The organism is Kitasatospora sp. NPDC092039 (assembly GCF_044756065.1).
Classification (GTDB): Bacteria; Actinomycetota; Actinomycetes; order Streptomycetales; family Streptomycetaceae; genus Kitasatospora.
In genome coordinates this window covers 1-111,345 of record NZ_JBIVSD010000017.1, presented here as the reverse complement: position 1 = coordinate 111,345, position 111,345 = coordinate 1, and the positions used below count along the sequence as shown (strand labels likewise).

Sequence of the window (111,345 nt, the reverse complement as noted above, 5' to 3'; positions counted from 1 at the left end):
GCCCGGGAAGACCCGCAGGTCGAAGGCGCCGGTGGTGTGCCGCTCCCACTGGCCGACCTGGTCGACGGTGGCGTGCGCGTCGGACTCCCCCGCCAGGGCGGTGATCGGCAGCGACACGGTCGCGTCCGGGGCGCTGCGGTAGGTCTCGACGGCCGTGTAGTCGGCCCGCAGGCTCGGCAGGATCAGTTCGCGCAGCGCGGGCAGGGCGAGGACCCGGTCGTCCGTGCCGCCGAGCGCGGAGATCTCGGCGAGCAGTTCGTCGTCGGGCAGCTGGTGGACGGTGGTCGTCCGGGGCAGCGAGGGCGCGCGGCCGGCCGAGACGAACAGCCGGTCGGGCCCCTTCACGCCGTCGCGCTCGAAGCACCGGACCGTCTCGAAGGCGACGGCCGCGCCCATGCTGTGGCCGAAGAACGTGAGCGGACGGTCCGTCCACTCCCGCAGCTCCCGGGCGAGCTGCTCGGCGAGCCCGGTCACCGAGCCGATCGTCGGCTCGGTGATGCGGTTCTGCCGGCCCGGGTACTGGACGGCGAGCACGTCGGCGTGCGGCGCCAGCGCGTTGGCGTACTCCAGGTAGTAGCTGGCCGAGCCGCCGGCGTGCGGGAAGATCACGATCCGGGCGGGCGCGGAGTCGGACGGATTGAACCTGCGGAACCACGGATTCTCGACGACGGCGCTGCTGGACATGCGGGGTGCGACCTCTCTCCGTGACGGACTCTGCCGGCCCCAGTCTGGCAGTGCCGGGCGGGCCGTGGGGGGCGTTGTGACGATCATGGTCCGGGGTGGGCCGGTTCCCCTCTCACCGCCGCCCGACGGCCTGCACCCGGTCCGCCGCGCACGGGCCCGGCCGCGCCCCGACGTTGACCCCGCGCCCCCGAAGCGCACCGCCCCGACGTTCACCCCGCGCCCCCGAAGCGCACCGCCCCGGCGCGGGAGCGGGAGACGGCGTCCAGCAGCAGGACGGACGAGGCCTCCGGCGTCGGCACCGGCCCGCCGGAGCGCACGTGCCGGGTGAAAGCGGCCAACAGCCGCTCCAGGCCGCGGTGGTGGCGGGCGAAGACCCCGGTGGAGGCGTACCGGCCGCGCGCCCGCTGGCCGTCCAGGGCGGTGGCGGCGCCGACGTCCAGCAGCACCAGGTGCAGTTCGCGGCCCCGACGGCCCGCCTCCCGGGCGAGCCAGCGCCGCATCCAGGCCCGGCTGCCGCAGTCGTGCACCAGCAGCGGCCCGCCGCCGCGCACCGAGGAGCGCAGCAGCCGGAAGTGCTCCAGCCGGGCCCACGGCCGGTACACCGCGTACGGCAGGGCGGCGGGCATCACCGCCTCGCAGGCCTCGTGCACCGTCCGCGGGTCCACGGCCCGGACGTCCGCCCCGGACCAGCGGCGCAGCAGCGTGCTCTTCCCGGCCCCCGGCAGCCCGGACACCACCACGACGGCGTCGGCCGGGTAGGCGGTGACGAACCCCGCCCCGGCCTCGCCCCGCAGATCGACCACGCCGCGCGGCGCCACGACCGCATCCACCATGCCGCCCACCAGCCCGAACCCCCGTTCACGTCCGACCGGGAACCCTAACAACAACGCCCGGCCACCGCTCACCCGCGCCCACCGGTGCCCGTGCGGCCAGGGCGGCCGCGGTGCGTCCGCGGGCCCGCCGTCCACTAGGCTGACGGACCGTCAGACAGGAGGGCGGACCATGGCGGAGGCCGCTGCGACGTACACCGCGCAGGTGCTGGACGGCCTGGCGCGCGATCCGGGCCGGGTGGCGATCCGGGCCGGGGACGAGGCGTGGAGCGGGCAGCGGTGCCTGGACCTGGTGCACCGCACCGCCCGCGCGCTGGAGCGGGCCGGGCTCGGGCGCGGGGACGGCGTGACGGTGCTGGCCGGTAACCGGCCGCAGGCCCTGCTGGTGCGACTGGCCGCGAACCTGCTCGGCTGCCGGGTGGCGATGCCGTTCCCGGACGGGCCGGTGGTCGAGCAGGTGGCGCTGGCGGAGTTCGCCGGGACGTCCGCGCTGGTCTTCGACCCGGGCCGGTACGCGGCGGCGGCCGACGGGATCGCGCGGGCGGTGCCCTCGGCCGCCCTGCTCTCCCTGGGCCCGCCGCCGCCCGGGCTCGGCACCGACCTGCTGGACCTCGCCATGGACCGCTCCCCGGCGCCGTTCGAAGCCCGCTACCGGCCCGAGGACGTGATGGCGGTGCGCTTCACCGGCGGCACCACCGGGCGCCCGAAGGGGGTGCTGCGCCGCTTCGCCCGTCCGCCGCGCCCGCCGCTGCTGTCCGGGTCGGTCTTCCTGCTGTGCACCCCGCTCTGCCACGGCGGCGGCACCTCGGCGGACCTGGCCCTGGCCGCCGGCGGCACGGTGGTGATGCAGGACGAGTTCGACGCCGGGGCCGTGCTGGCCGCGGTCGAGCGGTACCGGGTGACCCGGGTCTACCTGCCGCCGCACCTGCTGTACCGGCTGCTGGACCACCCGCTGCTGCCCGCCGCCGACACCGGCAGCTTGCGCCGGGTCGGCTACACCGGCTGCGCGCCCTCGCCGCGGCGCCTGGCCGAGGCGACCCGGCGGCTGGGCCGGGTGCTGCACCAGACCTACAGCCTGACGGAGTGCGGGCCGGTCACCCGGCTGGGCCCGGACGAGCACCTGGCGCCGCGGCTGCTGACCACCGCCGGCCGCCCGTACCCGGACACCGGACTGCGGATCCTGGACAAGGACGGCGCGCAGCTGCCGCCGGACCGCACCGGGGAGATCTGCGTCCGGACGCCGACCGCGATGGCCGGCTACTGGCGCGACCCGGAGCTGACCGAGCGGGTGCTCCGGGACGGCTGGCTGCACACCGGGGACCTGGGCAGCCTGGACGCGGCCGGCTATCTGACGGTGGCCGGGCGGCGGGACCCGATGGCGATCGTCGAGGGGCTCAATGTGTTCCCCCGCGAGATCGAGGAACCGCTGCTCTCCCACCCGGAGGTCCGCGAGGCGGTGATGTTCACCACCACCGACCCGGACCGCCTGGAGCGGGTGCACGCCGCCGTCGCCCTCGCCCCCGGCTCGCGGCTGACGGCCGGGCAGCTGCACGAGTGGGCCCGGGCGCGCGGCCTGGGCTCGTGCGCCCCCGACACGCTCCTGCTGCTGCCCGCGATCCCGCTGAACGGCCTCGGGAAGCCGGACCTCGGCGCCCTGAGAGCCCAGGTGGAGGACGGGGCCGGACGGGCGGCCGCCGCCGCAGGGGCGTGCGACATGGCGTGACGCGCCCCGCGAGTGCTTCGAGCGCCAACGCGGGCGGCCTCTTGTGCACCACCCGGCGGGAAGAACCGTCCGTGGACACTCGACCGTGCGGCCCGACCTGCCGATACCTCCCGGGCGGCGTCGCGCGCGTCGGTGTGGGCCGCACCGTTCCCCAGGAGGCACTACCTTGACCTGGCTACGCGTCCTGACCGCACTGGGCATCCTCGCCGTGGCGGCCAGTGCGCTGATCGTCTTCGCTCTCTGCACCGCCACCTCCCGCGGCGAGCGCGCCGCGCAGGAGGCGCCGCCCGACCTCCGTACGGACGCCGAGGGCAGCGGCCTCTTCCAGCGGACGGGCGGCGACGGCTGACCGTCCGGGGAGGCGGCGGCCGCCGCCTCCCCGTCCCGACCTGCCGGGCCTGAACGGCCCGGTCCCGGAGCGGCCCCGGGTCAGTGGCCCGCGATGTCGTCCGGCCGGACCTCGATGTGGTCGGCCGCGAGGTCCACCGCGACCCGGTGCTCCATGCCGAGCGACTCCAGGAACTTGACCGGCAGCTGCACCCGGCCGCCGCGGTCCAGCATCACGTACTCGCGCTCGTTCACCGACTCCTCGCCGTGCTCGTCCGTCACCGTGCGGCGCAGCACCTCGCTGGCGGTGCGCCCGTCCCGGATCGCGACCGTGCGGCGGACCTCGCCCGCGACCATCGGGTCGTGGGTGACGATCACGACGGTGGCGCCCAGTTCGCGGTTGACGGTCCGGAAGGACTCGAAGATGATCCCGGCGGTCTCCGAGTCCAGCTCGCCGGTGGGCTCGTCGGCGAGCAGCACCGGCGGGTTGTTGGCCATCCCGACCGCGATCGCCACCCGCTGCTGCTGGCCGCCGGAGAGCTCGTGGGGCTTGCGGTGGGCCAGCTCGCCGATGTCCAGCGCCTCCAGCAGTTCGGCCACCCGGGCGGCCTGCCGCTTGGCCCCGCCGGCGCCCGAGCGGCCGCGCAGCTGCATCGGCAGCGCGATGTTCTCGGCCGCGGTGAGGAAGGGCAGCAGGTTGCGGGCGGTCTGCTGCCAGATGAAGCCGACCACCTCGCGCCGGTAGCGCAGCCGCTCCTTGACCGACATCTCCAGCAGGTCGCAGCCCGCCACGGTGGCGGTGCCGGCGGTCGGCACGTCCAGCCCGGCCAGGATGGTGAGCAGGGTGGACTTGCCGCTGCCCGAGGCGCCGACCAGGGCGACCAGGTCGCCCTGCCGGATGGTCAGTTCCAGGCCCTGGAGCGCCTGGACCTCGACCCCCTCCGCGCTGAAGATCCGGACCAGCCGGTCGCAGACGATGGCCGCGCCCTCGCCGTACGCCTTCGGCGAGGCGGCGGCCAGGGCCCGCTGCTGGAGCTCCTGGAGGCTGGGGGCCTCGACGACCGTCCGCTCCTGGGGAGTGCTCATCACCGCTCGTCTCCTGTCTCGACTGTCCGCTTCATCGCACCGTTCTCCACTGTCCTGGCGGCCGCGGGGCCCGGCACGGCCCGTGCACCGCTCCCGGCCGCCGGTCGCGGCCCTCCGTCCGCGTCACCGGCCGCCGTCGTTCCCGGCCTCATTGCCGCTCCCCCGCTCGCAGTTCGGTGGCTATCTGGCGCCGTCCGGCGACCAGCGTCTCCAGCACCACGCCGAGGCAGACCACCAGGGTCAGACCGGCGGTGGGCAGCAGCACCGGCAGCACCGCCGGGGCCAGGGTCTCGCCGACCGTGGCGCCGACCAGCGCCGAGAGGTCGAAGGCGCCACCGAGCAGCGCGACCGCGGCCAGGGCGACCAGGCCGCCGCCGACGGCCGCCGCCAGGGTCTGCGGCAGCGACTCGGCGATGATCAGGGCCAGGCCCTGCCGGGGCCGCAGGCCCATGGTGCGCAGCCGGGCGAGCACCGCCGTACGGTCCGGCGCGGCCCGCAGCAGCGTCAGGAGCACGGCGAGCAGGGCGAATCCGGCGGCGGCGAAGCCCGCGTACCAGAACATCCGTCCGGCGGCGTGCTGCACCGGGTCGGCCGCCAGCTCGGCGATCTTCTCGCGGCTGCTGTGCACCGCGTAGCCGGGGGGCAGGCCGCCGGAGGTCTTTCCGGCCGCCCTGGCCTCCTCGTCGACCAGTTTGGCGTGCTTGCCCAGGGTCACGCCGGTGGCGATGCCGCGCTCGATGAGCAGGGCGCGGACCCGGTCCGGGTCGACCTCGCCGACCGCGAACCACTTGTTCACCTTGCTCGCCCGCCTGAGCTCCGGCAGGCGCTCCGTGGCGGGGCCGGCCGGCACCACGACGAACGGCTTGCCGGGGTCCGCCAGGGCGGGCGTGGCGGTGACGACCCCGGCGGCGGTGACGGCCATCTGGCTCCCGGTGGGCGTGCGCACCTGCGGCGCACCCGTGGCCAGCCGGTCGGCCAGGTCCCGGCTGAACAGCGCGGGCACCGGGCCGTCCTGGCCGGCCGGCGCGGCGGCCAGCGCGGCCGGGTCGAACTCGCCGACCCCGGCGGTGCGGGAGATCTCCGCGTAGGCCTGGGGATCGACCGTCACCAGGATGGCGTCGGTGCTGACCCGGTCGCCGCCGATGAAGGTGGCCCGCTCCTCGACCCAGGCGCCGGTCGCGGCCCGGACGCCGGGCAGCTCGCCGGCCGCCTTGGTGAAGGCCTCCGGCAGGCCGGCGTAGGTCGGCACGCTGACGGACACGTCGCCGCCGGTGGCGATGCGCGCGGCACGCGTCCGGGAGTGGTCCACCGTGTCGAGCACGGTGGCCCCGAAGCCGGTGGCGGTGACGGCGATCAGCAGGGCGAGCAGCGGCAGCGCGGAGGGCCGGCGCCGGCCAGAGCTGTCGCGGGCGGCCCGGACGAGGCCGAGGAAGCCGACCAGTCCGCGGCCGCGGCCGGCGAGTGCCGCCAGCCAGCCGACCACGACCGGCTCGATCCGGGCCAGCAGCAGGCCGCCGGAGACGGCGAGCAGCAGCGGGGCGGCCACCAGCAGCGGGTCCACGTCGCTGCCCGGGTGGCCGACGCCGCGACGGCGGACCTCGGCCACGGCGGCGGCGGTGACGCCCAGCACGGCGAGTTCGCCGATCACCCGGCGCCAGCCGCCGGCCGCCCGGGGACGCGCCCAGAGCATCGCGGCCCGGGCCGGGAACGCCAGGATCGCGAACAGGGTCACGGCGAGGGCGAGCAGCACCGAGTTGCCCCAGCGCGGGGTGGGCAGCAGCACCAGCGCGAGGGCCGTGCCGAGGACCGCGGCGGGCAGCACCGTCACCGCGCCCTCGCCGAGCAGCCGCAGCAGCACTCCGCCGCGCGAGCCGCCGCGGGCCTGGAGCAACCGGATCTCGGCGGTGCGCCGGTCGGTGCTGAGCGCCGCGGCCAGGCAGAGCACGACGATCGCGACGCCGGCGACCCCGGCGGGCCCGACGGCGCCCAGCGGGCCCGCGGCCCGGTAGCGGTCGGCGGCCCGGGCGAGGACGTCCGGCATCAGCGAGGTGGCGTGCAGGTCGGCCCGGAGGGTCGAGTCGACCAGGGCGGTCATGCCGGGGCCGGCCATGTACGAGCCGAGGGTCGCGCGGGTCCGGTCGAGCTGGTCGGCGCGCAGCGAAGCGGGGTCCAGGGGCAGCCGCCAGAAGTTCTGGCCGCTCCCGCCCCAGCCGGACAGCGCGGACAGGCTGCCGCCGTCGACGAAGCCGGTGGTCCAGTACCAGGCGGCGTCGCCCTTGAGGCCCAGGCAGGCCCTGGCCGGACAGCCGAGTCCCTCCCAGAACGGGTCCTGGGGGTCGTTGACGCGGTAGAGGCCGACCACGGTGGTGCGCAGCGTGAAGGGTCCGTCGGTCCCGCTCTCGATGACGTCGCCGACCTTGATGTTGATGGTCTCGGCGGCCTGCTGGCTCAGCGCGATCGGCAGCGGGCCGTCGGCCGGGGCGGGGCCCGGCCAGCTGCCCGCGGTCAGGGTCACCCGGTCGGCGAGGCCGTGGAGGTAGTACAGGTTGAGCGCCGGGACGGCGTTGTCGGAGATCCGGGTGAACCCCCGGTTGAACATCTTGCGCTCGGTCTTGACCCGGGTGCCGTAGGTCTGGGCCGACGGCAGCAGCGGGAGGTCCCGTCCGATCCGCTGGCTCAGCTTCCGCTGGATCGCCTCCAGGTCCGCCCCGGTGTCGCTCCGGGCCGTCTCGGCGGTGTACTCCAGGTTGGTCACGTTGGCGCCCAGGCTGCGGGTGAACTCCTGGAGCGCGGTGTCCGCGCCCCGGTCCGCGACGCGGGGGTAGGCCGACGCCAGGAACACGGTGACGAGGACGAGGGCCGCCGTGAGCAGCGCGGCCAGCGGCATCGCGCGCAGCCTGGTACGGACCCAGGGCGCGGGCCGGTGGGCGGCGTCCACGGGCCCGGACGCGGGCGCGGGCACGGTGGTGCCGGACTCGGTGGTCACATCTCCTCCACGTGGCGCAGCCGGGAGGCCACGTCCCGGCGCCGGCGTCCGAGCAGGAAGGCCGACAGCAGCGGGACGACGGCGATCGCGGCCGCGAACAGCAGCGCCTGACCGAACGGCAGCTCGACCAGGGCCTCGGGCAGCGGGCGGCGGGCGGCCGGGGTCAGCACCACGAAGGGCACGATCAGCCGCACCAGCAGGGCGCCCAGGGCCAGACCGACGATCCCGCCGAGGCCGACCAGCACCGCGTTCTCGGCGGCGACGGTGCGGGTGACCTGCTTGCGCGGGGCACCCAGGGCGAGCAGCAGCGCGGAGTCCCGGGAGCGTTCGTGGGCGGAGCCGGCCACGGCGGCGGCGAAGCCGATCGCCGCGAGGATGCCGGTGACGATGGCGATCGCCATCAGCGCGCTCTGCGGGGCCGCCCCGACCGGGTCGCCGAGGAGGCCGTCGGCGACCTCCTCGTAGAGCGCGAGGTCCTGGCTCCCCGGGGCGCCGCGCAGGGCGGCGGCGGTCTCGGCCGGGGCACGGTCGCCCGGCCCGGCGGCGGGCAGCCACCACTCGGTGCGGGTGGGCAGGTTGCGGTCCTGGAGGGACAGCACCCGGGCGACGGTGCCGAGGTCCATCACCAGGGCCCGGCGGCCGGCCACCGGCACGGCCTCGGCCGCGGCGGTCACCTTGACCGGGACGACGACCCCGCTGAACGGCACCTGGAGGGTGTCGCCGACCGACGCTCCGACGGCCTTCAGGTAGTCGCGGGTGGCGACGGCGTTGACGGTGGCCGGAGCGGGCGTCCCGATCGACCCGGCCGGGCTCAGCACGGCGCGCACCGCGTCGCCGATGCCCCTGCCGGAGCGGTAGCGGACGGTGAACAGGCTGTCGGCGGCGGCCTTCTCCGAGTCGAGCGCGGCCAGCGGCGAGCCGTCCGTGGTGGCGCGGGACGCCGGGGGCTTCAGGCTCCAGGCGGCACCGGCCGGTACCGGCACGGCGGTCGACGGCCCGTCGGCGGACTCCGAGACGGCCAGGTTCCGTACGGTGACCTCGCCGGCGCCGCGGTCGCTGAAGGCGACGGTCGCGCCGACCACGGTCAGCGGAGCGGCGACCGAGCCCACCGGGGCGTCGACCAGCGGGCCGAGCCGGACCGAGGTGCTGACCTGGCCGTTCAGCGGGAGGTCACCGAACGGGACCTTGTAGACCAGGCCGAAGCGGTCGCGCAGCAGCAGCCGGACCTCGGGGTGGACCGGACTGCTCCAGGCGGCGGCCGGCTCCGGCTGGCTCACCGCGATGTCGGCGTCGATCCGCAGCGGTCGGCCCGGCAGCGGGATGCCGGCCACGGCCGGTGCGGCGAGGCTTCCGAAGACCTCCGCGCCGGAGCGGCCGTCGATCAGGTCGGAGCGGACCGGGACGCGCTCCGCGAAGGCGGCGGCGTCCACGGCCAGCAGCTGGCCGGCGCCGCCCTGCAGCGGCTGCTCGTCGCGCACCACCGGGAGCACCCGGTCACCGCCGGGCAGGCTGCCGAAGCGGCCGCCCTGGCCCATCACGGAGTTGTGCGAGCCGGAGATCCGCAGGCCCCCGGCCGTGGTGAAGGCGGCCTGGTCGCGCTGGGAGGAGGTCCAGGTGGCGTGCTGGCCCAGTGCCAGGACACCGGTGGCCACGGCCATGACGAGCAGCAGGACCGGGCCGGTGGCCCGGCCGGGCCGGCGGGCCAGCTGCCAGCCGACCATGGCGGGGCCGAGGCCCCGGCCCCGGGCCGCCGCGCGGGCGCCGAGCCGGGCGACGAGCGGGAGCAGCCGCAGCACCACCAGGGTGCCGGCGCACAGCGCGAGGGTCGGGGTGGCGACCAGCAGCAGGTCCACGTCGAGCCGGCCGCGGGAGTCGGGGGACAGCCCGCCGCCGTACTGGTCGAGTTGCTGGTAGGCGAGCGCGGCCAGGGCGAGCACGGCGAGGTCGCCGCCGTTGCGGGCGACGCCGGAGACCACGGCCTGGCGGCGGCCGGCCCGGCGGCGCAGGGCGGCGCCGAAGCCGCGCACCACGCTGGGCACGGTGGCCAGCAGGATGCAGGCGAGCGCGCAGACCACGGCCACCGGCCAGAGCGACCAGCTGACGCCGGTGTCCAGGGCGATCTGCCGGGAGCTGCCGAGGCCGGCCAGCGCGCGGACCAGGACCGGGGTCAGCAGCGGCGCGAACACCGCCGCGGGCAGGGCCAGCAGCAGCGACTCCAGGGCGGTGAAGGAGCCGAGCCGGACGGCCGAGGCACCTCGCGCGGCGAGCATCTCGTTCTCGGACTCCTGCCGCGCGGCGATCAGGTGGACGACCAGCAGCAGGGCCGCGGCGGCGAGCACCGCCAGCTGGAGGGCGCCGATCAGCAGGGTGGACCGGGCGACGACCATGCTGGCGGACAACTCGTTCATGATGTCCGGCAGTTCGGTCGACGCTCCGAGCGAGGCGGTGCGCCGCAGTTCCTCGGAGAGGGCCCGAGCGCGGTCGCCGACGGCCTGCGCGGTGGCCCGGTCGGTGCCGGAGAAGTCGGCGTCCAGCGACCAGCCGGCGCCGCTCTGGACCAGGCCGGCCGTGGTGAAGGCGCTCCGGTCGACCATCATCGGGCCGAAGGTGGTGAAGCCGCCGACCTCGATCTCGTGGCCGCCGACCGGGTCGATCCGCCAGTACGGGGCGGTCGAGTCGGTGGCCCGGTAGACGCCGGTGATCCGGACGGTGAGCGGCTTGTTGTCGGTCCGGTCGACGATCCGGACCTCGGCGGGCAGGGCCTGCTCGGCCAGGCCGAGCCGACGCAGCAGGCTCTGCGGGACGGCGACCTCCGGAGCGGCGGACTGCACCGGCGCGGTGGCGGCGGTCGGCCAGGCGCCGGCCAGCAGTTGGACCCGGCCGCGGTCGAGGTCGGCGAGGACCGTGAGGTCGAGCGGGGCACCGGCGGCCTGGCCCGCGGGGGCGCCACCCGTGGCGGTGCCGTTGGGGGCGCTGCCGTTGGCGGGTGTGCCGTTGGCGGGTGTGCCGTCCGCAGCGGTGCCGGAGACCGGCAGGCCGTAGGAACGGCTGCGGGTCAGGCTGTCGGTGCGGACGGGCAGGTCGCCGAAGAGCTTCTGCCGGTAGGCGGCGACGGCCGCCTCGTCCTTGGTCCGCTGGTCGAGTCCGTGCTCGCCGGTCACCGCCACCGTGGTCCGGGCGTGACCGGTTCCTTGGAGCGCCTGTCGCAGGCCGGCCTCGCCGACACTGCTGTTGAAGGCCACCAAGGCGGTCAGCACGGACGTGGTGATCAGCACCGCCGCCAGGACGGCGGCAGCCAGCGGCACTCGCCCGCGCAGTCGGCGCACGACGAAGCCGAGCATCAAGTTCCTCCCCCGGATTCACGGTCCCCGGTTGCATCCCGGGCCCCGCTCGTCGATCCGATCCGAGGACAACTCGGCCGCGGACGGACACATCGGGAGCACACCGGCGCATTGATCACCGGCAATCGGTCGCCGGATAGCGGACGATGCTGTCAGATCCGATCCAGGAACGGAAGGGACTTGCGCGAATCAAGTAAGCAGTGAGCAAATTCCTTTCCTTGGTAGCATCCGGGCCGGGGAAGCCCCCGCTTGAATGCCATGCACACTTCACAACTCCGGCTTCGGCGCACCCTTTTGACCCGGGAACCGCCTTCTCGGTTTCCCACCCGGGAACGTGAACCGCCGGAGCAGTCATATCCGTAGAACCGGACGGGATCCGGATGGAACCGGGCCGCCACGCCGCCCACAGGGGGACGCCGCATGACGCAGCATCAGGCCGCCACTGTCGACACCACCACCCGGCCGATGGTGGCCGTGACCGACCTCCGCCGGAGCTTCGGCACCGGCGAGCGGGCCGTGCACGCCCTTCGCGGCGTCTCCTTCACCGTCGGTCGCGGCGAACTCGCCGCGCTCAAGGGCCGCTCCGGCTCCGGCAAGACCACCCTGCTCAACCTGGTCGGCGGCCTGGACACACCGACCGGCGGCACCATCGCGCTGGACGGCACCGACCTCGCCGGACTGGACGAGGACGGCCGGCTCGCCCTTCGGCGGGAGCGGATCGGGTTCGTCTTCCAGTCCTTCGGGCTGATCCCGATGCTCACCGCCGCCGAGAACGTCGGCGTGCCCATGCGGCTGCGCAAGGCCCCGGCCGCCGAGCGCGAGGAGCGCGCCCACGCCCTGCTCGCCCTGGTCGGCCTGGCCGACCACGCCAACCAGCGCCCCGGCGAGCTCTCCGGCGGCCAGCAGCAGCGCGTCGCCATCGCCCGTGCGCTGGCCAACGAGCCCAGCCTGATCATCGCCGACGAGCCGACCGGCCAGCTGGACTCCGAGACCGGCCGCTCGATCATGGAACTGCTGCGCGCGGTGGTGCGCAGCGAGGGCGTCACGGTGCTGGTCGCCACCCACGACCCGACGCTGATGGGGCTCGCCGACCGGGTGATCGAGGTCCGGGACGGACGGATCATCGAGGAGGCGGCGGAACGGGCCGCCTAGCGGAGCGGGCCCCGGGGTCGGTCACGGGCGTGGGGAGGCGGGGTGCCTCCCCACGCCCGCGGGGTTCCCTCCGCACGCCTGCCGTTCATCCCACGCCCGCGGCTCCTCCTCACGCCCGCGGGGCGCCGGCGGCGAGGGCGGGCCCCGGGGCTCGGGCCTTCGCCGGGAGAATTCCCGCCCCCTGAGCCGTCCCCCACCTTCCCGAGTCCGGGAAAGCCGACGGCTCCGACGCCGACGCGGATTTCCGGCCGCGGGAATCGTTTTGTCAACAGTGCGGCAGTACGTCGCTCTCGGTGGGCCGCCCCGCGGTGGCCTCCGGCTTCGCACCGGAATCCCGTGGTCAGTGGCATTGGCCACGGTCGCCGGCAACCCGCCGGATTCCACTCCAGCGGAGGTTCGACGGCGATCCACTGCCGCGTTCTCTGCAGCCTTTCCGACCCTCCGGGAACTCGCCCGCAGAAAACGGTCGTGGTGGCCGGCTGCGAAGCCGACCACCACGACCGTCACGCCCTCCCCCGGGTCACCGGGGGCCGTTCCGTCAGACCGCCGGGAAGATCTCCGCGTCCGGCTTCAGCAGCTGGCCGGGCGCCGGCGCGGTGCCGTCCACCAAGTAGCGGGTGACCAGCTGGTTCAGCGCCTGGCTGCGGCCCACGGCGCAGTGCTCGATCGAGTCGACGCTGACCAGCACCGCGTTGCCGAGCTGCTGCTGCATCCGCTCGGCGAACTTGTACTGGGTGGCCGGGTCGTAGAGGTTCCCGATCACCATCACGGTGTTGGAGGTCTTCTTGTTCCACGGGCCGGAGAAGCGCTCGGCGTCCCGGGCCGGGGCCGGCCAGCTCGCGCACGCGGGCGCGTCGAAGGCCTGGTAGCGGCCGAAGGTCGGCATGTCCTTCTCCCACGCCTTGGCCGCGTTCGCGAACACCCGGTCGTTGGAGGGGTACGGCTTGTCCTGGCAGTTGACGGCCAGGTAGGAGTCGTCCGCGGTGTACTCGGAGTCCACCGGGGCCTCCCGCAGCGCCGCCCGCGGGACGTCCACCGAGAGCAGGTTGGCGTCCTCGTCCGAGACGTTCGCCTGCGGGGCCAGCAGGGCGGTCGCGGCCGGCTTCTGGAACACCTGGTAGGTGGCCTGCAGCGACTTGGCCAGCGGGGCCAGCTTGGCCTGCGAGTACAGGGCGCTGGCGACCTCGCCGGTGAAGCTGCTCAGGGTCACCTTGGAGCCGTTCGGCAGCGTGATCGGGCTGGTCCGCAGGTGGTCCCGGAGCTGGTCGAACTTGGCCCGGGTGTCGCCCTCGCCGAAGGCGCAGCGCGGGGCGCCGGCGGCCTGGCAGCGCTTGAGGAACTCGTCCAGGGCCAGCTCGAAGCCGTTCGCCCGCTGGCGGTCGTACTCCAGGCCGTTGTGCAGGCGCAGGTTCGGGTCGACGTTGCCGTCGACGATGATCGCGCGGACCTTGTTCGGGTACATGTTGGCGTACGTCGAACCGATCAGCGTGCCGTAGGAGAACCCGGCGAAGGTGAGCTGGGAGTCACCGACGGCGCGGCGCATCCGGTCGAGGTCGCGCACCACGTTGATGGTCGACATGTGCTCGATCAGCGGGCCGGCGTTCTTGCTGCACGCGTCGGTGTAGTCCTGGTCGGCGTCCAGCGTCTCGTTGATCTCGGCCTTGGTGACCGGCACGCCGACCATGCGGTTGTTGACCGCGTCGGCGTCCTCCTGGGTCTTGAAGCACTTGAGCGGGTTGCTCCGGGCCACGCCGCGCGGGTCGAAGCCGACCAGGTCGAACTTGGACTGCACTTCGGCGCCGAAGCGGCTGGTCGTCGCCCACAGGTAACCGCTGCCGCCCGGGCCGCCGGGGTTGAGGAACAGCGAGCCGATCCGCTTCGACGGGTCGCTCGCCCGCCGCCGCATCATGGCGATGCCGATCTTCTCGCCCGACGGGTTGTCGTAGTCCAGCGGCACGGGGTACACGGCGCAGTCGTAGATACCGGGGTCCGGCTTGGTCGGATCCGGGTTGCACGGCGTCCAGGCGACGGGGTCGACCTTCGCCTCGAGCAGGCCCGGGGCCTGGTCGACGGGCGCCGCCGACGCGGCGACGGCGGTACCGGTGACAAGTGCGAGAGCGCAGGTGACCGCTCCGGCCAGCTTGGATATGCGGGACAAGGAACCTCCTCCGTACTGAAAAGGGCGGCCCCAGCCTGTCAGCCGGAGATCTCCGTGTGAAGACCCGGGAGGGGCGCAAATCGTCCGCCCGACACGGAAACCGTCGAGAAACATTCTGTGAATGAACCAACTTGACGGTTGATTTATTTGATGGCGTGTCATCCGCGTCGCCGATCGGCCGTCGACCGCCCGGATCGGCCGGGGGTGCGGAATCCCCGCGCCCGCACCCCGGGGGCGACCGCTACCGCGCGATCGGCCGCGACAGGTCGTCCTCGGCGACGACCTGGTAGACGGCGTTCAGGCTCGGCGGGCCGACCAGGTCCTTGATCCGCTCGAAGCGGCGCGCCTCGACCGGGGCCACCCGCTCCGTCCACGCCTCGACGGACTCCGGGTCGTGGTCGCCCTCGATCAGCGCGATGGTGACGATCTCCCGCGAGTCCTCCAGCGCGGTGGCGCTGATCACCCGGGTGCGCGGGTCGTCCGGGAACACCTCGTCCGGGATCCACGCCTTGCGGAACTCCCCGTACTCCACACCCTCGTTGAGCTTGCGCACCATCACGGCGACGAGCTGCACGACATCCTCCCCAGAGTTTTTCTTGCAGTGCAAGAAGCTGACGCCGAGTATTGTTTTCTTGCACTGCAAGACTTGTCAAGGCCCAAGCCGCACAGCCCCGGCCGGAGCACCCCGGGGCGGAGGAGGAACCGATGCCGACCCGGCGCACCCGTCCGCGGACGGGGCTGACCCGCGAGAAGGTCATCGACGCCGCGCTCGCCTACGTCGACGAGCACGGGCTCGCCGCGCTCTCCAACCGCAAGCTCGGTGCGGCGCTCGGCGTCGAGGGCATGACGCTCTACTACTACGTCCCCAGCAAGGCCGCCCTGTTGGACGGCATGGTGGAGCGCCTGCTGGAGCTGTCGGCCGGGAGCCTGTTCACCGAACCCGGGGGCCCGTGGACGGCGGTCGTCGGGGAGTTCGCCGTCGAGCTGCGCCGGCTGCTGCTCGACCACCCCGCCATGCTCACCGTGCTGGCCACCCGCCCGGCCGCCACCCCGGCCTCCCTCGCCCTGCTGGAGCGCGGCATCGCGGTGCTCCATGAGGACGGCGTCCCGCTCGGCGACGCGCTCGACGTGCTCAACTCCGTCGTCCGGTGGACCATCGGGCACACCCTGGGCGAGGTCGGCGAGACGCCCCACCACGAGGGCACCGAGCCCCGCCCGGAGGAGTTCGCCGCGCTGGACCAGGAGGTCCACCCCCACCTGGCGCGGGCCTTCGCGACCGGCGAGGGCCTCGACTCCGAGCAGTGCTTCCGGCGCACGCTGCGCATCCTGCTGGCCGGGTACGCCGCCGAGCTGGCGCACGCCCGGGGGGCCGGGGCCTGATCGGACGGCTCACAGCCGGCCCGTCCCGCCCGGACCGGGCGGGACGGGCCGGACACGCCCCGCGAGGCGGGTCGGCCGACCCCGTCTCAGCCCGCGACCGCCCCCCGCAGGGCGGCCGCCACCAGCCCGTGGACCGCGTCGGCCCCGGGCTCGCCGCCGCCCACCAGGTGCTCGAAGACCAGGCCGTCGATGCAGGCCAGCAGCGTGGTGGTCCGTCCGTCCGGGTCGGCCACGCCCCGGTCGGCGAGGAACCCGCGGACGGCGGTGCGCCCGGCGTTCTCCCGGGGGACGAGGATCTCGCGCAGCTCGGGGTCGCGTACGCTCTCCACCGCGCAGGCGTACCGGGCGAGCGAGCGCCGCCGCCCGTCGCCGGACAGCCGTCGCCGCATCAACTCCCGGATTCCGTCCGCCAGTTCCGCGGCCGAACGGACCGGCACCCGCTGCCCCATGGCGTGCAGCTCGCCCTGGTCCAGCTCCACCAGCCGCCGCACCAGCGCGGTGAGCAGCGCCTGCCTGGTCCGCAGGTAGGCCGAGGTTGTCCCGACCGGCAGCCCGGCCGCCGCGTCGACCGCCCGGTGGGTCAGTCCGCGCACGCCGAGGTCCGCCAGCACCCCGATCGCGGCGTCCGCCAACACCGTCCGCCGGTCCGGCCGTCCCGCATCGTCGCGCTTCTGGTCCTCGTGTCGCCGCATCCCCCCTTTCTACCGGGGCCGCGCCGTCCGCCGCGCATCCCCTCGGACCGGACCGGCCGCCGCCCGCCGCCGTCGGCCACCGTCGCCGACCACCGCCACCGACCGCCGACCGCCGCCGGCCGCCGCATCGCTCGGGCGGCCCCGCACCCACCCCCGTCCGCCCGCCGGCAGCCCCGTAGTACGCTCCTTCTACAGCTGTAGAAAGCAGCGCGGCGACACGGGAAGGACCGGGCATGAGCGGCAACAGCGCGGTGGTGGTCGGGGGCGGTATCGGCGGGCTGGCCGCCGCGATCGGGCTCCGGCTGGCGGGGTGGGACGTGACCGTGGTCGAGCGGGCGGCCGTCCTGGACGACGCGGGCGCCGGCATCTCCCTGGCCGCCAACGGGATGCGCGCGCTCGCCGCCCTGGGGGTCGGCGAGGCCGTCGAGGCGGCCGCCCGCCGCCAGTACACCGGCGGCACCCGGACCCCGGACGGCCGCCGGCTCGCCGCGATGGACGGCGCGGCGCTGGAACGCGAGCTGGGCGCACCGATCGTCGGCATCCCCCGCGCGGCCCTGCACCGCATCCTGCGCGAGGCGCTGCCCGCCGAGTCGCTCGTCATCGGCACCGAGGTGGCCGAGGTGGACACCACCCGGCCGTTCCGGGTCCGGGTCGGCGTCGGCGGCACCGCCCTGGAGGCCGGCCTCCTGGTGGCGGCCGACGGCATCAACAGCCGGCTCCGGCGCCGCCTCTTCCCCGACCACCCCGGGCCGGTGTACAGCGGCTCGACGGTGCTGCGGGCGATCACCGAGCGCCCGATCGACGGGCTGAAGGCCGACTTCGAGCTGACCTGGGGCCACGGCGCGGAGTTCGGCCACATCGCCTTCCCGGACGGCGCCGCCGAGTGGCACGCGGTCCTGAACGCCCCGGCCGGGGTCCGCTACCGGGACCCGCTGGCCGAGGTCCGCCGACGCTTCGGGCGCTGGCACGAGCCGATCCCCTCGCTGCTGGCCGCGACCCGGCCGGAGGCGGTGCTGCACCACGACGTCAACGCGCTGGCCACCCCGCTGCCGTCCTACGTCTCGGGCCGGATCGCCCTGCTCGGCGACGCGGCGCACGCCATGACGCCCCACCTCGGCCAGGGCGCCTGCCAGGCCCTGGAGGACGCGGTGACCCTGGCGGCGGCCCTCGCCGGGTCCCGGACGGTCGAGGGCGCGCTCGCCCACTACGACGCGGCCCGCCGTCCGCGCAGCCAGACCGTGGCCCGCGACGCCCGCCGGGCCGGCCGGATGGGCCAGCAGCTCGCCCACCCGCTGGCGGTCGGCCTGCGCAACGCGGCGATCCGGCTCACCCCGCCCGGCGCGATGGTCCGGTCCGTGCTGCGGCACGCCGACTGGACGCCGCCCCGGATCACCCCGCGCGCCACCCCGGCGTAGGCCCGAAGCCCCGGCCCACTTGACCGGGAATCAGATTAGGCGCCATATTACTTCTCGTGACCCAGCAGCCCGAGAGCGGCCCCACCGCCCCCAGCCTCGACCAGGCCCGCCGCCAGATCGCCCGCTACGGCCTCACCGCCGATCCGCAGGCGGTCCTGGTCGCGGCCCGGCTGATGGCGGCGGGCGCCCGGATCGGCCAGGCCGGCGAGGTGCACTTCGGCCGGTTCGGCCTCTCCACCGGCCGCTACCGGCTGCTGGCGGACCTGGAGGACCACGGCGGCGAGAAGTCGCCCTCCCAGCTCGCGGCGAGCCTCGGCGTCTCCCGGGCGACGGTGACCGGCCTGGTCGACGGCCTGGAACGGGAGGGCCTGGTGGCCCGCCGGCCGTCCACCGAGGACGGCCGCGGCAACGTGGTGATCCTCACCGCGCGGGGTGCCGACAGGCTGCGGGAACTGGCGCCCGAGCACTTCGCCCGGATGCAGGCCCTGGTCGGCGGCCTCTCCGTCGAGGAGCGCGCCACCTTCCTGGAGCTGCTGGCCCGCGTGGTCGCGGGCATGGACGCGCTCACCGAGGACTGATCCGCACCCAGGCGGGCCGCCGTCCGGCGGCCCGCCTCCTTCCGGCCCAGATAGTTAGGCACCTAAGCACAAATACTTAGGCGCCTTACCACCTACCAGAGGAAGTTCCACCCATGAGCAAGAAGGCTCCCGGCGCTCCCCCGCCCTTCGTCCTGTGGCGCGAGGTCCTGGCCGCCTACGCCATGCCCGCCGCCACCGCCGGGGCCGGCGGAGCCCTCACCGGCCAGCCGCAGCTGGTGACCGCCGCGCTCACCACCATCGGCGGCACCTCCGCCCTGGTGGCCGCCGCACTCGGCGCCGTGCTGCGCCGCCGCCCCTCCCGAAGCCGGCCCGCCCGGACCCCGCGCGCGCTCGCGGCCGCCGCCCTCGGCCTGTTCGCCGCGGCGCTCGGCCTGGCCGTCGGCCTCGCCGCCAGCCGCTGGCTGCCGCAGCTCCCGGCCCTCGCCGACAGCCCGTGGCCGCGCCGACTCCCGCTCGACCTGGCGGTCTCCTCGGCGATCGCCGCCACCATCACCACCTGGCGCTGGCGCGGCAGCCGCTCCGCCCGAGCGGCTCAGCACGGGCTCCCCGCCGCACCCCGACCCGAAAGGCAGACGTCATGATCGTCATCATGGGCGCCGGTGGCGCCACCGGCGGCGCCACCCTGCGCAGCCTCGCCGCGCTCGGTGCGCCGACCCGCGCGCTCAGCCGCGACCCCGCCCGACTCGCCGCCGCACTGGACGGGCACACGCTCGCCCGGACCACCACCGCCCCGGCCGACGCCGCCGACCCGGCCTCCCTGCGCGCGGCGTTCCGTGGCGCGCACCAGCTCCTCCTCACCATGGCCAACGGCCCGCAGCAGGTCCGGTACGAGCTGAACGCGATCGAGGCGGCGGTCGACTGCGGCGTGGAGCACATCGTCAAGGTCTCCGCACCCGCCGCCGAGCCGGACTCCCCCGTCGCCGTCTCCCGCGGCCACCACCTGATCGAGGAGCGGCTTCGGCGCTCCGGCGTCACGGCGACCGTCCTGCGGCCGTACGCGTTCATGCAGAAGCTGCTGCTCCTGGCCCCCGGCATCGCCGCCGGGGTGGTGCACGGCGCCCTGGGGCAGGCGCGGTGCAACTACGTGGACGTCCGGGACGTCGGGGACGCCGCGGCCGAGGTGCTCACCCGCCCCGAACTGGCCGGCGGCTGCTATCCGCTCACCGGCGGACGGGCCTACAGCCACTCCGAGCTCACCGCGCTGCTGGGCGAGTTGCTCGGCCGGCCGGTCCGCTACCTCGACCTGAGCCCGACCGAGTTGCACGCCCACCTGGTCGGCCGGGCCGGGATGCCGGGCTGGCTGGCCACCCACGTGGTGGAGATCCAACGGCTCGCGGTGGTCCGCGAGGAGACGCCGGACGACACCTTCCGCCGCCTCACCGGACGCGCCCCGCGCTCCCTGGAGGCCTTCCTCGGCGAGAACCTGCACCGGTTCCGCTGACCGCCCGCAGCACGGCGGGCCGGGCCCGGACCGGACGGTTCGGCCCGGGGGAGACCCGGCCCGCCACCCGAAGGGAGCAGCATTCCGTGTGGCGTGGGTCACGGTCGAGAAATCGACCTGACGATTCGTCAATTCCACTGACGTCTCGTCACATCGATGACACTAGGCCTCAGTTGTCGACTGACGTGACGTCAGATCCGGTCGTTCCAGCGCCAGTTGGGCCGAGAGTCCGCTCCTGCCGGATCGTCGACCCCGGGCTACCATCGGTCGGGTTGTCCGCTCCGGCCCCGGAGTGGGGTCACCCGATCAGGCGGTGCTCCCACCGCCCCACGGGCCGGGCATCGGTCGGAACGGGGCGAGGACGAGGAGCGCACGGCTGCCATGACAGCTGAACCGAGCCACCCGGAGCTTTACGCCGCGCCACCGCAGGAGTCGACCCCGCAGCAGCCGGCGCCGCAGGCCGCGCCGAAGCAGCCGGTGCAGCCGGTGCAACCGGTGCAGCGGCAGCAGCCGCAGCGGGAACTCGCCCTGTTCCCCGGCCGCCCGGCCACCGCCCCGCGCACCCTGGTCGACGTGCTGGACGCCACCGTCCGCGCCCACCCCGACGAACCCGCCCTGGACGACGGCCGCACCGTGCTCAGCTACCGCGCGCTGGCCGCCGAGGTCGAGCAGCTGCGCCGCCGGCTGGCCGCCGCCGGGATCGGCCCCGGCGACCGGGTCGGCGTGCGCGTCCCCTCCGGCACCAACGACCTCTACGTCTCGATCCTCGCGGTGCTCGCCGCCGGGGCCGCCTACGTCCCGGTGGACGCCGAGGACCCGGACGAGCGCGCCGAGCTGGTCTTCGGCGAGGCCGCCGTCGCCGCCGTGCTCGGCACCGGGCTCGGCCTGGCGACGACGGCCGAGCGAGCGCCCGCCCCGGAGCGCCGCCCCACCCCGGCCGACGACGCCTGGATCATCTTCACCTCCGGGTCGACCGGCAGGCCCAAGGGCGTGGCCGTCACCCACCGCAACGCCGCCGCCTTCGTGGACGCCGAGGCAGCGCTCTTCCTCCAGGAGGAGCCGATCGGCCCCGGCGACCGGGTGATGGCCGGCCTCTCGGTGGCCTTCGACGCCTCCTGCGAGGAGATGTGGCTGGCCTGGCGGCACGGCGCCTGCCTGGTACCGGTCCCCCGCTCCCAGGTGCGCAGCGGCGCCGACCTCGGCCCCTGGCTGTCCGAGCAGGAGATCACCGTCGTCTCCACCGTCCCGACGCTGGCCGCGCTGTGGCCGGCCGAGGCGCTCAACGAGGTGCGGCTGCTGATCTTCGGCGGCGAGGCCTGCCCGCCCGAGCTGGTGCAGCGCCTGGTCACCGAGGGCCGCGAGGTGTGGAACACCTACGGCCCCACCGAGGCCACCGTGGTCGCCTGCGCCGCCCTGCTGACCGGCGACGGCCCGGTGCGGATCGGCCTGCCGCTGGACGGCTGGGACCTCGCCGTGGTGGACGAGGCCGGCCGGCCGGTCGCGCCCGGCGGCACCGGGCAGCTGGTGATCGGCGGGGTCGGCCTGGCCCGCTACCTCGACCCGGAGAAGGACGCCGAGAAGTACGCGCCGCTGCCCTCGCTGGGCTGGGAGCGCGCCTACCGCAGCGGCGACCTCGTCCAGGCCGACCCGGCCGGCCTGCTGTTCCTCGGCCGCACCGACGAGCAGATCAAGCTGGGCGGCCGCCGGATCGAGCTGGGCGAGGTCGACGCGGCCCTGCAGGCCCTGCCCGGGGTGGCGGGCGCGGCCGCCGCCGTACGGACCGCGCGCGGCGGCAACCAGCTGCTGGTCGGCTACCTGGTGGTCCAGGAGGGCTTCGACCGCGAGCAGGCCGTCGAGCGGCTGCGCGCCGAGCTGCCCGCCGCCCTGGTACCGCTGCTGGCGACCGTCGAGTCCCTGCCCACCCGGACCTCCGGCAAGGTCGACCGCAACGCCCTGCCCTGGCCGCTGCCCGCGTCGGAGACCACCGGTCCGGGCGAGCAGCTCTACGGCACCGAGGCCTGGCTGGCCGAGCAGTGGTCGGAGATCCTCGGCGTCCGGGTCGGCGGCCCGCGCGACGACTTCTTCGCCATCGGCGGCGGCAGCCTGGCCGCCGCCCGGCTGACCACCCTGCTGCGCACCCGCTACCCGGGCGCGGCCGTGCTGGACGTCTACCAGCACCCGACGCTGCGCAAGCTCGCCCGGCACCTGGAGCGCAGCGCCGGCGAGAGCACCGAGGCCCGCACCGTCACCCTGGTGCCGACCCGGGCCAAGCTCCTCCAACTGCTCCTGCTGATCCCGCTGTTCACCGTCGTCGGACTGCGCTGGACGGTGGCCCTGCTGGCCGCCGGGAACCTGCTCACCCACCTCGGCGACTACCCGTGGGCGCCCACCGCCTCCTGGTGGTGGGTCGGCGCGGGCGCGCTCGCGCTGTTCACCCCGCCGGGCCGGCTGGCCGTCGCGGCGGGCGGCGCCCGGCTGCTGCTGCGCGGCGTGCGCCCGGGCAGCCACCCGCGCGGCGGCTCCGTCCACCTGCGGCTGTGGACCGCCGAGCGGCTCGCCGAGCTGACCGGCGCGGACTCGCTGTCCGGCGCCTGGCTGGTGCGCTACGCCCGGGCGCTGGGCGCCAAGGTCGCGCCCGAGGTGGACCTGCACTCGCTGCCGCCGGTCACCGGGATGCTGAAGCTGGGCCGCGGCTGCGCGGTCGAGGCCGAGGTGGACCTGTGCGGCTACTGGCTGGACGGCGACCGGCTGCTGATCGGCCAGGTCAAGATCGGCTCCGGCGCCGTGGTCGGCACCCGCTCGACACTGCTGCCCGGCGCCCGGGTCGGCAAGCGCGCCCAGGTGGCGGCCGGCTCCAGCGTCACCGGCCAGGTCCCGACCGGCCAGCGCTGGGGCGGCGCGCCCGCCGTCAAGCTGGGCCGCGCCGAGCGCGACTGGCCCGAGGAGCGTCCGGCCCGCCGGGCCCGCTGGGCCTCGCTGTACGGCGCCAGCGGTGCCGTGCTCGGCCTGCTCCCGGTGCCGCCCGCGATCGCCGCGCTGGCCGTGCTGTCCCGGTTCGTCGACCAGCGCGCGGCCCTCGGCCCGGCGCTCGGCGGCGCGCTGCTCGGCCTGCTGCCCGCCACGCTGGCGTTCGGCGCGGTGTACGCGGCGCAGCTGGTGGTGCTGGTCCGGCTGCTGAGCGTCGGCCTGGTGCCCGGGACGCACCCGCTGCACGGCCGGGTGGGCTGGCAGGCGTGGACCGTCACCCAGCTGATGGACCGGGCCCGCAAGGTGCTGTTCCCGCTCTACGCCGGCCTGGTCACGCCGCTGTGGCTGCGCGCCCTCGGGATGCGGGTCGGCCGGGGCGCGGAGGTGTCCACCGTGCTGGCGCTGCCCAGCCTGACCACGGTCGGTGACGGCGCGTTCCTGGCCGACGACACCCTGATGGCCCCGTACGAGCTGGGCGGCGGCTGGGTGCGGCTCGGCGAGGCGAAGGTCGGCGAGCGGGCGTTCCTCGGGAACTCGGGGATGACCGCGCCGGGCCGCTCGGTGCCCAAGCGCGGCCTGGTGGGCGTGCTGTCGGCGACCCCGGCGAAGGCGAAGAAGGGCGGCTCGTACCTGGGCATGCCGCCGATGCGGCTGCCGCGCTCCGCGGACCGGGCCGACCAGAGCCTGACCTACGAGCCGCCGGCCCGGCTGCTGTGGGCGCGCGGGTTGGTCGAACTGGGCCGGCTGGTGCCGGTGCTGGCCTCGGGGGCGCTGGGCCTGCTGACCGTGGCGGCGCTGTCCTGGTCGGCGGCCGGCTCATCGCTGACCGCCGCGCTGCTGTCGGGCCTGGTGCTGCTGGCCGCCGGTGCGGTGGCCTGCCTGGTCGCGGTGGCGGCGAAGTGGCTGCTGGTCGGACGGTTCCGGGCGGTGGAGCACCCGCTGTGGAGCGGCTTCGTGTGGCGCAACGAGCTGGCGGACACCTTCGTGGAGATGCTGGCGGTGCCGTGGCTGGTCGGCGCGGTGCCGGGCACCCCGGTGCTCAACCTGTGGCTGCGCTCGCTCGGCGCGCACGTCGGGCACGGGGTCTGGTGCGAGAGCTACTGGCTGCCGGAGGCGGACCTCGTCACCCTCGGCGACGGGGTCACGGTCAACCGGGGCTGCGTGGTGCAGACGCACCTCTTCCACGACCGGATCATGCGGATGGATACTGTGGTCCTCCGCGAGGGCGCCACCCTGGGCCCGGGCGGCATCGTGCTGCCCGGCAGCACGGTGGGCGCGCGCAGCACGCTGGGCCCGGCCTCGCTGGTGATGCGCGCCGAGTCCGTCCCCGCCGACACGCGGTGGCTGGGCAACCCGATCGAGGCGTGGCAGACCACGTCGTGACCACCTCCCCGTCCACCCGTCCCGGCCCGCAGGAAGCGCACGTCCCCGTGAAGCCCAAGCACGTCCCGGCGGCCGCCGGCGCCCCGGACCCGTACTTCCCGAACAGCGGCGACCACCGCTACCGGGTGCACCGCTACGAGCTGGCGCTGGACTACCGGCCCGGACCCAACCGGCTGGCCGGCTCGGCCCGGCTGAGCGCGGTGGCGGACGCGGCGCTGGCGGAGTTCGCGCTCGACCTGGCCGACTTCCGGATCGGGCGGGTGCTGGTCGACGGCCGGGCCGCCCGCTACACCCACCGCGCGGGCAAGCTGCGGATCCGCCCCGCCAGGGCGCTCGCGCCGGGCGCGGCGTTCACCGTCGAGGTGCACTACACCGGCAACCCGCGCCCGGTGCGCAGCCCGTGGGGCGGCCTGGGCTGGGAGGAGCTGACCGAGGGCGCGCTGGTGGCGAGCCAGCCGGTCGGCGCGCCGTCCTGGTTCCCGTGCAACGACCGGCCCGCCGACAAGGCCGCCTACCAGCTGGCGGTCACCACGCCGTCCCCGTTCACGGTGGTGGCCGGCGGCCGGCTGCTGACCCGCACCACCAGGGCGTCCAGCACCACCTGGGTGTACGAGCAGAGCGCGCCCACCCCGACGTACCTGGTGACGGTGTCGATCGGGAACTACCGGCCGGTGCCGCTGGCGGTGCGCCCGGCGGTGCCGCAGACCGGCTACGTGCCGGAGCGCCTGGCCGCCGCGTTCGCCCGGGACTTCGCCCGGCAGCCGGAGATGGCGGCGTACTTCGGCGAGGTCTTCGGCCCGTACCCGTTCGGCGAGTACGCGGTGGTGGTCGCGGACGAGGAGCTGGACGTCCCGGTGGAGGCGCAGGGCGTCGCCACCTTCGGCACCAACCACCTCGGCGGCGGCTGGGAGCGCGAGCGGCTGATCGCCCACGAGCTGGCCCACCAGTGGTTCGGCAACAGCGTCACGATCGCCGACTGGCGGCACATCTGGCTCAACGAGGGCTTCGCCAAGTACGCGGAGTGGCTCTGGTCCGAGCACGCCGGCGGCCCGGGCGCGGCCGTGCACGCCGCCGCCGCGCACCGGCTGCTGGCCGGGCTGCCGCAGGACCTGCGGCTCGGCGACCCGGGCCGGAAGCTGATGTTCGACGACCGGCTGTACCAGCGCGGCGGACTGGTGGTGCAGGCGCTGAGGCGGGCCCTCGGCGAGGACGCCTTCTTCGCGATGCTGCGGGACTGGACCGGCGCCAACCGGCACGGCGTGGTCACCACCGCCGACCTGCGCGCGCACGCCGCCCGGTACACCGCCGCCCCGCTCGGCCCGCTGTTCGAGGCCTGGCTGGAGCGGCCGGAGCTGCCGGAGCTGCCGGACTGAGCGCTCCGCCCTTATTCGGTCGGCCCCGGGGCCGGGCTGGGCTACTGTCCGTGCACATGTCGATGAGTCCAGAAGCCCACCTGACCGATCCGCCCCACGAGCTGCTGCCCGCCACCCGCCGCGCACTGCTGCACCGGCTCGCCGTCGCCCAGTCCGAGGGACGCACGCCCTCGATGGTCGCCGGGGTGCTGCGTGACGGGCAGCCGGTGTGGAGCGGCGCCCGCAGCATGGTCGACGGGCACGCGCCGACCCCGGACGTCCAGTACCGGATCGGCTCGCTCACCAAGACCTTCGTCGCCGTCCTGGTGCTGCGGCTGCGCGACGAGGGTCTGCTCGACCTCGCCGACCCGCTCTCCCGCCACCTGCCCGGCACCCCCGCCGACGGGGCGACCGTCGCCCAGCTGCTCTCGCACTCCTCCGGCCTGACCGCCGAGACCCCCGCCCCCTGGTGGGAGCGGACCGAGGGCACGCTGCGCCCCGGACTCGGCGACCTCCTGGAGGCCGAGCGGCCGTCGAAGCACCCGACAGGGCGGGTGTTCCACTACTCCAACACCGGCTACGCGCTGCTCGGCGCGCTGGTGGAGAGGTTGCGCGGTGAGACCTGGGACGAGGTGCTGCGCCGCGAGGTGCTCGCCCCGCTCGGCATGGACCGCACCACACTGCTCCCCGAGCACCCGCACGCCGGGGGCTTCGCCGTCCACCCCTGGGCCGACGTCATGCTGCCCGAGCCGCTCACCGACACCGGCCTGATGGGCCCAGCCGGCCAACTCTGGTCCACCGTCGCCGACCTGGCCCGCTGGGCGGCCTTCCTGACGGCGGGCGACGACAAGGTGCTGTCCGCCGACACCCTCGCCGAGATGCGCCGCCCCGCCGTCGCCCCGGACGACTCCGAGTGGGCCGGCGGCTACGGCCTCGGCCTGCAACTGCGCCGCCACGAGGGCCGGTTGCTGTACGGGCACACCGGATCGATGCCCGGCTTCACCGCGGGCCTGTGGATCAGCGAGGCCGACGGCCTGGCCGCGTACGCCCTCTCCAACGCCACCAGCGGGGCCAGCGCCGCTTCGCTGGCCGCCCAGTTGATCGCGCTCACCGCCGAGCTCGAACCCCGGCTGCCCGAACCGTGGCGCCCGCTGAGCGAGGTGGACGACGAGTTGCTGGCGCTCACCGGCCCCTGGTACTGGGGCGCCGCCCCGGCCGCCCTGCGGCTGCGGCCCGGGCGGGTGCTGGAGCTCACCCCGCTCACCGGCACCGGTCGGGGCTCGCGCTTCCGGCCCGAGCCGGACGGCACCTGGACCGGTGTGGAGAACTACTACGCGGGCGAGACCCTGCGGGTGGTCCGCCACCCCGACGGCACGGTCAGCCACCTCGACGTCGGCTCCTTCGTCTACACCCGCGAGCCGTACGGGCCGGCGGGCGCCGTCCCCGGCGGGGTCGACCCGGAGGGCTGGCGGGCCTTCTGAGCCGCGCGTGGAGATCGGGAAGCACAGCGGCGTGAAAGCGGCGGCGTGACGAGCGCGATCTGAGAGCCGCGAGGTGACGACGGGGGTGTGCGGCACGGCCGTACGCCCCCGTGGCGTGTGCTGTCCACCCCCGGCGAACGACCGCCCGGTGCCGGGCGGATGACCGCCGGGCCACGGGTGGTCCCATTCAACAGGTGCACATCTGCGATCCCCCGGGCCGCAACATGAACGCCAACCGGCTCGGAGAGACATACGGGGACCGGTTCGCGCCCATGCCCAACCGCCTGCGGACCGGGACGGTGCCCTGGCGATCCACGGCACCGCCGATCGTGCTGCCCTGGAGGGTCCGCCATGACCACCGTCCCCACGTACGCTCCGTCCGCAGTCGCCACCACCCACGACGCCCCGGCGGTCCCCGCGCCCCGCCCCCGGCCCGCCGCCCCGGCCGCGTACACCGTCTCCCTCGCCCGCGACGAGGACGACGTGCGCGCCGCCCAGCGGCTGCGCCACCAGGTCTTCGGCGCCGAACTGGGCGCCGTGCTGCACAGCCCGGTCGCCGGTCTGGACGTCGACCCGTTCGACGAGTACTGCGACCACCTGCTGGTCCGCGAGGGCGAGCAGGGCGCCGTCGTCGGCACCTACCGGCTGCTGCGCCCCGAGGCCGCCCGCCGGGCCGGCCGGCTGTACTCCGACGGCGAGTTCGACCTCTCCGCGCTCGCGCCGCTCCGCCCCGGCCTGGTCGAGCTCGGGCGCTCCTGCATCCGCCCGGACCACCGGGGCAACGGCGCCGTCATCAACCTGATGTGGGGCGGCATAGCGCGCTACCTCGCCGACACCGGCAACACCTGGGTCGGCGGCTGCTGCTCGATCGAGCTGGCGGACGGCGGCGCCACCGCGGCCCGGGTCTGGGACACCGTCAGCGCCAAGCACCTGGCCCCCGAGGAGTACCGGGTCACCCCGCACCGCCGCTGGGACGCCACCGGGGTGGCCCGCGCCGATCGGGGCGCGCTGCCGGCCCTGCTCCGCGGCTACCTGCGGCTCGGCGCCTGGGTCTGCGGCGAGCCCGCGTACGACCCCGACTTCGACTGCGCCGACCTGTACGTGCTGCTGTCGCTGGAGCGCACCGACCCCCGCTACCTGCGGCACTTCCTGTCCGGCGTACCCGCCTCGGGCGCGTCGTCATGAGCGTCTGGCTGCCCACGGCGACCTGCCGGCCCGAGACCTGCCTGGCCGAAGCCTCGCCGGAGGTCTCCCACCCCCGGCGGGCGCTGCGGTTGACGGCCTGTCTGGCCGCCGTGCTGGCGGGGGTCGTGCTCAGCCTGCCGGTCCGGCTGTTCCCGGCGCGGGCCCGGGACCGGCTGGTCCGGCTCTGGGCGCGGGTGGTGCTGCGCACCCTCGGGGTGACCGTCCACCTCACCGGGCCCGACGGACCGGGCCCCGGCACTGGCCGGGACGGCGGCGCGGGCGCGGGCCCGCGCGCGGGCGGCGGCACGGGCGGCGGCACGGGCGGCGGCACGGGCGGCGGGGTGCTCGTGGTGGCCAACCACGTGTCCTGGCTGGACATACCGCTGCTCGCCGCCGGGCGGCCGGGCCGGTCGCTGGCCAAGACCGAGGTCCGGCAGTGGCCGGTGCTCGGCCCGCTGATCGCCTGGGGCGGCACCGTGTTCCTGGACCGCGACCGGCTGCGGACCCTGCCGGACACCGTGGCGGCGGTGGCCGAGGTGCTGCGCTCCGGGCACCCGGTGATCGTCTTCCCGGAGGGGTCGACCTGGTGCGGGCGGGAGAGCGGCCGGTTCCGGCCCGCGCTGTTCCAGGCCGCGGTGGAGGCGGGTGCCGAAGTCCAGCCGGTGACGATCCGCTACCGGCTGGCGGACGGGCGGCCGACCAGCGTGCCCGCCTTCATCGGGGACGACGGGCTGCTCACCTCGCTCGCCCGGGTGGTCGCCGCCCGCGGACTGGTCGCCGACGTGACCTTCCTGCCGCCGATACCGCCGCCCGGCCCGCGGCCCGGCCGGGCCGGAGCCCGGCGCGAGCTGGCCCGCACGGCGCAGGCGGCGATCGAGGGCATCCGCTGACCGGCCGCCGGTGCGGCGGGCTCTGGTGGGGCGGACTGCCGCTGCGGCGGACTGCGGACCGGCTTCTCACACGGTCGGGCAGGCTGAGCGCCCCCGCCGACTCCGCCCGTCGCGGACGGGCCGCCTCGGGATCCGACGCCGGGGTAGGCTCCCCGGGTCCACTCGTACGATCACGGAGGAGTCACCGATGCCCGAGCCGTATCCCCTCTACGAGCCGTACGCTCAAGGCCTGTTGGACGTCGGCGACGGGCAGCGGATGCACTGGAACGCCTCCGGGAACCCGGCCGGAACGCCCGCCGTGGTGGTGCACGGCGGGCCCGGCTCCGGTCACAGCCCGGGCTCCCGGCGGTACTTCGACCCGGAGCGCTACCACCTCGTCCAGTTCGACCAGCGCGGCTGCGGGCTCAGCCTGCCGTCCGCCGCCGACCCGTCGACCAGCCTTGAGCACAACACCACCGCGCACCTGATCGCCGACATGGAGCGGCTGCGCGAGCACCTCGGCATCGACAAGTGGCTGCTGTACGGCGGCTCCTGGGGCTCCACGCTGATCCTCGCGTACGCCCAGGCCCACCCCGAGCGGGTCTCCGCGATCGTGATCTGCGGGGTCACCATGACCCGCCCGGAGGAGACCGACTGGCTCTACCGGGGCGTGGGCCGCTTCCTGCCCGGCGCCTGGGAGGAGTTCCGGGACTTCCTTCCGGCCGCCGACCGGGACGGGGACACCTCCGCCCTGCTCGCCGCGTACAGCCGACTGCTCAACAGCACCGACGAGTCCGTCCGGCGGGCAGCCGCCAACGCCTGGGCCACCTGGGAGGACGCGGTCATCTCGCACGAGTCCCTGGGCAAGCCGAACGCGTACACCGACCGCCCCTCCGACGCCCTGATGGCCTTCACCCGGATCACCGCGCACTACTTCTCGCACCACGCCTTCCTGCCGGACGGCCAACTGCTGCGCGACGCCGGGCGGCTGGCGGGAATCCCCGGCGAACTGATCCACGGTCGGCTGGACCTCGGCGGACCGGTCGACACCGCCTGGCAGTTGGCGAAGGTCTGGCCGGACGCCCGACTGACGGTCATCGACGAGGCCGGGCACACCGGGAGCCCGCGGATGAGGGACGCCGTCCTGGCCGCGATCGAACGCTTCGCCTGATCGGCCAGGAGCCCCGGGGCGGTTGGGCCTTCCGTACGAATGGTCCAGACCGAGGAAGGCCTACCATACGACGCATGATCGCCTATGCCCCAGCCGCCCTGTTCTTCCTGTTGTTCGGAATCGGGGTACTACGCGACCGCCGCCAGTTCAGCAACGCCGTCCTGCTCGGCATCGCCGTCTCCCTCCTCTCCCTCGCCCTGCTCGCAGAACTCCGCAAGGCGCCCGGCGTGGTGGTCACGCTCGTCGCGGCCCTCATCGTCATCCTCCCGGCCTTCGGCACGGCGGCCCTGGTCTGGTTCCTGCTCGCCAACGGCCTGACCATGATCCGCAAGGAGGGCAGGCGGCCGGCCAACCTGCTGTCGCTGCTCGCCGGCCTGGGCATCCTCGGGGTCATCGGGCTGCTGGTCGCGGCCCTCGTCGTCCACTCCCGGCAACTGGCCGCCCTGGCGGGCACCGCGGTGCTGGTGGTCGGCTACGTCTCCTTCCTGTTCACCTGCTTCGTCGGCTACGCCTTCCTGTACGGCCGCCACCGGCCGCGCCGGGACGTGGACTTCGTGGTGGTGCTCGGCTCCGGGCTGATCGGTGGCGAGCGCGTCCCGCCGCTGCTCGCCAGTCGGCTGAACCGGGGCCACGAGGTGTACGAGAAGCAGGCCGCCCGCGGCAACCCGCCGGTGCTGATCACCTCGGGCGGCCAGGGGCCGGACGAGAAGCTGCCGGAGTCCCACGCGATGGCCGACTACCTGGTCGAGCGCGGCTTCCCCGAGGAGCACCTGGAGCGGGAGGACCGCTCCCGCACCACCGAGGAGAACCTGCTCTTCAGCAAGGCCATCATGGAGCAGGCCAAGCCCGGCTACCGGTGCGTCGTGGTCACCAACAACTTCCACGCCTTCCGGGCCGCCCTGCTCGCCCGGCAGACCGGCGTCAACGGCCACGTCTTCGGCTCGCCCACCGCCCGGTACTACTGGCCGAGCGCCACCATCCGCGAGTTCGCCGCGATCTTCCTCTCGCACAAGCTGGTCAACTTCGGGATCTGCGGCCTCATCGCCCTCTGCGGCGTGCTCGTGGCCCTCTGATCCACCCCGGGCCCGCCCGCCCGGTGCGGTGCAGGTGCCGGCGCGGTGCGGCACGGTGCGGGTGCGGCCTCCGATGGTCGCCCCGGGCGCGCTCCGGGGCGGCGGAACCATGGCGGCCCGTGCCATGCCCGGGCGGCGGACCTCGGATGACCGCCACATGGCACCGGGACGCGGGGCGCGCCACGCTGCACGGGACAGGCCCCCACTCCTCCCCCACCCAGGAGTCCCCATGCCCTTGCGCCCTGCCGCGGCGGCACTGCTCACCGCCGCCGCTCTCGCACTCGGCACCACCGCGCCCGGTGCGGCCGCCGCCGCCCCCGCCCCGGCCTCCGCCGCACCCTCCCGCACCACGGCGACGGCCACAGCCACGGCCACGAGCGGCAGCTTCCAGCAGGTCACCGGGTTCGGCACCAACCCGGGCAACCTCGCGATGTACACCTACACCCCCGCCGGACTGCCCGGCGGCGCCCCCCTGGTGGTGGCGCTGCACGGGTGCGTCCAGAGCGCCACCGACTACTACCGCAACTCCGGCTGGACCAAGTTCGCCGACCAGTACGGCTTCGCGGTGGTGTTCCCGCAGACCAGCAGCGCCAACAACAGCCTCTCCTGCTTCAGCTGGTTCGACGCGAAAGAGGCCGCCCGGGGCGTCGGCGAGGCCGAGTCGGTGGTCGAGATGGTCACCAAGGCCGAGTCCCTGTACGGCTCGGACGCCCACCGGGTGTTCGTCACCGGGCTCTCGGCGGGCGGCGGGATGGCCGCCGACCTGCTGGCCGACTACCCGGACGTGTTCGCCGGCGGGGCGATCGACTCCGGCCTGCCCGCCCACTGCGCCGCCACCCAGGCCGCCGCCTCCGGCTGCCAGAACTCCGACCAGCGGCTCACCCCGGCCCAGTGGGGCGACAAGGTCCGGGCCGCGTACCCGGGGTACACCGGGCCGTGGCCCAGGGTCGCGATCTGGCAGGGCACCGCCGACACCGTGGTCAGGCCGGTGAACTCGACCGAGCTGCGGGACCAGTGGACCGACGTCCAGGGCATCGGCCGTCAGCCGACCAGCACCCGGAGCCTCCCCGGCGGCACCACCGAGGAGCTCTACGCCGACGCGAGCGGCAGGCCCGCCGTGGCCCTGTTCACGATCAGCGGGATGGGGCACGGCCTGGCCGTGGACCCGGGCTCCGGGGCCGACCAGTGCGGATCGACCGGCGCCTACTTCCTCGACGCGATCTGCTCCGGCTACCACACCGCGCGGTTCTGGGGGCTGGACGGCGGCTCCGGCCCCGCCGACCCCGGGCTGCCGGCCCCGACCGGGCTGACCGCGACCGCGGCCTCCGGTTCGATCGCCCTCACCTGGCAGGCCGTCAGCGGCGCCGCCTCGTACCAGGTCTTCCGCGACGGCGGCCAGGTCGGCGGTGCGACCGGCACGGCGTTCACCGACACCGGGCTCGCGGCCGGCACCACGTACAGCTACACCGTGGCGGCGGTCGACGGGTCGGGCGCGGTCGGCACCCGGTCGGCGGCGGTGACGGCGACCACCCCGGGCGGGGGCACGTCCCAGTGCTACACCGCCAGCAACTTCGCGCACGTGCAGGCCGGCCGGGCCACCCAGAGCGGCGGCCTCGCCTACGCCCTCGGCTCGGGCCAGAGCATGGGGCTCTGGAACACCTTCGTCACCCACACCCTGAAGCAGACCGGCCCGGGCTACTACGTGCTCGCCGACGGCCAGTGCTGAACGGATGACAGCCGGCACGCGGCCGAGCACCGCCGCGACCGCCCGCACCGCCGCGACGGCCCGCGCCACCGCGCCCACCCCGGAGCTCACCCCGCCCCCACCCCCGCCCGGAGCCCGGCGAACAGGTCGGTCTCGACCTCGCCCGCTCCGGCCGCGGCCCCTGGCGCCGCGCCGGGCCCCGGCACCAGGCTCCGGGCCAGGTGGTAGTCCTCGGTCGGCCAGACCTCGCGCTCGATGTCCCGCGGGTGGGCCATGAAAGCCACACCCGGCTGGACCTGGGTGGCGTGCGCCAGCAACGCCGCGTCCCGTACGGCGAACTGCTCGGCGCACGCTATCCGGGTGGTGGTGGCCAGGGCGGGCGGGGTGTCGGGCCAGCCGGCGAGCAGCTCGCCCATCTCCGAGCGGAGGCCCCGTTCCGTCATGGCCTCGTGCAGGGCCTGGAACCAGGCCCGGGAGAGCGCCAGGTGGTAGTAGAGCTTGGCCACCTGCCACGGCCCGCCCAGCCCGGGGTGGCGTTCCGGGTCGGCGGCGGCTTCGAGGGCCGCCACGGTGACCCGGTGGGTCATCACGTGGTCCGGGTGCGGGTAGCCGCCGGTCTCGTCGTAGGTGATCACCACCTGCGGGCGGAACTCCCGGATCAGCGCGACCAGCGGCTCCGCCGCCGGTTCCACCGGCTGGGCGGCGAAGCAGCCCTCCGGGAGCGGCTCGCCCGCCCCGGGCATCCCGGAGTCGACGAAGCCGAGGAACTGCTGGCGCACGCCGAGGATCTCCCGGGCGGCGGCCATCTCCTCGCGCCGGACGCGGGCGATGTCGGCCCGGACCTCGGGCCGGTCCATGGCCGGGTTGAGCACCGAGCCACGCTCGCCACCGGTACAGGTGGCGACCAGGACGTCCACGCCCTCGGCGGCGTACCGGGCGAGGGTGGCCGCTCCCTTGCTGGACTCGTCGTCGGGGTGCGCGTGCACGCTGAGCAGCCGAAGGCCGTCGGGGTGACGGGTGAACACGGGTACCTCCATGCCTGGGTGGTCGGGGACCGACCGGTGGTCAGCCGGACTTGCGGGTGTTCGGGTAGAGCAGTGCCGGAGCGATGGCGAGCGCGGACAGCGCCAGCACCCACCAGAAGGTCTCGCCGAAGGCCGCGCCCGGGTGGCCCAGGTGCGCGTCCTGCGCCTGCAGGAGCGCCAGCGTCAGCACCGCCGTACCGAGCGCTCCGCCCACCCGGTTCAGCACGTTGACCGCGCCCGCCGCCGTCGGCACCTGGTCCTTCTCGACGCTCCCGTACACCGCCGCCAGCCCGGGTATCGCGATCATCCCCATGCCCGCGCCGCGCAGTGCCAGCGAGGCGGCGATCAGCCAGCCGGCCGGTTCGGAGCCGCTGCCCAGCCGGGTGAACGCGACGGTGCCGACCAGGGAGCAGGCGATGCCGATCAGGATCAGCGGGCGCGGCGCGATGCGGTCGGTCATCCGGGCGGCCAGCATGGCGGTGACCGCCGTACCGAGGGCCTGCGGAGCCAGCAGCAGACCGGCCTCCACCGCGCTGGCGTGCCGCACCTGCTGGTAGTACAGCGGCACCAGGAACATCGAGCTGTACAGCGCGGCGCCCTGCAGGAAGCTGTTCGCCGTCGCCACGCTGAAGCCGCGCCGGGCGAACAGCCGCAGGTCGATCAGCGGCGTCCGGACTCCCCCGCGGCCCACCCGCAGCGCGTGCCGGCCGTAGAGCGCCACCAGCACCACGCCCACCAGCAGAGCGACCCAGCCGGCCGTCGCGCCGCCGTCACCGACCGTCGAGAGCCCGTAGACCAGCCCGGTCAGGCCGGGCGAGAGCAGCACCAGACCGATGACGTCCAACCGGGGCTTCGGTGCGTCCGACGGTTCGTCAGCCGGCAGCCAACGGGCGGCGAGCAGCAGGATCACCAGCCCGACCGGGACGTTCAGCAGGAACATCCAGCGCCAGTCGAAGTGCTCCAGCACCAGCCCGCCGAGGATGGGCCCGAGGACCGGCGCCAGGCTGATCGGAAGCATCAGCGTGCCCATCACCCGCCCGACCCTGGAGGGGCCGGCCGCTTGTATGATGATCGCTTGGCCCAGCGGTTGGATCATCCCGCCGCCGATCCCCTGCAGCACCCGGAAGGCGATCAGACTGCCCGTCGACCAGGCCAGCCCGCACAGCGCCGATCCGAGCACGAACAGGACGACCGAGGCGAGCCACGCCCGCCGCCCACCGAACCGCGCCGCGGCCCAGCCCGAGAGCGGCATCGTCAGCGAGATCGCCAGCAGGTACCCCGTGGCCACCCACTGCACCGCCCCGATCGAGCTGTGCAGGTCGCGCCCCACCGAATCGATGCCGACGTTGACGATCGTGCTGTCCAACAGCGCGAGCACCGGCCCGAGCGCGAGCACCGCGCCCATCTTCCACAGGCCCGGCGGAATCGGCTCCGGCTCCCCCTCCCGGACTCCTCCCGGCCGGTCCTTCGCCGTGACGGATGTGGTCATGCGCCCTCCCCTGGTCGCCATCGGGCGAGCCGCTCCCCGAAGCCGCGTGCCGTCACACTGACGCCCACCCGGCACCCTCGCGGACGCCCACCCGGGCGGCCGGTCCGGCCGCCGAGAAGAACTTAGGACGGACCAAGCTTCTGGGTCAAACCTAATTACTGTGCTCGACCCAGCGAACTGCGCTACGCTCCCGCCATGACCGAGACCGGGACCACGCCGAACCTGCGCGAGCTCAACAAGCGCCGCACCCGCGAGGCGATCTCGCACGCCGCGACGAGGCTCTTCATCGCGCAGGGCTTCGACCGCACGACCATCGCCGAGGTCGCGGCCGCCGCGGGAGTCGCCAAGATGACCGTCACCAACCACTTCCCCCGCAAGGAGGACCTCTTCTTCGACCTGCACGAGGAGCTCGCCGGCCGGCTCGCCGCGGCCGTCGCCGAGCGCGCGCCGGGCGAGTCCGCGCTCGCCGCGCTGCGCCGCGACTGCCTGGCCGGGCTCGACCGGCACGACGCCCGGCTCGGCTTCTCCGGCCCGGCCTTCGCCCGCACCGTCTCCGACAGTCCCGCACTGGGCGCCCGACTGCGCGAGCTGCACGAGCAGAGCGAGACGGCACTCGCCGAGGCACTGGCCGAGGCGGTGCACGAGAGACCCGTCGGCTTCGAGTGCAGGGTCGCCGCCGCGCTGCTCGCCGCCGTCGACCGGGCGGTGTTCGCCGAGGTGTTCCGACGCACCCTGGCGGGTGGGGAGCACGCGGCGATCGCCACCGCGGTCCGCCCCTCGGCGGTCCGGGCCTACGACCGCCTGGAGGGCGCCCTGGGGAGCTTCGCCGTACGGGAGGACTAGCGCACAGGCCCACCGCCCCGGGCCCGGGGCCCCGGCCGTACGACCAGGTCAGGGCACCCTTGACGAAAGGTTGACCTGCTCACGGCAGAACGTTGACGATCACCGCCCCTATGGTCGGCGCATGCCCCCACAGCCCATCAGGCCTACCGCCCTGCCGGTCCTGCCGTACCGCAAACCCACCCGCGGCCGGGACTACTGGGTCCTGGACGACGTGCTGCCCGACCCGGACGCCGTCCGGGAGCGCTGCCTGGCCCGTGGGGACTGGACGGAGGGCTACCCGCACCGCCCCGAGACGTGGCCCGGACTGCGCACCATGCCGGGCCTGGAACCCGACGAGCTGGCCCGGGTCGAGTCGCTGGTCCGCAAGGCCACCGGCGCCTCCCGGCTCTGGGTGCAGAGCACCCCGGGCGGCGGCACGCTCAACCACAACTGCGTCCAGGTCGTCGGCGCCGGGGAGTCCGAGTCCCGCCCGCACACCGACTCCCGCGCGCTCTGCCGTTACGCCGCCGTCCTCTACCTCAGCCCCGGCGCCCCCAAGGACGCCGGCACCAGCTTCTACCGCCAGCAGTTCCCCGGCGGCCGCCTCGGCGGCAACCTGGTCAACGCCCCGCACAACAACCTGGTCGAGGCGCTCGGCACCCGCCACGTACCGGCCGACCACTTCACGGAGGACGTCCGCGTCCCCAACCGCTACAACCAGCTGCTCCTCTACCACGCCAACCTGATCCACAGCGCCACCGGCTACTACGGCACCGAACTCGCCGAGCGGCGGATGACGGCGGTCTTCTTCTGGATGGCCTGACCCCCCCCCGCCCCGGAACGGCCCACACCTCACCCGGCCCCCACGTGCGCCAGGCTCGCCCTGGTCAGCGCCGCCGCCAACCGGGCCAGGTCCCCCGGCCCGACCAGCGCCGCCAGCCCGTCCGGCTCGTCCGGCAGCCCGAGCGTCCGGGCCTCCTCCAGCACCCGCTCGTCGAAGTACGGCCGCAGCGAGGGCCAGACCGCCTGCGCCTCGCGCCGGAAGATCCCCGCACCGACCGGCCCGATCCGGGGGAACTCCCGGAGCAGCTCGCCGATCCGCTCGGAATCGCCCCCGGCCTCCTCCCGCAAGCGCCGCAGGTCACCGTGCCAGCGGTCGAGCAGCAGCTCCGCCCCCTGTTCGAGCGCGGTGGCGGTGCTCTCGTCGTAGCGCACGTAGTGGGCCCGGCCCAGGGCTTCGATGAGCGTCCGGCGCCGGGCGCCGGCCATCGCACGCGGGGTCCGCAGCCCGGCGGCCGACAGTTCGCGGGCCGCCGCGGTGGCGGTGCCGGCGCTGATCCGCACCGAGCAGAGCACGGTCAGGACGAGCAGCCGGTACAGCGGCGATGGCTTGTCCCGCAGGGTGATCCCGGCCTCCTCCGCGTAGGTGCGGCCGAACCGGTCCAGCAGTTCGGCAACGGTCGGTTCCACGGCCACCACCTCCCTCCTTCCACGCTTGCCCGGATTCGGGCGCCTCGCACCCGGGGAGGCTCGCCGCATGAGCGAGCGCAGCATGGGGGTCCCCCCGGCCGGAGGCTGGGGGAGAATCATCGAGAGGTGTGCGTGGGCGAAGGCCCCTGCCGAGCGAAGCGAGGCGGGAACATGAGCCGTCCTGCCCTTCCCGCGACCGAGACCGTCCGCCCCGAGTGGGCCGCGATCGACCAGTTGCCCACGGTCGAGCTGCTCCGCCTGATGAACGCCGAGGACCGCACGGTGCCCGCGGCGGTCGCCGGGGAACTGGACCGGATCGCCGCCGTGGTCGACGCCGTGGTTGCGCGGATGGCGCGTGGCGGCCGGCTGGTCTACGCCGGCGCGGGGACGGCCGGGCGGCTCGGTGTGCTGGACGCCGTCGAGTGCCCGCCGACCTTCGGCACCGATCCGGCGCTGGTCGTCGGCCTGATCGCGGGCGGACCCTCGGCCGTGACCGCGGCCGCCGAGGGCGCCGAGGACCGCACCGACCTCGCCGAGGCCGACGTGGCCGCGCTCGCCCTCACCCCCGCCGACACCCTGGTCGGCGTCTCCGCCTCCGGCCGTACGCCCTATCCGCTGGCCGCCGTCCGCGCCGCCCGGGCCGCCGGGGCGCTGACCGTCGGACTGGCGTGCAACCGGGGCTCGGCGCTCGCGGCCGCGGCCGAGCTGGGCGTCGAGGTGGAGGTCGGTCCGGAGGTGCTGGCCGGATCGACCCGGCTCAAGGCGGGCACCGCGCAAAAGCTGGTGCTCAACCTGCTGTCCACGGCCGTGATGGTCCGGCTCGGACGGACGTACGGAAATCTGATGGTCGACCTGCGCGCCACCAACGACAAGCTGCGCGACCGCGCCCGACGGATCGTCGCCGAGGCGACCGGCGCCGACGGGGCCGCGGTCGACCGCGCCCTGGCCGCGACCGGCGGCCGGGCCAAGGACGCGGTCCTGTCCCTGCTCGCGGACGTGGACGCCCCCACCGCCGCCCGCCTGCTCAAGGCCTCGGACGGCCGGCTGCGCGAAGCCCTCCGGCTCGCCCGGCCCTGACGCCAAGCGCCCCGGGGCCGCCGACATCCAGGAGCCGGGCCCTAACGGCCCTCCCCCGCTTCCCGCGCGATCTCCGCGCGGAACCCCTCGATCAGCACCCGCAGCCCGTACTCGAAGTCGGCGTCGTGGTCGGTCATCCGCAGCACGTCGACCGCCTCGCGCAGCAGCGGCAGTCCGCTCAGCGCCTCGTCCGGGAACGGCGGCCGGTCGCGGTCCGCGGCGTCCTGCCGCCAGGCCTGCTCCTCGGTGACCCAGCCCATGATGTAGCGGTCGACGGTCAGCAGCAGCCGCAGCGCCGTGCGCGGGCGCAGCCCGGCTCCGCAGAGCGCTCGCAACTGGGCCTCGACCGCCGGGAGCTCGTCCTCGGTGGGCAGGGTTCCGGCGTGCACCCGGGCGCCGTCGCGGTAGGCGAGCAGGGCGTTCCGCTTGGCGCGGGCGTCGGCGGCGATCCACTCGGGCCAGTGCTCCGGGTCCGGCTCGCGGTCGGGCGGGAGGGCCTCGGCGAGCATCGCCTCGGCCATCAGGTCGAGCAGTTCCCGCTTGCTCTTGAAGTGCCAGTACAACGCCGGTGACTGGACGCCCAGTTCACGGGCGAGCCGACGGGTGGTCAGCCCGTCGATGCCCTCCTCGTCGAGCAGGCGCAGCGCCGTGCGCACCACCTCGTCGCGCCGCAGCGCCATCCGATCGACCTCCCCGTCAACCACTTGCCAGGCCACCTTATCGCCGATAAGTTCCCGAGCTGGAACTTATCGGCGATAAGGAGAGCCGTCGCGACGCCGACGGCCGCGAAGGGACCACCCCCATGACCTCCGGACCGGACCCGACCTCCGGAAGGGACCGCTTCCGGTCCCGAGTGCTGCCCGACACCGCGCCCTGGCGGTCCTCCCGGGACTTCCGGCTGACCTGGACCTCCGGCACGGTCACCCTGCTCGGCTCGATCTTCACCATGACGGCGATCCCGCTCCAGATCGCCGACCTCACCGGCTCGCCGCTGGCCGTGGGCGCGGTCGGCGCGGTGGAACTCGTGCCCACCGTCCTGTTCGGCCTCTACGGCGGCGTCCTCGCCGACCGAGCCGACCGCCGCACCGTCGCCCTGGTCACCGAGGTCGCACTGGCCGCGCTCAGCGCCCTGCTGCTGGTGAACGCGCTGCTCGGCACGCCCTCCGTCTGGCCGCTCTACGCCGCCGCCGGGGTGGCCGCGGCACTCCAGGGGATCCAGCAGCCCTCGGTCGAGGCGATGGTCCCCCGGCTGGTGCCCCGGGACCAGCTGGTGGCGGCGGGCGCCCTGCTCTCACTGCGCTGGAGCATCGGCGGCGTGGCCGCCCCGGCGGCGGCCGGCCTGCTGATCGCCACCGCCGGCGTCCCGGCGGCCTACCTGGTCGACCTCGGCACCTTCCTGCTCTCGATCGCCCTGCTCGCCCGGGTCCGGCCGGTCCCCTCCGAGCGGGACGCCGAGGCGCCGCGGCTCACCGAGTTCCTCGACGGCGCCCGGTACGCGGCCAGGCGGCCCGACCTGATCGGCACCTACCTGGCCGACCTCGCCGCCACCGTCTTCGCCCTGCCCACCGCGCTCTTCCCGTTCCTGGCCGCGGACCTGGACGCCACCTGGGCGCTCGGCCTGCTCTACTCCGCCGGCGCGCTCGGCAGCCTGCTCGCCGCCGCGACCGGCGGGTGGGCGGCGCGGGTGCACCGGCACGGCCGACTGGTCCTGCTCTCCGCCGCCCTGGTCGGCGCGGCGACGACCGCGGCCGCGGTCGCCCCGGGACTGTGGACCGTGCTGCTCTGCCTCACCGTCGCGGGCGGCGCGCACTGGATCGGCGACACCTTCCGCAGCGCCATCTGGAACCAGTCCATTCCGGACGAACTCCGGGGCCGAGCCGCCGGGTTGGAGATGCTGACCGGATCCGCCGGCCCGGCCCTGGGCGACCTCCGGGCCGGCGGGCTCGCCGCCCGACAGGGCATCCGGGCGGCCCTGCGCACCGGCGGCCTGCTCTGCCTCGGCAGCTCGGCCGCGCTGTCCGCCGCGATCCCCGCGCTCTGGCGCTACGACCAGCGGGCCCACCGCACCGGACCGGCCACCGCGGAGCCCACCGCGTGACCAAGCCACCCACCGGCCCCCGCCCCAACCCACCACCCCCCGTACGCAGATCTCCCGACCCCCCTGTCACCGGATCGCCGCAACAGCCGTACGCACCCGACTCGATCGCGTCTGCGGGCTCCCGGCACGGATGCGCCGCTCCCGGCGCGCAACCGTTGACCGACCGCCCCGCCCGGCGGTTGGCTCACCCCGAGCCGGCCGCCGGGGAGTTCGGCGTCCACCGCCGACGCGGCACGGCCGGTCCCAGGGGAGGGAACCAGATGATCCGCATCCGCCGCCCGCTGCGCACGGCCTGCGCCCTCGCGGCCGCCGCGCTGGCCGCCGCCGTCGCCGCACCGGCCCAGGCCGCTCCGGCCGACACGGGCCCGGCCGTCCGGCCGGGCGCCCGCACGGAACGCGTCTCCGTCGGCCCCGGGCACGCTCAGGCCACCGGAGCCTCCCAGGCCGACGGTCTGAGCGCCGACGGCCGCTTCGCCGTCTTCACGTCGGAGGCCGCCGACCTGGTGCCCGGCGACACCAACGGCACGTCCGACGTCTTCGTCCGCGACCTGTGGACCGGCCGCACCGAACGGGTCGACACCGGCCCGGACGGCGCCCAGGCCGACGGCGCCTCCTACCAGGCCGCCATCAGCGGCGACGGCCGCTACGTGGCGTTCAGTTCCACCGCCACCAACCTCGCCCCCGACGCCAACCGCGGCTCCGAGGACGTCTACGTCCACGACCGCCGGACCGGCGAGACCCGGCTGGTCAGCGTCGGCAGGACGGGAGTGCCGCAGACCGGCAAGCTCTCCGGCGTCCCCTCGATCAGCTGGGACGGCCGCTACGTCGCCTACCAGTCCAACCGCGGTGACCTCGCCCCGGGCACGGTCACCTGGTTCGGCGGCAACATCTACGTCACCGACCGCTGGACGGGGGACACCCGCCTGGTCAGCATCGGCGCGGACGGCAGGGAGGCGGACGCCTCCTCCTCCGCGCCGGAGATCAGCGCCGACGGTAACACGGTCGTCTTCATCTCCAAGGCGACCAACCTCCTGGACCCGGGCCAGGCGGGCGGCCTCTCCCCGGAGGCGGTCGCCGAGCTCAGGGCCGGCTCCGACCAGGAGTTCACCGCCGACTCGTCCCGCCCCAGCGCCCGCCCCGATCCCCGAGCCGACGCCCTGCCCGACTCCCGACCCGTCATCCTCCCCGACCCCCGCCCGGAGATCCGCAAGCCGCGCACCTACCCGCTGTACGTCCGCGACCTGCGCACCGGGCGGACGAGCCTGGCCAGCCCGGACGCCGACGGCGGCTACAGGGGCGTGGTCAGCCCCTCGGTCAGCCCCGACGGCCGCTACGCGGTCTACTCCTCCTGGGTCCTGCACGGCGACTCCCAGTGGGACCGCCACTTCGAGGTCTACGTCCGCGACCTCGCGCGGGGCACCGAGACGCTGGTCAGCTCCGGCCTGCCCGGCACGACGACCACCCTGAGCTCCTACGGCGGCCGGATCACGGCGGACGGCCGATGGGTCCTCTTCAGCTCGGAGGCGGCGAACCTCGTCCCCGGCGACACCAACGGCGCCGAGGACGTGTTCCGCCACGACCTCTGGACCGGCCGCACCGAGCGGGTCAGCCTGGCGGGCGACGGTTCGCAGAGCACCGGCCCCTCGCACTCCCCGTTCCCCGGCGCCTTCGGCACCACCGTGGTGTTCGCCTCGGCCGACGGCACTCTCGTCCCCGGGGACACCAACGGCGTCGAGGACGTGTTCCTCCGCCGCCTGCCGCTGTTCTGACACCCGCCCGACGGACCACCGACCCCGCACAGCCCGGTCCGGCGCGGGCGCTCGCGGACTCACACCGTGAGTGCCCGCGCCGAGGCCCGGATCGGCGCTGGCAGCTCCGTCCACCCCCGCAGGTACCGGTCGACCGCCGCCGCGACCGCCCGCCCCTCGGCGATCGCCCAGACGATCAGCGACTGTCCGCGCCCGGCGTCCCCCGCGACGAACACGCCCTCCGCCGCCGTGGCGAAACCGTCGTCCCTGGCCAGGGCGCCCTCCGCGCCGGTGGCGAGGCCGAGTTGGCCGAACAGCCGCCGGTCCGGCTCCGGCCCGGTGAACCCCAGCGCGAGCAGCACCAGCTGCGCCGGCAGGCTGCGCTCGGTCCCGGCCCGCGGGCTGCGGTCGGCGGGTTCGGCCTCGGCGAAGCGGACGGCGGCCAGCCGGCCGTCCGGGCCCGGCTCGAAGCCCACGGTGGCCGCGGCGAACACCCGGGGCCCGGCCTCCGCGGCGCCGGACTCCTCGTGCGAGGTGGTCTCCCGGTACACCTTGGGGTGCACCGGCCAGGGCTGTCCGGCGGCCCGGCCGCGCGGCGGACGCGGGTTGACGTCCAACTGGGTGACCGACGCGGCGCGCTGGCGCAGCGCCGTTCCCAGGCAGTCCGCCGCCGTGTCCCCGCCCCCGACGATCACCACGTCGCGCCCCTCGGCGGACACCGGTGAGACCGGGCGGTCGCCCTCGTCCACCCGGTTCGCCCAGGTCAGGTAGTCGATCGCCTGGTGCACCCCGGACAGGTCCCGACCCGGCACCGGCAGGTCCCGGCAGGCGGTGGCGCCCACCGCGACCACCACCGCGTCGTACCCGGCCCGCAGTTCCTCGCCCGGGACGTCCCGACCGACCCACACCCCGGTGCGGAGGTCGACGCCCTCGGCCCGCAGCTGGTCCAGCCGGCGCTCCAGCCGGTGCTTCTCCAGCCGGAACGGCGGGATGCCGTACCGGAGCAGCCCGCCCGCGCGGTCGGCCCGTTCGTACACCGTGGCGGTGTGCCCGGCCCTGGTCAACTGCTGGGCGGCGGCCAGCCCGGCCGGGCCTGAGCCGATCACCGCGACCCGCCGGCCACCGGCCCGCTCCCGGCACTCGGGCGGCCGGGGCACGTCCCAGCCCGCTTCCCAGGCCCGGTCGGCGATCGCCAGCTCCACGTTCTTGATCGTCACCGCCGCGCCGTCGATCGCCAGCACGCAGGCGCTCTCGCAGGGTGCCGGGCAGAGCCGCCCGGTGAACTCCGGGAAGTTGTTGGTCGCCAGCAGCCGCGCCGCGGCCGCCCGCCAGTCCGCCCCCGCGCCCCGCTCCTCCCCCGACGCCGACCCCGTCCCCGAGTCCGACCCGGCCCCAGGATCCGGCTCCGACCCCGACGCCGACGCCGGATCCGACGCCGCCACCAACCGGTTCCACTCCGGCACCAGGTTCCCCAGCGGACAGGCGCTGTGACAGAACGGCAGCCCGCACTCCATGCACCGCCCCGCCTGCCCGCCCACCACCGGCAGCAGCGACCCCGGCCGGTACACCTCCCGCCAGTCCCCCAGCCGCTCCCGCGCGTCCCGCCGCGCCCGCTCCGCGCGCGGGGTGGTGAAGAAGGCCATCCGGTCTGCCATCGCGGCCTCCGGCAGGGCGTGCCGACACGGACCAAGCGGCCCGCCCACCCGGCGGCGCGCCACTGTACGGCCACCGTACGCCCGCGAAGCACCGCGCGAAACCGGCGGCCGTCGCGGACCGCCCCGGAGCCGCCCCCGGCGATCCCGGCCCCGCCGCGAGCACGCCGGGGAGAATCTCCGCCATGACCCACACCGTGCTGATCGCCGAGGACGACCGGGCCATCCGCGACTCGCTCGCCCGCGCCCTGACGCTGGAGGGCTACCGGGTGCGGGTCGCGGCCGACGGCGCCCGGACCCTGGCCGTCCTCGCCGAGCAGCGCCCGGACGTCCTGGTTCTCGACGTGATGATGCCCGCGCCGGACGGCCTGGAGGTCTGCCGCCGGCTGCGGGCGGCCGGCGACCGCACCCCGGTGCTGATGCTCACCGCCCGGGTCGAGGTCCCGGACCGGATCGCCGGCCTCGACGCCGGCGCGGACGACTACCTGGTCAAGCCCTTCGACGTGGACGAGCTGTTCGCCCGGCTGCGCGCCCTGCTGCGCCGCCACCCGCCCGGGCCCGCCGCCGAGGTGCTGGCCGTCGCCGACCTGCGGATCGATCCGCCGGCCCGGCGGGCCTGGCGCTCCGCCCAGGAGCTCGACCTCTCCCGCACCGAGTTCGACCTGCTGGAGCTGCTGGCCCGGCACGCCGGCGCCGTCCTCGACCAGGCCACCCTGTACGAGCGGATCTGGGGCTACGACTTCGGCCCCGGTTCGAAGAACCTCGCGGTGTTCATCGGCTACCTGCGCCGCAAGCTCGACCTCCCCGGCCTGCCCCCGCTGATCCACACCGTCCGCGGCGTCGGATACACGCTGCGCGAGCCGTGACCGGCCCGGCGGCACTCCTGCGCCGGCTGCCGCGCCCGGGCCTGCGCACCACCCTGGCGCTGGCCTTCGCCGCGATCGCCGCGCTGGTCGCGGTGCTCATCGGCGCACTCGGTTACCACGCCGCCGCCCGGCTGATCCGGGACGACGAGACCGCCGACTTCACCGCCGCCGTCGACTCCGTCGACCGGCAGGTCGAGCGGCAGGTCCTCTTCCCGGGCGACTTCTCCGGGCCGAGCGGTCTGAGCGACGACCTGGTGCGCCCGATCCGGGTCACCACCCAGTCCCTCGACCCCGAAGGCCGGATCGTCCCCGGCACCGCCCGGCTCGACCTCCCACCGACGCCCGGCGACCGCGACCTGGCCCGCGCCGAGCAGCCCGGCCGCACCACCACCGGGGTGCGCCACTGGCACGGCGGCGCCTACCGGATCGGCGTGGTCTCGCTCGGCGGCGGGCGCGGTGCGGTCCAGATCATCCAACAGGTCGGTCCCACCGAGGAGTTGCTGGCCGCCCTGCGGACCCGCACGGTGGCCCTGGTCGCGGTCGTCGCGGCACTCGCCGGCGGGGCCGGCCGGCTGCTCGCCCGGGGGATCGCCGGACGGCTGGTCCGGCTCACCGACGCGGCCGAACTGGTCGCCGCCAGCGGGCGGTTGGACGTTCCGGTGCCCGCCGCCGGAACGGACGAGGTGGGCCGGCTCGGCCGGGCCTTCGACCGGATGCTGGTCCGGCTGGCCACCGCCAAGGAGAACCAGCGCCGACTGGTCCAGGACGCCGGGCACGAGCTGCGCACCCCGCTGACCAGCCTCCGCACCAACCTCTCGGTGCTCCCCGCCCTGGACCGGCTGCCGCCCGCCGAACGCGCCGCCCTGATGACCGATCTGGCCGACGAGGCCCGGGAGTTGACCCAGCTGGTGGAGGAGCTGGTGGCGCTCGCGGCGGACCGCCGGACGGACGGGCGGCCGACCGAGGTGGTGCTCGCCGACGTGGTCCGGCAGGCCGCCGCCCAGGCCCGGCGGCGCAGCGACCGGGAGATCACGGTGGACGCGGACGGAACCGTCGTCACCGCGCGGCCGGACGCCCTGGCCCGCGCGGTGGGCAACCTGCTGGACAACGCCGCCAAGTTCGACCCGGCCGGGACGAGTCCGATCGAGGTGGTGGTGCGCGGTCCGCGGGTGGAGGTGCGCGACCGCGGCCCGGGCATCGACGCGGCCGATCTCGACCGGGTCTTCGACCGCTTCTACCGGGCCACCGCGGCCCGCAGCCTGCCCGGATCCGGACTGGGCCTGGCCATCGTGCACGAGGTGGCCCGCTCGCACGGCGGGACGGCCTTCGCGGCCGACCGGGAGGGCGGCGGCGCGGTGATCGGCTTCACCCTCGGCTCCTGAGGTCGCCCCGGCACGAAGCGGGCGGGCCCCGGCTCACCGCCGCGGCCCGCCCCTGCCCGTCGAACGGCCCCGCTCACCCCCACCACTGTTCCGGCACCGGCTCCGGCTCGGGCGAGTCCGGGACCGTCACCGGTTCGGCGCAACGCACCAGCAGATCCCCCTCCTCCGTACCGGCGACCAGGTAGCCGCACTCGCGCAGGACGACCGCGGCCGCGCCGCTCAGTGCCGCGACCGCCTCCCGGGAGGGCGGACCGCCCGGCTCCGCGCCCGGCGTCCAGCCGACCACCACGCCCTCGGGGTGACGGTCGATCCACAGCGGTGAGGAGCCCGGGCCGGTGTCGAACCCGGCGCGGGCCAGGGCCTCGGTGACGTCCTCGAAGAGTTCACGGTGATCCGCCATTGGCGAAGCGTAGGCCCTGGACCGGAAGCCCCCCGGACACGGCGCGCGCCGACACGCTTCGGCGGCACCCGACCGCAGCATCGGCACCCGTTGGGCCGAGCGGCGGCCAGCCGATCGGGCGTCAGAGCCCCCCGTCCGGCCCGACACGAGCGGCCGGACGGGCCGATGGACGTGCACAGTCGGCCGCCTGCCGACAGCATGACAGAGTAAGCGCTCCATCACCCTGAGCAACGGGTCCAGTGGAACACCTGGTCCGCGCGCCGGTCCGGCCGGCGGGCCCGTATCGAGAGGTCCCATGATCACAACACTTCGCCGGCCGGCGTTCCCGCCGGCGGGCCTCCAGCACGGTACGCCGAGGACGCCGGGGAGCCCGTCGTGAGAACCGACCAGCAGTCGCAGCCGGGACCGGTGACCAGCACGCGCGCCAACCCCGCCAACCCGGCCGAGGCCCTGGCCGACTGGACGGACGGCCGACTCGGCATCTACTCCCTGGCCAAGGCCAACCTGCGCAAGATCTTTCCCGACCACTGGTCCTTCATGCTGGGCGAGATCGCGCTCTACACCTTCGTCATCATCATCCTCACCGGCGTCTGGCTCACCATGTTCTTCACGCCGAGCATGGGCGAGGTCGTCTACGACGGGTCGTACGTGCCGCTCAAGGGCATCCCGATGTCCGAGGCCTACTCCTCGACGATCCGGATCAGCTTCGACGTGCGCGGCGGCCTGCTGATGCGCCAGATCCACCACTGGGCCGCGATCGTCTTCGTCGCCTCGATGCTGACCCACATGATGCGCGTCTTCTTCACCGGCGCGTTCCGCAAGCCGCGGGAGGTCAACTGGGTCTTCGGCGCGCTGCTGCTGATCCTCGGCATGTTCGACGGCTTCATGGGCTACTCGCTGCCGGACGACCTGCTCTCCGGCACCGGCATCCGCTTCATGGAGGGCGCCGTCCTGTCCGTCCCGATCGTCGGGACGTACCTGCAGTTCTTCCTCTTCGGCGGCGAGTTCCCGGGCACCGACATCATCCCCCGGCTGTTCACCGTCCACGTCCTGCTGATCCCGGGCGTCATGGTGGGCCTGCTCGCGGCGCACCTGATCCTGGTCTTCTACCACAAGCACACCCAGTTCGCCGGGCCCGGCCGGACCAACAGCAACGTGGTCGGCATGCCGCTGCTGCCGGTCTACACGGCCAAGGCGGGCGGCTTCTTCTTCCTGGTCTTCGGCGTGGTCGCGGTGATGTCGGCGATCGCCACGGTCAACCCGATCTGGGCGTACGGGCCGTACCGTCCGGACCAGGTGTCCACCGACGCCCAGCCGGACTGGTACATGGGCTTCTCCGAGGGCCTGATCCGGGTGATGCCCGGCTGGGAGATCAGCGTCTGGGGCGGCCACACCCTCAACCTCGGGGTGTTCATCCCGCTGATGGTCTTCCCGCTGGTGCTGCTGGTGATCTGGTGCTACCCCTTCCTGGAGGCCTGGATCACCGGGGACCGGGGTGAGCACCACATCGCCGACCGGCCCCGCAACGCCCCGGTCCGCACCGCCTTCGGCGCGGCCTGGATGGCCCTCTACCTGCTCCTGCTGGCCGGCGGCGGCAACGACCTGCTGGCCACCCACTTCCACCTCTCGATCAACGCGATCACCTACGCGGTGCGGGCCGGCTTCTTCACCTTGCCGGTGGTCGTCTTCGTGATCACCAAGCGGTGGTGCCTGGGCCTCCAGCGGCGGGACAGGGAGAAGGTGCTGCACGGCCGGGAGACCGGCGTCATCAACCGGCTCCAGCACGGCGAGTTCGTCGAGGTGCACGCACCGCTGCCGCAGGGCCGGCTCTACACCCTCACCTCGCACGACCAGCCCCAGCCCTCCGTGCTGCCGCCAGCGGTGGACGAGAACGGGGTGGCCCGCAAGGCCGGGCTGTGGACCCGCGCTCGGGTGAAGCTCTCCCGCGGCTTCTACGGCGAGTACAGCCAGATCGCCAAGCCCACCGTCGAGGAGCACGAGGAGATCACCAGCGGCCACGGCCACCACTGATCCCGACCGGTCCCCGACGTCGGAAAGGGCCCGCTGTGCCGGAGACGGCACAGCGGGCCCTCGTCGCGCCCAGGGCGGTCGACGGCGGCCTGGGCGCCCCCGGCCGCACCGGACGGTGACGGCCGGAAACGACGGTTCAGCCGCGCAGGACGGCCGGGACGACGGCGAACAGCGCCGCCGCCACGGTGACGGAGAGGCAGAGCGCCGCCCAGCGGGCGCAGATCCGGCGGCACTCGACGCGGTAGCGGGCGGCCAGGCGGCGGCAGCGCTCGACCGCGCGGTCGACGACCTCCTCGGCGTAGCGCAACCGGTCGGCGGCGTAGGCCTGTTCGAGGAACTCCCGCTCCGGCTCCGGAAGCCACGGGAACCGCGCGGCGAACGCGCGGGCGTCCCGCTCGGCCGCCGCGACCTCCGCCTCCCAGGCCAGGAACCCCTCGATGCGGGCGAACCCCGCCCGCGAGTCCACCCGGGCACCGGCACCGGCGGGCCTGCCCTGGCGGGGGGTCCGCGCTCTCGGCGGACGCTGTCTGCCACCCATGACCGCTCCTCAAGTCGTGTCGAGTCGTCCCGTCGGAGGTCCTGCGGGCACGGGCTCCCGGCGGGGATCGCTCCGCAACCAGGCAACTACTACCAGCGACGAACCGCAGGTGGCGGACGGCTCGCCAGAACCCGTACACCCGGGAAAATCTTGCGTGCCGCGCAGAATTGCGCACCGCGCACCTCTGCCGGGACAGTGAGACCCGTGACGAACGGTCAACCCGGGCTGCGGGAACGGAAGAAGGCCGCGACGCGGGAGGCCCTCAGCCGGGCGGCACTGCGCCTGGCGGTCGAGCGGGGGTGGGAGAACGTCCGGGTCGAGGACATCGCGGCCGCCGCCGGGGTCTCCCCCCGCACGTACAACAACTACTTCTCCGGCAAGGCGGAGGCGATCGTCTTCCGGCACCGCGACCGGATCCTGCGGGCCGCCGAGGCGCTGCGGGGCCGCCCGGCGGAGGAACCGCTCTGGGAGGCGCTGGCCCGGTCGCTGGCCGTGCCGTTCGACGGCGCGGCCGAGGAGCCCGACCCGCGGTGGACGGCCGCCGTCCGGCTGCTCCTGCGCGAGCCCGTTCTCCAGGCCGAGCTGGTCCGCGCCACCGCCGCCACCCGGGCCGGCCTGGCGGCGGCGGTGGCCGCCCGCACCGGGACCGACCCCGACCGGGACCTCTACCCGAAGCTGGTCGCCGCGGCCGCGCTCTGCGCACTGCAGGTCGCCGACGAGCACCACCTGACCGCCGACCCGGCGGTGCCGTTCCAGCCGCTGCTCGCCGAAGCCCTGCGACAGCTGGCGGCCGGGCTCCCCGATCCGCGGAACCGGTGAACCCGCCGTACCCGAGGGTGGTTCGAGACGGCCGACCACGCCGCCGTGCTCGGCGCCGCCCGCTCTGAGCGCGCCCCGGCCCGCCGTCCGGGCCGTCCACCCGCGCCCACCCGGCGGTGGCCGGCTACGGTCTGCCGGCGGGCCTGGGCCTGGTCGTCCTCCAGTGGCCCGTCGTCCACCACTCCTGCTGCTGCCGGCGGTCTCGCCTGCGGTCGCCGTACTCGCGAGGCTCACCGTCCGGCCCGGCCGCTGACCCGGGTGACAGCCGCGGGCGGGCCGGGGACGGCGGGGGCGGGCCCGCCGGGGAGCCGTCCGGCGGGTGGGGGAGAATGGAGGGCATGTCCCGACGTCGTTCCGAGCCCCGCGCCGCCGCGCCCCGGCTGCTGCCCTCCTCCCCCTGCCCCTGCGGCCTGCCCGCCGCCTACGGCGACTGCTGCGGCCGGCTGCACCGGGGCCAGGCGAAGGCCACCACCGCCGAGTCCCTGATGCGCTCCCGCTTCAGCGCCTTCGCCGCGCAGGACGAGGCGTACCTGCTGCGCACCTGGCACCCGGACACCCGGCCCGCGGAGGTCGACTTCGATCCGGGGCTGCGCTGGACCGGGCTGGAGGTGGTCGGCACCACCGAGGGCGGCGCGTTCCACGCGGAGGGCACGGTCGCCTTCCGGGCGCACTGGACGGAGGGCGGCGAGGCGGGCGTGCTCACCGAGAACAGCCGCTTCGTGCGGCACGAGGGCGCCTGGGTGTACCTGGACGCCCGCTCGCTCGGCTGAGCCGCCCGGCCCGCGGTCACCGCGCCCGGCGGCTACGGCTACGGCTAGAGGTAGTCGTCCAGCCGGGCCAGCGCGAAGCCCTGCTCGGTGACCTCGTTGACGACCTTGCGCAGCAGGTCCGGCATGGAGGCCTTCCAGATGTCGGCGCCCCGGAAGTGGGTCAGGATGATGTCGCCCGGATGCAGCTTCCGGTCGTCGTAGCGCCACTCCATGTGGTCCGGGAACGCCTCCTCGTTCCACAGCGGCACCGCCTCGACCCCGCAGGAGGCCGCCGCGCGCAGGGTGTCGTCGTTGTACTCGCCGTACGGCGGCCGGAAGAGCCGGGGGCGGGCCCCGATCTGCTGCTCCAGCTGGTCCTGCTGGGTGCAGATCTCCTGGCGCTGGCTCTCGTAGTCCAGCACCTTCAGGTTGCGGTGGTTGATCGTGTGGTTGTTGATCTCCACGCCCTGGGCGTGGAGGTCGCGGAAGTAGCCGTAGTTCTCCCGGGCGAGGTAGTCGGAGACGTAGGCGCTGAGCGGGATGCCCAGCTCCTCGGCCATCCGGGAGAACTCCGGGTCCTTCTCGGCGCCGTCGTCGACGGTCAGGAAGACCACCTTGTCGTCGGTCGGCACCCGGTAGACCACGGGCGGGCGGCCGTCCGCGAGCTTGACGCCCTGCACCGGGGTGAGGGCGGCCCTGGTCGCCGGGCGCGGCGGGGCCTTCAGCGGCGGACGCTCCAGGCCCCAGCGCTGGGCGGTCTCCAGCGCGGCGCGGACGGCCGCCTCCTGCCGGGCCATGGCCTCGCTGCTGTTCTGCTCCTCCTTGCGGGCCAGGCCGGGCAGCAGCTGCGCCGCGGGCGGGGCGCCCGCGCGGTCGGCGCCCTCGGCGGCCGCGACGGCCTCGGCGGCGGGCGCCGGAGTCGCCTTGGCGCCGGCGGCCGGGGCCGACTTCGGCCCGGCGGGAGCGGCCGGACCGGCGCAGCCGGCGAGGACGGCGGAGAGGCAGACGGTGGCCAGCAGGCCGGTCCGAGCACCGCTCCGGTGCTGCTGATTCCCCCTCAGACCCCCACTAATACGACAACCTGATGGTCTGTTCATGGGTGCACTGCTCCCCCGCCGCGCACCACCGCCAATCCCCTCGTCACCCGCGCGGGGCAACGACGCACCGGGGTCCTTGCCGTTCCTTTGCCCGGCGGCGGGCGGCCGGGTGACCAGCACGCCCGGCTACGGGCGGGGCCGCCGGGAAAACCGATTGCGGTTCCGGGCCCCGAACCGGATCATGCGCCCATGACGAACACCGCGCCCGGCCGCTCAGCCCTCTGGACCATCACCACGGCCGACGTGACCACCCCCGAGGCCTTGGACCTGCTGCGCGAGTACTACTACGACGTGGCCAACCGCTACTACCGCCTGCACTTCGACCGGGAGGGCACCCCCGAGGAGCTGGAGTCCGGCCTGGCCGACTCCCCCAGCGACGACCTCGCCGCCCCGGACGGCCTCTTCCTGATCGGTTACCACGACGGCGTCGCCCACTCCTGCGCCGGCCTGCGGCGAATCGACGCCACCACCGCCGAGCTCACCCGCGTCTTCGTCCGCCCCGGCCTGCGCGGCACCGGGGGCGGTGCCGTCCTGCTGGCCGCCGTCGACCGCGCCGCCCGCTCACTGGGCGCCGAGCGGATCGTCCTCGACACCCGCCTCGACCTGATCGAGGCCCGCACGCTGTACCTGCGCAACGGGTACCGGGAGATCCCCGCGTACAGCAGCGGGCCGTACGCCGAGATCTGGTACGGGAAGGACCTCACCGTCGGGGCTCGGCAGGGCGGTTGAGCCGGGGCTACCCGGCGCTCGCGCCGGAGCGGGGCGGCGGTCCGTCCGCCAGGGCGGCCGCGAGTTCGGCCGCCGAGGGCGGGTTGGCGCCCGGTCGGGCGACGGTCAGCGCCGCCGCCGTCACCGCGTTGGTGAGGCAGGCCGCGAGGTCGGCGCCCGTCGCACGGGCGTGCAGGAAGGCGGCCGTGAAGGAGTCGCCGGCGCCGACGGTGTCCGCGACCGGCACCGGGAGGGCCGCGGCCTCGGCGCGTCCGCCGTCCGCGGTGCGGGCGAAGGCGCCCTCCGCGCCGAGGGTGACCGCGACCACGGCGGGACCGAGGACCAGCCAGCGCTCGGCCACCGCCTCGGGCGGCTCACCGGGGTAGAGCCAGGCGAGGTCCTCGTCGCTGGCCTTGACCAGGTCGCTCAGCGCCACCAGTCGCTCGACCCGGCGGACTGCCTCGGCCCGGTCCCCCATCAGCGCCGGGCGCACGTTGGGGTCGTAGCTGATCCGCGCCCGCCCGCGCCAGCGCTCCACCAGCGCCAGCACCGACGACGCGCCGGGCTCGGTGACCGCGGCGATCGAGCCGAGGTGGATCGCCGCAGGCGGCTCGGCGGGTTCGGTCGGCGGCAGCGTCCAGCGGATGTCGAAGGAGTAGCGGGCCCGGCCCTGACCGTCCAGCTCGACCACCGCCGAGGGCGTCCGGGAGGCCTCGACCGCCTCCACCCGCACGCCCGCCGACTCCAGGTGCCGGCGGATCAGCCGGCCGTTGGCGTCCGGGCCCAGTTCGGTGAGCAGCGTGGCCGGGCGGCCCAGCCGGGCCAGGCCGTAGGCGACGTTCGCGGGGCTGCCGCCGGGGTGCACCCGGTCCGGGGCCTCACCCGTACGGACGATGTCGGCGACGCACTCGCCGATCACCAGAACGGGCGATTCGGGGCTGGTCACGGCGGCTCCTGGCATCCGGTACGCGGGCGTCCTCTGGGCTGCCAGCCTACGGGGTGCCTCCGGGCGCGCGGCGCCAGGGCACAGAAGTACGGCCGCCGGACCTGGCCAGGTGTTCCGACGGCCGTGGCACCGTCCGTCAGGGGAAGGTGCACTCCTGACGTTAGAGCGCGCGGGGGTGGCCCGCCATCACCGTGGGCCGTCCGGGGGACCACGGTGCGTCGTCGAACCCGGCCGATCGCGCCCGTGCCGGCCGGGCGGTCCACTAGCATCCGTGGCCGGGCCTTCCGTCCCGGCGGCCCCCGCCTCCGCTCCCGCTCCCGAAGTGCGGTGATCACCCATGGTCAGGCCCCGCGCCGGTCTCGTCCCGTCGCTCGCGCTCAGCGCGGTGCTGCTGTCCGCGAGCGTGCCGACGGCCGGGGCCGCCGACGGGCTGGGCGATCCGGTCTTCCCCTCGCTCGGGAACGCCGGGTACCAGGCGCTCGGGTACGACCTGGCCTTCGACTACCGGGCCGCGAGCCGGACGGTGGACGGCACCGCCGTGGTGACCGTACGGCCCGACCGCGCGCTGGCCCGGCTGGAGCTGGACGCGCTCGGACTGACCGTGCGCGCCGTCCGGGTCGACGGGCGGCCGGCGGAGTACGCGACCCACGACGAGAAGCTGACGGTCACCCCGGCCAGGCCGTTCCTCCCGGGCGGCGTCACCCGGCTGACCGTCGAGTACACCGCCGACCCGCGCGCCCCGCTGCCGCACACCGGCTGGGTCCCCACGCCGGACGGCTTCGCGGTGGCCGGCCAGCCGAACAGCGCGCACACCGTCTTCCCGTGCAACGACCACCCGAGCGACAAGGCGCGGTTCACCATCGCGGTGACCGCCCCGGACGGCCTCCTCGGCGTCGCCAACGGGGAGCTGGCGGCCACCGAGCGGCACGGCGACGGCCGCACCACCCGCCGGTACGTCTCCCGCGAGCCGATGGCCACCGAGCTGGTGCAGGTCTCGGTCGGCGACTACGCGGTGCGCGAGCGCACCGGCCCGCACGGCCTGCGGCTGCGGGACGTGGTGCCGACCGCGCGCGCCGCCGAGCTGGAGCCCGCGCTCGCCCTCACCCCCGGCCAACTCGCCTGGGCCGAAGCGCACCTGGGGCCGTTCCCGTTCGAGACGTACGGGATCCTGCCGGTCAACACCGACGACCCGGCCGCGTTCGCCTTCACCGGCCTGGAGACCCAGACGCTCACCCTCTACAAGCCGAACTTCCTGCGGCAGCCGGAGCCGGCGATCGGCTCGCACATGATGCACGAGCTGGTGCACTCCTGGTTCGGCAACAGCGTCTCGCCCGCCCGGTGGTCCGACCTCTGGCTCAACGAGGGCCACGCCGACTTCTACGGCCTGGCGTACCGCTACGAGCGAGGCTGGCCGGACGCCTGGGGGTACACCACGCTGGTCGACCGGATGCGCTACCTCTACGGCCTGGGCGACCAGTGGCGGCACGACTCCGGGCCGGTGGCCTCCCCCACCGCCGCCGACCTCTTCGACAGCCAGCGCTACACGGGCGGCGCGCTGGTGCTGTTCGCGCTGCGGGAGAAGGTCGGGGCGGAGACCTTCGACCGGATCGAACGCACCTTCCTGCGCGCGCACCGGTACGGGAACGCGACCACCGAGGACTACGTGCGGACGGCCTCGGAGGTGTCCGGGCAGGACCTGCGGGGCTTCCTCGACGACTGGCTGTACGGGCTGCGGACGCCGCCGATGCCGGGGCATCCGGACTGGGTGGTGGGCCCGGTGGGCCGACTGGGCGCCGCTCCGGGGGTGTCGGCTCCCGGGGCGCGGGTCTGGGAGGGTGGGGCCGCAGTGGCGGGCGGGCCCGGGGTGGCGCGGGGCTCCGGGACGCTCTGAACGGCGCGGTTGGGGCTGCTGGTGCACGCCCGGCGCGCCGCCGTGCGTCCGATCACCCCTCGCACGCCCCTGACCGACAGGGGCTGGTGGGGCCATGGTGGTTCCCACGGCCCGCCCGCCGCCCGGCACAGCCCCGGTCGGCTCGCGGGCCGTCCAACGTTCCCGCGCCCCCGCCGGCGAGCGGGCGGCAGGTCTGCCCGGCCGGACTGTCAGTGCCTGGTGCTAGCGTCCCCGGCACAATCGGGAACGAACGGGGGTTCAGTGATGGGTGTCGATCTGACGGCTGGTCACCTGACGGGTGGCGCGCAGGCGGGCGTCGAGCTGACGGGCGTCGAGCTGACGGGCGTCGAGCTGCGGGAGGCCGGGGCCGGGGTCTACGACCGCTGGACGGCTCTGTGGAACGGTGAGCCGGGGCTGGCGGAGGAGATCATGGCGCCCGACTTCACCCTGCGGTACGCGCAGGCGGGCACGGAGGCGTTCGACGGCGTGCGGACGCCGGCCGGGCTGGCGGAGCTGATCGGGCGGTGGCGCGCCGGGCGGCCGGGGCTGCGGTTCGAGGCCGAGGGCGTCCCGGTGGTGGACGTGGAGTCGGTCGACGGCGCGCTGTCCGGCCTGGTGGCCCGGCCGTACCGGGCGAGCTTCCCGGACGGCGAGGGCGGTGTGACGGCACGCAGCGGGACGGACACCCTGCGGCTCAGCGGTGGGCTCATAACCGAGGTGTGGTCGGTCTCCTCGGGTGCCGCCGGGCGGACGTTCTACCGGCCCTGACGCCGCGGTCGGGCACGGTGGGGCGGTGGGGCCGCAGCGGGCCGTAACCCTTCCGGCGCAGCGTCGTTGGACCGGCCATGAAGAAGCGCAGCATGCTCGCCGTTGCCTCGCTCGCCGTTGGTGTCGTGGCCTCCCTCACCGCGCCGAGTGCGCACGCCAGTGCCGTGGGCGGGCAGGAGGGGCTGCCCGGGCCGCTGAGCAGTGCCACGGACGTGGCGCCCGGGCAGGTCGGTGACGCGGGTGGTGTCCTCGGTGAGGCCACCGGCTATGTGACCGGGTCGGCGGACGGCCTGGTGGCGGCCACGCCCGCGTAGTCCCCGACCGGCCGCCGGCTGGTCGCCGCTGCCCGGTCGCCGTCGGCCGGGGCTCAGGACAGCGGGGCTCCGAGGTCCTGGGTCCAGTAGGGCGTGCCGGCCGAGCTCGTGGCGAAGCCGACGCCGATGTCCTTGAACCCGCAGTCGAGCATGTTGGACTGGTGGATCCCGCCGTCCATCCAGCGGGCGAAGACGGCGGCCGGGGTGGTCGGACCCCGGTCGAGGTTCTCGCCCCACTGGGACCAGCGGTAGCCGGCGGCGGTGATCCGGGCCTCGGTCCGGACGCCGTCCGGGTTGACGTGGTCGAAGAAGCCGCGGGTGGCCATGTCCTCCGCGTGCTTCTGCGCCGTGCCGTGCAGCCGGGGGTCGATCCGCAGCGGGGGGCAACCGGCTTTGGCGCGTTCGGCGTTGACCAGGTCCACCAGCTGGCGCTCCGGGTTGGGCTGCGGTGTCGCGGTGGCGCTGCGGGTCACGGTCGGCGTCGGGGTGGGCGTCGTCGTCGGCGTCGGGCTCTCCACGGGTGTCGGGGCCGGCACCGGGGTGGCGGCGACGGGTGCGGCGGCAGCGGTCGGGGTGTCCTGGGCCGCGGCCGGGGCGGTGGGCTCCGGGGTCGTCGGCTGCGGCGGCTCGCCGGCCTGCGGCCAGACCAGGGCGAGGGTGGTCACGGCGACGGCCGCGGCCGCGCCGCTCGCCAGGACGGCCTTGCGGGCAGCGGTGCCCGCCCAGCCGCCGTGCCCTCCCGCACCCGCGTGCGCACCGGCACCGGCATGGGTTCCGCCGCCTGCGCCGCCGCCCGTACCGATACCCGTGCCGGAGCCCGCGCCGGTGGCGGCCGTCGAGGACGCGACGGCGGCCGCGGTGTGCTGGAAGTGCAGCAGTACGGGCGCGTCCAGCGGGATCGGCACCAGGGCAAGGCCGGCCAGCAGCCCTTCGGCGGGGAACAGGTCCCGGCCGAGGCCGCCGCAGTCGGAGCAGTCGCGGATGTGGCGGGCGATGCGCTTGCGCCAGACCGAGTTCGGGGTGCCGTCGAAGCCCGCGGTGAGCTCGGTCAGCCCGGGGCAGCGGGGGTAGGCGCCGAGCGCGCGGACGACGACGCGGCCCGCTTCGAGCTGCTTCTTCATCCGCTGCACGCGCACGGCGGTGTGCTGCGGGCTCAGGTCGAGGGCCTCGGCGAGTTCGGCGCGGGTCAGCTCGCCGGCTGCCTCCAGCCACCAGAGGGCGAGCAGCTCGCGGTCGTCGGGGTCCAGCCAGCGGGTCGCCTCGGCCACCTCGCGGCGCTGGCCGGACAGGCCGAGGCGCAGGATGGTGAGGTCGGTGAAGTCGGCCCGCGGGTCGGGGACCTCCCAGGTCTCGTCCAGGCCGCCGACGGTCGGCTGCTGCTGACCGGCGGCGTGTCGACGGCGCACCTGGTTCATGGTGATGGCGACCAGCCAGGACCGGAAGGACTCCGGCTCGCGGAGCCCGTCCAGGCCGTCCAGGGCCCGGATCATGGTCTCCTGCGCGACGTCGTCCACGTCGGCGTGGCCGCCGAGGGCGCGGCCGGCCACGTTGTAGACGAGCGGCAGCCAGGTGGCGACCAGCGCCTCCTGGGCCTGCCGGTCACCTGCCTGCGCCGCGAGCACCAGGGTGGTCCCGGTCCTGTTCTGCACATCAGCGTTCATGGTCCGCACTCCGTCTTGCCGTGTTTCCGTCCGCCGCTGCCTCCTCGGAGACCCGTGGGGAGTGATCAGATAACAACAATGTGCACGGAATCGGAAAATCGGACCGGATCGATCAGCCCGGATCGGCCGGCCCGGTCCGGGGTCAGACCGGGCCGGCCCCCGGGGAACCGGAGCCGTCGGGTGCGAGCCGCGGCCGGTTCACGCCGGGGCGGCGAACACCTGGGTCCACCACGGGCCGTTGGTGCCGGTCCGCACGCCCACGCCGAGCTGCTTGAACGAGCAGTTCAGGATGTTGGCCCGGTGGCCCGGGCTGTTCATCCAGGACACCATCACCGCGGCCGGGTCCTTCTGGCCCCGGGCGATGTTCTCGCCCCAGGTGCTCCAGCTGTAGCCGGCCGCCTCGATCCGGTGGTCGGCGTGGTTGCCCTCGGGACTGGCGTGGTCGAAGTAGCCGCGGTCGGCCATGTCGTCGCTGTGCGACTGGGCCGCGCTCGCCAGCCGCGGCTCGGCGCTGACCGGACCGCAGCCGGCCTTGGAACGCTCGACGTTGACCAGGTCCACGACCTGCTGGGCGTACGACGGAGACGCGCCCCCGCCCGCCGGCGGGGCCGCGGTGGCCCGCTTGGGCGCGGGCTGGGCGGCGGTGGCGGAGCGGGTGGCGCTGGGGGCCGGCTTGACCGTGGAGGCCGCGGGGGTGGGGACGGCGGTCGGGGTGGCGACGGCCGAGGCCGTCGGGGTGGCCGGAGCGGTCGCGGCCGGCGCGGCCGGGGCGCTCGGGACGGCCGCCTGGTCGGCGGCCGTGGCAGCGGGGGCGGTCGGCGGCGGGACGTCCGGGTTCGTCCCACCGGTGCCGGGCACCTGGATGCCCTCGTGGGTGCCCAGCTCCGCGGAGATCAGCGCGTCGGCGGCCAGCGACTGGCCGGCCATGTCGCGGTCGGTCTGCTTGCCGCCGTACGCCGCGTAGCCCGCGCCGGCCAGCGCGGCGAACAGACCGGTACCGGCCACGGCGGCGACGACCGCGGTGACCGGCACGATCCTGCCGCGCCGCCGCGCCCGCCGCCCCCGGCCGGCGTGCCGCTCGGCAGCCCGCCGCGCCGCCCGGCCGCCCGAGCGGCCACGGGCTCCGCTCCCGCTGTCGTCGCCGGCGCCGCCTCCGATCGCCGGGAGGATGGTCGTCCTGTCGTCGCTGTTCACGTGGCCACGCTTTCTGTTCCGGGTCGACTGGTCGGGTGCCGACACTGGGGAGACCTCCCGGCGGGGCGCCGATAACAGAAATTCCGAACGAATGTCCGGCGGTCGGGCCGCGACCTCAGCCGACCGGGGCCTCCGGAGCCATGTCGTAGGTGAGGAACCTGGTCCGGGTGGCGACCTGGTCGTACTTGCCGCGGGCCCGGTAATTGTCCTCGGAGGTGATCCAGCGGACGGTGTTCCACCCGCGTTCCGCCGCGATTTCCCGCAGGCGGCCCAACAACGCGTCCACCGCCCCGCCGCCCCGGGCCTCCGGCGCGACGAACAGATCGTCCAGGAAGCACCCGACCGCCCCGTGCAACGGTCGCGCGAACGGCCGGTAGTGGGCGAGCCCGACCGGCCCACCGTCCCCGTCCCGGACCAGCAGGCCCGCCAGCTCGTGCCCCGGGTCCATCAGCCAGGACCACACCAGCTCGGCCTTCTCCTCCGGGATCGGCACCCGGTAGAACTCGCAGTACCCACGGAAGAGTTCACGCCAGGCGGGGTAGTCACCGGGCTCGGGCGCGCCGACGCTCCAGCGGGTCGTGGGGGTCTCACTCATCTCGGTCTCCGTCGCTCAGCGGGCGAATGCGAGCCCTCAGCATGCCGCCCCGTCACCCCGCCGCCGACCACCGCCCCGGCCAAGACCGCCCACCCCCCACGCCACCGCGGCACCTTGCCGAAGCGCCCGGATGGTAGTTTCCCGGAACCGTAGGAGGGGTGGGCGAGCAGATGGACAGTGGCCTGCGGCACGCGACCGTCGTGGCGCTCGGAGAACTCGGGCGGAGCCACGACCACCGCGACCGGGCGGACGCCGGTCACGGCCTCGCGGGGTTCGCCGAGATGCGGGAGGCCGTGGGTCCACTGCTGGAACTCGTACTCGACCCGGGTGACACCTTCGTCACCCGACGGACCGTGGAGGCCTTGCTCCGGCGGAAGGACGGAGCCGGGCTGACGCCAGTCGCGTCCGCACTGGCGGTCGCCGGTCCGCATCACACCGACTGGATCCGCACCGCCGTCCACGACGTGTTCGGCATCTTCTCCGACGACCGGGACGCCGCGATGCGGCTGTGTGAGGAGATGTCGCGGAGCGGCGACGATCGTGTCGCCCTGGGGGCTCGTCAGCTGCACGGGATCCTGGCGGGGATCGATCCCGTACTTCGCAGTTCATAGCGCGCGGCCGTCGCCGCCCCTGGGCCCGAGGGCTCCCTGCCGGCGGAGGCGGTCGAGGAGGGGAAGCGGCTCCTACGCCGATCAGGTGGAGGAACGGCGGCCGGCGTAGCCGTACCGATCGGGGGCAGCCCCTCACCGGGGCCGCCCGGAAGGCCCACGGCACCCCGGCCCGGAGCTGGGTCCGCGTTGCCGGGGACGTGCGGACGGAGGGCGGCACCTGACGTCCCGGGCGCGTGGACGACGTCCTGCACAGTCGTCTTCGGGTACCCCTACTGGCGGCGGACGCCCGCGCCGTGCCGACCGGGCGTCCGTCGGCCCCCGGGGGCGGGGCCGCCGTGCGGGGAGCCGGGTGGGGGCCGATGCTGAGGGGGGAGGTGGTGGTGTGGCGGGGTTGTCGCGGTTGGCGTCGGTGTCGCGGGAGGTGGCGGCGGAGGCGGGGCGGCGGGCGAAGACGGGGTTGCTGGCCGGGTGTCTGCGGAGCCTGGGGCCGGTGGACGGGCCGGCGGCGGTGGCGCTGCTGTCCGGGGAGTCGCAGCGGTTGCGGACCGGGATCGGGCCGGCGGCGTTGCGGGGGCTGCCGGAGCCGGCGGTGGAGGCGTCGCTCGGTGTGCGGGAGGTGGAGCGGGAGCTGGAGCGGATCGCCGGCGTGCACGGGGCGGGGGCGCAGGCGGAGCGGCGGCGGCTGCTGCACGGGCTGTTCGCCCGGGCGACCGAGGTGGAGCAGGGGTTCCTCCGCGCGGTGCTGGTCGGGGACCTGCGGCAGGGCGCGCTGGACGCCGTGGTCGGGGACGCCGTCGCCCAGGCGGCCGGGGTGCCGGCGGCGGCGGTGCGGCGGGCGCTGATGTTCCGCGGGTCGGCCCGGGCGGTGGCGCAGGCGGCGCTGACCGGCGGGGAGGCGGCGCTGGCGGCGTTCCGGCTGGAGGTCGGACGGGCGGTGCGGCCGATGCTGGCCGCCTCCGCGCCGGACGTGGCCACGGCGCTGGAGCGCACCGGTCCGGCCGCGCTGGAGTGGAAGCTGGACGGCATCCGGCTGCAGGTGCACCGGGAGGGCGGGGAGGTCGCGGTGTTCACCCGCGGCCTGGACGACATCACCGCACGCGTTCCCGAGGTGGTCGAGGCCGCGCTGGCGCTGCCGCTGCGCTCGGCGGTGCTGGACGGCGAGGCGGTCGCGCTCGGTCCGGACGGCCGGCCGCGCCCGTTCCAGGAGACCGCCGCGCGCACCGCCTCCCGGCGCGACCCGGACCGGCTGCGCGCCGAAGTACCGCTCGACGCCTACTTCTTCGACCTGCTGCACCGGGACGGCGAGGACCTGGTGGACCGCCCCGGCCGGGAGCGCTGGGCCTCGCTGGAGGAGGCGGTGCCGGACGGCCTGCGGGTGGCCCGGGTCGAGACCGGCGACCGCGACCGGGCGCTGGCCTTCTTCCGCGAGACGCTGGCGCTCGGCCACGAGGGCGTGCTGGTGAAGGACCCGGCGGTCCCGTACGCGGCCGGGCGGCGCGGCGCGGGCTGGATCAAGGTGAAGCCCCGCCACACCCTGGACCTGGTGGTGCTGGCCGCCGAGTGGGGCAGCGGGCGCCGGCACGGCTTCCTCAGCAACCTGCACCTGGGTGCCCGGGCGGCGGGTGAGCCGGGGCTGGGCCCGTGGGTGATGCTGGGCAAGACCTTCAAGGGCCTGACCGACGAGACGCTCGCCTGGCAGACCGCCGAACTGCTGGCCCGGGAGGCCGGGCGGGACGCCTGGACGGTGCGGGTCCGGCCGGAACTGGTCGTCGAGATCGCGTTCGACGGGCTGCAGCGCAGCCCACGCTATCCGGCCGGGCTCGCCCTGCGGTTCGCCCGGGTGGTGCGCTACCGGCCGGACAAGGCCGCCGACGAGGCCGACACCGTCGCGACCGTACGGGAGATCGCCGCCGCCGAGGGGCTGTGAGCCGGGTCGGTGCCGGGCGAGGAGAGCCGGGGAAGGGGCGGCGGCACCCAACGCCCGCCCGGGTGACGTCGATTCAAACCTGCCCCGCCGACCGGCCGCTCCGGCGCGAACCGAATCGGCCATTCTCGGCGATCCCGCCACCGCACCCTCCGTGGACGGATCAGCGGCGGTTAGGTTGGCAATGACAACGAGAGGCGGCCGCCGGGCAGCCGGCGGCGCACTGGCGAGAGGTGCCCGACCATGCGGGTGAGTGTCGACCGGGACCGCTGCTGCAGCTCCGGGATGTGCGTCACGAACGTTCCCGAGGTCTTCGACCAGGACGACGACGACAGTCTGGTGAGGCTCCGTCAGACCACCTTCCGGCCGGACCAGTTCGACGATCTCAGGCTGGCCGCCCAGCTCTGCCCGGGCGGCGCGATCACCGTGGCCGAGGACGAGCCGGCAGCGGCCGAGCAGGCCGGGGCGCAGCCCGTCTGACGGCCCGTCCGGCCACCACACCACCCCCACCGGAGAACCATCGCGACGCAAGGAGACCCCGCCTTGACGAGCACACCCACCGTCCCCGCCGTCCCGCTCCCGGCCCCGCACTCCGCCGGCTGCCCGTTCGGCCCGCCGCCCGCGTACACCGAGGCCGCCGCCACCGCCCCGCTGACCCGCGCCGACCTGCCCGGCGGCGAGTCCTGCTGGCTGGCCACCGGCTACGCCGAGGTCCGCACCGTCCTGTCCGACCGCCGGTTCAGCGCCGACGTGCGCCACCCGTCCTTCCCGCTGCTGGTCGCCGGCAGCCGGGAGCGGATCGCCGAGAACCCGAGCTTCCTGCGGCTCGACGACCCCGAGCACGCCCGGCTGCGCCGGATGGTCACCGGGGACTTCCTGGTGAAGCGGGTCGAGGCGATGCGCCCGGACATCCAGCGGATCGTGGACGAGGCGCTGGACGCGATGACCGAGGGCCGCACCGAGGCCGACCTGGTCGCCGACTTCGCGCTGCCCGTCCCCTCGCTGGTGATCTGCCTGCTGCTCGGCGTCCCGTACGAGGACCGCGAGTTCTTCCAGGGCGTCAGCCGGACGCTGCTCAGCAACACCAGCACACTGGAGCGGCTGCTCGAGGCCCAGGACGAGCTGCTGGAGTACCTGGAGGCGCTGACGGCCCGCAAGCGGGAGGAGCCGCGGGACGACATCCTCAGCCGGCTCGCCGCCCGGGACGACCTCACCCCGCGCGAGGCCGCCGCCACCGGCATCCTGCTGCTGATCGCCGGGCACGAGACCACCGCCAACATGATCGCGCTCTCCACCGCCCTGCTGCTGGACCGGCCCGAGCAGGTCGCCAGGCTGGCCGACCCGGCCGCGCTGCCCGGCGCGGTGGAGGAGTTGCTGCGCCACCTCACCATCGTCCACACCGGGGTGCCCCGGGTGGCCGTGGAGGACGTGGAGCTGGGTGGCGTCACCGTCCGGGCCGGGGAGGGCGTGATCGCGATGCTCTCCACTGCCAACCGGGACGAGGAGGTGTTCGGCGGCGCCGGCCGGCTGCCGGTCGACGAGCTGGACCTCGACCGGGACGCCCGGCGGCACATGGCCTTCGGCTTCGGCGTGCACCAGTGCCTCGGCCAGCCGCTGGCCCGCGCCGAGCTCCAGATCGCACTGGCGACGCTGTTCCGGCGGCTGCCCGGGCTGCGGCTGGCGGTGCCGCGCGCCGAGCTGGCGTTCCGCACCGACTCGTTCATCTACGGCATGCGGTCACTGCCCGTCACCTGGTGACGGCGGAGCGGGGTCGGCGGGCGCTTCGCGGGTCACCCGGCTGGCCCCCGCGCCGGCGCGGGGGCAGGCTGGAGGGGCGAAGAGACACCACCGGCCCCGCCGCGCCTCCGGCCCGGCGCGTCCCGGGCCGGCCGAGGAGACGGAGCCCGCGATGACCGACATGAGCGACCGGTCCAAGGTGAGCACCGAGGACGACGACGACATCCGCGCCGCGGACCCCGAGGAGGGCATCCCCTCGATGCAGAACCTGCACGCGCAGGACACCTCCCAGGCGGAGGGCAGCCCCGTCCTGGACGAACCCGGCCAGCGCGGCTGACCGTCCGCCGTACCGACTCGACCGCCCGGTGGGACCGGGCGGTCGCCGCGACCGCGGGTGCCGCCGCTCCGGCGGCGGACCACCCGCGGGGGAGGATTGGCGCATGACCGAACACGACCGAGGCAACCGCCAGGCCCGGCCGCCCGCGGACCCGCGCGCGTCGTGGGCGACCTGGACCACCCAATCGATCATCAGCGGCCCCGGCGGGGTGACCACCACCGAGATCGGCCCGATCTCCGGGGACCTCACCGTGCACACCACGTGGGTGGACGGCGAGGCTAGGCTGACCGTCCAGTACACCGGCGCGCTGGACTGGTACACCGTCGCCGGCAGCCCGGTGCCGGCGGACGACGAGACCACCGCGCGGGCGATCCACCAGGCGATGGTGAACGGCGTCAAGGCCGGCCGGGGTGCGGGTGCCCCGGCACCGCCGAAACCCTAGGAACCCCGAACCTCCGGGAACCCCGGGGAACAGCGGCAGCGCGGCGCGCCCGGGACCGGTCACCGGTCCCGGGCGCGCCGTTTCCCGGCACTCCCCGCCGCTACGGAGCCGTGCCGCCCTTCGGGGCGGGCGCGGCCGCGGCCCAGTACGCGCCGTCCGCCGGGCGGCGCCTGCGCAGGTCCTCGCGCACCTCGTCGGCCAGCCGGCGGGTGTCGCGGCGGTTCATGGTGGCGCCGATGCCGGCGCCGACCAGCAGCGGGGTCACCGCCGGCAGGTGGCGCAGCGAGCTGCGGGTCAGCCGGCGGCGGACCTGCTGGCGCACCTCCGAGCTGATCGCCAGCGCGGCGAAGCCGGCCGGCCGGACCAGCAGGCCGGCGTCGATCCCGCGGCGGTTGGCCCAGGCGCCGAGGTAGGCGCCGCCCCGCTGGGTGGCGGTGCCCTGCGCCGGGATGCCGTAGACCTCGTGCAGCTCGGCGATCAGCTTGACCTCCACGGCCGCCACCGCGAGCGTCTCGGCCGCGATCTCCAGCGGCATCGCGGGCGGCACCGGCAGCATCGCCGCCGCGCCGACGCCCGCACCGAGCGCGCTGGAGGCCCGGACGGCGCCGGTGACCAGCACGTCGGCCAGCTCCTCCGGGAAGGCCGCGCCGGGGTGCTGCGCCCGCAGGGTGGCGAGGTCGCGCACCGGGATCCGCGGCGCGGCCTGCACCAGCTGTTCGGTCAGGGCCTTGCCGCCGTACGCGGCGCCCTTGGCCGCTCCCCTGGCGGCGGCCCGGCCGCCGTGGCCGAGCAGCCGGGCGCCGTGCAGCACCACGGCCCGGCCGCGGCCGCGCTGCTTCGCCGCGTACTCGGCGACCGGGCCCCTGCCGACGGGCTGCTCGGACTCCTCGACCAGTTCGACGAGCCGCTCGGTCAGGACGGGCACCACCGGATCGGGTGCCGTCGAATCGGGCGCCGTCGGATCGGGCTCGGCGGACGGCCGGGAGCGGCCCGGCCTGCGGAAGACTGCCATGGGAATCCGGTACCCCTTTCGCGACGACGGCACCGACCGGGGGCCGCCTACTCGACGACCTCCACCCCCCGCCAGAAGGCCACCCGGCCGCGCACGTGCTCGGCCTCGGGCTTCGGGTCGGTGTAGAACCAGGCGGCGTCCGGGTTGGTCCGCCCGTCCACCTCCAGGGTGTAGTAGTCGGCGGTGCCCTTCCAACCGCACACCGTGGTGGTGTCCGAGGGCCGCAGGTACTCGCTGCGCACCGCCTCGGCCGGGAAGTAGTGGTTGCCCTCGACGACGACCGTGTCGTCGCTCTCGGCGATGACGACGCCCTGCCAACTCGCTGTGGTCATATGGCGATTGTGCCCGACTCGGCGAGGCCGCGCCCGCGCTTCCCGGCACGGGCCGGCGGTCCGCACCGTGGCGGTCGGCGCACGGCCGCGGTCGGCACCGGGTCGGGCGGGGCGGCGGAGGTCAGGGCAGCGGTTGGGCGTGCACCGGCACGTGCGGGCTCTGGTGGCCGCCGCTGGCGAGCATCCGGACCTCGCCGGCGTCGCTGATCTCGGCCCGGACGATCCCGCTCTCGTCCTCGTACACCGGGTGGCCGCCCGGGCCCGCGGCGTCGGTGCGGCTGACCACCACGACGTCCTGCGGGGCCTGGGTGCCCGGAGTACCGGGGAAGGTGAGGGCGTAACGCTCGGCGGGGTTCATCGCACCTGCTCCTGCCTACCCGACGGCCTCGGCGGGCTCGGCGGCCCGGGTGTGCGAGCCGCGGACCTCCAGCTCGGCCAGCAGCCGGGCGGTGGCCTCCGCCACCGCTTCCACCGCGCGGTCGAAGGCCTCCCGGTTGTGCGCCGCGGGGGCGCGGAACCCGGAGACCTTGCGGACGTACTGGAGCGCGGCGGCGTGGAAGTCCTCCTCGTCGGCGTCGGGGGTGACGGGGGGTCGCAGCGTCTTGATGTTGCGGCACATGCTCCCAGTCTCGCGCGCGGGAGCCGCGTCGGCGACCCCCGTTCGTCACCCGCACCTCACGGCGACGCCATCCGACCGGATTAGGATGCCGGACGAACGAATCCGTTCTCTTCACCCCCCGCCGCGCGCTCCCCCGTCCGTCGGCGTCACTCCGGAGTCATCCCTTGCCTCTCGCGCTGCTCGCGCTGGCCGTCACCGCGTTCGCCATCGGAACCACCGAGTTCGCCGCCATGGGGCTGCTGCCCCAGGTCGCCGACAGTCTGCACGTGTCCATCCCCCAGGCCGGCTGGCTGATCTCGGCGTACGCGCTGGGAGTGGTCGTCGGTGCGCCGCTGCTCACCGCGCTGGCCGCCGGGCGGCCGCGCAAGGCGGTGCTGGTGGCGCTGGCCGGGCTGTTCGCGACCGGCAACCTGCTGTGCGCGCTGGCCCCGGAGTTCTGGTCGCTGGCCGCCGCCCGGCTGGTCACCGGGCTGCCGCACGGCGCCTTCTTCGGGGCCGGCGCGGTGGCGGCGGCCGAGCTGGTCGCGCCGGACCGGCGGGCCCGGGCGGTGGCCGTGATGTTCTCCGGGCTGACCGTCGCCAACATCGTCGGCGTCCCGGCCGCGACCCTGCTCGGCCAGCACCTGGGCTGGCGGGCGACCATGCTGGTGGTGGTGCTGATCGCGGCCGCCGGGACGGCCGCCATCGCCCGGCTGGTGCCCGCACTCCCCTCCCCCGGCCAGTCCGGACTGCGGCACGAGCTGCGGGCCCTGCGCAGCGGGCAGCTCTGGCTGGCGCTGGCCACCGTGGTGTTCGGCTGCGGCGGCTTCTTCGCCTGCTACAGCTACATCACGCCGCTGCTCACCGAGGTCTCCGGGTACGCCACCGGCTCGGTGACCCTGGTGCTGGCGCTGTTCGGGGTCGGCATGACGATCGGCAACGTGCTGGGCGGGTTCGCCGCCGACCGGGCACTGCGCCCCACCGTCTGCGTGGCCTTCGTACTGCTCTCCACCACCCTGGCGCTGTTCTCGGTGACCGCGCACGCCCGCTGGTCGGCGGCCGTCACGGTGGTGCTGATCGGGCTGTTCGGCTTCGCGATCGTGCCGGCCGTGCAGACCCTGGTGCTGCAGAAGGCGCGCAGCGCGCCGACCCTGGCCTCGGCGACGGTCCAGGGCGCCTTCAACCTGGCCAACGCCCAGGGCGCGTACTTCGGCGGGCTGGCGCTGGCCGCCGGGTTCGGCTGGACCTCGCCGACGCTGGTCGGCGCGGGCCTGGCCGCCACCGGGACGCTGATCGCGGTGCTCGCCTGGGCGGCCGACCGCCGGCGGCCCGCCCCGACGGCGGGGGAACCGGCGGCGGCCGCGATCGCCACGGCCTGAGGCCCTCCGGGAGGCTCCTAGACCTCCTGGACCTCCCGGTGGGCGTCGGCGAGCAGCTGGTAGCCGGCGCCGTTGGCCTCGATGCCCGACTTCTCGTCCTCGGTCAGCTCGCGGCGGACCTTGGCCGGGACGCCGGCGACCAGCGAGCCGGGCGGGACGACCATGCCCTGCGGCACCACCGCTCCGGCGGCGACCAGCGAGCCGGTGCCGATCCGGGCGCCGTTGAGCACGGTGGCGTTCATGCCCACCAGGACGTCGTCCTCGACGGTGCAGCCGTGCAGCACGGCGTTGTGGCCGACCGAGATCCGCTCGCCGACCACCAGCGGGAAGCCGGGGTCGGCGTGCAGGGTGCAGTTGTCCTGGATGTTGCTGCCCGCGCCGACGCTGATCGACTCGGCGTCGCCGCGCAGCACCGCGCCGTACCAGATGCTCGCGCCGGCGGCGACGGTGACGTCCCCGACCACGACGGCGTTCGGCGCCACGAAGGCGCCCGGGTCGACGGCGGGCGTCCTGCCCGCGACGGCGGCGATCAGCGGCTCTGCCATGTCTCGTCCTCCTGGTGACGGTGGCCGGTGGGGCGGGTCCGGCGGCTCCCGCCGGGTGCGCGGCGCCGGTCGCCGGACGTGCCCCCGGGTCGCGGGTCAGCGTAGGGGGTCGGTCACGGCGCCGTGCGGGCGAGGTCGGTTCCGGCGGCTCCGGGCCGGGGTCCGCACAGGGCGGTCACGAAGACCTTCTGCCAGGCCGCGTTGGCGGGCTCGTCCGGGGCGTCGTAGACGGTGGTGCTCCCGGCGAACTCTCGCCCGCCGTCCGCCGAGCCGAGCAGCATGGTGCTGTAGCCGGGGATGCCGCCGGCGTGGCCCCAGAAGGAGCCGCAGGGCGTGTCCAGGCGCTGCAGTCCCAGACCGTAGGTCCGGCCCTCGCCGTGGTCGGTGGTCTGCCGCATGGCGGCGAGTTCGGCGGGGCGCAGCAGGCGGCCGCCGAGCAGGGCGTGGAGGAAGGCGGTGAGGTCGGCGGTGGTGGAGACGCCGGCGCCGGACGGGCCGGCCATCGAGGGGTTGAACAGGGTGACGTCGACCGGGCCGGTGCCGGTCTTGTAGTAGCCGTGGGCGTGCGGGCCGGGGAGGAAGGGCGAGTCGCCGGGCATCCAGGTGCCGGTGAGGCCGAGCGGGCGGATGATCCGGCGGGTCACCTCGTCGTTCCAGCCGCGGCCGGTGAGCTTCTCGATGATCATCCCGACCAGGATGTAGTTGGTGTTGGAGTACTGCCAGTCCTGGCCGGGCGGGAAGGCGGGCGGGTAGCGCTTGGCGATGTCGACCAGGTCCCGCAGGCCGTAGTGCTTGAAGCGGCCGCCGTCGAGCCACTCCGGGCGCCGGAAGTCGAAGGCCGGGTCCTGGGTGTAGTCGGCGACGCCGCTGGTGTGGTCGAGCAGCTGCCGGACGGTGATCGCGGTGCTGTTCGGGACGATGCCCGGCAGCAGGCACTCCAGGCGGTCGTCGAGGTCCAGCCGGCCTTCGCCGACCAGCTGCAGCAGCGTGGTGGCGACGAAGGGCTTGGTGGCGCTGCCGATCCGGAAGGAGCCCCGGGGGTCGGCGGGCGCGCCGTCGAGTTCGGTGACGCCGGTGGCGTTGCGCCAGACCAGCCGGCCGTCCTCGCGGACGGCGCCGAGGGCGGAGGTCGAGTAGCCGGGGCCGGTCATCCCGGCGAGGGCGGCGTCGGCGGCCTCCCAGTCGGCGCGGCGCTCCGGGGTGGCGACGGCGCCGGCCCGGGCGGCGCCGGTGGCGCGGCCGCCGTGCGGGCCGCCGCACTCGGCGGTGCCCGGTCCGGCGGCGGGCCGGGCGGCGGCGGCGGCGGGGGCGAGCGCGGCGAGCAGGCCCGCGCCGACGGCGGCCGCGACGGCGGTGCGCAGGGCCGGTCGGCGGCGCCGGGTGGTCGGAGTGGTCGGGGCGTCGGTCATGCCGGTCTCCCTGGTCTGGGTCGTGGCGGCGGTCGACCGGGTCACGGGCCCCGGCCTCTGGCACCGTGCCAGGGATCCGGGCGGCGGTCGTCGGCCGCTGGTCGGTGTCCGACCCGGAACGGACCCGGAGCGAACCCCGAACGAACCCGGAGCCGTGCCCCGGGAAAGCTCGGGGTACGGCTCCGGGACCAGCGGCGGGGCGTGCGTCAGGTGACAGGGGCGTGCTTGCGCAGGACCTCGACGAAGGCCCGCAGCCAGGCCGGGTGGTCGGGCCAGGCGCGGGCCGAGACGACCACGCCGTCCACCACCGCCGCGCCGTCCACGAACTCGGCGCCCGCGGCCCTGATGTCCGGGGCCAGCGCCGGGTAGGCGGAGCTGCGGCGGCCGTCCAGGACGCCGGCGGCCGCGGTGATCAGCGGGCCGTGGCAGATCTGGGCGACGGGCTTGTCCCCGGCGAAGAAGTGCTGGGCGATCCGCTGCACGTCCGGGTCGTTGCGCAGGTACTCGGGGGCGCGGCCGCCGGGGATGACCAGGGCCACGTAGTCGGCCGGGTCGACTTCGGCGAAGGCCAGGTCGGCGGGCCAGGTGTAGCCGGGCTTCTCGGTGTAGGTGTCGAAGCCATCGACGAAGTCGTGCACCACGAACTGGAGGCGCTTCCTGGTCGGGGCCGCGATGTCGACCTGGTAGCCCTCCTCGCGCAGCCGCTGGTAGGGGTAGAACACCTCCAGTGACTCGGCGGCGTCCCCGGTGACGAGCAGGATCTTCGATGTCATCGCCGACATCCCTCCACGTGGTCGAGCGTCAGGTCGGGTACGGGCGAGGGGCGGTGGCGACCGGCCCGGGCCCGGTCCAACCTCCCGTACCGGCGACACCGTTGGCAACGGGGCGCACCGGGCGCGCGACAGCGCGTACGGACCACCGTGCGCCGCTTGCGGGGAGTGCGCGCCGGTCGGCCGCCCGGCTGCGGGGGCCGACGGCCCGCGGCCTAGACTCCTGCTGCCCGTGACCGCCCTGCTCCGGAGGAGCCCATGCCCGCCCGCACCACCTACCTCGTCCTCGCCGGCTACCAGAACTCCGGCCCCGCGCACTGGCAGACCCGCTGGGAGGAGGCCGAGCCGGAGTCCTTCCGCCGGGTCCAGCAGGCGGACTGGGACCACCCGGAGCGGGCGGACTGGGTGGCCCGGGTGGACGCGGCGGTGGCCGCGGCCGCCGCCGAGGGCCCGGTGGTGCTGGTCGCCCACAGCCTGGGCTGCGTCACGGCCGCCCACTGGGCGGCCACCGCGTCCGCCGAGCGGACCGCCGCCGTCCGGGGCGCGCTGCTGGTGGCCCCGGCGGACGTCGACACCGCCGAGGTCCCGGAGCTGGTCGGCTTCCGCCCGGTGGCGCTGGAGCGGCTGCCGTTCCCGTCCGTCGTGGTCTCCTCGACCGACGACCCGTGGGTCTCCCCCGAGCGGGCCCGCGCGTTCGCCGCCGCCTGGGGCGCCCGGTACGTCGAGCCGGGTGCGTACGGACACCTCAACTCCGACTCCGGGCTGGGCGACTGGCCGGAGGGCCGCAAGCTGCTCGCCGAGCTGTGACCGCGGCCACGGGGGACGCGGTGACCGGGGAAGCGGCGACGGGGGAAGCCGGGGCGGGGGGACGATGGACCGGGGGACGATGAAGCGGGGGACGTCCCGGGCCAGGCGCGTCCTGGTCCGGCTGCTGGCGGTCGCCGGGCTGGCCGCCGTACTGCTCTACACCGAGGGGCAGTGGGAGAGCCGCTCGGGCGGGCGGATGCTGGTCGCCGACCTGCTCAACCGGCCGGAGCCGCTGCTCGGCGGGGCGCTGGCGGCGCTGATCGCGGCCGCCTGGCTGGGCGACCCGCGCACCGCCGTGCGGACGGCCACCCGGACGGTCACGGTGACCGCCGGGGTGGTGTTCCTGATCGGCGTGCTGGCCGCGCACAAGGTGTCGGCGGCCGAGACCCGCAGCCGGGAGGACGCCCCGGCCGGGGCCGAGCACGCCCTGATCATGGTGCACCGCTCGTACGCCGCCGGGTCGGCCGCGGGCGAGCACTGGCAGGTGCTGCTGGAGAGCGGTGCGGGCTGGTCGGCCCGGCGCTGGTCGCTGGCGGACATCGGCCGGGGCCCGGGCGACGCCCGGCTGGTGACCGCGAACTGGACCGGGCGCTCGCAGATCACCGTGGTGACCGACTCCTACCGGCGGGTGTTCAACCTCGACCAGGACAGCGGCGAGCCGGTCGAGGCGCGCTAGCCCGGGCCGGGTTCGGACCTGCCGCAGGCCTCAGCCCGGTCGCGGGCCTCAGCCGGTCGCGGGACGGGTTCAGCCCAGCCCCAGGGCGTGCGCGCCGAGCGCCAGCAGGGCCGCGTTGCCGGCGGCGCCCAGCGCGGTGGCGGACAGGAAGCGGGCCGCCGTGCCGTCCGGGAACGGGTTGAGGGTCATCGCGTGCAGGAAGCCCGGCATCGTCCACACCACCGCCGTCCACTGCCGCACGGCGCCCGCCGGGCCCGCCTCGCCGCGCGGGTCGGCATGCGGGTCGGCACGCGGTTCGGCGCGCGGCGAGGCCCGCGGTTCGGCGCGCAGCTCGTGGGCGGCGGCCAGGCCGATCACCAGGTAGCCGGCCAGGTAGCCGATGGAGGGGCAGAGGACGGCGGGGACGCCGAGGACGCTGTGCGGCATGCGGTCATCGTCCGCCGAACGGCCGCGGCCCCGCATGAGTACCCGTACTCATGCGGGGCCGGGGGTTCACCGGTCCTCGGGTTTCACCGGCCCGCGGGGCTCAGCGGTCCTCGGGGTTCACCGGTCCTCGGGGTCGGTGGCGCCGGGCGGAACGGCCGGCACGGTCGGTGCGGCCGGCCCGGTGCGGCCGGGCGCCGGGGTGGCGCCGCGCGGCCGGCCGGTGTTCGCCGGGCCGCCGGTGGCGGGGGTGCCGGCGCAGGTGGCCGGGCCCGGCGAGCCGCCGAGGGTGGGGCAGTTGGCGTCCCGCCGGGGCGGGTCGGGGATGTGGACGGTGGTGAAGGCCTTCTCCGGCATGTCCCGGACGGCGTCGCTCATCGCCTGCTGCCAGATCGGTCCGGGGCCGGTGGCGCCGAAGACCTCGGCCTGGTACCTGCCGCCGATCCGGATGTTGCGCATCGGCACCTTGGTGCCCGGGCTGCCCAGCCAGACCGAGCCCGCCAGGTTGCCGGTGTAGCCGGTGAACCAGGCCGACTTCTTCTCGTCCGTGGTCCCGGTCTTGCCGGCGATCTGGCGGCCGTCGTCCAGGCCGAGGTCCCTCGCGGTGCCACCCTTCTCGGTCACCCCGAGCAGCACGCTGTTGATCACGTCCGCGGTGCTCTCGGACATCGCCGGGGTGCACCGGGCCTGGGGCACCGGGACGTCGGCGCCGTCCACGGTGGTGATCCGGTTGATCGCCAGCGGCGCGCAGTAGGTGCCCCGGGCGGCGAAGGTCGCGTACACGTTGGCCATGGTCAGCGGGCTGACCTCCTGGGTGCCGAGGCCGAGCGCGGGCACCTCCTGCAGGGCCGAGCCGTCCGCCTTGCCCTCCATGCCCAGCTTGTTGGCCATCTGCTTGACCGCGCAGAGGCCGATCTCCTGCTCCATCTGCACGAAGTAGGTGTTCACGGAGAGCGCCATGGCCTGCTTGAGCTCGTACGGGCCGACCTCCTGGACGCTCTCGTTGGGGATGCTCCCCTCCTTCTTCCCCTTGCTGAGGTTCTTCCAGGTGCCGTCGCAGGTCCGCATCGTCGGCCAGTCCATCCGGTTCGGCGAGTCGTACCGCTGGGTGGGCGACAGACCGGCCTCCAGGGCGGCGGCGGCCACGATCGGCTTGAAGTTGGAGCCGGGCTGGAAGCCGATGCCGCCGCCCATCGCCGCGTCCACGTTGTAGTTGACGACGGTCTCGTTCTTCTCCTTGGCCAGGCCGTACGGGCGGGTCTGCGCCATCGCCAGGATGTTGCCGCTGCCGGGCTCGACCATCGTCATCGCGGCCGAGACCGGGTCGGTGACGTACACCTTGGTGGAGACGGCCTTCTGGGCCGCGGCCTGCTTGTCCGGGTCCAGCGTGGTGTAGATGTTCAGGCCGCCGGTGTCCCAGAGCTTCTTGCGCTCGGCCGAGCTCTTGCCGAACACCGGGTCCTGCTTGACCACGTGGCGCACGTAGTCGCAGAAGAAGCCCATGCCCGCCTCGGCGGTGATGCAGCCGTTCCGCGGGTCCTTGTAGACGAGGCCGAGCGGCGCGGCCTTCGCCTCCCTGGCCTGCTCCGCGGTGATGTGCTTGTTCTCCACCATCTTGTCGATGACGGTGTCGCGGCGCTTCTGGGCGGCCACCGGGTGCAGCTTCGGGTCGTACTGGGACGGGTTCTGCACCAGCCCGGCGAGCATCGCCGCCTCGGGCAGGCTGAGGTCCTTGGCGTCCTTGCTGAAGTAGCGCTGGGAGGCGGCCTGGATGCCGTACGCCTGGTGGCCGTAGAAGGTGATGTTCAGGTAGTTGGTGAGGATCTGATCCTTAGTCAGGTCCTCCTCCAGCTTGATGGCGTACCGGAGTTCCTGGATCTTGCGGCCGAGGGTCTTGCGCTGCGCCTCGCGCACCGCCTCCGGGTCGTCGCCGGCCTTCTCCACGTTGACGTTCTTCACGTACTGCTGGGTCAGGGTGGAGGCGCCCTGGACGGCGGCCCCGCTCTCCGCGTTCTTGGTGAGCGCCCGCAGGATGCCCTTGAGGTCGACGGCGCCGTGCTCGTAGAAGCGGGCGTCCTCGATGTCGACCTGCGCGGTGCGGATCAGCGGGGACATCTGGTCGGCGGGTATGACGGTGCGGTCGCGCTCGTACACCTTGGCGATCAGGCCGCCCCTGGCGTCGAAGATCTTCGTCGCCTGGGTCAGCGGCGGGGCCCTGAAGTCGTCGGGGATGTTCTCGAAGCCCTCGGCGCCGCTCTTCACCCCGAGTCCGACCGCCCCGGCCGCCGGGAGGATCAGGCCCGCCAGCAGGACGCCGCCCAACGCGCTGGCGCCGAGGAAGGTGGCCGCGTGACGCAGGATGCCCAGCGGGGTCTCGCGGCGCCTCGGGCGCGGCACCCAGGTGTCGCCCGGGTCCGAGGCGGCGGGTATGCGGCTCTTCGGTGACATAGATCGAACATTACGGCCGTGACCAGGCCACGGGGAGCGGGTGTCGGCGAAGGATTGTCACAAAATCGCGACGGATTCGACTCATTCCCGAGGGTCGAACGGACGTGCACGGCGGAGCAAGGGCCGTTCGTCCACGGCCCGTTGCCCCGCCTGCCGCGCCCCGCCCCGGTCAGCCCGCCGGGCAGAAGACGTCCCGGGCCGGGCGTCGGCCGCTGACCAGGTAGTCCGTCACCACCTCGTCGCCGCAGGCGTTCCCGGTCGACCGGTAGACGCCGTGGCCGCCCGAGTCCACCGTCACCATCCGGGCCCGGTCCCCGAGCGCCGCGCGCAGCTTGAGCGCGCCGGTGTACGGCGTCGCCGGGTCGCGCAGGTTCTGCGTCAGCAGCACGTTGGACGGGCCCCTGTCGGTGACCCGCACCGGCGGCTCGGCGGGCGCGAACGGCCAGAAGGCGCAGGGCATCACGTTCACCGGCAGGCCGGCGGTGAGCGGACGGGCGGCGCGGTCGGCGGTGACGGCCTTCGCGTAGCCGGCCGGATCGGTGGGCCACCGGACGTCGTTGCACAGGGTGCCGACCGAGACGGCGAGGGTGTTCTGCACCGCCCGCAGGTCCCGCTCGCTCGGCTTCGGCGCGGCGGGCAGCGGGGCACGGCCGAGCCCGGCCAGCATCAGCCGGGCGAGGCCCGGGAACCTGGCGTCCGAGTAGAGGCTCTCCAGCAGGGTCTCGCGCAGCACGTTGCCGTTCAGCTCCGCCGGGTTGGCGCCCTCCCACGGCAGCGGGGCACGGTCGAGGCGGGCCGCGAGGTCCAGGAAGAGCGGGCGGACCTCCTCCGGGGTGTCGGCCAGCCGGTCCGGATTGTCCGGCGCGGACGCCCACCTGGCGAAGTCCGGGAAGCGGTCCTCGATGCCCTGGCCGTAGCCCTCCAGCCAGCCGCGCCCGACCCTGGTCGGATCCGGGTCGTCGTTGCTGTCCAGCACGATCCGGTCGGTGCGCTGGGGGAACATGGCGGCGTAGACCGCGCCCGCGTAGGTGCCGTACGAGACGCCCCAGACGGACAGCCGGCGCTCGCCGAGGGCGCGGCGGACGCTGTCGATGTCGCGGGCCTCGTTGGCGGTGGAGATGCTGCGCAGCACCGGGCCGCCCTTGCGGGCGCAGGTCTCGGCGACGCGGCGGGCGGTGGCCAGGTTCTCCTCGATCGAGCCGTCGGCAGCCGGCCAGGGGCGCACCTTGGACATCGCCAGGTCGGCGGTGTCCAGCCCGCAGTCGACCGGGGTGGAGCGGCCGACGCCGCGCGGGTCGAAGCCGACCACGTCGTAGCGGTCGCGGACGGACTGCGGCAGGCGACCGGCCATGCCCTTGACGAGGTCGAGGCTGGAGCCGCCCGGGCCGCCGGGCACTGCCAGCAGGACGCCGCGGCGCAGCCGCGGGTCGGCGGCGGTGATCCGGGAGACGGCGATGGTGAGGCGGGCGCCGTCCGGGTCGGCGTAGTCCAGCGGGACGGTGACGTCGGCACAGCGTTGCGGGCTGTCGGCCGGAGCGTCCGGACAGGTGGTCCAGGCGAGGCGGTCGTTCCCCGGCTTCGCGGTGCCGGCCGCGCCGGCGGGCAGGGCGGTCAGCGCGGTGACGGCGAGGGCGGCGGCCGCGGTGGCCGCGGCGGCGATGGTGCGGGTGGGCTTCGGCATGCCCAAGAGTCTGCTGTGGTCCGGCACTTGGGCCCATCCGGGCAGCGGGCCGGTCGGGGGTGGGGAAATCCCCCGGGGGCGGGTGGAGACCGCTGCGGTCGCGGTCTCCCACCGTGCGGGACGAGGGGCGGACGGAAGGTCTAGAGCCCGAGCACACCCGGGTCGGTGGCCAGGGCGCGCAGCGGCTCGCGAGGGTCGGCGACCAGCCTGCGTTCCGCCAGGTCGAGGATGCCGCCGACGCCGGTGATCTCGGCCGCCAGTACGCCGTCCTCGCGGACCAGCCGCTGCACCACCTGGAACGTCTTGCCGTCCCGCCAGGTGAACGAGCAGCCGACCTCGACCGAGTCGCCCGCGCGCAGCTCCCGCAGGTACTTGACCGTGGTCTCCAGGACGACCGGGCCGACCCCCTCGGCGACCAGGTCCGCCTGGCGGATCCCGGCCGCCCGGAGGTACTCCCAGCGGGCGTGCTCGGCGTACTGGAGGTAGACCGCCTGGTTGAGGTGCCCTTGGGAGTCGGTCTCGTACCCCCGGACGGTGATGTGCGTGGTGAAGTCCTGATCACTCATGCCCCGCACGGTACTCCGGGCCGCCGGGGCCCCACCGCGTGTCCTCCGTCACCCCGGCCGGACGGCCTCCCGGACCGCGCGGACCGCCCGGCGGGGCCGCTCAGCGGGGCAGGACGGCCAGCAGCTCCGTGAGGGCGTCCGGGCGCTCGTCGACCGGCAGGTGCTCGACGGGGTGGAAGCCGCAGCCGAGCGCGGTCGCGCCGCCGTCGCAGACGAGGTCGTCGCCGACCATCAGGACGTCGGCGGGGGCGAGGCCGAGCCGCTCGCAGGCGGTCTCGAAGATCACCGGGTCGGGCTTCTGGGCGCCCACCTCGCAGGACAGCACGTAGACGTCGACCAGCTCGTCCAGGCCGTGCGCGCGGAAGATCGGACGCAGGTCCCAGCCGACGTTGCTCACCACCGCGACCGGCAGGCCCCGGCGGCGCAGCTCGCGCAGCACGGGGACGGCGTCCGGGTACGGGCGCCAGCTCGCGGGCGCGATGTGGGTCTCGTAGAGGGCGTCCACGTCGAGGCCGGCGGGCGGCTCGGCGGCGCGGGCCAGCGCGGTGTAGGCGGCGCGGTGCAGCTCGGGGGTCAGGTCCCTGGTGTCCCAGGCCTGCTGGACCTCCGGCGGGATCCGGCGCGGTGGCACCCCGCCGGGCAGGGCGCCGAACTCCTCCAGCCGGGCCACCAGTTCGGCCTCCTCCCCGGCGGGCAGCGCGAGGCCGGTGGCGGCGGTGTGGGCCGTCAGCCACTCGGCGGTGGAGACGACCCTGAACAGGGTGCCGGAGAAGTCGAACATCACAGCTTTGATCATGGTCCGAGCCTAGCCGGGGCGCTGCCCGGCCGTCCGGCATACCGGATCAGGGCGCGGTCGGGGCACGATCAGGCGCGGTCAGGGCAGGGTCAGGACGCGCGGGCCGTCCTCGGTGATGGCGACGGTGTGCTCGACGTGGGCGGCGCGGGCACCGTCGACGGTGCGCAGGGTCCAGCCGTCCGGGTCGGTGCAGTGGTCGTCGCGGCCGCCGGCCAGCAGCATCGGCTCGATCGCCAGCACCAGGCCGGGGCGCAGCGGGTAACCCCGGCCCGGGCGGCCCTCGTTGGCCACGTGGGGGTCCTCGTGCATCCGGCGGCCGATGCCGTGTCCGCCGTAGCCGTCCAGCAGGCCGTACCGGCCGGAGCGGGCGACGGTGCCGATGGCGTGGGCGATGTCCCCGGTCCGGTTGCCGACCACGGCGGCGGCGATGCCCGCCTCCAGGGCCCGGCGGGTGGTCTCGATCAGGGCGGTGTCCTCGGGGCGGGCGGTGCCGACGGTGAAGCTGACCGCCGCGTCCCCGGCCCAGCCGTCCAGGAGGGCGCCGCAGTCGATGCTCACCAGGTCGCCGTCGCGCAGCCGGTAGCCGTTCGGAATGCCGTGCACCACCGCGTCGTTCACCGAGGCGCAGATGACGGCCGGGAACGGGACGGGCGCGAAGGCCGGGCGGTAGCCCAGGAACGGCGAGGTGGCCCCGGCCGCCTTGAGCACGCCCCGCGCCACCTCGTCCAGCTCCAGCAGGCTGACGCCGACCGCCGCCTGCTCCCGGACGGCCGCCAGCGCGTCCGCCACCACCCGTCCGGCCTCGCGCATCGCGGCCAGCCCGGCGTCCGACTTGAGTTCGACCATGGTGCGTCCTCCCCTTGGATCCAATTCTTATACCGGTATTTGTATCACGGTCTGCGGGGTGCGGGACGCCCCGGGCGGGAGGCCCTACACTCGTCGGCATGGTGAGGACTCCGCTGACCCCGTGGGAGCGCGAGCGCGGCGAGCGCTTCGGGGCGCTGCTGCGCGAGGCGCGCGGCGGGCGCAGCATGGTCGAGGTGGCGGCGGCGGCCGGCGTCTCGGCGGAGACGCTGCGGAAGATCGAGACGGGCCGGGCACCGACGCCGTCCTTCTTCACCATCGCGGCACTGGCCTTCGCGCTCGACCTCTCGCTGGACGAACTGGCGGCCGCGTGCGCGCCCTCGGAGGACGGCGAGGCGCTCTCCGCCTAGCCAGTGCGCGCGGACCGGGGCGGGCGGTACGCGGATCGTCGACGTCCGGTGCCGCCGAACGGGCTTCACCGGCTTCCCTCAGGAGTCGAGGACCTCCGCGCCGGACACCGCGCAGCGGCTGCCGGGACGGCGGCGGCCCGCCCCGCGCGCGGGGCGCGGGGCGGGCCGTCGTTCTCGGGCCGTTCGGCGGCGCGGGTCAGCCGACCGAGCTGTTGTAGCTCTCGATCGCCGGCTGGAGCTCCTTCGCCGCGTCGGCCAGGGCCTGCTGGGCCGGCTTGGTGCCCGCGATGGTCTGCTCGATCGCGGTCTCCACGCCCTTGCGGGCCTGCGGCATGACGCCGAGCAGGCAGCCGGCCGTGGCCGGGGTCGGCTTGGTGGCCTTCAGCTGGTCGATCGCGGTCTGGAACTGCGGGTACTTGGCCACCCACTCCTTGTCCCTGGGGTCGTCCAGGGACTTCGTGTTGACCGGGAAGTAGCCGGTGCCGGTGTGCCAGACGGCCTGCTGCTCGGGGGCGGAGACGAACTTCTCGAACTCCCAGGCCGCGCGCTTCTCGGCGTCCGAGTGACCCGGGCCGCTGATCCACAGCGAGGCGCCGCCGATCACCGGGCCGCCCTGGTCGCCGGCGGCGACCTTCGGGAAGGCGGCGGTGCCGACGGCGAACTTCGCGGCCTCGGTGTAGCCGCGCAGCACGCCGGTGGACTCCAGGTGCATCGCGACCGTGCCGGCCTTGAACGCGGCCTGGGCGTCGTCGGTGGTGCGGCCGGTGTTGGCCGCGTAGCCGCCCTTGACCAGGTCGGCCCACCACTGGACGACCTGGGCGCCCTGGGCGGAGTCGAAGACGGCCTTGCCGGCCTTGTTGCCGCGGCCGTTGTCGTTGTCGCAGTACATGGCGCCGGACTCGGCCAGCAGCTGCTCGACGAACCAGCCGTAGATGGCGGCGCCGAAGCCGTACCGGACGGTCTTGCCGTCGGCGTCCTTCCTGGTCAGCTTCTTGGCCAGCTCGCCCAGCTCGTTGAGGTCCTTGGGCGGCTGGGCCGGGTCGAGCCCGGCCTCCTTGAAGGCGTCGGTGTTCAGGTACAGCAGCGGCATCGAGGAGTTGAACGGCATCGACTGGAGCTTGCCGCCGACCGAGTAGTAGTTCCGGATGTTGGCGTCCAGGTCGTCCAGCGAGTAGCCGTCCTTGTCGGCGAAGGCCTGGGCGGGGACGGTCTGCCTGGAGTCGATCATGAACCGGGTGCCGATGTCGTAGACCTGCGCCAGGGCGGGGGTGCCCTTCTGCTGCACCGCGGCCTTGTACTTGGTGACCAGCTCGTCGTACTTGCCCTGGAACTGCGCCTTGACCTCGATCTTGCCCTGGTGGGCGGCGTTGAACTGGCCGACCAGCCCGTTCAGCACGTCGGCGTTCTTGCCGGTCATCGAGTGCCAGAACTCGACGGTGGTGACGCCGGAGGCCTGGTCGAGCGCCTGGGCGCCGGGCGCGCCGGCGTCGGAGGAGCCGCCGGCGCCGGAGCCGGAGCCGCTGGAGCTGCAGGCGGTCAGGGACAGGCCGGCCACCAGCAGGGCCGCGAGCGCGCGCGCACTCTTCTTCACGAGGGTTCTCTCTCTATCCGGGAAAGCGGGGGACGTGGACGGGACGGGGCCAGTGGGACGGCGCCAGTGGGACGGGACCAACCGGGCGCCACCAACCGGGCGTCACCAGCGCGGCGGGTTCAGCGGACCGCGCCCGCGGTGAGGCCGCGGACGATGAAGCGCTGGCCGAAGACCACCAGGGCGAGGGTGGGCAGCAGGGAGAGCACGACGCCGGCCAGGATCAGCCCGGGGTCGGCCATCTCCGAGTCGCGCAGCGAGGTCAGCCCGATCTGCAGGGTCTGCATGTCCGCGGTGCGGGTGATGATCAGGGGCCAGAAGTACTGGTTCCAGGCCGACAGGAAGACGTAGATCGACAGCGCCGCCAGGGCCGGCTTGTTCAGCGGGACGACGATCCGCCACAGGAAGCGCCAGTGGCCGGCCCCGTCGATCCGGGCGGCGTCGCGCAGTTCGCCGGGCAGCTGCCGGAAGGCCTGGCGCAGCATGAAGGTGCCGAAGCCGGAGGCCAGGAAGGGCAGCACCAGGCCGAAGTAGGTGTTGCCGAGCCCCCAGTCGGACAGCGTCAGGTAGTTGGGGATGATGATGGCCTCCCACGGGACCATCAGCGTGGCCAGGAACACCCCGAACACCACGGCCCGCGCCTTCATCGGCAGGAAGACGAAGGCGTACGCGGCGAGGACCGAGGTGAACAGCTGGGCGAGGGTGATGGCGGTTGCCGTGATCGCCGAGTTGGCGTACTGGCGGGCCAGCGGGACGGCCTCCACCGCGCCGGAGAAGTTCCGTCCGGTGACCGAGTGCGGCACCAGGGCCGGCGGGTAGGAGGAGAGTTCGGACGGGCCCATGAAGGCGCCGGCGACGGCGTAGTAGACCGGGAACGCCACGGTGACGACGGCGACGGCGAGCAGCAGGTACACGGCGGCGCGGCCGAGCAGGTCGCGCGGGGAGCGCCCGGCGAGGGCGCGGGCGCGCGGGCGGGGCGCCTCGGCCCCGGCCCCGGCCCCGTCGGTGAGTGTGGTCATGCGTAGTGCACCTTCCGCTCCAGGACGCCGAACTGGACGGCCGTGCAGGCGAGGACGACCACGAGCAGCACCACGGCCTGGGCGCTGGCGGTGCCGAAGTCGCTGGAGCCGTAGGCGAAGGCCTTCTCGTAGACGGAGTAGACGAGGGTCCGGGTGGAGCCGTCCGGCCCGCCCTTGGTGAGGATGTGGATCTGGCCGAAGCTCTGGAGCGCGTGGACGGTGGAGACCACGGTCAGGAAGAACAGGTTCGGGCCGAGCATCGGGACGGTGATCGAGCGGGCCAGCCGCAGGCCGGAGGCGCCGTCGATGCGGGCCGCCTCGAGCACCTCCCCCGGGATCGAGCCGATGCCCGCGGAGAGCACCAGCACGTTGTAGCCGAGGTTCATCCACACCGTGGTGACGGCCACCGAGACCAGCGCGTACCGGGAGTCGGTCAGCCAGCCGACCGGGCCGAGGCCGACGTGCGAGAGCAGGCCGTTGAGCACCCCGCTGGCGGGGTTGAAGAACACCGCGAAGACCACCGAGGCGCTGGCCACCGAGAACGCGAAGGGCAGTGCGAACGCCGAGCGCAGCAGCCGCACGCCGCGGATGCGGTTCTCCAGCAGCAGCACCAGCACCAGCGCGCCGAGCACCCCCGGGACCACGGTGAGCAGCGTGAACAGCGCCGTGGTGGTCAGGGTGCGGCCGAAGTCGGCCGAGGCGAAGAGGTCCGTGTAGTGCTTCGCCCCCACGTAGCGGGAGGGCGCGCCGAAGAGGTCGTTGGCGTGTGCGCTCAGGTAGACCGTCCGCCCCAGCGGGTAGCCGATGAAGAGGACGAAGACCACCAGGGAGGGCAGCAGGAAGGCCCAGGCGAGCCCGTGCTCGCCCCAGCGCCCTCCCCGTCGCGGTCGTGGGCCCGGGAGCGGCCCGGGGTGCGGTGCGGTCGGCATCTGTCGCGCGTCCGCCTTTCGTGATGTCGGTTCCGGCCGAAACCGTGTCCTGCCCACACGACGGCGCGGAAACCCCGCGGTGATCAACCGGTGTCGCCGGGATTACGCGTTCGCGTCAGATTCGGCCGGTGCGGCACAGACCGGCCGCGGACCGGCCGTTGAGCGGTTCACCGCGCTGTCGGAGGGGTGTCGTACGGTGCGCGGGTGGACGAAACGGAATTCGACATCCCGACCGCAATGGCCGAAAGTGTGCGCTCCCGCGCGGGTGCCTGGGCGCTCGTCGAGGGCTTCGCCGGGTACTGGGGCGAGCCGCTGGGGCCCGGCGACGGCTTCACGGACGCGGAGCTGGACGCGGCCGAGCAACGGCTGGGCCTGCGGCTGCCGGTGGCGCTGCGGGAGGCGTACCGGCTGTTCGGCCGCCGGGCGGACCTCACCAGCAGTCAGGACGTGCTGCTGACGCCGGCGGAGCTGTACGTGCTGGACGGCGCGCTGGTGTACCGGGCGGAGAACCAGGGCTGCGCGCACTGGGGCGTGCTGCTGGACGACCTCGGCCGGGAGGACCCGCCGACGGTGGGCCGGCTCGATCTGGCGGACAAGTCGCGGGAACGGTGGGAGCCCTGGGAGGAGCGCTTCTCGACGGCGGCCGCAGCGATGGCGATGGCGGAGAAGCTGCTGGAGGACCACGAGCTGGCCGACTTCCTCGAACCGGGCGACTTCCCCGAAGCGGACGGGGAACTGCCGTACGGTCTGGAGGAGTTGCCCGCGCTGGGCCGCGGCTTCCGGTGGTACCGGGGGCCGGAGGTGCTGGTCGGCGTGGCCGGGGGCGCCTGGGCGGCGGCCCGGGCACGCACCCCGGAGGCGCTGGACGCGCTCTACGGGGCGGTGCCCGGGGAGTGGCCGGGCGAGTAGCCCGCCGACGGGCGCCCGGTGCTCGGCGGCTCCGGGGCCAGGCGGAGGAGCCGCCGGGGTCAGGCGGAGGAGCCGCCGTCCAGGACAAGGTCGCTGCCGACGGTGTAGCCCGCCTCCGGCGAGGCCAGGTACAGCACCGCGGCGGCCACCTCCTCCGTCGCGCCGGCCCGGCCGACCGGGACCTCGGCCCTCATCCGTCCGGCCTTGGCCGCGGCGTCCTCGCCCGGCCGGGAGGACATCGGGGTGTCCACCGCGCCGGGGCTGACGGTGTTGATCCGCACGCCCTCGGCGATGTGGTCGAGGGCGGCGGCCCGGGTCAGCGCGGTGACCGCGGCCTTGCTGGCGGCGTAGGCCCCGACGCCCGCGATCCGCTTGTGGGCGCCGATGTTGGACGAGACGTTGACGATCGCGCCGCCGCCGTGGGCCCGCATGTGGCCGATCTGGTGCTTCATCGCGAGCAGGGTGCCGGTCACGTTGATGTCGAACATCCGCTGCCACTCGGCCTCGTCGATGTCGGCGACCGGGCCGAGGGCGCCGAGCACCCCGGCGTTGTTGACGGCGACGTCCAGGCCGCCGAGGTTCTCGACGGTCTCCCGGACCAGCCGGGCGGCGTCCTGGGCGTTCGTCACGTCGCCGGTGAGCGCGACCGCCTTGCCGCCGGCCTGCTCGATCAGGTCGACGGTCCCGGCGAGCGGGCCGGCGGTGCGGCCGGCGACCGCGACCCGGGCGCCCTCGCGGGCGAAGGCGAGCGCGATCGCCCGGCCGATGCCGCTGCCGCCGCCGGTGACCAGGACGGACTTGTCGGCGAAACGCTTGGTCATGAGGTGGACTCCTTGATTCGGGTGGTGCGTTCGGTTGCGGTGGGGACGGTGTTCCGGGGCAGGGCGGCGACCGCGACGGCGGTGAGCGCCAGCCCGACGGCGGCCGCCGCGAAGGCCGCGGCGTAGCCGCCGACGACGCTCGGGCGGGTGGCGGCCAGCGCCATCAGGGCGGCCAGTCCGGCGGTGGGGCCGAGTTCCATGGCCGTGTTGAACACTCCGGCGGCCAGCCCGGTGCGCTCCGGCGGCACGCCGCCGGTGGCGAGCACGGCCGCGCCGGCGAAGGCCGCGGCGGCACCGGCGGGCAGCAGGAGCAGTCCGGGCAGCAGTCCGAGGGCGTACCCGCTGCCGGGGGCGAGCCCGGCCAGCAGGCCGAGTCCGCCGGCCGCCACGGCGAGGCCGCCGGCGGTGACGGCCACCGGCCCGTACCGGACGGTCAGCGGCCCGGCCAGCCGGCCGGCGAGCAGCAGGACGGCCGCGTACGGCAGGAAGGCGGCGGAGGTGGCCGCGGCGCTCCAGCCGCGCAGCTGCTGGAGGTGGAGCGAGAGCAGGACGAAGGCGAGCGCGGTGCCGGCGGCAGTGGCCGTGACGGCGGCGAGCCCGGTGGCGCGGCGCCGGTCGGCGAGGAAGCCGGGCGGCAGCAGCGGGTCGGCGGTGTGGCGTTCGGCGGCGGCGAAGGCGAGCAGCAGGGCGAGCCCGGCGGCCAGCGGGCCGTACGTTCCGGGGCTGTGCCAGCCGTGTTCGGTGGACGCCACCAGGGCGTAACTCGCCGCGCAGACACCGGTGGTGGCGAGGGCGGCGCCGCGCAGGTCCAGGGCGGGGCGGTGGCCGACGGGGGCGGCTCCGGGCCTGGCCGCGCGGTGCCCGGCGGGGGCGGCGGCGGGCAGGGCGGCGGAGCGGGCGAGCCCGGCCAGCGCGACCAGTACGGGCACCGCGAACAGCCAGCGCCAGGAGACCGCGGCGGCGACCGCGCCCGAGAGCACGCTCCCGACGGTGGCGCCGAGCACCGACAGGCCGCCCCAGGTGGCCATCGCCCGGCGGTAGGCGGCAGGTTCGGGGTACAGCACCCGGACCACCGCGACCGCCGCCGGGGCGGTGAGGGCGGCTCCGGCGCCCTGCACGAAGCGGCTCGCCAGCAGGACGGGGTAGCCGGGCGCGAGCGCGCAGGCGACCGAGGCGGCGGCGAGCAGTGCCAGGCCCGCGCGGAGCACCGGGCGTCCGCCGTGACGGTCCGTCAGTCTCCCGCCGAGCAGCAGGAGGGAGCTGAAGGAGAGGCCGTAGGAGGCGCTGAGCAGCAGCACCGCGGACGGGCCGAGCCCTAACTCCCGTGCCACCAGGGGCAGCGGCACGGTGAGGATCGTGATCGCGAAGACCAGCACCGCCTGGACGACGCCGAGCAGCGCGAAGCCGTACCGGCCGGTAGTGATGACAGCCATGTAAAACCCTCCCCCCTATGTAGACCGTTCGGTCCAGAATGAGCACAACAGAAGAAGCCGGTCCAGGACGACCGGGCGTCAGTCCAACAGCGCCAGCGCCTGCTCGGCGGCGTCCCGCGCCCGGGGCGCGCCGTCGGCGGTCTTGCCCACCACCCGGATGCCCTGCAGCAGCACCACCAGCATCCGGGCGAGCGCCCGCGGCTCCCGCCCGGCGGGCAGTTCGCCCTGGGCGGCGGCGCGCACCAGGGCACCGGTGAGCAGCGTCTCCAGGCGGTCGAAGCTCGCCTCCACCCGACGGGCCGCGGCCGGGTCGTGCGCGGCCAGCTCCACCGCCGTGTTGGTGACGAAGCAGCCGATCCGGCGCTCCGGCCCGTCCGCCGTCGCGTAGTGGCGGACCATCGCCCGGACCGCCGGCAGCGCCGGGCCCGGCTGGGACAGCTCGTCCAGCCGCGCCGAGTCGCTCTGCTCGCAGTAGCGCTCCAGCGCCCGCAGGTACAGCTCGTGCTTGCTGCCGAAGGTCGCGTACACACTGGCCCGGGCGATCCCGAGCCGCTCGACCAGGTCGGCCACCGAGGTCGCCTCGTAGCCGCGCTCCCAGAACAGCTCCAGGGCCGCCTGCAGCGCCGCGTCCGGGTCGAATTCCTTCGTTCGCGCCATGTCGAGAACCGTATCTCTTTCTGGACCGAACGGTCAAGAAAGAGCGCCCATTGGTCCAGACCTAATGCCTGACGGAGCATTGCCAACGGAACTCGGCCAAGGCTACCCTTACCGCTCCCCCGTCCACCTCCTTCCCCACAGGGAGGCGCTTCGCATGCCCGCACCCCGCCCCACCACCCCCCGGCAGGCCGTCGACGCCGTCAGACCCGTCGTCCTGACGGCGTTCCGGATCGTCGTCGGCCTGCTCTTCGCCTGCCACGGCGCCGCCTCGCTGTTCGGCGTGCTCGGCGGCGCCAAGGGCGGCGGCACCGTCCCGCTCGGCCAGTGGCCGGGCTGGTGGGCCGCTCTGATCCAGCTGGTCGGCGGCGCCCTGGTGCTGCTCGGCGCCGGCACCAGGGTGGCCGCCCTGCTCTGCTCCGGCTCGATGGCCTACGCCTACTTCACCGTCCACCAGGAGCACGCCCTGCTGCCGATCCAGAACGGCGGCGAGCTCTCGGTGATGTTCTGCTGGTCCTTCCTGGTCATCGCGGCGCTCGGCTCCGGCCCGTACGCCCTGGACCGGCTGCTCACCCGTCAGCCGGTGGCCGCGTCGGCCGAACCGGCAGCCCAGCAGACCTCAGCGGTCTGACGGACCGTCCGCGGCCAGGTGGCGCTCGACCGAGGCGACCTTGGCGGTGAGGCCGTCGGTGACCCCGGCCCGGTCGTCGATCTTGATGACCGTGCTCACCCGGTTGCTGTGGGCCTTCACCGCCTCGATCGCCGCCTTGATCACCGGCATCACCTCGTCCCACTCCCCCTCGATGCTGGTGAACATCGCGTCCGTACGGTTGGGCAGGCCGCTCTCCCGCACGACCCGGACGGCGGCGGCCACCGCCTCCCCCACGTCCTCGCCGATCCCCAGCGGGGTCACCGAAAAGGCTGCGATCACGGTCTGCGCTCCTTGCGTCGAAAGGCACTGGTCGCGGTCCGGAGTTCCACCCCGGGCCGCGACCAGGCTAGGACGTGTCAGACGCCCTCGACGTCAGGCCACCGAGGGCAGCGGCGGTTCGACCGCCAGCGGCGCGGTGGCGCGGGCCCGGTGCTGGTCGGCCCAGGAGACCAGGGCCACCGTGCAGGCGTGGTCCAGGTGGCGCAGCCCGGACCAGTCCAGCTCCACCGGCCGGTCCCCCGGCAGCCGTTCCAGGGTGTCCAGCAGCCGGGGCAGCCGCAGGAAGGTGGCGTTGCCGCTCAGCCGCACCCGGTGCAGCGGCTCCCCGCCCGGCCGCGCCCGCTCCTCCACCGTGATCTGCAGCTGCGAGGTCTGCCAGGCCGACTTGGCCACCGCCAGGCCGACGCCGACCAGCACCCCTTCGAACAGGTCGGTGGCGATGATCGCGCCCGCCGTCACCACCAGCACCAGCGCCTCGCCCAGGTGCCCGCGGCACAGCGCGACGATCCGGCGCAGCGGCACCAGCTTGGCGCCGGCGTGCACCAGGACGGCGGCCAGCGCGGTGAGCGGGACGAGCCCGAGCGCGCCCGGCAGCAGCGCGGTGAACAGCAGCAGCCAGCCGCCGTGCAGCACCCGCGAGGCCCTGGTGCGCGCGCCGGCCTGGACGTTGGTCGCGCTGCGCACGATCACCGCGGTCATCGGCAGCGCGCCGAGCAGCCCGCAGACGGCGTTGCCGACGCCCTGGGCGGTGAGCTCGCGGTCGTAGTCGGTGCGCGAGCCGTGGTGCATCCGGTCGACGGCGGCGGCGCTGAACAGCGTCTCGGCGGAGGCGATCAGGGTGAAGGCGATGACGGTGCCGAGCCCGGCGGTGCCGACCAGGGAGGCCAGCGAGTCGCGGTCGGGCAGGTGCACCACGTCGAGCAGCCCGGCCACCCGGACCCGGGCCACCGGCAGGTCGGCGGCGGCGGTGACGGCGGCGGCCAGTCCGACGGCGGCCAGCGGGGCGGGGACGGCGCGGGCGGCGCGCTCCGGCAGGTACTTCCAGCCGACCAGGACCAGCAGGGTGCCGAGGCCGAGGGCGACCGCGCTCGGGGTCTCGGCGGCGGTCAGCACGTCGTGCAGCAGGTCGGGCAGTCCGGCGATCTTCTGCGGCCCGGTGGCGGGGGCGCGGCGGTCGGCGAGCGCGTAGAGCTGGCCGAACACCAGGGTCAGTCCGATGCCGGCCAGCATGCCGTGCACCACCGAGGCGGACATCGCCCGGAACCAGCGGCCGAGCCGCAGGGCGCCCATCGCGAGTTGGAGCAGGCCGGTGCAGAGCACCAGCAGGCCGAGCGCGCCGACGCCGAAGCGCTGGACGGCGTCGGCGACCAGGACGGTCAGCCCGGCGGCGGGCCCGCTGACCTGGAGGCTGCTGCCGGGCAGCAGGCCGGCCACCAGGCCGCCGACGATCCCGGTGACCAGCCCGAGTTCGGCGGGGACGCCGGAGGCGACGGCCACCCCCACGCAGAGCGGGAGGGCGACCAGGAACACCACGAGTGAGGCCGGCAGGTCATGCCGCCAGGGGACGGCGCGCAGGGCCGCGGCCGGGGTGCGGGGCCGGCCCGGCGGGCCGTGCTTGCGGAGGAGGCCCGGCGGGCTCTCGCTCCGGTGGGACGGCGGGTTCGGCGGGTTCACCCGGTCACCGCCAGGGACCGGTCGGGGGTGCAGCAGCGCATGGGGACGTTCCTTCCGCGCGCCCGCCGCTGCGGGCGCACCGTTGCGGGGCGGGGAGCAGGAGCAGGGGGGAACGGGACAGGGGACCGCGGAGGGGCGGCGACAGCGGTACGGCCGTGGGTCCGGCTCGAGCGGAGCGCGGCGGCGGGTGTCGGGTCGGTGCGGCCGGGGGGCGTCCCTCGCTCGGGTGCGGCGGACCGGGCGCGCTGGTCCTGGACGGGGCCGCCGGCGGAGTTCCCCCGCTCCTCGACGCCCCCAACCACCCCTGCCGCAGCCTCAGTTGGACGTCACGGGCCCGGCGTGCCACCGACGGTACCCAGTGCGGCGGGGCGGCCCCACACCCCGCACCGTCCCTTCACCCGTGCTGCACACCGGCTGCGCTTCCCGGCGCGGAACGTCCGCTTCCCCGGGCACACCAGCACGAACGCCGTCCGGGCGTACGAATCCGGGCCGCTCAGGCCTCCCCTCCCAGGCGTCCACATTCTGTTGAAGTCCCCTTGACGGCCCGCCAGGCCCCGGCCTACCGTACTTCCACATACAGAAAGCATTCTTCCGTATGGTGGAATTCGCGAGATGAGCCCTCCGAGCCACTGCGGGCCGACGCAGGAGAGATCCGATGCCCCGTATGACAGCCGCCCGCGCGGCCGTGGAGATCCTGAAGATGGAGGGCGTGGACGTCGCGTTCGGCGTGCCCGGCGCGGCCATCAACCCCTTCTACGCCGCGCTCCAGGCCTCCGGCGGGATCCGGCACACCCTGGCCCGGCACGTCGAGGGCGCCTCCCACATGGCCGAGGGCTACACCCGCGCCAGGGCCGGCAACATCGGGGTCTGCGTGGGCACCTCCGGGCCGGCCGGAACCGACATGATCACCGGCCTGTACTCGGCGATCGCCGACTCCGTCCCGATCCTCTGCATCACCGGCCAGGCGCCCGTCGCCCGACTGCACAAGGAGGACTTCCAGGCCGTCGACATCGCCTCGATCGCACGGCCCGTCACCAAGGCCGCCACCACCGTGCTGGAGGCCGCGCAGGTCCCCGGGGTGTTCCAGCAGGCCTTCCACCTGATGCGCTCCGGCCGCCCCGGCCCGGTGCTGGTCGACCTGCCGGTCGACGTCCAGCTGACCGAGATCGAGTTCGACCCGGAGGCCTACCAGCCGCTGCCGGTGCACAAGCCCGCCGCCAACCGCGTCCAAGTCGAGAAGGCCGTCGCCCTGCTCCAGCACTCCGAGCGCCCGCTGATCGTGGCGGGGGGCGGCGTCATCAACGCCGACGCCTCCGAACTGCTGCTGGAGTTCGCCGAGTTGACCGGCGTCCCGGTGGTCCCCACACTGATGGGCTGGGGCGTCGTCCCGGACGACCACGAGCTGAACGCCGGGCTGGTCGGCCTCCAGACCTCCCACCGCTACGGCAACGAGACCTTCCTCGCCTCCGACTTCGTCCTCGGCATCGGCAACCGCTGGGCCAACCGCCACACCGGCGGCCTGGACGTCTACACCGCGGGCCGCACCTTCGTCCACATCGACATCGAACCCACCCAGCTCGGCCGGATCTTCGCCCCGGACCTCGGCATCGCCTCCGACGCCAAGGCCGCCCTGGAACTCCTCGTCGAGGTGGCGCGCGAACTGCGGGCCGCCGGCACGCTCAGGGACCGCGGCTCCTGGGCCGCCTCCGTCCAGGAGCGCAGGGCCCGGCTCCAGCGCCGCACCCACTTCGACGACGTGCCGATCAAGCCCCAGCGGGTGTACGAGGAGATGAACAGGGCCTTCGGCCCGGAGACCCGCTACGTCACCACCATCGGGCTGTCCCAGATCGCCGGCGCGCAGCTGCTGCACGTCTACCGGCCGCGGCACTGGATCAACTGCGGCCAGGCCGGCCCGCTCGGCTGGACCGTCCCGGCCGCCCTGGGCGTCGCCACCGCCGACCCCGGGGCCCAGGTCGTCGCGCTCTCCGGCGACTACGACTTCCAGTTCATGATCGAGGAGCTGGCGGTCGGCGCCCAGCACCGCATCCCGTACGTCCACGTGCTGGTGAACAACTCCTACCTGGGGCTGATCCGCCAGGCGCAGCGCGCCTTCGACATCGACTTCCAGGTCAAGCTGGAGTTCGAGAACGTCAACGCGCCGGAGCTGGGCGCCTACGGCGTGGACCACGTCAAGGTCGTCGAGGGCCTGGGCTGCAAGGCGATCCGGGTCACCGAACCGGCGGGCCTGCTGCCGGCCTTCGAGGAGGCGAAGAAGCTGGCCGCCGAGTTCCGCGTCCCCGTCGTGGTCGAGGCGATCCTGGAGCGGGTCACCGACATCTCGATGGGCGCCGCCGACATCGACGAGGTCACCGAGTTCGAGGAGCTCGCCACCCGCCCGGAGCACGCCCCGACGGCGATCAGGCCGCTGGTGCCCTGACCGGTCGCGCGCACCGGTCGCGCGGGCGCGCACGCGAGGCTCCGTACGCCCCCGCGCGGCCGGAACACCGGCACGCCGACCACGGTTGATCCCGTCGCGGCCGCTACCGTGGCCCCGGAAGAGGCCCGGCCCGACGACTTTCCGAAAGGACCACCACCGTGAGCCTGTACGACATCCCGCTGCGCACCCTCGCCGGCGCGCCCACCTCGCTCGCCGAGTACAAGGGCAAGGCGCTGCTGATCGTCAACGTCGCCTCCAAGTGCGGCCTGACCCCGCAGTACGAGGGCCTGGAGCGGCTCCAGCAGCGGTACGCCGGGCGCGGGTTCACCGTGCTGGGCTTCCCCTGCAACCAGTTCGCCGGGCAGGAGCCGGGCAGCGCCGAGGAGATCCGGACCTTCTGCTCCACCACCTACGGGGTGACCTTCCCGCTGTTCGAGAAGATCGACGTCAACGGGGAGGACCGGCACCCGCTGTACGCCCGGCTGACCGAGGTCGCCGACGACGAGGGCCAGGCCGGGGACGTCACCTGGAACTTCGAGAAGTTCCTGGTCTCCCCGGACGGCACCGTCGCCGCCCGCCTGCGTCCGGGCGTCGACCCGGAGGCCCCCGAGCTGATCACCGCCCTCGAAGCCGTGCTCCCGGCCTGACACCACCGCCACCGCCGGACGACCCGGAGCGCACCCCGCGCTCCGGGTCGTCGCGCGTCCGCCGGGCGCCGCCTCCCGGGGCGGTCGGCGGATCCGCGAAACCGGACCTTGATCTCAAGTCGACTTGAGGTTCTAGTCTCCCTGGTGCGCGGCCGGAGCGGCCGCGAAACCCGCCCCGATCCCCGGGAGAGCCACCGCCATGACCACCACCGCCCCCGCCGCCGCGGACTTCGCCGCCCTGGAGCAGCGCGTCCGGGTCCTCACCGACCGCGCCGACCTCACCGGTCTCATCGACGGCTACCTGCTCAGCCTCGACACGGTGCCGCACGGCGGCGGACGGTTCGACGAGGCCTGGGCACGGCGCTACTTCACCCCCGACGTGCGGATCACCTCGCCGGTGGGGCAGCACGAGGGGATCGACGGACTGGCCGAGTCCGAGCAGGCCACCCTTGGGAAGTTCGAGCGCACCCAGCACGTGGGCGCCAACTACATGATCGACCTGGACGGGGACCGGGCCACGGTGCGCTGGAACGCCCTGATGACCCACGTCCACCTCGCCTCGACCCAGCGGGCGCGGGGCGAGGAGCCCGGCGGCCACTTCGACGTCGGCGGCACGTTCACCGGCGAGGCGGTGCGCACCCCCGACGGCTGGCGCCTGCGCAGCCTGGACGTGCGGGCCGTGTGGACGAACGGGAAGGGCCCGCTCGTCCTGACCGCGAAGGCCGAGGAGACCCTGCGCGACCTCGCGGGCGGGGCGTGACGGCGGCCGGAGCCGGCCCGATGTTGCGGACATGCTCAGCGCGCACCTAGCGTGAGTACCCGTCGACCCCCTTCCCGCGGAGAGGACCGCCTTGATCACTCGTCACCTCAGGACCGCCGCCCGAGCGCTGCTCGCGGCCGGCCTGCTCGTCACCGGCGCGCTCGTCGGCGCACCGCCCTCCGCCGCGGCCGCCGCGGCACCGACGGCCCTGACCGCCTCCGACTACACCCTCACCGCGGACTACCACCGGTTCGACACGCTCAACTCCGCGCTCGTCACCGCCCTCGGCACCTCCGCCGTGCACACGGTGATGGAGAACGCCAACCACGACCGGCAGGCGCTCCCCTCGTCCTTCTCCGTCAACGGCCTGTCCACCGGCTTCCGGTTCGACGACGGCGACGACTCCGACTGCCAGAGCGTCCCGCAGGGCATCACCACGAGCCGGGACGCCGTGGGGACCGCGAACAGCGGCAACTACGACGGCCACCAGCTCGTCCTGGTGAGCTGGTACACCACGGACGGCTGCGGCGGCGCCCAGCAGCGCAGCCGGATCACCCTGGTCGACTGGGACGCCACCTACCCCAACACCTACCGCAAGATCCTCCTGGTGGAGCCGACCGGCACCGCGGCGGCGCCGGACTTCAAGGACATCCCGATCCACGCCGGCGGCGTCTCCTGGTACGGCGACTACCTCTACGTCGCCGACACCGGGAGCGGCATGCGCGTCTTCGACATGCGCAAGATCCTCAACACCGACACCGGCGGCACCGCCGACCAGATCGGCCGCCAGTCCGGCTCCGTCTACTACGCCCACAACTACGCCTACGTGCTGCCCCAGGTCGGCACGGTCACCTCCCACGCGCCGTCCGGCAAGGGCCTGGTGTGGTCGTCGGTCTCCCTCGACCGGGTCAGCAAGTCGATCGTGATGACGGAGTACACCTGCCAGGCGGACTGCACCAAGTACCCCAACCGCCCGCCGCGGGCGGTGCGCTTCCCGTTCGCCTCGGGGGCGACGACCTTCGCCGCGACGACGACCGCCGCCCAGGCCCTCCAGCTGCCCTGGTACAACCTCAACGGCGTGGCCTCCCACAACGGCCGCTGGTGGTTCAACTCCTCACGGCAGAAGCAGCTCTACTACTGGACCCCGACCGCCGGCCCCGCCACCTTCCCCTGGGTGGGCGGCGGCGAGAGCCTCTCCTACTGGGAGGACGCCACCGCCGCCGACCTGCTGTGGTCGCTGCAGGAGACCACGGGCGGACGCAACGTCTTCGCGGTCACCCAGGCCACCTACGGCGGCGGCTGAGCACCCGCCCGCCGATCAGAGCCCACGGCCCGGGGCCGCGACACCGTCCGCTGCGGATGGCGCCGCGGCCCCGGGCCGTCCGCTTCCCCCGCGCGGCTCCCGCGCGAGGTCACAGCAACAGCCGGGTGCCCGGCGGCAGTTCGCCGTCCCGGGCGGCGTCGTGGAGGTGCGCCAGCAGGGTGGTGCGCAGCGCCTCCGCCGCGCGGGTGAGCGGCACCTCCTGACCGTGGGCGACGGCGATGGTGCGGCCCAGGCCCGGCCCGGCGAACGCGGTGACCGCCAGGCCGGAGCGGGCGGCCACCATGCCGGGGACGACGGCGGGCCCGAGGCCGGCCCGGACGAAGCCCAGCACGGCGTCCATCTCGCCGCCCTCCACCGCGAACTCCGGCTCGAACCCGGCCGCCTGGCAGGCCGCCAGGGTCGCCTCGCGGATGTCGTAGCCCTCCCGGAACATCACCAGCGGCCGGCCCTCCAGCTCCGCCACCCGGACCCTGCGCCGGGCCCGCCGCTCGGCCGCGACCAGCACCAGCTCCTCGTGCAGCAGCTCGGTGACCGCCAGGGCGGGCGCCTGCTCGCCGCTCGGCCGGGTGATGATCAGCGCGAGGTCCAGCTCCCCCGCTCCCAGCCAGCCGACCAGGTCGCGCGAGCCGCCCTCGCGGACCACCAGGGTCACCCCCGGGTAGCGGTCCCGGAACACCCGCAGCACGTCCGGCACCAGGCTGGTGCACAGGCTCGGCGGGGCGCCCAGCCGCACCCGGCCGCGGCGCAGCTGGACCGTCTCCTGGACGGCCAGCCGGGCGCTCTCGGTGTCGGCGAGGATGCGCCGGGCCAGCGGTAGCAGGGCGTCCCCGGCGTCGGTCAGCGCGATGTTGCCCCGCGCGCGGTGGAACAGTTCGGCGCCCAACTCCCGTTCCAGAGCCCGGATCTGCTGCGAGAGCGACGGCTGGGCGACGTGCGCCGCCTCGGCCGCCCGGGTGAAGTGCCGGGTCTCGGCGACGGCCAGGAAGTAGCGGAGTTGTTGGAGCTGCACAGGGCCAGGATAGGCCGCTTCGATAGCCGACACCTATCGTCGTGAGCCGCATCATGTCTTGGACGCACCCCGGCCCCCGCCCCTAGCGTTGCTGCCATGACAACCGCGACTCGGACGGCCCGGCACCCGTCCACCCTGGCGACCCTGTGGCGGTCCACTGTCGGCAAGAAGGCGGTCATGGCCGTCACCGGACTGGTCATGCTGCTGTACCTGGTCGCGCACATGCTGGGGAACCTCAAGGTGTTCGCCGGCCCGGACGACATCAACGGCTACGCGGCCTGGCTGCGCACCATCGGACAGCCCTTCCTGGGCCACGAGTGGTTCCTGTGGATCGCCCGGGCCGGCCTGCTGGCCGCGGTGGTGCTGCACGGCGTGTCCGCGTACCAGCTCAGCCGCCGCGACCTCGCGGCCCGCCCGAGCGGGTACGTGCACAAGCGCCGCCGCGCGAGCTACGCGACCCGCACCATGCGCTGGGGCGGGGTGATCCTGGCGCTGTTCATCGTCTGGCACGTCCTCGACCTCACCACGCTGACCGTGAACCCGGCCGCCGAGCACGGCCACCCGTACCAGAACGTCGTGGCCTCCTTCGGCCGCTGGTACGTCGACGTGTTCTACGTCGTCGCGATGCTGGCCGTCGGCCTGCACATCCGGCACGGGTTCTGGAGCGCCGCCCAGACCCTCGGTGCCAACAACGCCCGCCGCGACCGGGCGCTCAAGCTGATCGCGAACGGACTGGCCCTGGTGCTGACGGTCGGCTTCCTGTCCGTCCCCGTCGCCGTGATGACCGGAGTGGTGAAGTGAGCTACCTGGATTACACCGTCGGCGAGCCGGTGGCCGACGCCAAGGCCCCCGCCGGCCCGATCGAACAGCGCTGGGACCAGCGGCGGTTCGACGCCAGGCTGGTCAACCCGGCCAACCGGCGCAAGCACACCGTGATCGTGGTCGGCACCGGCCTGGCCGGCGGCGCGGCCGGCGCCACCCTGGCCGAACAGGGCTACCACGTCGTCCAGTTCTGCTTCCAGGACTCCCCCCGGCGCGCCCACTCGATCGCCGCCCAGGGCGGCATCAACGCGGCCAAGAACTACCGCAACGACGGCGACTCGGTCCGCCGGCTGTTCTACGACACCGTCAAGGGCGGCGACTTCCGCGCCCGCGAGTCCAACGTGCACCGGCTGGCCCAGGTCTCGGTGGAGATCATCGACCAGTGCGTCGCCCAGGGCGTGCCCTTCGCCCGCGAGTACGGCGGCCTGCTGGACACCCGCTCCTTCGGCGGCGTCCAGGTGTCCCGGACCTTCTACGCCCGCGGCCAGACCGGCCAGCAGCTGCTGCTCGGCGCCTACCAGGCGCTCTCCCGGCAGGTCGCCGCCGGGAACGTGGAACTGCACCCGCGCACCGAGATGCTCGACCTGCTGGTGGTCGACGGCCGGGCCCGCGGCATCGTCGCCCGGGACCTGGTCACCGGGGAGATCCGCTCCTACACGGCCGACGCCGTGGTGCTCGCCACCGGCGGCTACGGCAACGTGTTCTACCTCTCCACCAACGCCAAGAACTCCAACGCCACCGCGATCTGGCGGGCGCACCGGCGCGGCGCGTACTTCGCCAACCCGTGCTTCACCCAGATCCACCCGACCTGCATCCCGCGCTCGGGCGACCACCAGTCCAAGCTCACCCTGATGAGCGAGTCGCTGCGCAACGACGGCCGGATCTGGGTGCCCAAGGCCCAGGGCGACACCCGGCCGCCGGCCGAGATCCCCGAGGAGGAGCGGGACTACTACCTGGAGCGGATCTACCCCGCCTTCGGCAACCTGGTGCCGCGCGACATCGCCTCCCGGGCCGCCAAGAACGTCTGCGACGAGGGCCGCGGCGTCGGCCCCGGCGGCCAGGGCGTCTACCTGGACTTCGCCGACGCGATCCGCCGGATGGGCCGGGAGGCCGTCGAGGCCAGGTACGGCAACCTGTTCGAGATGTACGAGCGGATCACCGCCGAGGACCCGTACCGGGTGCCGATGCGGATCTACCCGGCGATCCACTACACGATGGGCGGGCTCTGGGTCGACTACGACCTGCAGACCACCGTGCCCGGCCTGTTCGCCATCGGGGAGGCCAACTTCTCCGACCACGGCGCCAACCGGCTCGGTGCCAGCGCGCTGATGCAGGGCCTGGCCGACGGCTACTTCGTGCTGCCGCCCACCGTCAACGACTACCTGGCCCGCCACCCGCTGCCGGCCGTGCCCGCCGACCACCCGGTGCTCGCCGAGGCGGAGGCCGAGGTCGAGGACCGGCTCAACCTGATCCTCGCGGTGGACGGCGACCGCACCCCGGACTCCTTCCACCGCGAGCTCGGCGAACTGCTCTGGGACGAGTGCGGGATGGCCCGCGACGCGGCCGGGCTCACCCGGGCGCTGGAGCGGATCCCGCGGCTGCGCGAGGAGTTCTGGCGCCGGATCAGGGTCCCCGGCACCGGGCAGGAGCTCAACCAGTCGCTGGAGAAGGCCAACCGGCTGGTCGACTACTTCGAGCTGGCCGAGCTGATGTGCCTGGACGCGCTGCACCGCGCCGAGTCCTGCGGCGGCCACTTCCGCACCGAGAGCCAGACCCCGGAGGGCGAGGCCGCCCGCCGCGACGAGGAGTTCTCCTACGCCGCCGCCTGGGAGTTCACCGGCACCGGCGAGGCACCCGTCCTCCACCGCGAGGACCTCGCCTTCGAGTACGTCCACCCCACCCAGCGGAGCTACGCATGAACCTCACCCTGCGCATCTGGCGCCAGGCGGGCCCGGACGCACCCGGCTCGATGACCACCTACCGGGTCAACGGGATCAGCCCGGACATGTCCTTCCTGGAGATGCTGGACACCCTCAACGAGGAGCTGATCACCCGCGGCGACCAGCCGGTCGCCTTCGACCACGACTGCCGCGAGGGCATCTGCGGCGCCTGCGGCATGGTCATCAACGGCCAGGCGCACGGCCCCGAGCGCACCACCACCTGCCAGCTGCACATGCGGCACTTCCAGGACGGCGACACCATCGACGTCGAGCCCTGGCGGGCGGCCGCCTTCCCGGTGGTCAAGGACCTGGTGGTGGACCGCTCGGCCTTCGACCGGATCATCGGCTCCGGCGGCTACATCACCGCGCCCACCGGCAGCGCGCCCGAGGCGCACGCCACGCCCGTCCCCAAGGAGGCCGCCGACACCGCCTTCGAGCACGCCGAGTGCATCGGCTGCGGCGCCTGTGTGGCGGCCTGCCCGAACGGCTCGGCGATGCTCTTCACCTCCGCCAAGGTGGTGCACCTCAACGTGCTGCCGCAGGGCGCGCCGGAGCGCTCCGCCCGGGTGCGGAACATGGTCTCGGCCATGGACGCCGAGGGCTTCGGCGGCTGCACCAACACCGGCGAGTGCGCCACCGCCTGCCCCAAGGGCATCCCGCTGCCCAGCATCGCGGCGATGAACCGGGAGTTCCTGCGGGCCGCCCGCGGCTGACGACTCCCCTCCCCCCGGTACCGTCCGCCCCCGGACGGTCGGCCCCCGCTCTGGTGCTCAGGCGGGGGCCGGCGTCCCTCCGGCGGGGCGTGCGACGGGAGTTCGCGCTCCCCGTACGGGTGGCGGATCGCCGCGGGCGGTGCTTCCTGACGGAGAATCGCGCTACGGTGGTGCTCCGCTACGGAGGGACGGCATATGCCCGAGGTTCAGTCCTGTTCCGGTTGCGGCGGGTCCGGGGGGACCCAGAAGACCGAGGCAACGGTCGAACTGGACGAGGAAGGAAGCATGGTGCCCAGCGTCCACACCTTCTGGTCGCCCTGCGGTCGGTGCCACGGATCCGGGACGGTGATCGTCGGATGAGGTTCGTCTTCGAGTGCGTCGAGTGCGGTGGGCACTACCTGCCGCCCGAGGAGATGGTGTACCCGGACGGGCCGGCCTCGCCGGTCTGGTGCACCGACTGCCAGGGCGCCAAGCGCGCGGCCGGCGTCCGGGAGGACCCGCTGCTCGCCCGGATCGCGCTGGCCGCCGCCCGGGCCGCGCTGGCCGGGCGGGCCGCCGAGGCGGCCGAGCAGCCGGCCCGCTTCGACGTCCGCCCGTCCCGCCCGCCGCTGTCCCGCCGGTCCCGGCCCGGCCCCGGCGTGGTGCGCAGCAGGCTGGGCTGACCTCCCGGGCGCCGTCGGCGGTCAGGCCGGGACGGCCCGGCCGAGGGCGGTGGCGAGGGCACCGTCCACGGCGGCGCGCAGCTCGGTGTCGTCCTGCTCGGTCCAGGCTCCGGCGAGGTGGCCGTCGGGGCGGACGAGGGCTGCGCGCAGGCCCTCCCAGCCGGCGCGGGGCCGGACGGGGACGCCGTGGTGCACGGTCACGTGGTCCCGGGCCCGGTCGGCCAGCACACCGCCGGCCGTGAGGTCGAGCAGCAGGTAGGCGTCCGCCCGCAGCAGTGCGAACAGGTCGGTGCCCGGGTCGGTTCCGGTGCCCGTCCCGGTGAAGGTGAGGCCCGGGGCGCGGGTGCCGGTCAGCGGGTGGGCGGCGGGTCCGCCGCCGGGGTAGGCGACGTCGAGTCCGCTGAGCCGCCCGGCCAGCACCTCGCCGAACTCCTTGGAGCGCGGAACGAGCCGGCTGAGCAGGTCCCGCAGGGCCAGGCCCTCGGGGGTGAAGGCGTGGAACAGGTGGGTCTGCGCGCGGCTGTGCTCCACCAGCTGCTCGCCGACCGGGTGCCGGTCGGTGTGGTAGGTGTCCAGCAGCCCCTCGGCCGCCCAGCCGTTGACGGTCGCGGCCAGCTTCCAGCCGAGGTTGGAGGCGTCCTGGACGCCCACGTTCATGCCGACGCCGCCGGCCGGGTAGTGCTGGTGGGCGGCGTCGCCCGCGAGGACGACCCGGCCGCGCCGGTACCGCTCGGCCAGCCGGGTGGCGTTGCCGAAGCGGGAGAGCCAGGACGGGTCGTGCAGGCCGAAGTCCTCGCCGGCGATGGCGGCGGTCCTGCGCCGCAGCTCCTCCAGGGTGAGGTCGCCGGGCCACTGGGTGGTCGCGCTGTCGGGGTCGGCCCCGACGATGCGCCAGCGTCCGCCCGGCAGCGGCACGACCATCAGTCCGCCCCGCTCGTTGAAGCGGTTGAAGCCGGGCGGCGGCGGGGTGGCGAGGCGGACGTCGCCGAGCCAGCCGAGGTAGCCGGAAGGCGTGCCGGGGAAGCCGATGCCGGCGGCCTCGCGCACGGTGCTGCGGGTGCCGTCGCAGCCGGCGAGGTAGTCGGCCCGGACGTCGTACGGGCCCTGCGGCCCCTCGACCCGTACGGTCACCGAGTCCGGCCGCTCGGTGAACCCGGTGACCCGGTGGCCGCGCCGGATCCCGGCACCGAGGCCGAGGGCGTACTCCTCGAGCAGTTCCTCGGTCCGGGCCTGGGGGATGAAGAGGGTGTACGGGTGCGGGGTGTCCAGGGCCGAGAAGTCGAGCCGGTCGGGGAGGTTGGCGAAGTGGCCGGTGGAGATCTTCAGGGCCTCCGCCAGGAAGCGCCGGTGCACCCCGCGCGAGGCCAGCACCTCGATGGTGCGGGGGTGCACGGTGAGCGCCTTGGAGCGCTGGTCGACCTCGGTGCGCTGCTCGACGACCGTCACGCCGACGCCGTTCAGGCGCAGTTCGGCGGCGAGCCAGAGCCCGACCGGTCCGCCTCCGGCGATGACGACCTGCTGCGTTTCCATGCGACTGCCTCCCATGTGGAGCGGTGCCCGGGCATCCGGGCGCGACGACTTCTCGGTCAGTGACCTAGAAGCTGGGATCCAGTAAACTCGGTCAGTGACCAAGAGGCAATCCGGCGACCGGCTCGACCCGGCCGCAGTGACACGCGCAGGCCTGGAACTCCTGGACGAGAAGGGCCTGGAGGCGGTGACCACCAGAGCGGTCGCCGACCGTCTCGGCGTGCGCATGAGCACCGTGCAGTGGCACGTGAAGACCAGGGCCCGGATGGTGGAGCTGATGGCGGACGCCGTCTTCGGCGAGATCCCGCTCACCGGACTGCCGCCCGCGCCCGAGGAACGGGTCCGCGAACTGGCCCGCCGCTGCCGCCGCGCCCTGCTGTCCCACCGCGACGGCGCCGCGCTGGTGGTGGGCACCTACGCGGCCGAGCCGCACACCCTGCGCTTCGCCGAACTACTGGTCGGCGCGCTGCTCGACGGCGGCAGGGACGGCCGCGAGGCCTCCTGGACGGCGTGGACGCTGACCTACTTCACCCTCGGCCTGGTCCAGGAGGAGCAGGCCGCCGCCGGCGACCACCCGTGGGGCGACGCCCTCGGCGACGCCGTCTCCGCGGCCACCCACCCCGCCCTCCACAGCACGCTCCGGCACCTCGCGCCGGACTCGTTCGACGAGCGTTTCGAGTTCGGGGTGTCGGCGATCCTCCGGCGAGCGTGACGGACATCCGCGACGAACACCCGGGCCGACAGCCCGGGCCGACCGCCCGGGCCGCGCGGCCCGCCGCGCCGCGGACCAGGCCGGGGCACCCGCCGCCACTCGGGCAGGGGGGCCGGGTCCGCCAAGGCCCGGCCACCGTCGTCCCGGCGGGCCAGGTCCGGTGCGGGTGGGTCCGGGGCAAGCCGAGCTGACTAGTCGTCATCCCGAAGGGTGGTTTGGATCCTGGAAATGACGCGAAGTCAAGCCTGCAGTGCCGCAAACGACTTGTGCCGGAGACGGTGCACTGGTTCATTGGTCGTCGCGCGTTCCGCAGTCCCGGGGGAGCACCCATGCAGCCGACCGATCCCACCCACCCCACCGACCCCGGCCGGACCGGCCGTGTCCCGTACGTTCCACGGCCGCCCGGCGGGCCGCCGACACCGCCCCCGGTCGGTCCGGCGCCGCCCGTCGCCCCGCCGACGGCCTACTCCGGCGCCTCCGCCGACAGCTCGGCCACCATCCGGGTCGCCGTCACCAACCGCATCCTCTGGGTCGGGCAGGCGGCCTACCCGTTGGCCAACGTCGCCCGGGTCGGCACCACCCTGATCGTGCCCGGCCGGCGCCGCGCGCTCCTACGGCTGCTCGCCTTCACCCTGGCCGTCCTGGTGGTCGCGTTCGCGATCTCCCAGGCCACCCGGAGCTCGTCGGGCCTGTACGACAGCGGTTCGTCCTCGGGCTCCGGGGCCGGCCCGGTCATCAGCGCGGTGCTCACCGTGGCGGTCTACTTCCTGATCTTCACGTGGCCGGTGCTGCGCCGCCCCGACCTCCACGTGCTGACCGTGGACACGGCAGGGCCGCCGACCGCGGTGCTGGCCTGGCTCGTCCCGCAGCCCGCCCTCGAGCTCCAGGCGGCCATCACCCGCGCGATCGAGAACCCGCAGGCCGAGTTCCAGCAGCTCGTCCAGAGCATCACTGTCGACCTGAGGCAGTACCAGTTCGGCGACAGCGTCAACATCTACGGCGGCCAGGGGAACACGGGGGTCAGCAAGTGAACGACGACCAGCGTCCGGACGTGCAGTACGGCGACCGTGTCACGATCCACGGCGGCAGCGGGAACATCGGCATCCAGCACAACAACGGCCCGGGCGCCGAGGCCCTGCCGCCGGAGGTCGTCGCACTGTTCGCCCGGCTCGCCGCGGTGGTCACCGAGCTGGCCCGGGACGGCCGGCTCCCGGAGGCCGACCGGCAGAGCCTCTCGGAGGCCCTGCCGGTGCTGACCAGCCCCGCCGCCGAGGAGCCGAGGAGCCGGCGCAACACCCTGCTCCTGCTGGCCGGTGTGGCCCAGAGCCTCGGCGAGGCCGCGGCGCCCGCGCTGGGCCTGGCGAACCAGCTCCTCGCCCTGCTCAGCGGCTGACCGCAGCGGCGTGGGCCGCTGCCCGGGGCCGGGTGGCGGGCCACACCGCCCGGCCCGTCTCGGCGAGGAAGCGTTCCCCTCGCGGGTTTCCGGCGCAACCACCGTGGCCGGAGTGCCTCCGGGCCCTCAGAACAGCGCCTCCTGGGTGTCCGGCTCCGGCGGGCGCACCCGCTCCTGGAGGACGAGGCCCGCGGAGGCCCGGCCGGTGACCGGGCTGAGCGTCCAGCCGGTGAGCATCCGGGTGTCCAGCAGCAGCGGGCCGGAGCCGTCCGCCTGGTCCAGGAAGAGGTGCCGGCCCACCGGCGGCCGCAGCCGGCCCGCGACCACCGCGCCGTCGGCCAGTGCGGCGATCTCCCGGTACGCCTCCGGGGCGCCGCCCGCCAGGCCGTAGCGCTCGACGTGGTCGACCACCGGGCGGTCGGCGAGCAGCTCCAGGGCGTGGCCGTCCAGCAGCCGGTGCGCCTGGGCACGGGCCTCGCCGAGCACCCTACGGCGGTGCTCGGCGTCGCCGTGCGACCACCACTGCTCCGTCTTGAGCCGGGACTTGAACCGCTCGCGGGCCAGGCCCGAGGCGGCGACGGTGAGTTCGGCGCGCCGGATCGCCGGCAGGGCGCCGCGGGCGGTGAACGCGTAGGCCAGCGCGCCCTGTTCGAGCAGCCGGCTGTCGCCGCGCTGCTCGGCGGTCAGGCCGACCTTGAGTAGGCCCTCGCCGAACCAGGCGAGGTAGAGCAGATAGGTGCGGCCGTCGTCGAGGATCTGGTCCCGGGCGAGGGCGAGGCCGCGGTCCACGCTCTGGCAGGCCGGGCACTGCGTCGCGCCGCCGTCGGGGTCGACCACCGCGTGGTGCGGGCAGGGCGTGCGCTCCGCCGCCCCGGCGAGCCAGGCGCCGACGCAGCGGCGCGGGCCGCCCAGCAGCCAGCCGACCTCCGCCCCGGGCGTCACGGCGCGCTCGTGCACCTGGGCGCCGCGGGCGGCCCCGAGCACGGCGCGGCCGTCCCGCCAGCTCAGCCCGGTGGAGATCCAGCCGCCCGGGGCGGCCTGCTGCTGCGGGGGGATCGTCACGTCGCTCCTTACCGTCGGTGACCCTCCAGACTACCCGGCGCCACTGACAGCAGACAGGGTCGCCCGAACGAGCATGTTCGGCGATATCATCAGGCGGGATGCGGGACGCATGCCCAGTCCTGCTCGTCTCTACGCGAGAGGCCCTGAGGCACCGAGCGAATTCGTCAGCACCCGGCGTGAGAACGGCGTGCCCGGCCTCCTCGGGGCCACCGTCCGAGCAGCCCACGCCGCCGATTCCGGCGCCAGCACACCGACGTCCGGGCCTGGCGACCGCGTGGGAAGCCGATCAGATCGACTTCCCACGCCGGTACCTGCTCAGCAGCGCTTGCCCATGGACACGCGGAATCTTTACCAGAGGACCCTCGCACGTCCCTCGCTGTTGAACCCGAGACCGTGTCGATAGATCTCAGGCACCCAGTAACGTCCGTCAGCCCCCTTGCTGAACACTCCGAAAGCGACTAGCAGGTCCGCATCCGCGACAGTCAGTTCGACTTGTTCCAGCTCGAACGGAACTAGAACCGAGTGGCCGAGTCCCTGCATGTGGGTCAGGAGTCGGCCGATCTCCGTGTCCTCTTCGCCCACTGAAGTGATCTTGTTACTGCTGCATTCGAGCAGGGCCTTGCGCATAGCCGTGGGAACGAGCACCCGATCGTCCACCGTGTCGTTGTACTGCTCTGAATTCTTGGCAGCCGTTGCGAGGAACATGACTACGTCACGTGCCTGGACCTGGCCCTTGAAGTCCCCAAGCGCCGCTGGTACCCACATGTGGGAGCGCGCCTCGCGAGACTTCGCGCTACCCATCTTCCAGCCCCATAGCTGAGTGAGACTGTTGATCAAATCCTCCTCCGAGAGATCTGTGATCCCGGAGAGCGGTACGGGTGTGGGCAGCGCTTCGGCGTGTGCGGCCACCCAGAGAGCAAGGCGTAGCGCCTCCACCTTGCTCCAGTGCAATGCGTAGTGAGCGTACCTGCTGAGGAGCTGGGCGTTGTTCTGCCGAACCGCTCCAATGACAAGGTCACGCCGCACAAACACCACGAGCCCGAAGGGCCGACCACGCAGCGAACGGAGCCATCCCAGGACATCGATCAGGAGAACCCGCAACGCGGTGCGCTTGGTCTCGCTGTCCAGGTTCTGCAGGAGGTCTTCGAGACCGTCGATGACGAAGACGGCCTTGGCCCGTCGGCCGAGATCGATCAAGGCTTCTTCCGACCTCCGCTGTTCCGACGTCTCCAGCCCGCAGGCCACGGCCAGACAGTCCAGCCACAGACTCCGCCATCCGAGCTCATCCAGACCGTCCGGCCTACCCAGACCGACCTTCAGTCTGTCCTTGACACTTGATGCGATCGCTTCCTGTCGCGGTCCGTCGCCGTACTTCGACGCGAAGTCATCACGCAGGTCCTGCGGCTCAAGGTCCCCATACTCCAGGTTCGTCGATTCCAGAACGGGCACGATGGGCGCTTCGACCGTGACGCCTTTGATGCCCGACTGCGCCGCGAACGTCTGCCAGCTCCGAGCCGCACACGCCTTCGCGTACATGAAAGTCTTTCCGGCGCCCTTCGCCCCCACCACGAGAGCCTGCGGAAGCTCGGTCCGGTGGTCGGCAAGGAGACGGCGAAGAGGTTCCGTGACGAGAAAGCCGCCAGCCGAGGAGAGTCCGCTCTGCTCTGCATAGACGAGGTTCTCGGCGGTCCGAGCAAGGTTGCGCCGCAACTGGCCATATTCCACTGCCGCCCCAGGCACAGGCCCGGCGGTGACACGGGGGACGGGGGACGGCAGCAAGGATTCCAACCCATCGGCAACCCCACACGATGAAATCACTTCCAGCACCGCGTCCCAGGATGAAGGCAGAGCGAGTAGCTCCTCCCTGAAGGGGCTCAGCACCGGCTGGGCGAGCAACGCAGCATCGACGGATTCCGTCTCGTCCTCGTCAGCCCCTTCTGGCACTCGGAGCGCACCTGCCAAGGCCGCCGAGAGCAGACTGCGCGCAGCTTCGGCCTGGACAGTGTGAGCATCCATCCGGTACTGGGTGACGACGACCGACGTTGCAGGGTCAACACCCTGAACAGTGGGCGCCTTTCCACCGAGCTGCTTGATCATCATCTCGGTGCCGACAAGCGACTGATGACTTAGCGTAGTGACGAAGACGCGTTGCACTCGCGGGTCGAGGAGCACCGGCGCAGAGAGCTCGGAAGCACCGGCCCTGAGGTCGATGACGACCGTGTCCACTCCGAGTCGGGCTCCCAGAGCAGCCAGAGCCTCCGTCACGAAATACACGGACCGCACGGGGGAAAGTAGGTCCGCCGGCTCGATCCGGGGTGGAGTCAGCGTCACCCGTCGGCTCGACGGCATAATCGTGAGGCTCCCGCCACTCGCGTAGTGACCGGCCTGCTGGTTGGGCAGGTAAGCGGCCGCGATGTCGACCGCTGCCGCAGGGTCACCATTATCCCCCCCCTGTAGCAGGGTAATGAAGTCCTCGTATGTGAAGTCGCACTGCCCACCCTGCTCTTTGTGCATCCAAGTGATGCCGGGAGCTTCCAGGTCGGCGTCGATCAGTAGAACCTTTCCGCCGCTCCGCGCCAGCCTGTCCGCGACCGCAACAGCATGAACGGTGCGACCGACACCCCCCTTGAAGGAGTGGAAGGCCATAAGCTGCACATCTCCGGAATACCCCGGAAGTTCGGGCCGCTGCAGGGGTTCGGCCAACTCGCGCGTAATGTGCTTCTCCCGAAGCAACGGGACACGCCGCCTTCCCGCGCCGCGCTGATCGGCGTCCACAGTGATTTCGACCCGCAATCCGGTGAACTCGGAACTCCGAGGGTCGTCAAGGCCGAGCAACAGGTCGCCGTCGACCCACCCCGCCGACCCGGTACCGAATGCGTCGTCCAGCCAGCCCTTCACCGTTTCCGTTTCGACCTTGGTACTGGTGACCAGTTCCAGACAGTCCCACCAGCTGTCCGTGGCAACGAGCCATTCAGGCCATTGCCTCGCCAGAGCCAATCTCGCCAAATGCTCATCCACATTGACCCAGGTGAAGAGGCGACCAGGAGGAACGATTCCACTGTCCATGATCTCCAGCTTTCCATGTTCTGCCATGAGTCGGTCCCCCTCAGTCCTGCTCGCACCATGAAATGAGGTCGTCCAGCAGGTCCCGGGCCCTTTTCTCGTCCTCGACGTGCAGTTTCACACCATAACGCCAGGCCTGGTGCAGATCGGCCAGGGCCACGTTCACGCCTGAACTCCCGGCAGCGCGGCAGTTCTTCATCCCCTTCAGAGCTGTTCCCAGATGCGGTGGCATGCCCAGGTCCCGCGCCAGCTTCCAGAGGTCGTGTGTCGGCTCGAGGTGCGACGTGTCCCGAAGACCCCGGCGTGCCAGCACCCTCTCCTTCAGCGCGCACTCCGCCGCATAGAAGAGGAGAAGACAGGATGTGACCGTGTCCCCGCCGTCAGCAACCTTGCCCGCACTGACCCGTAGCTGCAACCGCCGCCTGCGGAGCGCAGCCACCCCCACCTGAAGCACCATGTCGCACATCATGGCACCGCAGCTCAGCTGAATGGTACCGATGCAATTAAAAGCTCGAAGGAGACTACTTTTTGATTGGCCAGCGGGCCGCTCGACCCTGTCCCTCACCACCCACCGACATGCGGCACTCATGGTTGCAGGGCTGGTCCGAGGCTTGGCCGGGCGGGGTGTTCACGTTCTATTGTGGCGGGCGCGGTCGGCGGTGCGCCCGGGAGGCGGTGCGCCCGGGAGGCGGTGCCGCGCGGCCGCGGTCGGCGCGAGGCGAATGGGGTGGGCGGACGGTGTCGGGGCGGCGGAGCAGCGGGGTGCTGGCGATCTGGGCGGAGGCGCAGCGACAGCAGCAGCGCCGGGAGGAGGCCCGGTGGCGCGCCGAGGCGGCGGAGCAGCGCCGCCGGGAGCGGGAGCAGCGCGAGGCGCAGAAGGCGGCGGTCCGCGGCGAGCGCGAGGCGCAGCGCGCCTACCAGCAGTCACGGGAGGCGGAGGCGGCCCGGCGGACGGCCGAACTGGACGCCCGGGTGGAGGAGTTGAGGGGGCTGCTGGCCGCCGGGCTGGCCGCTCCGGCGTTCGGTCCGCAGGCCCTGCTGGCGCCGCGGGCGGTGCCGTCGTTCGACCCGGGCCCGCTGGGCGAGCCGGTGCCGATGCCGGACCAGTCCGAGGCGCGGTACTTCGTGCCGCCGCCGGACCCGGTCCAGGCCCGCAACCCGGGGGTGCGTCAGCAGTACGAGCGGTACCTGGCCCAGGCCCGGGCCCGGTTCGAGCAGGACTGGTACGCCGCACAGGCCCGGGAGGCCGACCGGCAGCACCGGCTGGCCGCGTACCACCAGGAGTACCTGACGCACGTCGAGCAGTCCCGCCGGCAGCAGGAGGAGCTGGCCGCCCGGACCGAGGAGTTGCTGCGCCGGCTGCGGGCGGGTGAGCCGGAGGCGGTGCAGGAGTACTTCACGGCCGGCCTGTACGCCTCGGCGGCCTGGCCGGAGGGCTTCCCGCACCGGCTGGTGGCGGCGTTCGACGCCGGGAGCCGCCAGCTGGTGGTGGACTGGGAGCTGCCCGGGCCGGACGTGGTGCCGGCCGCCGCCCGGGTGCGGTACGTGAAGTCGGACGACCGCGAGGCCGAGGTGGCCCGGTCGGCGACGGAGCGCAAGGCGCTGTACCGGGAGGTGCTGGCGCAGTCGGCGCTGCGGGTGGCGGCGGAGCTGTTCCGGGCGGACCGGGACGGGCTGCTGGACTCGGTGGTGCTGAACGGCTTCGTGCTCGGCATCGACCCGGCGACCGGCCGGGAGGCCGAGCGCTTCGTGTCCACCCTGACCGCGACCCGGGCCGGTTTCGCCGCGCTGGCGCTGGACCGGGTGGCGCCGGTGGAGTGCTTCCAGGGCCTGGGCGGCCGGCTGTCGGCGCGCCCGGAGCGGCTGGACGAGGTGCGGCCGGACCGGCGGCCGGAGAGCGTCGGCGGGAGCATGGCCGGGCACGGCGGCGAGGACGAGCCGGACCTGTTCGAGATGGACCCGCTGGAGTTCGAGGACCTGATCGCCGAGCTGTTCCGGCTGCGCGGCTTCAAGGTGATGACCACGGCCCGCAGCGGCGACGTCGGGGTGGACGTGGTGGCCGAGGACCTGGACCCGGTGACCGGCGGCAGGATCGTGATCCAGGCGAAGCGCTACAAGAAGACCGTCCCGCCGACGGCGGTGCGGGACCTGGAGTCCACCGTCCGCCACCACGGCGCCATCAAGGGCATCCTGGTCACCACCGCGGGCTTCGGCCGCGGCTCGTACAGCTACATCGAGGGCAAGCCGCTGACCCTGGTGAGCGGCCCGGAGCTGGTCGCGCTGCTCGCCGAGCAGGGCCTGCGCGGCCGGCTCGGCGGGGGCTCCGCCGCCGCCCCGGCCGCGGCCGAAGCGCCCGCGGAGCCGGGCGGGACCGCCCTGACGGTGAGCTGGCGGAGCCGGACGGCCGGCGGGGACGCGGTGGAGCTGGACGTGACCGCCTTCCTGTGCGGTCCCGGCGGCCGGGTGCTGAGCGACGAGCACTTCGTGTTCTTCAACAGCCCGCAGGACCCGGACGGCGCCGTCCGGCTGCATCCGACCCGGTCGGTGCCGGGCGAACCGACCCGGGCGGCCCGGCTGGCCCTGGACCTGCACCGGCTGCCGGCCGCCGTCGAGGAGGTGGTGGTCGCCGTCTCGACCGAGGAGGAGGAGCGTCCGGCGCTGCCGCTCGGCTACGTGCACGGGCTGGCCCTCGCCGCCGCGTACGGGCCGGGGGCGGGCGGTCCGGCCGCCTGGACGGGCCCGACGGGCGGGGTGCCGGACAGCGCGATGCTGCTCGGGGCGTTCCGCCGGGCGGCCGGCGGATGGGAGTTCAGCCCGTCCGGGCGGACGGTGGCCGACGGCCTGGCCGGGCTGGCGGCGGCCTTCGGCGTGGCGGTCGAGTAGGCGGTTCGGCCCGGGCCCGACCCAGGTCCGGGCCTGGTCCGGCCCGGGACTCGTCCAGGAGCGGCCCGGATCTGGACCAGGAGCGGCTCGGGACCTGGGACCTCAGGGTTCGGGTCATACCTGAGGAGGAGAGAGCCCCCGCCGCCCCGCCGGGTCGGCGGGGGTCGACCAGCCGTGCGGCATACGCATCGCGTTCGAACAGCTTGGGATGATGGAACGGAGTTGAACATTCCGTTAGTTCGTTCCAGGAGTCCACGTGACGTTCCCCGCAACCGCCGTCCGCACCGGCCGGGCGGCCGCCCGAGCCACCGGCCTGAACAAGGTCTACGGGGAGGGGGAGACCCGCGTCGTCGCCCTCGACAACGTCAGCGTGGTCTTCCCCCAGG

At 74.5% G+C, this 111,345-nt stretch carries 100 protein-coding genes and 1 pseudogene (1 of these 101 only partly in view); 55 read left to right on the top strand and 46 right to left on the bottom strand.

What is annotated here, in order from left to right; genetic code table 11:
* Positions 1–684, bottom strand: the 5' portion of a protein-coding gene (locus ACIQI7_RS28950; RefSeq protein WP_401115396.1) for a thioesterase II family protein. The gene continues 69 nt to the left of window position 1, outside the view; only the first 684 of its 753 coding nucleotides appear in the window; the start codon lies at positions 682–684; the stop codon falls past the left edge of the window.
* Between the two features lie 209 nt (positions 685–893).
* Complete coding sequence (locus ACIQI7_RS28945) at positions 894–1,517, bottom strand: AAA family ATPase (RefSeq protein ID WP_401115393.1); 624 nt, start codon at positions 1,515–1,517, stop codon at positions 894–896.
* A 169-nt stretch (positions 1,518–1,686) separates the two neighbouring features.
* Between ACIQI7_RS28945 and ACIQI7_RS28940 the strand changes: the two genes are divergently transcribed.
* Both ACIQI7_RS28940 and ACIQI7_RS28935 read left to right on the top strand, forming a co-directional pair.
* Positions 1,687–3,237 (top strand): AMP-binding protein, encoded by a 1,551-nt coding sequence (locus ACIQI7_RS28940; protein WP_401115391.1) that lies wholly within the window; start codon positions 1,687–1,689, stop codon positions 3,235–3,237.
* Between the two features lie 166 nt (positions 3,238–3,403).
* Entirely contained in the window at positions 3,404–3,586 is a 183-nt protein-coding gene (locus ACIQI7_RS28935; protein ID WP_387755263.1) for a hypothetical protein, read from the top strand.
* An 80-nt stretch (positions 3,587–3,666) separates the two neighbouring features.
* On the opposite strand, the gene ACIQI7_RS28930 is transcribed toward ACIQI7_RS28935, so the two are convergent.
* The 3 genes from ACIQI7_RS28930 to ACIQI7_RS28920 all read right to left on the bottom strand — a co-directional run bounded on the left by ACIQI7_RS28930 (position 3,667) and on the right by ACIQI7_RS28920 (position 10,977).
* On the bottom strand, positions 3,667–4,650 hold the full coding sequence (locus tag ACIQI7_RS28930) for an ABC transporter ATP-binding protein (RefSeq protein WP_401115388.1): 984 nt from the start codon (positions 4,648–4,650) through the stop codon (positions 3,667–3,669).
* A 148-nt stretch (positions 4,651–4,798) separates the two neighbouring features.
* Positions 4,799–7,636 carry a hypothetical protein gene (locus ACIQI7_RS28925; protein ID WP_401115385.1) on the bottom strand — a complete coding sequence of 946 codons (2,838 nt, stop codon included), beginning with the start codon at positions 7,634–7,636 and terminating at the stop codon, positions 4,799–4,801.
* Entirely contained in the window at positions 7,633–10,977 is a 3,345-nt protein-coding gene (locus ACIQI7_RS28920) for an FtsX-like permease family protein (RefSeq protein WP_401115382.1), read from the bottom strand. Before ACIQI7_RS28920 ends, ACIQI7_RS28925 begins: the two co-directional genes overlap by 4 nt.
* A gap of 420 nt (positions 10,978–11,397) precedes the next feature.
* Here ACIQI7_RS28920 and ACIQI7_RS28915 point away from each other — a divergent pair, with 420 nt between their 5' ends.
* Positions 11,398–12,129 (top strand): ABC transporter ATP-binding protein, encoded by a 732-nt coding sequence (locus ACIQI7_RS28915; RefSeq protein ID WP_401115379.1) that lies wholly within the window; start codon positions 11,398–11,400, stop codon positions 12,127–12,129.
* A 538-nt stretch (positions 12,130–12,667) separates the two neighbouring features.
* On the opposite strand, the gene ACIQI7_RS28910 is transcribed toward ACIQI7_RS28915, so the two are convergent.
* Positions 12,668–14,287, bottom strand: a complete 1,620-nt coding sequence (locus ACIQI7_RS28910; RefSeq protein ID WP_401115376.1) for an alpha/beta hydrolase — start codon at positions 14,285–14,287, stop codon at positions 12,668–12,670.
* A 241-nt stretch (positions 14,288–14,528) separates the two neighbouring features.
* Positions 14,529–14,861 carry a hypothetical protein gene (locus ACIQI7_RS28905; RefSeq protein WP_387755249.1) on the bottom strand — a complete coding sequence of 111 codons (333 nt, stop codon included), beginning with the start codon at positions 14,859–14,861 and terminating at the stop codon, positions 14,529–14,531.
* Positions 14,862–14,992: 131 nt separating this feature from the next.
* Between ACIQI7_RS28905 and ACIQI7_RS28900 the strand changes: the two genes are divergently transcribed.
* On the top strand, positions 14,993–15,667 hold the full coding sequence (locus ACIQI7_RS28900; RefSeq protein WP_401115371.1) for a TetR/AcrR family transcriptional regulator C-terminal domain-containing protein: 675 nt from the start codon (positions 14,993–14,995) through the stop codon (positions 15,665–15,667).
* Positions 15,668–15,753: 86 nt separating this feature from the next.
* Here ACIQI7_RS28900 and ACIQI7_RS28895 read toward each other — a convergent pair whose 3' ends face one another.
* The gene (locus ACIQI7_RS28895; RefSeq protein ID WP_401115368.1) at positions 15,754–16,359 is read right to left on the bottom strand and encodes a TetR/AcrR family transcriptional regulator; all 606 of its coding nucleotides are present in this window, start codon (positions 16,357–16,359) and stop codon (positions 15,754–15,756) included.
* Positions 16,360–16,592: 233 nt separating this feature from the next.
* On the opposite strand from ACIQI7_RS28895, the gene ACIQI7_RS28890 reads away from it, so the two are divergent.
* The 12 genes from ACIQI7_RS28890 (at position 16,593) to ACIQI7_RS28835 (ending at position 33,021) form a co-directional block, all read left to right on the top strand.
* Positions 16,593–17,774 (top strand): FAD-dependent monooxygenase, encoded by a 1,182-nt coding sequence (locus ACIQI7_RS28890; protein ID WP_401115365.1) that lies wholly within the window; start codon positions 16,593–16,595, stop codon positions 17,772–17,774.
* 56 nt (positions 17,775–17,830) lie between these two features.
* Entirely contained in the window at positions 17,831–18,352 is a 522-nt protein-coding gene (locus tag ACIQI7_RS28885; protein ID WP_401115361.1) for a MarR family winged helix-turn-helix transcriptional regulator, read from the top strand.
* A gap of 113 nt (positions 18,353–18,465) precedes the next feature.
* Complete coding sequence (locus ACIQI7_RS28880; protein WP_401115357.1) at positions 18,466–18,954, top strand: hypothetical protein; 489 nt, start codon at positions 18,466–18,468, stop codon at positions 18,952–18,954.
* Positions 18,951–19,814, top strand: a complete 864-nt coding sequence (locus ACIQI7_RS28875) for an NmrA family NAD(P)-binding protein (RefSeq protein ID WP_401115353.1) — start codon at positions 18,951–18,953, stop codon at positions 19,812–19,814. Before ACIQI7_RS28880 ends, ACIQI7_RS28875 begins: the two co-directional genes overlap by 4 nt.
* A 381-nt stretch (positions 19,815–20,195) precedes the next feature.
* Positions 20,196–24,164, top strand: a complete 3,969-nt coding sequence (locus tag ACIQI7_RS28870) for a Pls/PosA family non-ribosomal peptide synthetase (RefSeq protein ID WP_401115350.1) — start codon at positions 20,196–20,198, stop codon at positions 24,162–24,164.
* A 47-nt stretch (positions 24,165–24,211) separates the two neighbouring features.
* On the top strand, positions 24,212–25,537 hold the full coding sequence (locus ACIQI7_RS28865; RefSeq protein ID WP_401115676.1) for a M1 family metallopeptidase: 1,326 nt from the start codon (positions 24,212–24,214) through the stop codon (positions 25,535–25,537).
* A 56-nt stretch (positions 25,538–25,593) separates the two neighbouring features.
* Positions 25,594–26,997: a serine hydrolase domain-containing protein gene (locus ACIQI7_RS28860; protein ID WP_401115347.1), complete on the top strand. Its 1,404-nt coding sequence runs from the start codon at positions 25,594–25,596 to the stop codon at positions 26,995–26,997.
* 351 nt (positions 26,998–27,348) lie between these two features.
* Positions 27,349–28,182 (top strand): GNAT family N-acetyltransferase, encoded by an 834-nt coding sequence (locus tag ACIQI7_RS28855; protein WP_401115344.1) that lies wholly within the window; start codon positions 27,349–27,351, stop codon positions 28,180–28,182.
* Complete coding sequence (locus ACIQI7_RS28850) at positions 28,179–29,072, top strand: lysophospholipid acyltransferase family protein (protein WP_401115340.1); 894 nt, start codon at positions 28,179–28,181, stop codon at positions 29,070–29,072. The genes ACIQI7_RS28855 and ACIQI7_RS28850 overlap by 4 nt, the downstream gene beginning before the upstream one ends.
* A gap of 187 nt (positions 29,073–29,259) precedes the next feature.
* Positions 29,260–30,222, top strand: a complete 963-nt coding sequence (pip, locus tag ACIQI7_RS28845) for a prolyl aminopeptidase (protein WP_401115337.1) — start codon at positions 29,260–29,262, stop codon at positions 30,220–30,222.
* Between the two features lie 74 nt (positions 30,223–30,296).
* On the top strand, positions 30,297–31,295 hold the full coding sequence (locus ACIQI7_RS28840; RefSeq protein WP_401115334.1) for a YdcF family protein: 999 nt from the start codon (positions 30,297–30,299) through the stop codon (positions 31,293–31,295).
* Between the two features lie 229 nt (positions 31,296–31,524).
* Positions 31,525–33,021: a PHB depolymerase family esterase gene (locus ACIQI7_RS28835; protein WP_401115331.1), complete on the top strand. Its 1,497-nt coding sequence runs from the start codon at positions 31,525–31,527 to the stop codon at positions 33,019–33,021.
* A gap of 86 nt (positions 33,022–33,107) precedes the next feature.
* Here ACIQI7_RS28835 and mca read toward each other — a convergent pair whose 3' ends face one another.
* Together mca and ACIQI7_RS28825 are read right to left on the bottom strand one after the other, a co-directional pair.
* The gene (mca, locus tag ACIQI7_RS28830) at positions 33,108–34,037 is read right to left on the bottom strand and encodes a mycothiol conjugate amidase Mca (RefSeq protein WP_401115328.1); all 930 of its coding nucleotides are present in this window, start codon (positions 34,035–34,037) and stop codon (positions 33,108–33,110) included.
* 28 nt (positions 34,038–34,065) lie between these two features.
* Complete coding sequence (locus ACIQI7_RS28825) at positions 34,066–35,514, bottom strand: MDR family MFS transporter (RefSeq protein ID WP_401115324.1); 1,449 nt, start codon at positions 35,512–35,514, stop codon at positions 34,066–34,068.
* 195 nt (positions 35,515–35,709) lie between these two features.
* Between ACIQI7_RS28825 and ACIQI7_RS28820 the strand changes: the two genes are divergently transcribed.
* Both ACIQI7_RS28820 and ACIQI7_RS28815 read left to right on the top strand, forming a co-directional pair.
* Positions 35,710–36,357 carry a TetR/AcrR family transcriptional regulator gene (locus ACIQI7_RS28820; RefSeq protein WP_401115321.1) on the top strand — a complete coding sequence of 216 codons (648 nt, stop codon included), beginning with the start codon at positions 35,710–35,712 and terminating at the stop codon, positions 36,355–36,357.
* Positions 36,358–36,478: 121 nt separating this feature from the next.
* The gene (locus ACIQI7_RS28815; RefSeq protein ID WP_401115318.1) at positions 36,479–37,159 is read left to right on the top strand and encodes a DUF6445 family protein; all 681 of its coding nucleotides are present in this window, start codon (positions 36,479–36,481) and stop codon (positions 37,157–37,159) included.
* A 29-nt stretch (positions 37,160–37,188) separates the two neighbouring features.
* On the opposite strand, the gene ACIQI7_RS28810 is transcribed toward ACIQI7_RS28815, so the two are convergent.
* Positions 37,189–37,812 (bottom strand): endonuclease, encoded by a 624-nt coding sequence (locus ACIQI7_RS28810; RefSeq protein ID WP_401115315.1) that lies wholly within the window; start codon positions 37,810–37,812, stop codon positions 37,189–37,191.
* Between the two features lie 165 nt (positions 37,813–37,977).
* On the opposite strand from ACIQI7_RS28810, the gene murQ reads away from it, so the two are divergent.
* Positions 37,978–38,883: an N-acetylmuramic acid 6-phosphate etherase gene (murQ, locus tag ACIQI7_RS28805; protein WP_401115312.1), complete on the top strand. Its 906-nt coding sequence runs from the start codon at positions 37,978–37,980 to the stop codon at positions 38,881–38,883.
* A 41-nt stretch (positions 38,884–38,924) separates the two neighbouring features.
* On the opposite strand, the gene ACIQI7_RS28800 is transcribed toward murQ, so the two are convergent.
* Positions 38,925–39,563, bottom strand: coding sequence for a TetR/AcrR family transcriptional regulator C-terminal domain-containing protein (locus ACIQI7_RS28800; protein ID WP_401115309.1), 639 nt, complete (start codon positions 39,561–39,563; stop codon positions 38,925–38,927).
* 122 nt (positions 39,564–39,685) lie between these two features.
* Here ACIQI7_RS28800 and ACIQI7_RS28795 point away from each other — a divergent pair, with 122 nt between their 5' ends.
* Both ACIQI7_RS28795 and ACIQI7_RS28790 read left to right on the top strand, forming a co-directional pair.
* Positions 39,686–40,981: an MFS transporter gene (locus ACIQI7_RS28795; RefSeq protein ID WP_401115305.1), complete on the top strand. Its 1,296-nt coding sequence runs from the start codon at positions 39,686–39,688 to the stop codon at positions 40,979–40,981.
* A 260-nt stretch (positions 40,982–41,241) separates the two neighbouring features.
* A complete protein-coding gene (locus ACIQI7_RS28790) occupies positions 41,242–42,750 on the top strand; it encodes a TolB family protein (protein ID WP_401115302.1) in 1,509 nt (502 codons plus the stop codon).
* 59 nt (positions 42,751–42,809) lie between these two features.
* Here ACIQI7_RS28790 and ACIQI7_RS28785 read toward each other — a convergent pair whose 3' ends face one another.
* A complete protein-coding gene (locus tag ACIQI7_RS28785) occupies positions 42,810–44,384 on the bottom strand; it encodes a glutamate synthase subunit beta (RefSeq protein ID WP_401115300.1) in 1,575 nt (524 codons plus the stop codon).
* 182 nt (positions 44,385–44,566) lie between these two features.
* Here ACIQI7_RS28785 and ACIQI7_RS28780 point away from each other — a divergent pair, with 182 nt between their 5' ends.
* Positions 44,567–45,247, top strand: a complete 681-nt coding sequence (locus tag ACIQI7_RS28780) for a response regulator transcription factor (RefSeq protein ID WP_401115297.1) — start codon at positions 44,567–44,569, stop codon at positions 45,245–45,247.
* A complete protein-coding gene (locus tag ACIQI7_RS28775) occupies positions 45,244–46,629 on the top strand; it encodes an ATP-binding protein (protein WP_401115294.1) in 1,386 nt (461 codons plus the stop codon). The genes ACIQI7_RS28780 and ACIQI7_RS28775 overlap by 4 nt, the downstream gene beginning before the upstream one ends.
* Positions 46,630–46,702: 73 nt before the next feature.
* On the opposite strand, the gene ACIQI7_RS28770 is transcribed toward ACIQI7_RS28775, so the two are convergent.
* The gene (locus tag ACIQI7_RS28770; protein ID WP_401115291.1) at positions 46,703–47,029 is read right to left on the bottom strand and encodes a hypothetical protein; all 327 of its coding nucleotides are present in this window, start codon (positions 47,027–47,029) and stop codon (positions 46,703–46,705) included.
* Positions 47,030–47,437: 408 nt separating this feature from the next.
* Here ACIQI7_RS28770 and ACIQI7_RS28765 point away from each other — a divergent pair, with 408 nt between their 5' ends.
* On the top strand, positions 47,438–49,060 hold the full coding sequence (locus ACIQI7_RS28765; protein WP_401115673.1) for a cytochrome bc complex cytochrome b subunit: 1,623 nt from the start codon (positions 47,438–47,440) through the stop codon (positions 49,058–49,060).
* 136 nt (positions 49,061–49,196) lie between these two features.
* Here the strand turns inward: ACIQI7_RS28765 and ACIQI7_RS28760 are convergent, their stop codons facing one another.
* Positions 49,197–49,598, bottom strand: a complete 402-nt coding sequence (locus tag ACIQI7_RS28760) for a hypothetical protein (protein WP_401115288.1) — start codon at positions 49,596–49,598, stop codon at positions 49,197–49,199.
* Positions 49,599–49,802: 204 nt separating this feature from the next.
* On the opposite strand from ACIQI7_RS28760, the gene ACIQI7_RS28755 reads away from it, so the two are divergent.
* Both ACIQI7_RS28755 and ACIQI7_RS28750 read left to right on the top strand, forming a co-directional pair.
* Positions 49,803–50,417, top strand: coding sequence for a TetR family transcriptional regulator (locus ACIQI7_RS28755; RefSeq protein ID WP_401115285.1), 615 nt, complete (start codon positions 49,803–49,805; stop codon positions 50,415–50,417).
* A gap of 338 nt (positions 50,418–50,755) precedes the next feature.
* Positions 50,756–51,187, top strand: a complete 432-nt coding sequence (locus ACIQI7_RS28750) for a YchJ family protein (RefSeq protein WP_401115282.1) — start codon at positions 50,756–50,758, stop codon at positions 51,185–51,187.
* Between the two features lie 44 nt (positions 51,188–51,231).
* On the opposite strand, the gene ACIQI7_RS28745 is transcribed toward ACIQI7_RS28750, so the two are convergent.
* Positions 51,232–52,263, bottom strand: a complete 1,032-nt coding sequence (locus tag ACIQI7_RS28745; protein WP_401115279.1) for a polysaccharide deacetylase family protein — start codon at positions 52,261–52,263, stop codon at positions 51,232–51,234.
* Positions 52,264–52,452: 189 nt separating this feature from the next.
* Here ACIQI7_RS28745 and ACIQI7_RS28740 point away from each other — a divergent pair, with 189 nt between their 5' ends.
* Positions 52,453–52,992, top strand: a complete 540-nt coding sequence (locus ACIQI7_RS28740) for a GNAT family N-acetyltransferase (RefSeq protein WP_401115276.1) — start codon at positions 52,453–52,455, stop codon at positions 52,990–52,992.
* Positions 52,993–52,999: 7 nt separating this feature from the next.
* On the opposite strand, the gene ACIQI7_RS28735 is transcribed toward ACIQI7_RS28740, so the two are convergent.
* On the bottom strand, positions 53,000–53,917 hold the full coding sequence (locus ACIQI7_RS28735) for a carbohydrate kinase (protein WP_401115274.1): 918 nt from the start codon (positions 53,915–53,917) through the stop codon (positions 53,000–53,002).
* A 337-nt stretch (positions 53,918–54,254) separates the two neighbouring features.
* Between ACIQI7_RS28735 and ACIQI7_RS28730 the strand changes: the two genes are divergently transcribed.
* From ACIQI7_RS28730 to ACIQI7_RS28720, 3 genes are all read left to right on the top strand, one after another.
* On the top strand, positions 54,255–55,808 hold the full coding sequence (locus ACIQI7_RS28730) for a M1 family metallopeptidase (RefSeq protein ID WP_401115271.1): 1,554 nt from the start codon (positions 54,255–54,257) through the stop codon (positions 55,806–55,808).
* A 264-nt stretch (positions 55,809–56,072) separates the two neighbouring features.
* The gene (locus ACIQI7_RS28725; protein ID WP_401115268.1) at positions 56,073–56,576 is read left to right on the top strand and encodes a nuclear transport factor 2 family protein; all 504 of its coding nucleotides are present in this window, start codon (positions 56,073–56,075) and stop codon (positions 56,574–56,576) included.
* Positions 56,577–56,653: 77 nt separating this feature from the next.
* A complete protein-coding gene (locus tag ACIQI7_RS28720; protein WP_387755160.1) occupies positions 56,654–56,890 on the top strand; it encodes a hypothetical protein in 237 nt (78 codons plus the stop codon).
* A gap of 53 nt (positions 56,891–56,943) precedes the next feature.
* Here the strand turns inward: ACIQI7_RS28720 and ACIQI7_RS28715 are convergent, their stop codons facing one another.
* From ACIQI7_RS28715 to ACIQI7_RS28705, 3 genes are all read right to left on the bottom strand, one after another.
* Entirely contained in the window at positions 56,944–58,551 is a 1,608-nt protein-coding gene (locus ACIQI7_RS28715; RefSeq protein ID WP_401115264.1) for a sigma-70 family RNA polymerase sigma factor, read from the bottom strand.
* A gap of 198 nt (positions 58,552–58,749) precedes the next feature.
* Positions 58,750–59,745: a CAP domain-containing protein gene (locus tag ACIQI7_RS28710; RefSeq protein WP_401115261.1), complete on the bottom strand. Its 996-nt coding sequence runs from the start codon at positions 59,743–59,745 to the stop codon at positions 58,750–58,752.
* A 115-nt stretch (positions 59,746–59,860) separates the two neighbouring features.
* Positions 59,861–60,340 carry a GNAT family N-acetyltransferase gene (locus ACIQI7_RS28705; protein WP_401115258.1) on the bottom strand — a complete coding sequence of 160 codons (480 nt, stop codon included), beginning with the start codon at positions 60,338–60,340 and terminating at the stop codon, positions 59,861–59,863.
* A gap of 158 nt (positions 60,341–60,498) precedes the next feature.
* Between ACIQI7_RS28705 and ACIQI7_RS28700 the strand changes: the two genes are divergently transcribed.
* From ACIQI7_RS28700 to ACIQI7_RS28675, 6 genes are all read left to right on the top strand, one after another.
* Positions 60,499–60,951, top strand: coding sequence for a hypothetical protein (locus ACIQI7_RS28700; protein WP_401115255.1), 453 nt, complete (start codon positions 60,499–60,501; stop codon positions 60,949–60,951).
* A gap of 382 nt (positions 60,952–61,333) precedes the next feature.
* Positions 61,334–62,878, top strand: a complete 1,545-nt coding sequence (locus ACIQI7_RS28695; protein ID WP_401115252.1) for an ATP-dependent DNA ligase — start codon at positions 61,334–61,336, stop codon at positions 62,876–62,878.
* A gap of 240 nt (positions 62,879–63,118) precedes the next feature.
* The gene (locus ACIQI7_RS28690) at positions 63,119–63,355 is read left to right on the top strand and encodes a ferredoxin (protein ID WP_401115249.1); all 237 of its coding nucleotides are present in this window, start codon (positions 63,119–63,121) and stop codon (positions 63,353–63,355) included.
* A gap of 63 nt (positions 63,356–63,418) precedes the next feature.
* The gene (locus tag ACIQI7_RS28685; protein ID WP_401115246.1) at positions 63,419–64,633 is read left to right on the top strand and encodes a cytochrome P450; all 1,215 of its coding nucleotides are present in this window, start codon (positions 63,419–63,421) and stop codon (positions 64,631–64,633) included.
* 151 nt (positions 64,634–64,784) lie between these two features.
* Positions 64,785–64,949: a hypothetical protein gene (locus ACIQI7_RS28680; RefSeq protein ID WP_401115243.1), complete on the top strand. Its 165-nt coding sequence runs from the start codon at positions 64,785–64,787 to the stop codon at positions 64,947–64,949.
* 103 nt (positions 64,950–65,052) lie between these two features.
* A complete protein-coding gene (locus tag ACIQI7_RS28675) occupies positions 65,053–65,391 on the top strand; it encodes a hypothetical protein (RefSeq protein WP_401115240.1) in 339 nt (112 codons plus the stop codon).
* A 100-nt stretch (positions 65,392–65,491) separates the two neighbouring features.
* On the opposite strand, the gene ACIQI7_RS28670 is transcribed toward ACIQI7_RS28675, so the two are convergent.
* From ACIQI7_RS28670 to ACIQI7_RS28655, 4 genes are all read right to left on the bottom strand, one after another.
* A complete protein-coding gene (locus tag ACIQI7_RS28670; protein ID WP_401115237.1) occupies positions 65,492–66,403 on the bottom strand; it encodes a hypothetical protein in 912 nt (303 codons plus the stop codon).
* A 47-nt stretch (positions 66,404–66,450) separates the two neighbouring features.
* On the bottom strand, positions 66,451–66,735 hold the full coding sequence (locus ACIQI7_RS28665; protein ID WP_387755133.1) for a DUF427 domain-containing protein: 285 nt from the start codon (positions 66,733–66,735) through the stop codon (positions 66,451–66,453).
* 121 nt (positions 66,736–66,856) lie between these two features.
* On the bottom strand, positions 66,857–67,093 hold the full coding sequence (locus ACIQI7_RS28660) for a DUF6296 family protein (RefSeq protein WP_387755130.1): 237 nt from the start codon (positions 67,091–67,093) through the stop codon (positions 66,857–66,859).
* A gap of 15 nt (positions 67,094–67,108) precedes the next feature.
* Entirely contained in the window at positions 67,109–67,354 is a 246-nt protein-coding gene (locus ACIQI7_RS28655; RefSeq protein ID WP_387755128.1) for a DUF2277 domain-containing protein, read from the bottom strand.
* 164 nt (positions 67,355–67,518) lie between these two features.
* On the opposite strand from ACIQI7_RS28655, the gene ACIQI7_RS28650 reads away from it, so the two are divergent.
* Positions 67,519–68,712 (top strand): MFS transporter, encoded by a 1,194-nt coding sequence (locus tag ACIQI7_RS28650; RefSeq protein ID WP_401115231.1) that lies wholly within the window; start codon positions 67,519–67,521, stop codon positions 68,710–68,712.
* 17 nt (positions 68,713–68,729) lie between these two features.
* Here the strand turns inward: ACIQI7_RS28650 and ACIQI7_RS28645 are convergent, their stop codons facing one another.
* The 3 genes from ACIQI7_RS28645 to ACIQI7_RS28635 all read right to left on the bottom strand — a co-directional run bounded on the left by ACIQI7_RS28645 (position 68,730) and on the right by ACIQI7_RS28635 (position 71,439).
* Complete coding sequence (locus ACIQI7_RS28645) at positions 68,730–69,257, bottom strand: gamma carbonic anhydrase family protein (protein ID WP_401115228.1); 528 nt, start codon at positions 69,255–69,257, stop codon at positions 68,730–68,732.
* A 113-nt stretch (positions 69,258–69,370) separates the two neighbouring features.
* Entirely contained in the window at positions 69,371–70,666 is a 1,296-nt protein-coding gene (locus tag ACIQI7_RS28640) for a serine hydrolase domain-containing protein (RefSeq protein ID WP_401115225.1), read from the bottom strand.
* 206 nt (positions 70,667–70,872) lie between these two features.
* Positions 70,873–71,439: a DJ-1/PfpI family protein gene (locus tag ACIQI7_RS28635; RefSeq protein WP_401115222.1), complete on the bottom strand. Its 567-nt coding sequence runs from the start codon at positions 71,437–71,439 to the stop codon at positions 70,873–70,875.
* A 255-nt stretch (positions 71,440–71,694) separates the two neighbouring features.
* On the opposite strand from ACIQI7_RS28635, the gene ACIQI7_RS28630 reads away from it, so the two are divergent.
* A complete protein-coding gene (locus ACIQI7_RS28630) occupies positions 71,695–72,243 on the top strand; it encodes an RBBP9/YdeN family alpha/beta hydrolase (protein WP_401115219.1) in 549 nt (182 codons plus the stop codon).
* Between the two features lie 79 nt (positions 72,244–72,322).
* Positions 72,323–72,919, top strand: coding sequence for a hypothetical protein (locus ACIQI7_RS28625; protein ID WP_401115216.1), 597 nt, complete (start codon positions 72,323–72,325; stop codon positions 72,917–72,919).
* Positions 72,920–72,988: 69 nt separating this feature from the next.
* Here ACIQI7_RS28625 and ACIQI7_RS28620 read toward each other — a convergent pair whose 3' ends face one another.
* From ACIQI7_RS28620 to map, 6 genes are all read right to left on the bottom strand, one after another.
* Positions 72,989–73,345: a hypothetical protein gene (locus tag ACIQI7_RS28620; protein ID WP_401115213.1), complete on the bottom strand. Its 357-nt coding sequence runs from the start codon at positions 73,343–73,345 to the stop codon at positions 72,989–72,991.
* Between the two features lie 117 nt (positions 73,346–73,462).
* Complete coding sequence (locus tag ACIQI7_RS28615) at positions 73,463–75,790, bottom strand: transglycosylase domain-containing protein (protein ID WP_401115210.1); 2,328 nt, start codon at positions 75,788–75,790, stop codon at positions 73,463–73,465.
* A 169-nt stretch (positions 75,791–75,959) separates the two neighbouring features.
* Positions 75,960–77,471, bottom strand: a complete 1,512-nt coding sequence (locus ACIQI7_RS28610; protein WP_401115207.1) for an alpha/beta hydrolase — start codon at positions 77,469–77,471, stop codon at positions 75,960–75,962.
* Between the two features lie 140 nt (positions 77,472–77,611).
* On the bottom strand, positions 77,612–78,037 hold the full coding sequence (locus ACIQI7_RS28605; protein WP_387755100.1) for an acyl-CoA thioesterase: 426 nt from the start codon (positions 78,035–78,037) through the stop codon (positions 77,612–77,614).
* A 100-nt stretch (positions 78,038–78,137) separates the two neighbouring features.
* The gene (locus tag ACIQI7_RS28600; RefSeq protein WP_401115204.1) at positions 78,138–78,833 is read right to left on the bottom strand and encodes an HAD family hydrolase; all 696 of its coding nucleotides are present in this window, start codon (positions 78,831–78,833) and stop codon (positions 78,138–78,140) included.
* Positions 78,834–78,911: 78 nt separating this feature from the next.
* Entirely contained in the window at positions 78,912–79,679 is a 768-nt protein-coding gene (gene map, locus ACIQI7_RS28595; RefSeq protein WP_401115201.1) for a type I methionyl aminopeptidase, read from the bottom strand.
* A gap of 98 nt (positions 79,680–79,777) precedes the next feature.
* Between map and ACIQI7_RS28590 the strand changes: the two genes are divergently transcribed.
* The gene (locus ACIQI7_RS28590; RefSeq protein WP_387755095.1) at positions 79,778–80,047 is read left to right on the top strand and encodes a helix-turn-helix domain-containing protein; all 270 of its coding nucleotides are present in this window, start codon (positions 79,778–79,780) and stop codon (positions 80,045–80,047) included.
* Between the two features lie 196 nt (positions 80,048–80,243).
* Here the strand turns inward: ACIQI7_RS28590 and ACIQI7_RS28585 are convergent, their stop codons facing one another.
* From ACIQI7_RS28585 to ACIQI7_RS28575, 3 genes are all read right to left on the bottom strand, one after another.
* Entirely contained in the window at positions 80,244–81,638 is a 1,395-nt protein-coding gene (locus ACIQI7_RS28585) for an ABC transporter substrate-binding protein (protein WP_401115197.1), read from the bottom strand.
* 119 nt (positions 81,639–81,757) lie between these two features.
* Entirely contained in the window at positions 81,758–82,654 is an 897-nt protein-coding gene (locus ACIQI7_RS28580) for a carbohydrate ABC transporter permease (RefSeq protein ID WP_401115194.1), read from the bottom strand.
* Positions 82,651–83,583 (bottom strand): carbohydrate ABC transporter permease, encoded by a 933-nt coding sequence (locus tag ACIQI7_RS28575; RefSeq protein WP_401115192.1) that lies wholly within the window; start codon positions 83,581–83,583, stop codon positions 82,651–82,653. The genes ACIQI7_RS28580 and ACIQI7_RS28575 overlap by 4 nt, the downstream gene beginning before the upstream one ends.
* A 204-nt stretch (positions 83,584–83,787) precedes the next feature.
* On the opposite strand from ACIQI7_RS28575, the gene ACIQI7_RS28570 reads away from it, so the two are divergent.
* The gene (locus tag ACIQI7_RS28570; RefSeq protein WP_401115190.1) at positions 83,788–84,492 is read left to right on the top strand and encodes an SMI1/KNR4 family protein; all 705 of its coding nucleotides are present in this window, start codon (positions 83,788–83,790) and stop codon (positions 84,490–84,492) included.
* Positions 84,493–84,551: 59 nt separating this feature from the next.
* Here ACIQI7_RS28570 and ACIQI7_RS28565 read toward each other — a convergent pair whose 3' ends face one another.
* The 3 genes from ACIQI7_RS28565 to ACIQI7_RS28555 form a co-directional block, all read right to left on the bottom strand.
* Positions 84,552–85,313 (bottom strand): SDR family NAD(P)-dependent oxidoreductase, encoded by a 762-nt coding sequence (locus tag ACIQI7_RS28565; RefSeq protein ID WP_401115188.1) that lies wholly within the window; start codon positions 85,311–85,313, stop codon positions 84,552–84,554.
* The gene (locus ACIQI7_RS28560) at positions 85,310–86,746 is read right to left on the bottom strand and encodes an MFS transporter (protein WP_401115183.1); all 1,437 of its coding nucleotides are present in this window, start codon (positions 86,744–86,746) and stop codon (positions 85,310–85,312) included. Before ACIQI7_RS28560 ends, ACIQI7_RS28565 begins: the two co-directional genes overlap by 4 nt.
* 78 nt (positions 86,747–86,824) lie before the next feature.
* On the bottom strand, positions 86,825–87,403 hold the full coding sequence (locus tag ACIQI7_RS28555; protein ID WP_401115181.1) for a TetR/AcrR family transcriptional regulator: 579 nt from the start codon (positions 87,401–87,403) through the stop codon (positions 86,825–86,827).
* 154 nt (positions 87,404–87,557) lie between these two features.
* Between ACIQI7_RS28555 and ACIQI7_RS28550 the strand changes: the two genes are divergently transcribed.
* Positions 87,558–88,031: a DoxX family protein gene (locus ACIQI7_RS28550; RefSeq protein ID WP_401115178.1), complete on the top strand. Its 474-nt coding sequence runs from the start codon at positions 87,558–87,560 to the stop codon at positions 88,029–88,031.
* Here the strand turns inward: ACIQI7_RS28550 and ACIQI7_RS28545 are convergent.
* Positions 88,020–88,331, bottom strand: coding sequence for an MTH1187 family thiamine-binding protein (locus tag ACIQI7_RS28545; RefSeq protein ID WP_188299649.1), 312 nt, complete (start codon positions 88,329–88,331; stop codon positions 88,020–88,022). The genes ACIQI7_RS28550 and ACIQI7_RS28545 overlap by 12 nt on opposite strands.
* Positions 88,332–88,424: 93 nt before the next feature.
* Positions 88,425–89,906: a SulP family inorganic anion transporter gene (locus ACIQI7_RS28540; RefSeq protein WP_401115670.1), complete on the bottom strand. Its 1,482-nt coding sequence runs from the start codon at positions 89,904–89,906 to the stop codon at positions 88,425–88,427.
* Between the two features lie 754 nt (positions 89,907–90,660).
* On the opposite strand from ACIQI7_RS28540, the gene gcl reads away from it, so the two are divergent.
* The 4 genes from gcl (at position 90,661) to ACIQI7_RS28520 (ending at position 95,152) form a co-directional block, all read left to right on the top strand.
* The gene (gcl, locus tag ACIQI7_RS28535) at positions 90,661–92,442 is read left to right on the top strand and encodes a glyoxylate carboligase (RefSeq protein WP_401115175.1); all 1,782 of its coding nucleotides are present in this window, start codon (positions 90,661–90,663) and stop codon (positions 92,440–92,442) included.
* 158 nt (positions 92,443–92,600) lie between these two features.
* The gene (locus ACIQI7_RS28530) at positions 92,601–93,089 is read left to right on the top strand and encodes a glutathione peroxidase (RefSeq protein WP_401115173.1); all 489 of its coding nucleotides are present in this window, start codon (positions 92,601–92,603) and stop codon (positions 93,087–93,089) included.
* Between the two features lie 199 nt (positions 93,090–93,288).
* Entirely contained in the window at positions 93,289–93,849 is a 561-nt protein-coding gene (locus ACIQI7_RS28525; RefSeq protein WP_401115170.1) for a nuclear transport factor 2 family protein, read from the top strand.
* Positions 93,850–93,940: 91 nt separating this feature from the next.
* Positions 93,941–95,152 (top strand): hypothetical protein, encoded by a 1,212-nt coding sequence (locus ACIQI7_RS28520; protein WP_401115167.1) that lies wholly within the window; start codon positions 93,941–93,943, stop codon positions 95,150–95,152.
* A 109-nt stretch (positions 95,153–95,261) separates the two neighbouring features.
* Here the strand turns inward: ACIQI7_RS28520 and ACIQI7_RS28515 are convergent, their stop codons facing one another.
* Positions 95,262–96,182 carry a LysR family transcriptional regulator gene (locus ACIQI7_RS28515; protein WP_401115165.1) on the bottom strand — a complete coding sequence of 307 codons (921 nt, stop codon included), beginning with the start codon at positions 96,180–96,182 and terminating at the stop codon, positions 95,262–95,264.
* A 96-nt stretch (positions 96,183–96,278) separates the two neighbouring features.
* On the opposite strand from ACIQI7_RS28515, the gene ACIQI7_RS28510 reads away from it, so the two are divergent.
* From ACIQI7_RS28510 to ACIQI7_RS28495, 4 genes are all read left to right on the top strand, one after another.
* Entirely contained in the window at positions 96,279–96,983 is a 705-nt protein-coding gene (locus tag ACIQI7_RS28510) for a succinate dehydrogenase cytochrome b subunit (RefSeq protein ID WP_387755055.1), read from the top strand.
* A complete protein-coding gene (locus tag ACIQI7_RS28505; protein WP_401115161.1) occupies positions 96,980–98,923 on the top strand; it encodes a fumarate reductase/succinate dehydrogenase flavoprotein subunit in 1,944 nt (647 codons plus the stop codon). Before ACIQI7_RS28510 ends, ACIQI7_RS28505 begins: the two co-directional genes overlap by 4 nt.
* Positions 98,920–99,657, top strand: coding sequence for a succinate dehydrogenase/fumarate reductase iron-sulfur subunit (locus ACIQI7_RS28500; protein ID WP_401115159.1), 738 nt, complete (start codon positions 98,920–98,922; stop codon positions 99,655–99,657). The genes ACIQI7_RS28505 and ACIQI7_RS28500 overlap by 4 nt, the downstream gene beginning before the upstream one ends.
* A 356-nt stretch (positions 99,658–100,013) precedes the next feature.
* Positions 100,014–100,319, top strand: a complete 306-nt coding sequence (locus ACIQI7_RS28495) for a hypothetical protein (RefSeq protein ID WP_401115156.1) — start codon at positions 100,014–100,016, stop codon at positions 100,317–100,319.
* Positions 100,320–100,340: 21 nt separating this feature from the next.
* Here the strand turns inward: ACIQI7_RS28495 and ACIQI7_RS28490 are convergent, their stop codons facing one another.
* Positions 100,341–101,849 (bottom strand): FAD-dependent monooxygenase, encoded by a 1,509-nt coding sequence (locus ACIQI7_RS28490; protein ID WP_401115154.1) that lies wholly within the window; start codon positions 101,847–101,849, stop codon positions 100,341–100,343.
* Positions 101,850–101,943: 94 nt separating this feature from the next.
* Here ACIQI7_RS28490 and ACIQI7_RS28485 point away from each other — a divergent pair, with 94 nt between their 5' ends.
* From ACIQI7_RS28485 to ACIQI7_RS28475, 3 genes are all read left to right on the top strand, one after another.
* On the top strand, positions 101,944–102,558 hold the full coding sequence (locus ACIQI7_RS28485) for a TetR/AcrR family transcriptional regulator C-terminal domain-containing protein (protein WP_401115151.1): 615 nt from the start codon (positions 101,944–101,946) through the stop codon (positions 102,556–102,558).
* Positions 102,559–102,887: 329 nt separating this feature from the next.
* Complete coding sequence (locus ACIQI7_RS28480; RefSeq protein WP_401115148.1) at positions 102,888–103,589, top strand: DUF6232 family protein; 702 nt, start codon at positions 102,888–102,890, stop codon at positions 103,587–103,589.
* Positions 103,586–103,951, top strand: coding sequence for a hypothetical protein (locus ACIQI7_RS28475; protein ID WP_401115146.1), 366 nt, complete (start codon positions 103,586–103,588; stop codon positions 103,949–103,951). Before ACIQI7_RS28480 ends, ACIQI7_RS28475 begins: the two co-directional genes overlap by 4 nt.
* A gap of 126 nt (positions 103,952–104,077) precedes the next feature.
* Here the strand turns inward: ACIQI7_RS28475 and ACIQI7_RS28470 are convergent, their stop codons facing one another.
* The 3 genes from ACIQI7_RS28470 to ACIQI7_RS28460 all read right to left on the bottom strand — a co-directional run bounded on the left by ACIQI7_RS28470 (position 104,078) and on the right by ACIQI7_RS28460 (position 108,533).
* Positions 104,078–105,013 carry a DUF2797 domain-containing protein gene (locus ACIQI7_RS28470; RefSeq protein WP_401115143.1) on the bottom strand — a complete coding sequence of 312 codons (936 nt, stop codon included), beginning with the start codon at positions 105,011–105,013 and terminating at the stop codon, positions 104,078–104,080.
* A gap of 348 nt (positions 105,014–105,361) precedes the next feature.
* Entirely contained in the window at positions 105,362–108,106 is a 2,745-nt protein-coding gene (locus tag ACIQI7_RS28465; protein WP_401115140.1) for a KGGVGR-motif variant AAA ATPase, read from the bottom strand.
* Between the two features lie 13 nt (positions 108,107–108,119).
* Positions 108,120–108,533 (bottom strand): hypothetical protein, encoded by a 414-nt coding sequence (locus ACIQI7_RS28460; protein WP_401115138.1) that lies wholly within the window; start codon positions 108,531–108,533, stop codon positions 108,120–108,122.
* Between the two features lie 305 nt (positions 108,534–108,838).
* Between ACIQI7_RS28460 and ACIQI7_RS28455 the strand changes: the two genes are divergently transcribed.
* Positions 108,839–110,959 carry a restriction endonuclease gene (locus tag ACIQI7_RS28455; RefSeq protein ID WP_401115135.1) on the top strand — a complete coding sequence of 707 codons (2,121 nt, stop codon included), beginning with the start codon at positions 108,839–108,841 and terminating at the stop codon, positions 110,957–110,959.
* 256 nt (positions 110,960–111,215) lie between these two features.
* A pseudogene (locus tag ACIQI7_RS28450) lies at positions 111,216–111,345 on the top strand (ABC transporter ATP-binding protein); the annotation flags it as partial.

What these genes read in the sequence shown, in the direction of transcription:
- ACIQI7_RS28480 (WP_401115148.1), top strand. Translation starts at nt 102,888, where the DNA reads ATGCAGCCGACCGATCCCACCCACCCCACCGACCCCGGCCGGACCGGC.
- ACIQI7_RS28855 (WP_401115344.1), top strand. Translation starts at nt 27,349, where the DNA reads ATGACCACCGTCCCCACGTACGCTCCGTCCGCAGTCGCCACCACCCAC.
- ACIQI7_RS28575 (WP_401115192.1), bottom strand. Translation starts at nt 83,583, where the DNA reads ATGCCGACCGCACCGCACCCCGGGCCGCTCCCGGGCCCACGACCGCGA.
- ACIQI7_RS28640 (WP_401115225.1), bottom strand. Translation starts at nt 70,666, where the DNA reads ATGACCGACGCCCCGACCACTCCGACCACCCGGCGCCGCCGACCGGCC.
- ACIQI7_RS28900 (WP_401115371.1), top strand. Translation starts at nt 14,993, where the DNA reads ATGCCGACCCGGCGCACCCGTCCGCGGACGGGGCTGACCCGCGAGAAG.
- ACIQI7_RS28715 (WP_401115264.1), bottom strand. Translation starts at nt 58,551, where the DNA reads ATGAACGCTGATGTGCAGAACAGGACCGGGACCACCCTGGTGCTCGCG.
- ACIQI7_RS28860 (WP_401115347.1), top strand. Translation starts at nt 25,594, where the DNA reads ATGTCGATGAGTCCAGAAGCCCACCTGACCGATCCGCCCCACGAGCTG.
- ACIQI7_RS28610 (WP_401115207.1), bottom strand. Translation starts at nt 77,471, where the DNA reads ATGCCGAAGCCCACCCGCACCATCGCCGCCGCGGCCACCGCGGCCGCC.
- ACIQI7_RS28875 (WP_401115353.1), top strand. Translation starts at nt 18,951, where the DNA reads ATGATCGTCATCATGGGCGCCGGTGGCGCCACCGGCGGCGCCACCCTG.
- ACIQI7_RS28940 (WP_401115391.1), top strand. Translation starts at nt 1,687, where the DNA reads ATGGCGGAGGCCGCTGCGACGTACACCGCGCAGGTGCTGGACGGCCTG.
- ACIQI7_RS28465 (WP_401115140.1), bottom strand. Translation starts at nt 108,106, where the DNA reads ATGGCAGAACATGGAAAGCTGGAGATCATGGACAGTGGAATCGTTCCT.
- ACIQI7_RS28665 (WP_387755133.1), bottom strand. Translation starts at nt 66,735, where the DNA reads ATGACCACAGCGAGTTGGCAGGGCGTCGTCATCGCCGAGAGCGACGAC.
- ACIQI7_RS28800 (WP_401115309.1), bottom strand. Translation starts at nt 39,563, where the DNA reads ATGGCGCTGCGGCGCGACGAGGTGGTGCGCACGGCGCTGCGCCTGCTC.
- ACIQI7_RS28680 (WP_401115243.1), top strand. Translation starts at nt 64,785, where the DNA reads ATGACCGACATGAGCGACCGGTCCAAGGTGAGCACCGAGGACGACGAC.
- ACIQI7_RS28495 (WP_401115156.1), top strand. Translation starts at nt 100,014, where the DNA reads ATGAGGTTCGTCTTCGAGTGCGTCGAGTGCGGTGGGCACTACCTGCCG.
- ACIQI7_RS28490 (WP_401115154.1), bottom strand. Translation starts at nt 101,849, where the DNA reads ATGGAAACGCAGCAGGTCGTCATCGCCGGAGGCGGACCGGTCGGGCTC.
- ACIQI7_RS28930 (WP_401115388.1), bottom strand. Translation starts at nt 4,650, where the DNA reads ATGAGCACTCCCCAGGAGCGGACGGTCGTCGAGGCCCCCAGCCTCCAG.
- map (WP_401115201.1), bottom strand. Translation starts at nt 79,679, where the DNA reads ATGGTCGAACTCAAGTCGGACGCCGGGCTGGCCGCGATGCGCGAGGCC.
- ACIQI7_RS28730 (WP_401115271.1), top strand. Translation starts at nt 54,255, where the DNA reads ATGGTCAGGCCCCGCGCCGGTCTCGTCCCGTCGCTCGCGCTCAGCGCG.
- pip (WP_401115337.1), top strand. Translation starts at nt 29,260, where the DNA reads ATGCCCGAGCCGTATCCCCTCTACGAGCCGTACGCTCAAGGCCTGTTG.
- ACIQI7_RS28920 (WP_401115382.1), bottom strand. Translation starts at nt 10,977, where the DNA reads ATGCTCGGCTTCGTCGTGCGCCGACTGCGCGGGCGAGTGCCGCTGGCT.
- ACIQI7_RS28580 (WP_401115194.1), bottom strand. Translation starts at nt 82,654, where the DNA reads ATGACCACACTCACCGACGGGGCCGGGGCCGGGGCCGAGGCGCCCCGC.
- ACIQI7_RS28560 (WP_401115183.1), bottom strand. Translation starts at nt 86,746, where the DNA reads ATGGCTGTCATCACTACCGGCCGGTACGGCTTCGCGCTGCTCGGCGTC.
- ACIQI7_RS28725 (WP_401115268.1), top strand. Translation starts at nt 56,073, where the DNA reads ATGGGTGTCGATCTGACGGCTGGTCACCTGACGGGTGGCGCGCAGGCG.
- ACIQI7_RS28835 (WP_401115331.1), top strand. Translation starts at nt 31,525, where the DNA reads ATGCCCTTGCGCCCTGCCGCGGCGGCACTGCTCACCGCCGCCGCTCTC.
- ACIQI7_RS28745 (WP_401115279.1), bottom strand. Translation starts at nt 52,263, where the DNA reads ATGAACAGACCATCAGGTTGTCGTATTAGTGGGGGTCTGAGGGGGAAT.
- ACIQI7_RS28645 (WP_401115228.1), bottom strand. Translation starts at nt 69,257, where the DNA reads ATGGCAGAGCCGCTGATCGCCGCCGTCGCGGGCAGGACGCCCGCCGTC.
- ACIQI7_RS28790 (WP_401115302.1), top strand. Translation starts at nt 41,242, where the DNA reads ATGATCCGCATCCGCCGCCCGCTGCGCACGGCCTGCGCCCTCGCGGCC.
- ACIQI7_RS28655 (WP_387755128.1), bottom strand. Translation starts at nt 67,354, where the DNA reads ATGTGCCGCAACATCAAGACGCTGCGACCCCCCGTCACCCCCGACGCC.
- ACIQI7_RS28675 (WP_401115240.1), top strand. Translation starts at nt 65,053, where the DNA reads ATGACCGAACACGACCGAGGCAACCGCCAGGCCCGGCCGCCCGCGGAC.
- ACIQI7_RS28500 (WP_401115159.1), top strand. Translation starts at nt 98,920, where the DNA reads ATGAACCTCACCCTGCGCATCTGGCGCCAGGCGGGCCCGGACGCACCC.
- ACIQI7_RS28525 (WP_401115170.1), top strand. Translation starts at nt 93,289, where the DNA reads ATGACCACCACCGCCCCCGCCGCCGCGGACTTCGCCGCCCTGGAGCAG.
- ACIQI7_RS28870 (WP_401115350.1), top strand. Translation starts at nt 20,196, where the DNA reads ATGACAGCTGAACCGAGCCACCCGGAGCTTTACGCCGCGCCACCGCAG.
- ACIQI7_RS28750 (WP_401115282.1), top strand. Translation starts at nt 50,756, where the DNA reads ATGTCCCGACGTCGTTCCGAGCCCCGCGCCGCCGCGCCCCGGCTGCTG.
- gcl (WP_401115175.1), top strand. Translation starts at nt 90,661, where the DNA reads ATGCCCCGTATGACAGCCGCCCGCGCGGCCGTGGAGATCCTGAAGATG.
- ACIQI7_RS28840 (WP_401115334.1), top strand. Translation starts at nt 30,297, where the DNA reads ATGATCGCCTATGCCCCAGCCGCCCTGTTCTTCCTGTTGTTCGGAATC.
- ACIQI7_RS28820 (WP_401115321.1), top strand. Translation starts at nt 35,710, where the DNA reads ATGACCGAGACCGGGACCACGCCGAACCTGCGCGAGCTCAACAAGCGC.
- ACIQI7_RS28670 (WP_401115237.1), bottom strand. Translation starts at nt 66,403, where the DNA reads ATGGCAGTCTTCCGCAGGCCGGGCCGCTCCCGGCCGTCCGCCGAGCCC.
- mca (WP_401115328.1), bottom strand. Translation starts at nt 34,037, where the DNA reads ATGGAGGTACCCGTGTTCACCCGTCACCCCGACGGCCTTCGGCTGCTC.
- ACIQI7_RS28600 (WP_401115204.1), bottom strand. Translation starts at nt 78,833, where the DNA reads ATGATCAAAGCTGTGATGTTCGACTTCTCCGGCACCCTGTTCAGGGTC.
- ACIQI7_RS28615 (WP_401115210.1), bottom strand. Translation starts at nt 75,790, where the DNA reads ATGTCACCGAAGAGCCGCATACCCGCCGCCTCGGACCCGGGCGACACC.
- ACIQI7_RS28635 (WP_401115222.1), bottom strand. Translation starts at nt 71,439, where the DNA reads ATGACATCGAAGATCCTGCTCGTCACCGGGGACGCCGCCGAGTCACTG.
- murQ (WP_401115312.1), top strand. Translation starts at nt 37,978, where the DNA reads ATGAGCCGTCCTGCCCTTCCCGCGACCGAGACCGTCCGCCCCGAGTGG.
- ACIQI7_RS28460 (WP_401115138.1), bottom strand. Translation starts at nt 108,533, where the DNA reads ATGGTGCTTCAGGTGGGGGTGGCTGCGCTCCGCAGGCGGCGGTTGCAG.
- ACIQI7_RS28915 (WP_401115379.1), top strand. Translation starts at nt 11,398, where the DNA reads ATGACGCAGCATCAGGCCGCCACTGTCGACACCACCACCCGGCCGATG.
- ACIQI7_RS28770 (WP_401115291.1), bottom strand. Translation starts at nt 47,029, where the DNA reads ATGGCGGATCACCGTGAACTCTTCGAGGACGTCACCGAGGCCCTGGCC.
- ACIQI7_RS28705 (WP_401115258.1), bottom strand. Translation starts at nt 60,340, where the DNA reads ATGAGTGAGACCCCCACGACCCGCTGGAGCGTCGGCGCGCCCGAGCCC.
- ACIQI7_RS28630 (WP_401115219.1), top strand. Translation starts at nt 71,695, where the DNA reads ATGCCCGCCCGCACCACCTACCTCGTCCTCGCCGGCTACCAGAACTCC.
- ACIQI7_RS28510 (WP_387755055.1), top strand. Translation starts at nt 96,279, where the DNA reads ATGACAACCGCGACTCGGACGGCCCGGCACCCGTCCACCCTGGCGACC.
- ACIQI7_RS28660 (WP_387755130.1), bottom strand. Translation starts at nt 67,093, where the DNA reads ATGAACCCCGCCGAGCGTTACGCCCTCACCTTCCCCGGTACTCCGGGC.
- ACIQI7_RS28895 (WP_401115368.1), bottom strand. Translation starts at nt 16,359, where the DNA reads ATGCGGCGACACGAGGACCAGAAGCGCGACGATGCGGGACGGCCGGAC.
- ACIQI7_RS28780 (WP_401115297.1), top strand. Translation starts at nt 44,567, where the DNA reads ATGACCCACACCGTGCTGATCGCCGAGGACGACCGGGCCATCCGCGAC.
- ACIQI7_RS28850 (WP_401115340.1), top strand. Translation starts at nt 28,179, where the DNA reads ATGAGCGTCTGGCTGCCCACGGCGACCTGCCGGCCCGAGACCTGCCTG.
- ACIQI7_RS28815 (WP_401115318.1), top strand. Translation starts at nt 36,479, where the DNA reads ATGCCCCCACAGCCCATCAGGCCTACCGCCCTGCCGGTCCTGCCGTAC.
- ACIQI7_RS28565 (WP_401115188.1), bottom strand. Translation starts at nt 85,313, where the DNA reads ATGACCAAGCGTTTCGCCGACAAGTCCGTCCTGGTCACCGGCGGCGGC.
- ACIQI7_RS28690 (WP_401115249.1), top strand. Translation starts at nt 63,119, where the DNA reads ATGCGGGTGAGTGTCGACCGGGACCGCTGCTGCAGCTCCGGGATGTGC.
- ACIQI7_RS28890 (WP_401115365.1), top strand. Translation starts at nt 16,593, where the DNA reads ATGAGCGGCAACAGCGCGGTGGTGGTCGGGGGCGGTATCGGCGGGCTG.
- ACIQI7_RS28625 (WP_401115216.1), top strand. Translation starts at nt 72,323, where the DNA reads ATGAAGCGGGGGACGTCCCGGGCCAGGCGCGTCCTGGTCCGGCTGCTG.
- ACIQI7_RS28825 (WP_401115324.1), bottom strand. Translation starts at nt 35,514, where the DNA reads ATGACCACATCCGTCACGGCGAAGGACCGGCCGGGAGGAGTCCGGGAG.
- ACIQI7_RS28620 (WP_401115213.1), bottom strand. Translation starts at nt 73,345, where the DNA reads ATGCCGCACAGCGTCCTCGGCGTCCCCGCCGTCCTCTGCCCCTCCATC.
- ACIQI7_RS28590 (WP_387755095.1), top strand. Translation starts at nt 79,778, where the DNA reads ATGGTGAGGACTCCGCTGACCCCGTGGGAGCGCGAGCGCGGCGAGCGC.
- ACIQI7_RS28605 (WP_387755100.1), bottom strand. Translation starts at nt 78,037, where the DNA reads ATGAGTGATCAGGACTTCACCACGCACATCACCGTCCGGGGGTACGAG.
- ACIQI7_RS28550 (WP_401115178.1), top strand. Translation starts at nt 87,558, where the DNA reads ATGCCCGCACCCCGCCCCACCACCCCCCGGCAGGCCGTCGACGCCGTC.
- ACIQI7_RS28880 (WP_401115357.1), top strand. Translation starts at nt 18,466, where the DNA reads ATGAGCAAGAAGGCTCCCGGCGCTCCCCCGCCCTTCGTCCTGTGGCGC.
- ACIQI7_RS28945 (WP_401115393.1), bottom strand. Translation starts at nt 1,517, where the DNA reads ATGGTGGATGCGGTCGTGGCGCCGCGCGGCGTGGTCGATCTGCGGGGC.
- ACIQI7_RS28555 (WP_401115181.1), bottom strand. Translation starts at nt 87,403, where the DNA reads ATGGCGCGAACGAAGGAATTCGACCCGGACGCGGCGCTGCAGGCGGCC.
- ACIQI7_RS28785 (WP_401115300.1), bottom strand. Translation starts at nt 44,384, where the DNA reads ATGGCAGACCGGATGGCCTTCTTCACCACCCCGCGCGCGGAGCGGGCG.
- ACIQI7_RS28740 (WP_401115276.1), top strand. Translation starts at nt 52,453, where the DNA reads ATGACGAACACCGCGCCCGGCCGCTCAGCCCTCTGGACCATCACCACG.
- ACIQI7_RS28795 (WP_401115305.1), top strand. Translation starts at nt 39,686, where the DNA reads ATGACCTCCGGACCGGACCCGACCTCCGGAAGGGACCGCTTCCGGTCC.
- ACIQI7_RS28720 (WP_387755160.1), top strand. Translation starts at nt 56,654, where the DNA reads ATGAAGAAGCGCAGCATGCTCGCCGTTGCCTCGCTCGCCGTTGGTGTC.
- ACIQI7_RS28760 (WP_401115288.1), bottom strand. Translation starts at nt 49,598, where the DNA reads ATGGGTGGCAGACAGCGTCCGCCGAGAGCGCGGACCCCCCGCCAGGGC.